Origin of the sequence: uncultured Helicobacter sp. (genome assembly GCF_937893305.1) — a bacterium.
Taxonomy (GTDB): Bacteria; Campylobacterota; Campylobacteria; order Campylobacterales; family Helicobacteraceae; genus Helicobacter_D.
Genome location: NZ_CALBGN010000016.1, coordinates 113,653 through 198,009 on the forward strand (window position 1 = coordinate 113,653; position 84,357 = coordinate 198,009).

Below are 84,357 nucleotides of genomic sequence, written 5' to 3' on the forward strand. Positions count from 1 at the left end.
AATATAACAAGAGTCAAAAGAGCTGGAATGAAGAGTGTGCAGTTGTAGGTGTGTATAACGCGCAAAATGCAGCAAGTTTAGCGTATTATTCTCTGTTTTCTATGCAGCATAGAGGGCAAGAAGCTTCCGGGATTGCAACAAGTAATGGCGAGAAAATCACAACAATTAAAAATCACGGCTTAGTTACAGAAGTGTTTTGTGATGATAAATTAAATAAACTTAAAGGTTTTAGTGCAGTAGGACATAATCGCTACTCCACAGCTGGTGGAGATTCTATTTCTGATGCGCAACCGATTTTTGCGCGTTATGATTTAGGAGAAGTTGCGATTGTGCATAATGGCAATTTAACAAATGCGCGTAAGATTCGTGATGAGCTAATTAGAGAGGGTGCGATTTTTCAAAGTTATATGGATACAGAAAATTTAATTCATTTAATTGCTAAATCTCAAAAAGAAAATTTAATTGATAGAATTAAAGAGGCAGTAAATCAGCTAGAAGGTGCGTTTTGTTTTGTGATTTTAAGCCGTAAGAAAATGTTTGTAATCCGTGATAGAAATGGATTCCGTCCTTTATCGCTTGGTGAAATTACAAATGCTGATGGGAGTAAAGGCTATGTGGTGGCTAGTGAAACTTGCGCATTTGATTTAATTGGTGCAAAATATGTGCGTGATGTAGAACCCGGAGAAATGCTTGTGTTTTCAAACAAGGGAATGCAATCTCATAGCATTATGCCTAAAAATCCTTATCCTTGCGTGTTTGAGTATGTATATTTTGCGCGCCCTGATAGTAAAGTGTTTGGGCGTTTGGTGTATGATATTCGTAAAAATATGGGAAGAGAATTAGCAAGAGAAAATCCTATAGATGCAGATTTAGTTATCCCAGTCCCAGATAGTGGAGTAGCAGCAGCACTTGGGTATTCTAAAGAAAGTGGAATCCCTTTTGAGCTAGGGATTATCCGTAACCATTATGTAGGACGCACCTTTATTGAGCCAACACAACAAATTAGAGAACTCAAAGTGCGTTTAAAACTAAATCCCATTAGAGAATTGATTGAAAATAAGCGCGTTATTGTGATTGATGATTCTATTGTGCGTGGAACTACAAGTCGTCAAATTGTTAAGATTTTGCGCGATTGTGGAGCAAAAGAAATTCATATGAAAATCTCATCTCCCCCCACAATTTCTCCTTGCTTTTATGGAGTGGATACGCCAAATAAAGAAGAGTTGATTAGTGCTAGAATGTCTGAAGATGAAGTGTGTGAATTTATTGGTGCAGATTCTTTGGCGTTTTTATCTTTGCAAGGATTGAAGCGCAGTATTGATGCGCAAGATTATCAATATTGTCAAGCCTGTTTTGATGGCAAATACATTGTCTAAGGATTTATGCGTGAAACAAATGCTGACATTTGGGCGTTATTGTAAAAGGCGTTTTGGGCAAAGGGTGCGTAAGATTCCTATTGCGCTTGCTGGTTTTACTTGTCCTAATATTGATGGAAGTGTGGCGCGCGGTGGTTGTATTTTTTGTAAAAATGAGAGTTTTTCTCCAACGCTTGATAAAGAACCTAAGGTGCGTTTAACAATGCACCCTAAGATGCAGGAAAATCCACTTTTGGAGATGCAGTTAAAGCAACTTCATAGTCAATTTAAATGGCAAAGCGAGTTTCATTGTAATAAGTTTGGTGTGGGAAAATATATGATTTATTTTCAATCTTTTACAAACACTTATGCTCCTTTTGATACTCTTCAAAAGCTTTATACAGAAGCATTGAGTTTGCCAAATGTTATAGGAATGTCCATTGGCACGCGCACAGATTGTGTGGATTTAAAATTGCTTGATTTTTTAGCAGAACTTGCACAAAAAAAAGGACAGGAAATTTGGGTGGAATATGGAATCCAATCTGTGTATGATGAGACTTTGAAGTTTATTAATCGCGGACACGGCACGGAAAATATGGAATTTTGTATTACAGAAAGTAAGAAGCGCGGGCTAAAAACTTGTTCGCATATTATTTATGGATTGCCTAATGAAACCAAAGAGATGATGCTCCATAGTCTAAAAACAGTGCTTGAGTGGGGAAGTGATGGGATTAAAGTGCATCCGCTTTATATTATTGAAAAAACTTTGCTTGCAAATTTGTATGAAAAGGGAGAGTATAAGCCGATTTCACTTAATGCTTATATAGATTTAATTGTGGAATCCTTAAAGATGATTCCACAAAATGTTGTTATGCATAGAGTTAGTGCAGGGGTGCGTAATGATACTTTGCTTGCTCCAAAATGGTGTTTTGATAAAAATATCCAAATGCGCGCAATTCGCGATGCTTTAAGAGATGCTGGGATAGAGTATTAAGTTGGAATTGGATTCCAACTTTTGTAAAATTGATAAAGTGTTTAAAACTTCAAAAATAAATAAAAACTAAAATTTAGGAATACTTTTTGCTTATAAGAAACCAAAGGAATTGCTTAAGTTTAAGGATAAAATCTAAATTTAAGGATAGAAAATGTCTTATTGGTATTCTAAAGGAACGGGTGTTCAATCCTATGTGCAAGGTGTAAATTACGGCGCGTTAATGCAAGATGCATTAAATCCACAAAATAAAAGCGCGGAAAATGAAAGACTTAGTATTAGTTCTTCACAAGAAGATTATTTTAAAAAACAGCAAATGATAAAAGAAGCAATGCAGCAATTGCAAAACAACGGTTATGTTGAGCCAAAAATTGCTAAAGAAGTTGATGTGGAAGCGTTAAAAGAGAGTCTGCAAAAGGCAAATAATGGCGAATCATCTGGTGTTGAAATGCTAGGAAGCTCAGAGTCTAAAGAAGCAAAAAAGCAAAGTCAAATATCTGCAAAGAATGAAACAATGTTAGCTTCTGCTGTTAATATTGAAGATAAAATACAAAATCAACCACAAAATGTTTTAGATAAAGAAAAACAAGAGATAGAAGCTCAAAAAAAGATGAAGGAAAATATTCTACAGAGTGTAGAAAATGAAACTTTGGTTAAACGAGAAAGTAAAAAAGATGGAATCTTAGATAAAGTGATTGTTCAAACAAGCCCTAAAGCTCCGGATAATGTGAATGAAGAGATTAAAAACGTTTATAATCCTTTAGAGATTACAGAAAAAAGCGATAAATCCATAAAACAAGCGGTGGAGTTTATTGATGAAGTGAGTGGAAAAAAGGTGAGTGTGCCACTAAGCGATAAAAATGCGCAAAAACTTATTGAGAAGTTTGGTTCTTTAGAAGAAGCAAGTGATTATGTGAAAGGTTTTTATTATGATGCGGCTTATAAAATGGGATATTTAAGTGGCGATAGTGATGGAAATGGACAAATTAGTCTAGAAGAGGGCGTGCATTTAAAGAGCCTTGTAAGTTTGCGTGATGGAAGCTATTATTCTATTTCTGATAGAATTGGTGGAGATATAGAATCGCAAAAGCAGTTTTTAGATCAAGTTGGATTTATTGATAATCTTGGAGATTTTATTAATCATTCTATTGCTCAAGATAGTGATTTTGATGGCGCAATCAACTTTAATGAAATGTTAGGAGATGATGGCAAGGCAGTGTTGTTTAAAGTTGGAGAACAAGCAAGTGGAAATGCAGAAATGTTTGTGATTTGGAAGTTTAATTTTGACTTGACGAAAGAATCTTTGGGGGATACTTTGTTAAATCTTGGTGCAAAAGATGAAACAAAAGTAGAAGTTGCAGATAAAAAAGACACAAAAGAATATGTAGATAAAAATTATTTAGATACTTTAAATGAGGTGGAGCGTGCAAATCTTTTAAAGAGTGAGACGCTCTTAAAAAATATGGTAGAAAGTGCTTAAGTGGAGCTAAAATCATTACTTATTGAAATTGCGTTTTTTGGAGTGATTGTGCTAGCACTTCTTTGGTATCGTAAAAGGCTCAAATAAGAAGTGTTTAATAAAATTAGTCTATAATTGCGTTTATTTATTGAGGGACTTTTGCAAACACTTCATCAAGCCTTACTTTTAAAAAAACTTTACATGTTGCAATCTTGTGGCTTTTCTTATTGTCAGCCACAATTTTTAGCACCTGCACAACAAGGATTTCAAAGTCAAAATCTAGGGGATTTAAAAAGAATCGTGGAATCTTGTAAGTTGTGTGCGCAAAAATCTTCAGAACCAAACTTTGGCTTGTGTAGTGCAAATTCTAAGCTAGTTTTTGTTACGCTATTTCCATTATTTGATAGACAAATGCGCTTTAGCTCTAAGGCTTCAATTATGCTTAAAAACATTGTTGAAGGTGTGTTTGAACTCTCGTTAAAAGAAGTTTCAATTCTAGCATTATTAAAATGTGAGATTTCAAAGCAAAATGAAGCAGAAAGTTTGAAGTCTTGTATGGGGTATTTTTTAAAACAATTAGAGTTTTGTAATACTAAGACGCTTGTGGTGCTTGGTGCCGAAGCGTATTTTGGTTTAACAAAAGATAAAAATCATTATAGCAATGTGCAAGGAAAGCTTTTAAAATGGAATCACTTTTTTGTGTTTCCGACTTTTTCTTTATCGCTTCTTATGCGTCAGCCAGAATTAAAAATTAATGCGCATAGAGAATTTTTAGAGTTAAAACGTTTAATGGGAGAAAAAAATGCTTAAAAAAATCCTTTTATGTTTGATGTTTATGTATCCACAATTTATGTTAGCTAGTGGAAAGTATCTTTCTCCGCTACCTTCACCAAGCTTAGAAGTTTTAAATCTTGAAAGCAAGAGTTGTAGCACAAGTTGCTTAAGAGAGTTTTTGGAACAAGGGCAAGTGTTTTCCTTTATCGCAAATGTGGATAAAAACAATCAAAATGAAGCGATTTTAGCAGAGTTAAACAAGCTTTTAAGTGCGTTAGAGATTTCTGAGATTCCATATTTTTTAGGCATACAAAAGCCATTTTTTAATGTTGCTTTAATGTTTCCTAGAAAAAGCATAGGGCGTTATTCTAGCACCACAACAAATGTGATTTTAAGCTATCTTTTAAATCAAAAGGGAAAATTTAATTTTGAGATTTTTGATTCTAAAACGGAATCTTTAGAAGATTTACAAGCAAGCTTAGAGGCAATTTATACAAAAGGTTATCGCCAAGTGATTGCTATTCTCACTCAAGAAGGTGCAAATGCGATAAATACATTAAAGCCTAATATGCTTGTGTTTATCCCAACGGTGCATAAAACGCAACTTCAAGAGATTCATACGCCAAATGTGATTTTTGGTGGGATTAGCTATGCAGAACAGATTCAAAAACTCTCAAATTTAAATCCAAATATTAATGCTGTAAGCTTTTATGATACAAGTCTTATAGGCAAGCAAATGCAAGCCTATACACAAGCTGCTAATTCAAATCTTATTTATTCACAAAGTTTTAATCTAAGACAAAATCCAAATTTTCACAAAGAAATTAAAAAACTAAGAAGCACATTGAGCTTAACGCGTATTTTTCTAAACACGCCTGTAACAAATTCTAGTGTTATTCTTTCTCAACTTACTTATAATGATATTCGTCCAAAAGCTGTGTATTCTACACAGATTAATTATAATCCAAGTTTGCTTTCTATCACGCAAGAGAGAGATAGAGCAAATATGTATCTTGCAAATTCTATTTTGCCGCTTGATAGTTTGCTTGTGGAAAATGCAAAGCTTTTAAATGCGGATTTGGAATATAATTGGATTAATTATTCAACTGCCTTTGGGATTGAGTATTTTTATGCAAAGAGTGTGCCTGGAACAAAGCGGTATTTTAAAGAGAAAATACTCAATCAGCAAGTGCAGTATGATATAGAGATTTTACAGCCTACAAATACGCGTTTTGTGCCTTTAAAATGATGCAATTACCAAAAGATTTTCCCAGCAATTTAATTTTAAAGCTTGTAGAAAATAGTCGTATTATGGGTGTTAAAATGGCTTTTGATGGGGAGGGTGCTTTGGTGATTAAAAAGCATAAGAGAATCCCTAAGAAATATTGCTTAGAGTTTTTAAAGACTAATATGGATTGGGTGTTGTCGCATTTTAGGCAAATGCAAGATTTTAAGATGCGTGAAGATCAAATGTATTGCTTTGGAGAATGGCAGGATTTTGATGAGGTGTGGCTAGAATTAAGGCAAGCTAAATTGTTAGATAAGATTTTTAATCAAAAGAGATTTAAAAAGTTGGAATCTAAAATGGATTCCATATTAGATTTTACATCGGATTCTTGGGTTTTAGAAATGCTTTGGAGAAATGCACTAAAGGATTTGCGCTATAAAAAGATTTTAGAAGTGCTTTATAAAGAAATTTTGGAATCTTATGTAAAACAGCGCATAGAAACATTTATACAAGCAATGGATTTACATCCTAGTGCCATAGAGTTTAGTAAAAGTTATCGCCAACTTGGTTGTTGCTATGCAAAAACGCAGAAAATCCGCTTTTCTTTGCGCTTATCTTTAATGCCAAAAGATTGTATTGATAGCGTGATAATCCACGAATTGGCGCATTTAAAATATCCAAACCATAGTAAGGAGTTTTGGGATTTTGTCAAAAAATTTGATAAAAATCCTAAGCAAGCAAAACTATGGCTTGAAGGACATAAAGAAAATTTACAAATTTATTATAAGGTTTTTAAGTCTTGAGAATTAAAAGTTTTTTGTTTCAAAGTTTTGCACAAGTGTTTTTTCCTGTTTTTTTAGTGCTATTCTTTATTGCCTCTGTAGTGATTTTTATCCGAATTGCTGGGGTAACTTTTGTTGTAAAAATCAGCTTTTTAGAGCTTTTAACTCTATATTTTTACACATTGCCAACAATGTTATTTTTTGTGATTCCGCTTAGTTTTTTTGTGGCGTGTGTGCTTGGATTATCGCGTCTTAGTTTTGATTATGAACTTCCTGTGTTGTTTGCACTTGGTATGAATCCTAAGAAAATTATACAAATATTTTTTTCTATTGCTTTGCTTGCTAGTGCGAGTTTGTTTGTGTTATCGCTTGTGCTAACACCACTTAGTGATATTGCCTATCGACAGTTTTTAGAAGAGCGTAAAAGCAGTATTAATATCAATTTGCAATCAGGAGAGTTTGGGCAAAAACTTGGGGAGTGGCTTGTGTATGTGCAAAAAGGTAAAAACAGCACTTATGAAAATATCGTTTTGCTTTCTTTGCAAAAAGAAGGCAGTCAAAAAGATGGATTAGTATTTGCCAAAGAAGCAAACATTAGTAATACAGATGGAGTGATGGAGGCACATTTAAAAGATGGCAAAATTTATCGCAAAGTTAGTGATGGGATAGAACGCATTGAGTTTGATAAGATGATTTTGCGTTCTGTTGTGGATTTTACAGGTGATGGAAATCTAGGCTTGATGGAGTATTGGAAGAGAGCATTTTATAAAAATCCAAGACAAGATAAGACGAAGCGGAATCTTAGTATGTATGTTTTGCTTTCTCTCTTCCCGCTAATTAGTTTATTTTACTTTCCTTTACTTGGCGTGAAAAACCCTCGTTATCAAAAGAATTACACAATCTTGCAAGCAATGGGTGTTGTTGGGATATTTTTTGCTTTAATGTATTTAGTGGCAACTTATATCCCATTGATAGGAATGTTTGTAATGCCAATTGTTTGGGGATATGTTGGATATGTGTTATATCGACGCTATGTGGCAAGATTTTATTAATCGTGTGTGATAAGAGTTTTAAAGTTGCAATGCGTATTGCTTATAATGGTGGCGCATTTTTTGGATTCCAAAGTCAAAACGATGTGAAAAGTGTAGCAAATGTGCTAGAAGATGTATTTAAGAGTGTTGGAATCTTTAGTAAAATCGTTGCAAGTGGAAGAACGGATAAGGGTGTGCATTCAAGCGCACAAGTGATTTCTTTGGAGATTCCGTATTTTTGGAAAGATTTAAGGGAGCTACAAATACGCTTAAATGCAAAGCTTGCTCCAAATATCATCATTAAACGCATTTGGAAGACGCAAAAAGACTTTCATGCAAGATTTAGTGTGAAACAAAGGGGATATTGCTATGTGTTAAGCAAGAGTTATTCTCCCTTTTTGACACCTTTTTCTTTGCATTATAATTTAAAAAATCCGCTTTTAATTAAACAGGCGTTAAAGTGTTTTGTAGGTGTGCATAATTTTAGTGCATTTAAAAAGCAAGGGAGCAGTGAAAAGTCTAGCGTGCGGAGTATTTTTAGAGTAGATTTAAGAGAGTTTAAAGGATTTTGGATTTTATCGTTTTGGGGTAATGGTTTTTTGCGCTCTCAAGTGCGTTTAATGGTGGGTTTTTTGTTGGAGATTGATAAGGGGCGTTTAACGCTAGGGGACTTGGAGCGACAATTACAAGGGGAGATTTTATATAGAGTGCCTATTGCACCAAATGGATTGTTTTTAAGTCGTGTGGATTTTTAGCCCTTTAATTCTCCCCAGTTTTTGCCTAGACTCACGCCACAACGCAATGGGACGCGCAATGTGGTGATGTTTTCCATAATTTGTGCAATTTTGGTTGCTTCTGTTTGTGCAACATTTTCTGGGGCTTCAAAAATAAGTTCATCATGCACTTGTAAAAGCAGTTTGGATTTTAGTGTTTCTTGTGTGATTTGAATCATAGCAAGCTTAATAATATCTGCTGCACTTCCTTGAAAAATTGCATTAATCCCTTCTCTTAAAAATGCAGCCTTTTGAAACTCTTGAAGATTTTCAAAGCTAAATTTTCGCATTCTTCCTAGAAGTGTCAGAGAGTATCCTTTCTGTAAAATAAATTCTTCTTGCTCTTTTAAAAAATCTTTAACAGTTGGAAAAGATTCAAAATAGTTTTGGATATAAGTTTTGGCTTCTTGATGGCTAATTTGCAAGGTTTCAGAGAGTTTTCTAGCTCCCATACCATAGATAAGTCCAAAGTTAATACTTTTTGCTACAGAACGCTTTTGCTTAGCTAATTCTTCACCAAAGATTTTTTTTGCCGTTTCAAGATGGATATCAGCATCTTTATGAAAGGCTTCAATCATCGCATTATCTTTAGAGAAATGTGCTAAAAGGCGCAATTCAATTTGAGAATAATCTAGGCTTAATAAAAGATGTCCATCTTTGGCGATAAAGCCCTCTCTAATGCGTCTCCCTTGCTGGGTTTTAACAGGGATATTTTGTAGATTTGGATTTTTAGAGCTTAAACGTCCTGTGCTTGTGCCTGTTTGCATAAAGGAAGTATAGACTTTATGCGTGGTATCTTGACTTGCAAGTTCAATTAAAGGCTCAATGTAGGTGCTATAAAGTTTAAAAAGTTCTCTATATTCTAACACTTTTGGAATAATGGGATGAGAATCTTTTAGAGAATTTAGAACACTAGAATTTGTGCTAAGACCAGATTTTGTTTTTTTGCCACTTTGTAAATTTAACTCTTCAAAAAGAACAATGGAGAGTTGTTGTGGAGAGTTTAGATTAAAGCGTTTATTTGCTAAATTGTAAATTTCTTGTGAAAGTGATTGGAGTTTTTCTGACATTTCAACTTTTAGACTTTTAAAATACTCAATATTGATTGTTGTGCCACTTAGCTCCATATTTACTAAACATTTAATAAAAGGAAATTCTACATTATTTGCAACTTCTTGTAGAGATTTTGGCAATAAAGAGTTGATTTTAAAAAATAACTGGTAACAAGCTGCGGCATCTTCACACGCATAAGTAAAGGCATTTTCAATAGGAAGTTGAGAAAAGTTTTCGCCTTTTTTAATAATGTCTTTAAAGGCGATCATTGTGTGCTTGAAATGGCGCGCCATTAGATCATCAAGATTACAAGGCATATCACTTTGATAAAGCCAAGCTAAAAGCATACTATCTTTAATGTTGTGATAATTCTTTGGAGTGAAATCAAAATTTGTGTATAAAATTTCTAAATCGTATTTGATGTTATGTCCGATGATGACTTTTGCGTTAAAAAGAGTGGTGATAAACTCTAGTGCAAGTGTTTTATCAATCTGCTCTGGGACGCCTAAATAACTATGTGTAATAGGCGCATAATAGGCATTAATCCCATCAAAAGAAAAAGAAAATCCAACAATTTTAGCGCGTAAAACATCTAAATCTGTTGTTTCTGTATCAAAGGAAACAATAGAATCTTGTGTGATTTGTGCCATTAGCTCTTTAAGCATTGTAGGGGTTTCTACTAAAATTGCATTGAAGTGAAAGTGGCTAGAAGTGTCTTTTGTGATTTGTTTTTCTCTATTTTCTTTAAGAGGTAGTTTTTTTAAGATGCTAAAAAGTTCATATTCTTGTAGAGAATCTGTGATTTTTAAAAGGGGATTAGCTTTTGGCATTGCACATTCTTCTAGGTCAAAGGTACTAAATAAATCATCTCTTAAACGCACAAGTTGCTGGCTAAGATATGCGTTCTCTTTGGATTGTCTCAGAAGTTCTTGTGTGCGACTTGGTGTAATGGAATCTAAATTTTGATAGATATTATCTAGAGAGCCATAGGCTTTTAATAGGGTTGCAGCTCCTTTTGCGCCTATCCCTTTAACTCCGGGAACATTATCTGCACTATCGCCTACAATACTTTGATAATCTACAAATTGTGTAGGTGCGATTCCATATTTTTCCACACATTGTTCTTCTCTAATCTCTTGCTTTTTTTTAGGATCAAATAAAAAAGTATCTCCATCTATAAGTTGATATAAATCTTTATCGTGGCTTATAATTCTAACGCTAATTTCTAATGCGTTTGCGCATTTATTTAAAGAGGCAATCACATCATCAGCCTCATAACCTGCAATGCTAATGTTTTTAAAACCCATTTGTTCTACCCAAGCAATCGCAACTTCCAATTGAAGGCTCAAATCTTCTGGCACTTCCGGGCGATTTGCTTTATAGGCTGGATCAATGCTTTTGCGAAAATTTTCTTCTTTAGAATCTAGGGCAAACACTAAATAATCATTTGGATAATCTTTATATAATTGCATAATAAGTTTTGCAAATCCGGTTAATAAACCTGTGGGGAATCCTTCGCGATTTTTAAGTGGTGGAAGAGCAAAATAGCTTCTAAATAAAAAACCAAAAGTGTCAATAATTGTAAGTGTTTTCATTATTTGGTGCTTTGTAGGCGTTTTTTCTTAATGTAAATATTGATAGATTCCACTCCTAAAGAAAATGCCATAGCAAAGTAAATATAAGCCTTTGAAATATGGAAATCTAAACCTTCTGCAACAAGTGTAACACCTACTAAGATTAAAAAGGCTAAGGCTAAAATCTTAATGGTAGGGTTGTTATCTACAAATTCTGAAATACTTTTTGAAGCGACCATCATCACGCCTACTGCGACAATTACTGCAATCATCATAATTTCAATAGTATCTACCATTCCCACTGCTGTAATAACAGAATCTAATGAAAAGACAATATCTAAAATAGCAATTTGAATTAATATGCTAAAAAATCCCTTTTTTGCTCCTTCTTTTAAGATTTGCTCATCGCTTGATTCTTCAGCATTTTCAATATCGTGGTGGATTTCAAGTGTGGATTTACCAATTAAAAATAATCCACCTAAAATTAAAATGATATCGCGTCCAGAAATCTCTTGTGAGAAAATGCTAAAAAGTGGTGTAGTGAGCTTCATTATCCAAAAGAGTGAGAGTAAGAGCAGTAAGCGTGTGGCCATTGCTAAAGCCAATCCAAAAATTCTAGCTCTTTGGCGTTGTTCTTGCGGCAAGCGTCCTACAAGAATAGCGATAAAAATGATATTGTCTATGCCTAGTACAATTTCTAAGGCGATTAAAGTTGCTAGCGCAACCCACATTTCAGGACTTGTAATCCATTCAAACATAAGATTCCTTGTTGTGTGAAATAAAAAGAGATTGTAAAGAGTTTTTACTTAATAAGTGATTGAATTATTAATCTTAAACGCGTAAAACTTGAAAAACTTATTATAATATCATTTTTAATTTTAGGAGCGTATATGCGATATTCTTGGTCAAGTAGTTTAACTTATATTTTAGTAACAGCTGGTGCTACTATTGGTTTTGGAGCAACTTGGAGATTTCCTTATTTGGTAGGACAAAATGGTGGTGGAGCGTATGTGCTTGTTTTTATTTTGGCGATGCTTTTAATTGGAATCCCTATGATTTTAGTAGAAAATGTCATAGGAAGAAGAGCGCATAAAAATGCTGTGGATGCTTTTGATGGAAAATATCAACGTAAAAAGATTTCTAAGGCGTGGAAAATTATAGGTTATATGGGGCTTATTGGTTGTTTTGGGATTATTGCATATTATATGGTGCTCGGTGGGCGCGTGCTTGTGTATATTACAAGTATTGTTCTTGGTAATCTTGATTTAACTGTTCCTATTACAAAGGAGATTACAAAAGATTTTTATAATGAACATATTAGTCATAGTGCTTGGGCAATTACTTTCTATACCATTGTGTTTGTATTGTTTAATTATGCGGTGCTTATTAAGGGGATTTCAAATGGAATTGAAAAGGCAGCAAAGTTTTTAATGCCCCTATTATTAATTTGTCTTGTTAGTGTTGTTGCTAGAAATCTTACGCTTGATGGAGCCTATGAGGGAGTGCGTTTTTATTTGTATCCAGATTTTAGCAAGATTACAGCAGAATTATTTATTCAAGTGTTAGGGCAAGTATTTTTTGCACTCTCTTTAGGGTTTGGTGTGATGATTACACTTTCTTCTTATCTTAATAAACAAGAAAATTTAGTAAAAACTGCCATAATCACAGGAATCATTAATACAATCATTGCGCTTTTGGCAGGATTTATGATTTTTCCTTCTCTTTTTACTTTTGGGTTGGCACCAGATTCTGGGGAACGCCTTGTATTTGAGGTTTTGCCTATTGTGTTTTCAAAAATGTATTTTGGCTCTGCTGTTGCAGTTGGATTCTTTTTGTTATTGCTTTTAGCGGCATTTACGACTTCTATTACACTTTATGAGCCACTTATTACAACTGCGCAAGAAAAGCTAGGTTTAAGTCGCACAAAGGCTGTTTCTTGGGTGTTATTTTTGACTTTTATTACAGGGAACATCCCATGTATCCTAGAAGATGATGTTTTTAACACTTTTGATTTTATTAGTGGAAATATTTTCTTTGTTTTAACGGCACTTGGAACGGCAATTTTTGTAGGATGGATTTTAGGAGATGATGCAAAAAAAGAGCTTGCAAATGGATTTAAGTATCAAAAAATTATCAATGTTTGGTTTTACTATGTGAAATTTTTTGTTCCATTTTTGATTCTTGTTGTTTTTGTTAGTGGTATTTTGTAAAAGTTTCAACGCTTTTTCTTGTATTTTATTTAAAATTTTGAGATAATATTAAAATTTATAAAAATTTAAATTATCATTAATTTTTTTAAGAGAAAAGGCATTATTATGCAAAAAACTTTAAAGATTGCATTGTTCTTAGATAGGATTTCACTGGTTGGCTCAAAGGCTTCTATGGTGGCACTTTGGGTGCTTGCTTTTCTTGTTTTTGAGCTGTCTATTGCACTGAATTTTTCTTATGTGAGTAGTAGGCTTGATGATTTAAGTTTATATTGTTTTGCGCTATTGGTTTTGCTTGCAATTCCACATACGCTCAAAGTTGATAAACATGTGCGTGTGGATTTAGTTTATGCGCATTATACACAAAAAACAAGAGTTGTGAGTTGGTTTTTTATTAATCTTCTTTTTATTCTTCCTTTTTCTTTGATCTTGGCAAAGTATGGATTGGATTTCACGCTTCAATCCTATAAAATGGGGGAGGCTTCGCAAAATGGAAAGATTCCTTATTATTTTATTTTTAAATCCTTTGTTGTGTTGGGGTTTGTGCTTTTAAGCTTGCAAAGTATTAGTGAAGCATTAAAGGCATTCGTGAAGATTAAACAAAAAGATTATACGATGCCACAAGATGTTTATACAGAAGAATTTAAGCACGCAAAAGCACTGAAATAAGGAATTTAAATGGAATTATTTGCATTAGTCGGGATTGCTATTTTACTACTTGTTCTAGGAATTCCTGTAGCATTTGCTTTTGGGGCTAGTGGGTTGTTTGTTGGAAGCTATTTAATGTTTTTTGGTGAAAATCCTTTTATTTTGACTTTTTTGCCAAATCGTTTGGACGGGATTTTTAGTAATGCAACTTTGATTTCGATTCCACTTTTTATTTTAATGGGAATGATTTTAGAGAGAAGTGGAATTGCAGAGCGTTTGATAAACTCTATTGCTAAACTTTTTGGCTCTCTTGGTGGAGGAGCGGCAATTGGTGTGATTTTGGTTGGAGTTTTGCTTGCGGCAAGCACTGGGATTGTGGGTGCAACAGTGGTAATGATGGGGGTTATTGCAGTTCCTACAATGCTAAAGGCAGGCTACAATAAGAGTTTTGTTTCTGGTGTAGTGGCAGCTAGTGGCACGCTAGGACAGATTATTCCTCCTTCTATTATTTTAATTATTTTAGCAGATGTTTTGCATATTAGTGTGCGTGATTTATTTAGTGCTGCAATTTTGCCAAGTGCAATTTTAGTTGGGCTTTATATACTTTTTGTGCTTGGTGTAGTGGTTTTTGCTCCAAAATTTGCTCCAGCAAGTGCGGATCGTTCTAAAAATCTTCGCGAGTTAGTCCTAGAAGCTCTTAAAATGGCAATCCCTCCTATTGTGTTAATTGCACTTGTTTTAGGAAGTATTTTAACAGGATTTGTAGAGCCTACACAAGCAGCAGCTATTGGAGTAATGGGAGCTTTACTTTTGTCTTTTTTAAATGGTAGATTGGATTTTGATTTGTTAAAACACGCAAGTAAAGAAACCATTGTTTTTTGCGGTATGGTGTTTATGATTTTAATTGGAGCAAACTGCTTTACTCTTGTATTTAATGCGCTTGGTGGCGATGTTGTGGTGTTAGAATTTTTTGCGCAATATTTGAATTCGTCTTTTTATTTTATGCTTGTGGCAATGCTTGTAATTTTTATTTTAGGATTCTTTATTGATTTTTTTGAGATTTGTTACATTGTGTTGCCAATTTTAGCAGGAATTGCAATGCATTATCAAATTGATATGCTTTGGTTTGCCTTGCTGGTGGCAATAAACTTGCAAACAAGCTTTTTGACCCCACCTTTTGGATTTTCTATTTTCTTTTTAAAGTCTGCTGTGGGAGATGCGATTAAAATTGCTGAAATTTATAAAGGTGTGATCCCCTTTATTATGTTACAAATTTTAGTGTTAGGAGTTGTTTTTATGTTTCCGCAGCTTACGCTAAAGAGCGATGACTGGGCTAAAATTTTACAATTTATTTTTTAAGGAGTTTTTAATGCAAAGACGCGAGTTTTTGAAAAATACAGGTTTAGGTGCAGTTTCTGTGCTTGGAGTTACAGCATTAGCAGGTTGCAATAGTGAAGATAGAGGCAGTGCAAAGATAACAGAAAATGCCGAACAAAACGCAGTGCAAAATATGGAATCCAAAAAAACAGCAAGTGTGAAAATTCGCCTTGCGATGACTTGGCCTGTTACAATGCCTATTTTAGCGGACACTGTTAGGCATTATGCAAGAACTGTAAGTGAATTGAGTAATGGTGGGATTGAAATTGAGATTTTTCCAGCGGGCAAACTTGTGCCAGCACTTGGTGTTTTTGACGCAGTGAGTAGCGGACAAATTGATGCTTATCATTCAGCACCTTATTATTGGGAAGGCAAAAATACAGCATTTAATATTTTTTCTGGAATCCCTTTTGGTATGGTGGATATTGAACAAAACGCTTGGTATTTATATGGAGAGGGAATGAGTCTTTGGAGAGAAATTGCTGCAAAATACAATCTTTACCCACTTCTTGGAGGTGCGACAAGTATCCAAATGGCAGGTTGGTATAAAAAAGAAATGTTAAGTGTGCAAGATTTTCAAGGTTTAAGAATTCGTATGGTTGGGATTGCAGGGCAAGTGCTTTCAAAACTTGGTGCAGCGACAAAAAGCACTCCAGGCAGTGAGATTGTTCCAAATTTAGAAAGGGGTGTGCTAGATGCAGCAGAGTGGGTTTCTCCTGCGTTTGATTTAAAACTTGATATTCATAAAGTTGCACCTTATTATTATACGCCTTGGCAAGAAGCGGGTTCTATTACAGAGTTTGTGTTTAATAAACAAAAATGGGAGAGTTATCCTAAAGAAGTGCAAAGCATTTTAGAAATAGCAAGCAGAGAAGCGCATTTACAAATGACAGCAATGGGGCAGTTTTATAATGCAAAAGCATTGGAAGATTTAAAGGCTCAAGGCGCACAAGTTAGAACTTTTTCTGCTGAGATTTTAGAAGCATTTAAGAAAACTTTAACAGAAGTTTTAGATGAAGAAAGTGCAAAAAATCCGGATTTTGCAAAAGTATTGGCGAGTTATCAAGGGTTTCAAAAAGAGCAAAAGGCTTGGACAAATGATAGTTTAGGAGCGTATTTAAATATTAGATAATCTTATAAAGTTGGAATCCATTGTTGAATTTCTTAATGTTTTGTGATCTATTTTTATTTTAAGCTCCTTAAGTTATGCTGTATGGTTGCTTATTGTCGCAGGAGATAATGATGAGAATTTATTCATTAGATATTGGGGTAGCCCCAGCATTGGCTGGGCGGTGATTGAAGATAATGCGCTTAAAGATATAGGCGTTAGGATCTTTACCAAAGCAGAAAATCCAAAAACAGGAGAGTCTCTAGCTCTCCCAAGAAGAGTGGCAAGAGGCGCGCGAAGAAGACTTGCAAGAAGAAGTGGGAGGCTAAATACCATAAAGCAGCTTCTTTGCAAAGAGTTTGGATTACAATTAAGCGATTATCTAAGCAGTGATGGGCAGCTGCCAAAGGCGTATCAATCCTCTAAAAACAATCCCCTGCAATCTCCCTATGAGCTACGCGTCAAAGCCCTAGAGCAAAGACTAGATTCTAGCGAGCTAGCACGCGTGATTTTACATATAGCAAAGCATCGTGGCTATGGCAACAAACACGCCAAAGATAGCAAAGGCAAAGCTAAAAAAGCCACAGAATCTAATCGCCTTGCCCTAGAGCAAAAAGGCTATAGAAGCGTGGGAGAATATCTGTGTAAAGAGTATTTTCAGCAAGCAAGGGAGCTAGAATCTACTACCTTGCAATTTAAAAATGTGCGAAATACGACAGATAACTACGAGCATTGTGTCTCACAAGATATGCTGCAAGATGAGCTTGCACTGATATTTTCTAAGCAAAGAGACTATGGCTTTGCTATAAGAGAAGAGTTTGAAGAAAAGCTACTAAAAAAGATCTTTGAGCAACGCCCCTTAAAGAGCTTTGCCGATAAGGTTGGGGAGTGCCAATTCATCGCAGGGGAGAAAAGAGCTGCTAAAGACTCTTTAAGTGCCATAGAGTTTGTCGCGCTATCGCGCATTATCAACACTCTTGCCAATCTTAGCAAGAAAAGCGGAGAGGTATATGACAAAGCTATGATTCTTAAAGTCTTGAGAGCTGTGATATGCTAATTTCTCTTCGCACGCTAATCTTGCCATTTTTTCTCCTTATGCTATTTTTTGATTAAATTTAAAATCTGCAAATACAGACTCAACAGCCTCTACCAATTCCGCATATTCTTGTTGAATTAAAAAATCCATACAACAAAATGACAAGGATTCTTCTTCTATTTTGTTTTCTACTTCCATATAGTCCCAATTCAATGAATAGTTGATTTCTTCAAACAAAGAATCAACAAATATTTGATTAGCCTTTAATGGAATAGGAAGAGAGATTTTAGAAAGCCATATTTGAAATGCTCTCTTTCTATCGCCAATATTTTGGGCGATAATAAATCTCTCTGAAAACAAATCATCTTGCCAAACAATGCAATGACAATAACCATCATTTAGTGGCAAGATTTTTCTTTTGTATTTTGAGAATCTATCTGTATAAATAGATTCAATTCTGCCTTTACCTGAAATAATAAAGTCTTCTCGTCTTTCAAGAAGACTCGCAGATAAAGATTTAATAATTTGTTGTCTCCCAAAAAGCTCAACAAATAAAATCTTATTTTCGTATCTTGCAACTCTTTTTAAATCACAAGATATTCTTTCTCTTATTAATTTCAACATTATTTATGTCCTTTTAGAAGTGAAGAAAGCCCTATATCTTTAATCTTATTTGAATAAGAATGATTAAAAAAGGGATTCTAATGTAGAAAAAAAGGGGGGAATATCCACTAAAGGGGATAACACCCCTTTAGGGACTTAAGGCTTAAAGAAGATTAAAAATTAAAACAAACTCAACTGCAAATTGACTTTTTCAGCATTGCTGATAAGCTCTGCAATGTCATCAGCAGTCAAATTTACAGAAACTCTTTTGCCATTTTTGACAATAGATACTGTTGTTTTATTATCCACAGCCTTTTTAACAATATCTACAAAAGTGTTCCCATTAGCTTTTAGGGCTTCTGTTCTATCTTTTGAGATTGTAGATTGCTCCACCTTTCTGACGATTTTTTGATATGGTTGATTTAAGTAGAATTTTTCAAAAACATTCCACTCTCTTTCTGTAAAAACCCACTCGTTTAAGTGTGTTTCACCATCATCAACATTATTGTCATTTAAAATAGCCTTAGCAATTTGGTCTTGTATAGAAATTTCTCCTGCAAAATTTGCAAGTTCGTTTTCTGTTGTAACAAGCCTACCTTCTAAGCTATTCGCCGCTTTTATTTTCCTGCTCATTAGAGCTAACGCAACTGCTTGAGGCGTTTCTTTAAAAGTAAAGAATTTCACCTTGCATTTATGCTGTTGCCCAATTCTCCAAGCTCTCCTACTTGCCTGTTTCAATGTAGAAACATTGTATCCTGTTTGATAAAACATTATCGTTGGATAATCAAGCAAGTCTAAGCCTGTTTTTACAAGCTCAGGATTACAAATAAGAATATCAGCGGGATTGTCTCTAATCCATTTTTCTCTTTTATCAGCTGATACATTAGCACTTAATGCTCTTACAACATAATCGCTAAATTCTGCTGATAAAAGATTTTCTAATTTTTCACTCACACCAAGATTTGTAAATGTTGCAAATACAATACATTTACGCCCTTGCCCTAATTCTTCTTTTAGCTCGTTAATTAAAGCTAAATCTTTGTTTGTTACAAAGTTAGAATCCACAGGGGGCTTATAAAATAAGCCATAAGGATTCTTTTTACTCTTTGTGTAAAATGACAAATGTGGCAAATCTAAGATAGACAAGCTATCATTGGCTAATGCACCTAGTAATTGCTTATCTCCTTCTATTATTGCTCCAACTAGAGATTGAATATAACTAAAGTATTCTCTTACATACTCATCGTTTACAGAAACACTTATCACTTCTTCTTGATAATTAGGAAGTTCTATATTCATTTCATCTAACCTTAAAAATATAGTAAAATCTAAAAGCTCCTTAATCAATAAAGGGTTGATTTTTGGAATTTCTTTTAGTTTTTTACTTTTGCCACGCTTTGTTACAACGCCATCTTCTACACTCACATCTTCCCAATTATCTTTTGTGTATTCTTTTTCAACTGCACCAAACCTATCCACAAAAATGGATAAATCTTCATAATTTAAGCCCATTGTGTGTTTCATAAAGTTTGGATTCATTCTATAAAGAATATAAAAGAGAGATGAGGCATAACCATTTAGAAGAGTGCCTGTTAATCCTACAATTTTAGTAGAACAAGAAGCAATCATACCAAAGGCAGTGCCTTGTGCAGTATCGCCACCTTTTAACTCGTGCAACTCATCTAAGATTAAAAGGTCATATTATTTTATGTATAAAATAAAATAAATAAATAAGTTATTTTTAGTTTTTATAATAAAAATAATATTCTTTATATGGTTTTTATTTATACAATGAAATTTTTGCTATAATTTGAAAAATAAAATTTTTTAAAGGAGTTAAAATGGCATACCCGCTTTTAGGAACAAAAATAGTTTTAGATGAAGAAAAGATTTTAAAGGAAGGTCAATATAATTTAGAAGATATGTATAAAGCAATAGATGAATATGCAAAAGAATCAGGAATGATAAAAATTAACAAAGAAACTTATCATTGCAAGGGAGATAAGTATGATTTGGGTTGTATGACTTTATTTATATATAAATATTTGATTGATTCTGAATGGTTTACAAAAAATGCAAAAGAGTGGATTTGGATTAGTGAAAAAGAAGGAAATAGCGATTTGATTTCTGCAAGTAAAGCTGAAGGAGAAGGAATTTGGGAATAAATCGCAAAGCAATTAATTTTGATTTGTCTACAAAAAATCTTGAAAAATATTTCAAAGATACAAGAGAACCTTATTCTTTAATTAAAGAATTTATGCTTGAAAATGGTTTCGAGCATAGACAATATTCAGGTTATACTTCAAAAGAGCCAATAGATGAAAGACGAGTTACTAGAATAGTTACTAAACTCGCTAAAAAATTTACTTGGTTTGGCGAATGTGTTAAAGAATTTGATGTTACTGAAATAGGAGAACAATATAGCTTAAAAGAGACTATACAAGGTTTATGTGCTAAAGAATTAGATACGCAGCAGATAAAACAAACTAAAGATCTTCATCAAAAACTTAAGGAATTTACTGAAAAAACACCAAAAAATCAAAAGCTAAAAGATTTAGAACGATGAATATAGCATACATAAGAGTATCAACAAATAAACAAGAATTAGACTCTCAAAAGTTAGAAATTATGGAGTATTGTCATAAAAATAATATTCATTTGGATGAAATTTTAGAAGTAAAAATAAGTTCTACAAAATCTCAAGAAAAAAGAAAAATTAAAGATTTAAAACAAAAATTAAAATCAGGAGATCTGTTAATAGCAACAGAGCTTTCAAGGCTTGGCAGGAGTATGTTGGAAATAATTAATTTAGTGCTTGAGCTAAATGACAATAATATTAATTTTTTATTCCTAAGACAGATTGAACTCAGCAACTTTAACAATCCTAGCTCAAAACTAATCTTATCAATCTATGCATATTTAGCGGAAAATGAAAGAGAGCTGATCGTTAAAAGAACGAAAGCAGGGCTTGAAAATGCAAGAGCTAGTGGCAAAAAATTAGGACGCCCTAAAGGCACTTTAAAAAGCATATATGACAAAGATATAGAAAAAATTAAAACTTTACTTGATAAAGACTTGCCCATTATGAGTATTTGGAAATTGCTTTATTCTGATAGTGGAAAAACTTATGATGGTTTTTTATGGTTCGTTAAAAAACGAAAATTAAAGTAGATTAATTTTTCGCTCTAAGGAAATTATAAAAAATTTTATTATAAAACAATACGACCCTTTTTTAATAGGGAGTAGCTTAATGCAATCCCCATAAGAGTTTTACCTGTTCCCATTTCACTTGAAATAATAAGCGAACGCTTATCTTTTAAATGAGATACACCTGCTGTTATGATTTGAGCCTGTGTTGGAAAGGGTTTTCTCTTTAATTCTAAAAGAGTATCAATTTCGCTTTTATAATCTAAAGGCTTTTCAATGCCTTTAAATGTCGGGTCAATGATTGTGTTTAGTTGTTTTCTAATAGAGTCTTTGTTCTCTATTAAAAATTCTTGAAAGCTAATTGTTTCCATTTTTTATCCTTATTTTAGATTAAAGCCAAAAGGCTAGAAAACAAGGACAGAAATATCCCTAAGTGGGATAAGTTCTATCCCAACTTAAGGGGCTTAGTTACAAATTAATATACAGCATAATATTCCATATATTAAGCAACCTTATTTCTTCCCATAAACTCCTTCATATCATTTGACAAGTTATACAATCCATAACTTGTGAAGCAATCAATTAATCCGCCTTCTGTGGTTTCAATTTGGACATCATAAATATCCACATTTAACCAATAGTTGGTTTTTTCTATGAGTGCTTCCCAAAGTTTATGTTCTTTTTCAAGGACTTTTTGGGATAGACGATTAACGCCACGCATTTCCCTGAGTTTATTTTTTCTGACACATAAAAATCCAGCAAAACCACTATCAAATCTATCAGAAAATTGTCCTCCATTGCCTAAAGATAATGCAATACCACTGTGTATATAAGCATACACAGGAGCAAAAAAGTAATCATTTTGCTCTAAGAATTTTGCAATTTCTTCAATAGAATCAAAATCTTCAGAGATACTTCTCCCATAGCCTTCTTTTGTCTCTATTTCTTTTGCGCCAAAGTTATATCCTTTTAATGTGCTTAAAAAATGATTTCACTTTCATCAAAAGGACAATCCATAAATTCAGCATAACTAATATCATAGATAAAACCTTGACACTCAAATCTAGAGCCTATTAACTCACTTTGATGATTTTCATAATCTTCAAAGTTTTCTATTAAAATTTCTTTTTTTATTTTCATTTTTTATCCTTAAAATAAAAGCTTGCAAGTAAGCTAAATAAATACAAGGATAAGCAGTATTCTCCCCGTTGGGATATGCTTATCCCAACTAGGGTTTGAAGTCAATAGTAAGATTAGATTTTAATTAAACCTAGAATCCATAATTTCATTAATAACATAACGAACCTTTTTAATGGTTTCTTGTTCCACAAAACCTATCTTTTGTTTAAATCTCTCTTTTGAAAAGGATTTAATTTGTGAGCAATTTATAGCAGAATCTCTATCTAAGCCATTGTTTTGATTTTTACTTAACTGAATTAGCCAAAGTCTATTTTTAAATTTGCTTTGCCAAGTTGTTAAGGGAACAGCCCAAATTAAATCTTGTTCTGCATTAAAAAAATCATTACTTAGCACGAGAGCAGGACGAATTTTAGCAATCTCTGCACCAACTTGTGGTTCAAAATTTACCAAATAAAGCTCACCATATTTAATAGGCTCACTCAATTCCATCATCAACTCCCAATTCTGCTAATTCTCTTTGCTCTTTTTGATAATCCATATCTTCTTTGGCTTCTCTGAGTCCTTGCAACCACATTTGCTTTCTTTTTTCAATGTAAGCTTTTTCGTGCATTTGCAAAAGAGCATTAGCAATCACTTGTGTTTTACTCATTTTAAGCTCCTTAGATAAATTGTTTAAAATTAAACTTATTTCGTCATTTAGTGCTATGTTTAATCGCATTGTGTAATCCTATGTGTATAATTTATACACATATTATACCACATTCATCTCCTGCTTCTTAGCCAAAGCATAACAAGCGCAATCCAACTAAAAGAAACAGCAAATAAAATTAGAATATCCACAGGAACGCCTAATATAATTTTAAAAAAGCTTGCGTGATTTTGGATTTAAATAAAGAATATTCAATTAGACCATTAGTCCAAATCTCGCAAATATCAGAACTATTACCATATTCTCTTTGACATTTGCTATATTCTTTATCACCACAATAGACACATTCTGAATAATTAAAGATTAAATTATCCACAAATCCATAAGGATCAATATGGATTTCTTTCTCTTCAATTTGATGATTCGCAAAAAGCCAATCAATATACTCTTTAAAAAGAGAGAATTGTCTATCTTTACAATGAGAATGTAATCGCTTCAAAACAATTTCTTTTAATTCATTTACAGAAACTAAAATGTTTATTTCATACATTTTCATACTTCTGATACCTATTATAAACCCAAAATTCTCTAGTTTGACTAGGTGTATGAACTTTTACGCAAACTTCTAGCAAAAAACTTTCATAAAATGAAAATTTATCAGCACCTATACACTTTACCTCTCTTGCCGCTTCAAACTCTTCATAAGAAATGTTTTTAAATTTACTCTTAAGAAAGTTTTTAACTTTCTCAATGGTGTCAGCAGAATAGTGTAAAGTGCTATTGTTATTCTTGTAATCGTGTTCATAGAGTTGAAAATTCTCTATAAAATGTGTTATTCTCATTTTTGCTCCTTAGTATTTTTTATTCCAGACTAATTCATTAGGATAAGTAGTCACATCAATAGGCGCGCCTAACCTAAAGTCTTTCAACATAATATCCGCTCTTAGAATCATAAAAAAGCAAGTTTCCTTCTTCAAGGAGTTCTCTTGCTTCTTCATCGCTCCAGTCTCTTTCTGCTATCTCTCCCCAAACTCCATTTATATAGGCATTATCCCAACACCAAAGTGTATCTCTGAATGATTCATTCAGAACATAGCCCACTTCTGATATGTAGTCAAATAACCATTCTTGAATGGATTTAGGGAATCTCCAACCTGTTCTTTCCTCCATACTTTCAAGAGCATAAGAAAGCCATTCTTGTACAGAATCTCCATAAATAATTATTTGTTCCATTTTTTTATCCTTTAAAATTAAAAAATTTATAAGGATACAAGCGTGTAGAATCCCAAGTGGGATAGCTTGTATCCCAACTTAGGGCTTAGATTATCGCAAAACTTTTAAATTAGCTAAAAAAGCAATAAAGTTTGCGCTTGTTGCTATTATTGCTAGCATAACAAAGGCATTAAAACCATTTATGGCATAGAGGTAAAATCCATACCAAGTGGTTGCCAATATCGCCGTAGCAAAAAATATCAATGTTAAACCTAAAAGATTTTTCATTTTGACTCCTTATTTTTGACAATAAATAAGGATACAAGTGTAGAACCCTGTTGGGACTTGTATCCCAACGCGGGCTGATAAAAAGAAATTAATACAACGAAGCTTTATGTTTTAGCTTCCTTGTGTATTTGCTTCTATCGCTCACAGAGCGTGTAGAGAGATTGATTTCTCTCTTATATGAAGCAAATATATTTAAATCTCTTTTTTTGATTTTTTTGTGTTTGTTTTTTCATTGTGGATTCCTTTATTATAAAATTAAAACAAAGGAATAGAAGTCTCCCAAAGTTAGGGATAAATCTATCCCTAAACTTGGGCTAAGTTATTTATTTAGCAGAATCATTTAATTTAGAGTAGCTTAATAATAGCAACCGCTAAACCAACAGTAGCAATTTGAAAACCAACAAGCCACTTAATAATGTCTGATTTTGCTTCAGCAATTTCTGCTCTGACTTGACTAATTTCTGCTCTGACTTGACTAATTTCTGCTCTGACTTGACTAATTTCTGCTTTAACAAAGTCTTTTGTTGCAAGCTCTTGAAGTGTTTCATCAACAACTTTTTGATTAAGCTCTTTAACATTAAGCGCATTTGCTTCCAACATAGACTCTACAACATTAACAGCTTCATTAACAATAGCTTCTTTGTTTTGATTATTAGATTTAATCCAATCAAAAAGCTTGTTAATAAAGTTTTCAATAACAACTCTTTTGTCATAACTTAATACATTATTAGAAGTCATCATATCTCCTTTAAGTTACATTATATCATTTTTTAAGCATATTGGAATGCGTTCATTTGCATAAAGAAAAATTAAATCCATTTATTCTAAGTATTGTTGGCATTTTTACCCCCTTTTTGTGATTACATTATAGATTTCTTCTACAACTATAATCCAAAAACAAGAAATAAATCTTAATGTGGCAAATAATCCTTGATTGAGCCTTTTTGTAAGCATTAAAAACAAGAATCCTAACACCACACTAAGTCCAAAATACCAAGCCATAAATAAACCAAAAGTGCAAATCATTATAACTCCTTATTAAACTAAATTATATCGCATTTCTAGCTAGCATTAGCAATACTAGAAATGTTACCATTGTTGTCAAAATACACTTGATATAGCCTTTCTTTTAAAGAAGTTTCATAGCTGTATCCTGTGTAGATTTTTTCATAACTAGAGATTCCTAAAAGATTGCTTTTATAGTAGTATCTCCACCATACATTGCCTGCTTTTACGCAGTAGAAATCTTTTTTCTTATCCTTAAACATTTCTCTTGGATTAAGTTTATTTCTTAGCAAAATCCAAGCAAAAGCATTATTTGCCTGCATATTTGCTCCTTAAACTAATCCACGAATTTTGAGTTCTCTATACTCTGCTTCACTTAGCAGATTCTCTTGCCCTAACTTATAAGTTGTGACAAGAGTTGCTCCATAAAGCCCTATTCTTTCTAAAACTACGACAATGCCTGTGGCTTCATCAATGATTTTTTGAGAAATGGACTTATGGTTACAACCATTCTCTAAGGTTTTGCTCTTACGAATTGCCCTAGAGATTGCACCTGCTAACTCATCTTTCTCAGCCTCTTCAAAGCGTTGAACGATTCTCTCAGCAAAATGAGTTGTTGAGCTAATACCGTTTGAAAAATGTCTTTGCGCCTTTACAAAAAGAAATTTTTCATCTCCCTTTGTTTTTTAGCTTCTTTTTGTGCCACAGCTTTTGCTGTTTTCTCTACTACTAGTTGCAATAGAGAATTAATTGTTATAAAATTCGTTGTCATTTTTTTATCCTTGTAGCAAAAAAGCCCAAAGAAAATGACAACACTACGCCCTTAAGGGAAGTATTTCATTCCCTTGTGGGCTAGAATAAAGCTATTGCTAGCTACAAAGACACCATTTTTGATGTCTAACCTATATGCAGAATTTGTTTGAGTTTAACTACACACAAACTCTGTTTCAATTTCTCTTTTTTTTTCTATTACCTTTCCAAGCAGTTACAAGTGTTGCAACTCCTTTGTTTTTGCTGTATTGCACCACAAATGTATAACTACCATTTGTGATTTCAAACAGATTTCTATGTGGATTCTTACTAATTTCAAGCAAGATATATCCACATAGAGAAAGGTCTTTAATACTCCTAGTTTGCATTTGTTCTAAAAAATGCTTACTTGGAATGATTTTTATCATTTATTCTCCTTAATGTGGTTTTATAAAAAGAATTATCCCTGTTGGGATAGCTCCCAACGCGGGCTGAACTCTGAATTATTTGATTAACAAGTATTTTGCTCTTGTAATCGTTTTTGAAAAGTCTTTTAAAACATTTTCAAATCCTTCAGGGTTTGCTTGTTTCCAAGCATTTGTGTCCAGCTGTGTGCTAGTTGTGCCACCTGCTAGACTTATAACTTTATTGTTAATGCTAAATTTCTTAATCTCTAAGCCATTTAGCTTCTCCACAAACGCTTTTTTAAGAGAATCTAGCTTCTCATTTAAAACTTTTGTGGTCTCGTTTAAAGACACAATTTCTTGTGCCTCAACTTCTAATGCTTCATTGATTTTTGAGCAACCTTGAAGCCTTAGCGGACAATCGCTATTAAAAGGGCATACGCCACAATAATTTTGCGCTTCCGCTTTAGGCTCAATTTGTAACTCTAAAGCACTCTTTAGTTCTTCTGCCTTACTCATTGCAAGCTTTTGCAAAATCATATTTGGCTCTATCCAAAAGAATTCGTGCCAGCCATTATTGACATTTACTGCAACGATACAAGCAGAAATTTTTTTATTTTTTTTTCTCTTGTGCTAAAAGTGACATTTGAAACTGCACTTGTAAAACCCAAGAATCATAAGGAGACTCCACACTACTGCTTAGAGATTTGCACTCTACAATAATTGCTTCTTCCTTATTCTCAATTAAAAAATCAATGTGGCTTTTAAAAGTTCCATCATTGCTTTTTACCTCGTATTGCTTCTTAAAAGGCAAATTGCCAAAGCCTTTTTTAACAAGACTTTCTGCTAAATGCCCCCTTTGAAAGACAATGCTTTGTTCAATGCTTGCTTCTTTATTTGCAAGCTTTTGCAAATAGCTTTTGCGCAAGCAACCACTAATATCACTACTTCCAACATACAAAGACCTATCTCCCAAACTTTCAAAGCTTTCTTTTTCTAAAACTTCTTTGAAATTTTTGGTCCATAACTCTTTAAAACTTGTTGCTCTTTCCATTTTTTATCCTTTATTATTAATTCCATAGTGGCTAAAAAGGATATATCAATACCCAACAAGTGGGATAAGATATATCCCAAACTTTAGGGCTTATATTGCGAATAAAAAGAAGTTATACTTCTTTAAATTCTGAGAATTTTTTAGAGTCATAACATCTTAGATGCCTTTGTGAAAATAACCATTTACCATTTGCGCGTAAATATATAAATTCAATATCAGTGCCATTTTCCATAAGGTTTTTTAAAAAATTAGCCAAAGAACACACCATATAGCCTTTTTGGGTTTCTTTGTTGGCTATAGCAGCTTCTGTTTTCTCTAGAGTTTATTCTAGAGAACTGATGTCTCCTAGATTAATAAGAGCATTTGCTAACTCATCAGTGTTATAATGCTCTTTTAGGGTTTTTCCAACACCTTCTACATATCCATCCCAATGGCAATAAATGCCTTTGACTTGGTCTGTGAAAGATTTCCCTTCACTAACAAAAATATAACTTCTAGTTGCCATTTTTTCTCCTTTTTCCTTATGCTACTTGCTTCACCCAGCAGAAATTGCCGTTTGAATCTTTTTTGGTAGAAAAACCTAGATTCTTTAACAATTCTTCTTTATTATGAGTATTACCTATGGCTTTTATCCAGCCCGCCTTTTCTTCATAATCAAAGCCTAATTGTTTTAGGGCTTCAATTTCATTTAAAAGCGAATTGGACTCCACCACTTCTACATCTACTGCTTGTTGATTAGATTCTTGAAAAATTCCATCAACTTCATCAATAGACCTGATTCCATTAATGTTAAATGCTTTCCGCAGGGCTTGTGCTTCTGCGACTTTCTTTAACATTGTATCGGGCTTTTCAGCCCAAAATTTAGTTGGCTGTCCTTCTCTAGTTTTTTGCACATACTCACTATATGCAACTTCACTAGTGAATGGCTTTTGTGTATCAGTGCGATACACAACTGCTCTAGCCACCAAATCCTTTTTATTCTCCCAAATCCCATTAATGAGTTTTGGGGTTTCTTTAATTTGAGAGGTTACTTCAATCCCCCCAAATTTACCACTTTTATGAGCCATTGAAAGTAAGCCATCACGACTTACTAATGGTTCAACCTTAGAAACCCACTGCCCATTAACTTGAGATTTTCTCTCAACGAAAAAAATCTCTTTTGTTATGGGATTTAATCCAAGCTCCTGTGAAACCTTAAGACAAAAATCAATGTCTTTCACAGAAGCTCCCATAGGAAACATTTGATTTTTAATAAATGAAATGTCTTCTTTAGAAATGATTTGTGAGTTTTTTGTAGTAGTATTTGCAATATTTGCCATTTTTTTATCCTTTAAAATTAAAAAATTTATAAGGATACAAGCGTGTAGAATCCCAAGTGGGATAGCTTGTATCCCAACTTAGGGTTATAAGAGAGATTAAGAGATTATGTGTTTGTTAGTCGCTTATGAGCCTCTTTATAGGCTTTTAGCTTATCACGCTTATCAACGGCGACAATTAAAACAATTTTGGCTATATGATTTTCTATTTTAATAACAATCCTATAAGTGCTATTTGCAATATAGGTTTTTCTGCAATTTTTTAGATTTAAACCAAATTTGTTTTCTAGGGGTTGTGAGATAGAAAAAGGCTCAATTTTATATTGTTGAATATAGGTTTTAACTTCCGCCAAAACTTCTTTAGGCAACAATTTAAAATCTTCGCTTACTTCTTTAAGGTATTTAATAACATACAACTAAACACCTCTTAAAGTAAAGAACTTATCCATCTCTTCTTCTGACACATAATCCTCTTCTTTTGCATTTTTTAATCGCTCATTTATCATTTTGTAAAACTCATAATCTTCATCATCTAACGATTTTAAATGTTCGTATTCTTTAATAGGAATAATCACAAATTCGGGTTTATTCTTTTTCATAATAGCAATCTTTTTAAGTTCGCCTTTTGAAAGTTGATTAAACCATTTACTAATAGACTTTGAAAATTCAGTGATTCCAACCAATTCATTTGAGAAATAGGCTGTCATATTTACTCCTCTTGTATAAAAGTAGTTACTATTATACATACTTTTAAATGTATTATAACATACTCTATTTCCTTTCAATTATACACTAAAACCACCAAATCCTATATTGTCCTTCTTTTTTTGCATAATCACAAGAAGAAGCGACTTTTTGTAAGTCTTTGATGATTTCAGATTTTTTTGAATCCAATGAAGCATTATTAAAGCCTAAAAGAGATTCGCAATCTATAATATGCTCATCTTCTTGTGTAAAATAGTGAATATTTGCACTATCTAGAGCTTCTGAAACTTCTTCAAAGGTCAAAGTATTTTTTATTTCCATACCGCCTACTTCTCTGCCAATTTTTACTTGAAAATCAAGTATATGATGGGGTCTATATCCCATTTTCTCTCCTTAAAAATAAAAATACAAGGATAAGCAGTATTCTCCCTGTTGGGATATGCTTATCCCAACTCGGGCTTGTAGATATTAGAAAAGTTTTATAATTGCCACAATAAAGCCACCAAGAGCAATTTGCAAGCCAATCATCCACTTAATAATGTCTGATTTTGCTTCAGCAATTTCTGCTCTTACAAACTCTTTTGTTGCAAGCTCATTTTTAAACTTCTCTTCAACTTCATCTTTAATAGCTTTTGCAGTAATACCATCATTTGTTTTAATATCATTTGCAACTGCTAAAACAACATCTATAATTTCATCTTTTTTATCTTCTTGCTTAAACTTTTTAATCATTTCAACAAGTAAAAGCTTAGTAGGATAAGAAAGAATCTCTTTATGTTCCATTGTTACTTCCATACTTTATTTCCTTTCAATTATACACTAAAACCACCAAATCTTATGTGTAATCTTTGTTAAGTTTATCACCTATTGAGTATGTAGGAGCAAGAATAGTTGCCCTAAAAAGACTATCATCAAATTTTCCTTTTTCATTTTTGTCCTTTCTTAAAATAAATTTAGCTTTACGCACCTAAAACTGATACCTAGAGTAAAAAATACTCCAAGAAAGGATTTATACTCCCACAAGGGAAGTTTTATAATCCCTTGTTGGAATATTTTAAATAAAAAAAAGCCCCCAAGCTTTATTGCAAGAAACAAAAAACATAGAGACTAAAGGTTTAAAACCAACAATCAACTAAAAAGGAATTTCTCCTTGTTGTTGTTGATTTTGATTTACTTGTTGCTCATACACAACATTAGGTGGTGTATGAGCTTCAAGAGCAGGAGAAGCATTATTTTTTTGCTCTCCTTTTCCACCACTACCAAGCATTTGCATACTTTCAGCAGTAATGCTATGCTTGCTATGTTTTTGTCCATTGTTGTCTGTCCAACTCTCAAGAACTAAACGCCCTTCAATCAATACTTGAGAGCCTTTTCTCAAATATTGATTTGCCACTTCCGCTGTGCGACCAAAAAGATTCACATCAACGAAACAGACTTCTTCGCCTTGTGTACCATCTTGTTTGTTATAACGGCGATTTGTAGCAAGCCCTAGTTTTGCCAATGCGCTTCCATTTTGCAAATAGCGCAACTCAACATCTCTTGTTAGATTTCCAACTAAAATGACTTTGTTAAACATTCTTATCCTTTTTTAGAGCCTATTGAAAAATTCATAGCTCTTTTTAATTTAAGACAAAAGTCTTAAAAAACTACAAGAATAAAAAAGGTTATACATATCCTAAAAAAGGATTCCTTGAAGTTTTTTAAAACTTCTTAAGCAGAATCCTAGTTAGGATTTCTAGTATTGTATTAGCTAACTAGGCGTTAGGTAATTCAATCTTTGTGTTCTGCATAGTTCGCAACACTATGCACGCCCTATAAAAAGGACAGCTCTATGTCACCATAGAGAACGGACTATATCTTCACTCTAAAAAGAGTGTCCCTCCGCTTGGGTTGTCATTTGTAATTCCCCATTATTATGCTGTTTGTGTTTCTTTGGTTTGTGCTTTAGCTTCTTTTTCTTTTGTTTCAATAGAATTTCTAATCTCACGCCTTAGAAAAAAGTTTGCAATTCCACGACTCTTACCATTTTCTACTAATAATGCTTTACCATACGCATTTGCTTCTACGATTTTACTATGAATTTCATCAACAAGTTTTATCCACTTCTCCATATCTTTGGCACTAATCTTTTCTCCCCAAAATTCTCTTAATGTTGAATCTAGGGAGTCTGTTGTTCTTAATTCTCTAAAGATTTTTACAGCATTTGTAGATTCAGGGACAAAGACTTCAGCATTTATGTTATTTTCAATAGTTGCAATCTTTCTTTTTTGATTTGCTTCAATAATGCTTCGTCTTGATGGTGGATTATTAGTTGTTTGTGCCTGTTTAGGCTGTGTAGATTCTTTATTTGTTTCAACAATGGTTTCTTTATTACCAGCTTTAATTTTTGCCATATCAATCCTTTAATTTGAAGTTTATTTTTAAGGAGAATCATCTTTTTAGCTTGTGTTTCAAGCTTATAGACTACTTTGAAAGAAAAATAATGGGGGAATATATTACTGCTTACAACCTACTCCATAACGATAAGAAAGTGAATTTAAGCTATTGTAGGAGTGCTATGTTAATTTCTTATCTAGGATAGTCTCTGAACTTTCTTCATAGGATATGGAACTTTAATAAGGCTCTAAAACACAATCTTAATAGCAAGCTCGTAAAAAACGAGAATGCTAGAAAGGAAGGATAAAAAAATGGAAACTTAAAGTTTCAACATCACTTTTATTTTTTAGATTCCTCTTCTAAGATTTTGAGCAAATGAAGCCTAAGAAAAACTTAACTTTTTAGGATTTTGATTGACGCAATAAAAAAAGAAAATAGTGGATTTTCTTAGGATAGGCTAGTTTTGGGTGAATCACCCAACCACTAAAGATGGTTGGGCTTCTTGCTTCAACGATAGATAGCTAGTATCAAGTATGTAACCATATTTTGATACCCCACTAGTGCTATCTCCACAAGAGCCTATACAAAAGAACGCATTTGCTTATCATCTCATTGAAGAGAAAAAGAAATAGGGTCTTTATCATAAAGAACCCTATTAAAGTTCCATATTCCCTTAGAAGCTTAGATGCTGATTGTCTCTTGATGGATAGTTTTCACTCTATCTTAAAGCATTACCCTTAAGTTCTTGAATTTCTTTCGAATTTTCAAGTAGTATATCCATCCTATACTTTGAAATTAATCTTTTTAAGCTGCAATAAACGAGTAGTCTTGCAAACTATCTACTCTCCACTATATACGCTCTCGAGTAGAACTTCCCAGCAATTCAAAGGGAAAGGGCTATCTAATTAACCCTGCTTAATAAGACGGTTTAATTTATGAAAATCAGACTATCTCTAAGGATAGTCGGTTTTCAAAGGGTCAATACCGAGTGCAACCGCTACACTCAAACAGGGGTATCGCCCTAAACACCACTTAATCAAATAAGAAAGCACAATTATATGATAAATAATGTTCTAAGTCAATATCTTTTTGAACTTTATGTTTTTTGAAAAACTCATTTTTTATAGCAGTTTTTTCACAGTGAAAAATTTATTCATTTTTATTATGAAAATTTTTGAAAAAAACTAAGTAAATTTTTTTGAGATTGTTTTTATTTTTTCTCGCGCGCGCGTTTTAAAATTTAGATATTTTTAAATATTTAAATATATTTAGTAAGTTTTAGATGGCTTTTAAACCACCTAAAATAAGAGCTTTAAGAGGTGTATTTTGAACAAATTCTCCACCATTTTGAACTTTTTCTCCATTTCATTGAACAAATTCTCCATCATTTTGAACTTTTTCTCCACGCGTAAAATTTGAATCAATATATAGCTTTTAAATCTCGTAAAATACGACATTAAAGATTTTAAAATAAAATTTATTTGAACTTTTTCTCCAAAAATTGTAAAAACGCTAAATATGGATACTAAATGGAGAGTAACAGGAGAGTAACTGGAGAGAAATTTTAAAAAAATGTTTATTTTGTTTTTTTGTGGAAAAAATGGGCGTGGTTTGCATATTTTTTAAGCGTGTGAAAAAATGCAAGAATGCAAAATGCAAAATAATAAAAAAAGAATGGATTTTATAATTTCAGTTGGCTCTAAAAACTCTTATATAGTGGAATTTAAGGGGTTATAAGGGCTTGACAAGTTTAGTTTTTAAAAGTAAAATTATGTTGCTTAAAATGTTCTTTAAAATATTTTTGTGTGTCCTTTGCTGTGTCCAAAAAATGTTAATTTTGTAAAATTTTGGCAAATTTACACCATTTAAAGCCCTATAATTAAAGTTAGATAAGTTTAAAAGTTAATACTCAATTTTCAATTCTTAGCTTAGAACATTTATATAAAATATGTCATACAGATAAAGACAATAGTTTTACCCATTCTTCATCTTTTCAACATTTGCAAAATATGCTTATGAAGTTTGATAGCTTTTTGTTTGTCAAATCTTCTAGTTTTAGTTCTATAATCGCAAATGATATACTTATGCAAAGTTTTACACCAAGCAAACAACAAAATAAACCTAGAATCCACAAAACTGCTCTTTTTCTTACAAATTGTCTCCATAATGGATTGCCTGAATATAAAACGCAACAATATATCAAAGATAAGATTTATGACAATGAGAATACAAAGGAAAATGTATTGTTTCTCTCTGCAATGTATAGGGTAAAAAAAGTAATTTTTGTAAGGGAGTTAATTGAGAATCTTACAAATTTATTCCAAAGACTAGAACGCTATGCTTATTACAACCAAATACAACAAGTGCATTATTTGACGCAAAAACTTGGCAAGTTAATTAAAGAGTATCATGCTGGGAGGGTTAAATATCAAAGGCATGATATATCCTCTTATTCTCTTGATGATAAAAAACTATGCGCTATGAATGAAAGGGACTTTTGTAATTTTATCTATGATTTGTGTCAAATATTTATCACAGAAAAACATGTAGAAATGTTTAATAAATATATGGATAATACATTTACAAGGCATTATTGGTATGGTAATGATAAACAGAAATTATTAAAGGCAAAAGCAGATATACAAGAGACATTTAAAAGCATTATGGCTATTGTTTTAGATGTTTCTAAGCTTTTTTCACATTTTAACGCCTACGAAATTGCAAGACTTAAAGAATATCAAAAAGAGATTGAAGAAGAATATAAAAAGCAAAGAGACAAAATAGAAAAGTTTTTTGAGATAAAATCCTTTGAAAGCGAGATAAACAAGCAAGTAGCACCTAATATTTTTTATCAAGCCCAAAATACAAAAAAGCTTTGTGTTGCATTGCTAGATAAGTATTTTAATAACAAGATGAATGCAAATGAGGACTTAGAATCTTTGTTAAAACAAGCTAAAGAGAGGATTCAAAAAGAGCAATCAAAAGCTGAACAAAGTTTGCAAACAAATAATAAAAGTGTATATCATCAAATCACTATAGAATATGTTATCTCTTTGTTGCCGCTGAATGAATCTTTTTTAAATTGTTTGGAAGAAAAAGATAGGTTTTTGTTTTGCAGGCTTATTATATGTGAGATAAGTGAGTTTGCCAAATCTGCAAATAGTAACATTGCATATGATTTTTTAGCAAATTATGAAGTAACAATAGATCTCTATGCTTTGATAAATTTAAAAGATAAAGAATTTGAAGAATTGCTGCATCAAAATGGAGTCAAAGAAGTTGTAGAAGCTTTTTATGAAATTTTCATGGATTCTAATAAAGACACATCAAAAAATGAATTGAAAGAGAGACTTAAAAAGATTGGTGATGAGTATGGTATCGCAAGTGTTACAGCCTTTAGAGATTCTAGTATGAAAGATAAGATAAAAGATGTCAGTTTAAAGATAGCAGAAAAACTAGATGAGAAATACTTCAATCTACCCGATGTAAAAATTTCAAAAGGAACTTTCTTGCTTGCTGCTGTTGCAAATTCTGTAATTTCTTATTTGTGTAATGTTATTTTGGATAAGATATTTCCTGTGCAAATAGATAGCATTAAGGATATGAAACAACAAGCAATTGTGCTTATTTTTGCCCTTAATCGCCACACAAATACTCCTTATGCGACTTGCAGACAAGGCAGTGAATATTTGACTTTCCCTATAGAAATTACCCAAACGCTTGTTAATGCAGATTTACAAGCTCTAATTATTGGAGGTTCTATCTTAAATAGTGGGCTTTTTATGCATACGCCAAGTGTGGCATTATTTAATGAAAATCAAGAAAATGCTACAAGAATACTAAAAGAAAATATAAGACATTTTATAAACTCTAAAGCAAATATCAATAAAATTGGGAAAAAGGGTGGTGAGATAGTAAAAGAAGCTTATGCGAAGTTGTGGTTTTATTTAGATATGGGAGAAAATCAAGCATTGGAGTCATATTTAAGAAATGAATTGCAAGTAAAGTCGAGTTATTACAGACTAGAGAATCTTACAAGTGATAAATATATCCAAACAAAGCTCAAAAAAGCAAAAGAGCTTGATAATAGTAATGAAAACTTTGTAGAAGTAGAGGGCAATAAAAATGGAGGTATCAAGTTTAATCAAGATTTCCTTATTCAGCTTAAAAGGGTAGCAGAATGGAATTATAGAGTATATGAGGAAAAAGAAGTATTGCCAGAGTTGCAGCAAGATTATGAAGAAAATGATGATAGCTCTATCAAAGATACAAGCCCTGATGAATGGCTTTGTGGCAATCTCATCTATGATGAAGACTTTATCCCTACAACCATAGATATAATGGATTAGGAGGAACAATGAAAGGAGCGATATTTAAGAATTCAGAGATAAACTTGTGGAAAAAACTTATTGATGAGATGAATCGATTAAACCAATCCCCTCCCTATGATACAATGAGCCTAGATGAAGCTAAGATTTATGATTTTAAGTTTATCTTACAAACTCTTAAATCCTATAAAGCCCCACCAAATGGCAATGGTATCCAATGGAGCAAAGAAGAAAAGGAAAAGTTTAGTAAGTTAAGCTATAAAGAACAAAGAAAAATGATAGTGCGCAAGAGTGAGTTAAAATCTACTCTTCTCCCGCATGTTAGCGTGGATTATGAACCTTATAAGTATAGTGATAGAATCAGTGATGCCGCTAAAAGAGCTTATAAAAAGGCTCAAAATCTTTTAGAGACCCATAAACATATAGATTTTAATTCCTTAGATTCTAAAATCCAACAAGAAATTTTTAACAATCTAAGACTTGCTTATAAAGAACAATATTTAAAAGCAGGAGTAGAGTTAGCCAAATGGCTTTTTAAAAAAGCAAGATTCTATGAAAATAGAGAGAAAGGAGAAATGGAAGAATGCGCTAGAATCACCAATGATTTGTTGTTTGAAAAGATACCAGAAAATAGCTATATGTATTACCAACTTTATAAATGGGCTAGATATGAGCCACAATCTTATGCGGAGAGTTATATCAATGTCAATAGAGAACAGGCACTAGAGTGTTATAATTATGCTTTAGAATGTGCGGTATGGGAAGCAATTGATGAGGAGGCACAGAGGGAAAACCGTAAAAAAACTATCTATGCTGCTGAACTCTATTTGGCTGCTGCGATTAAATATCAAAGCCCACTAGCTTTTTATAAAGCAGCTTATAACTATTCGCCCAATGATGTTTTTCCAAATACTACTTGGTGTTCTTTAATCCTTCATCATGCTTGTTTGCGTTGCTCTATCGCTCTAGGTGGAGGAGGAATTGATACAATTATTAGCTATTATCTTAGGACAATTGATTTGCCAAAATCTCCTCTTAAAGCTAATCGCCTTAGGGCTTATAGTAAAAAATCCCCTGCACAAAAAGGCTTAATCAATGGGCTTGACCCATACTTTGATGAGAAATTCCCCCCAGATACGCTTATAGATTTTACTTCGTTATGTGATATTTGCATATATGGAGCGATACAACTAGATGATGAAGGTGGTTGGATGGGTATTTGCTGGGCTGTAGAACAAGGATTTGTAAAAGACCCCAGAACAAAAGGCTCAAACTTAGAATCTATAAAAGAATATTATCTTACAATGTGGAGAGTAATCGTAGAGAGAAATAAAAGGATAATTTATAAAACACCCACAAATGTCAGACGTGAGCTTGCCCGCAAAACTTACTCAAATCTCCATTATGGGCTTCCCTCTGCGCGTCCTTATATCTTCCCTAAAGAAGTGTTAGATATAGAGATTGATTTCAATAAAGGACTTAAAGATAAAGAATAATAAAAGCAACATAACAAAATAATTTGATATAAAGCCTAACAAGATTCTAAAATCTACAAAGGCTTATATTGATAGTATTTATTTTATACACATTGAAAAGTTATTTCAAATAAATGCACATTTTTATCTATTTGTTTGAAATAATATATATTGCAATCTAAACTTATAAACATACTTTGTAAGTCTATCCAAAAAATGCAGTAAGCCCAATCTTGCTTTGCTATTTCTAAATTTGAAAAAATATCTACATCGTCTTTATATCGTTGTTTCTCTTCTTCTGTAAGTAGTAGTGGTATCTTTGTGCCAATATCAAACTCTATAAAAGGAAAATAATCTTTCGTGGGCATTTTTGAGGGATAAATGAGTGCTAAAAGAGATGAACTATATTCGTTTATATAATTATCAATATATTCTAAATGTTTGAGGTGATAAATATCACGAATCGTTGCATTATCATAAATATATTCTATCAATCTTGTATCAGCTAAGATTCCTCCATCTTGAAAGGTAAAATCTTTATCTTTAACCCAAATTGCTTCATTTTTAGTTGTAATTAAGCCATTATCATCATAATAAAAACAACATGTATTATACTCCTTTTCTCTATAGCCCTTTTTGATTTCATCACTAAGGATTCTGCTTGTATCTGCTATACATTTTTCTATAGAAGCGACAATGTTTGCAATATACCAATCTTTAACGATTCGTTTTCTTATTGCTGTATCTTTAGGAAACTCTTTATACTCTTCATAATAAGTATCTAATCCTTGCACCCAATATGGCATTTTCTCTCCTTTATTCTTTAGGCAATTTGCAAGCCCTGCCACAAATCTCTTGTTGTTCTTGCTTTTCTTCTTGAGTAAATTCATAATCAAGTTTCTTACATTTTATATATAATGCTGGATTGACGAGATATTTAAGGCTTCCACTTTCTACATTTTCTCTACTTCTTATTTCAAAGTGTAAATGCGGTGCTTTTGTCCCTCGTGCATTGCCTGTTGTCCCACTTAAGCCTATAACTTGCCCTGCATATACTTTATCTCCCTTTGCCACATTTATTTCTGATAAATGCGCATAAAAGAGATAATAAGATTCTGCTTCTTCATCAAAATCTTTCCCTTGCATTTCTTCACCCTCATTTTTATATGCAAGCAAGTAGTTAAAATATTCTCTCCTTATCTTTAGAATCTCCAAGCTAGATTCTGTAACTTTTAAATTAATTGTTTTTCCATAGCTAGGAAAATCTCCCATGCCTATCACCTCACAATCTATCGGTGCATAAATCTTTGTCCCTATTGGTGCAAAGAAATCTAAGGCTTTATGTATACCTGATGCTCTATCTTTTATATTCCCAAACATAGCTATGCTTGGATTAAAATTCCCACTAGAGCTAAATAGTGTTGCTCTAGGATTTACAATTGGATTATGCCAAGTAATAATCCTATATTTAGGATTCTTTAACACTTCCTCCCCGTTCCCATTAACACTCCTCTCATTCTCTAAAAATCCAAATACAATAATTTGCTTCTCATAATGATGCCAATCATATTTTTCTAAATTAATTTCTAGATTCTCTCCTTTATAATCTCTTTGTGCTTTTTGAAAGAATGTTAAATCTTTGATTTTAACTTCATTGCTATTAAATGTTTTATTTTCTAGTATTTCTTGATATGCCCAAAGTGTTTGCATTTTTTGTATATGAAAGTTTTCTTCATGCATAGATTCTGGCTTTGTATAATTTCCATGAAGAATAACTTTATGTTGGCTAATCTCTTTATTAATTACCCTTTCTAATCCAATAGAATCTAAATGAATAGTTAAAGGTGTATAATCTGCTAAAAGCTTAATAATAATAGGCTCATCTTTACTAACATAGTTATTAATCATTATTTCATTTTTTATTCTTTGAAGTATTAAAAAGAATCGTTTATATTCTCCTCCTAAATCTATCCCTCCATTATCTCCATAGCCTTTTCCTCCATGAAGATAGAAATTATCTCTATTAGTATTAGATTCTATTGTATTTGTGCAATTCTCATCAGTATAGATTGGAATCTTAAATTCTTCATATTGTTTTTCATCTTCTTTTTTATTGTTTTTAAAAAAGAATGTGTTTTCATAATCTCTAATTACATTATCTTTTATATCTTGTAGATTAATATAATATTCTCTCTCAAACATAGCTCCTTTATCTTTTTGTCTTTGCCAATCTTTATCTAAACAGAAATAGGAAATGTTATTGTCTTTTTCTTTATAACTCACAAATCTTTCATATTTGTATTGTTCTTTTAAACTTTCTTTTTCTTTTAGACTTAAAGCATTACCACTATAAGCAGTATAATAACTAATAGTCTTATTACCTTTAAAACAATAAAGTTCTTCTCCATTAAAGTATAAATGATATTTACCATTAAATCTTAATATAAAGGGATATTCTCTTCTTCTAATAGAATTAGGAATAATACTTCTATCAGAGATAGGAATAGAATAATAATTTAAATGATTAATTCTTGCTCTAAAAGGTTTTAGATATTCATTCTCTTTAATGCTAAAAGATACTAAACCTTTAGAATCTGTGATAGCTTTTACTCCTAGATTAACATTTTGTAATTGTATTTCTGCATTAGATATTGGAGTAGTTGCATCTTCATTTAGGATTTGAAAAGTAAAATGTATTTCTCCTTTCCTATGGGCATTTACTTTATCAGGCTTAAGTAGAGATTCTTTTAAATAGAATTCTATTGTGGAATCTAGGGGAGTGGAATCTTTAGAATCTACTTTAAGGTAGTTGGGGAAGGAATGTAAAAGTGTATTTATATCTTGTGCGGTAGAGTGATTATCTAATAAGAGTTCTATTAAAGATTTATAATCCTTAGATTCTAAGCTAGGATTCTTTACAAGCTCATAAGATGAGGGATTAGAATCAAACCTATTAAAAAAGTCTCTAATCTTAGATTCTATATTTGTTATAAGGGGTTTTATTTTTTCACTTGCCCATTGAACACCAACTTTACCTGCTTGAGTATTCATTAAGATTCCAGCAGTTATTGCGGAGATATCACCAATAGTGATGAGGGCAGGGGCAGAGCTTAAACCTAATGTGGATATTAAAATAAGTGATATTCCTTTGGAGAGTATTATCTCTCCGCTTACTGCAACCGCAGCTTTAGTTATATCTCTACCATTATTTCCATAATTATAAGTAGCAGATACAGAGATTCCCTCTGCTTGAGAAATAAAACTTAAAGCTTTTATTTTACCTGAAAAACCTTGCTTTATAGCTTGTTCAGATACCTGCTTTGCTCCCTCTGTTACCGCCCCAAATATCCCGCTAATCCCAGCCATTAAAGTATCCGCTAGATTACCTTTATAGGTTACATAATCTTTAATGGTATTCATCATTTCATTAAATTCCATAGAATCTAAATTAATAGTTAATTCTTGAGTTTGTGGATTATAGTCTGTGGTAACATTATTATTTTCACGATAATAAACTGCACCTATTGAAAATTCAGTATATTCTTCTGTATTTTCTGCCATTATAAATCCTTATAAAGCAAATGTTTTATCTTTTCTTTTAACTCTTCATCACTAATGCTTTTGCCTTGCGATTCCAAAGCTTCTTTGGTTTTTTGACGAATGAAGGTGAAAAAAACCTTTGAATAATCAGCATCTTGTAGCATTATTTTATAATAATTTTTTGGCGAAAATAAAGGCACTCTTTTCGGTGTTTTATTATTAAAAGGGTAGAATATAAAAACTTCCTCACTGGTTACTCCCACTCCAAGCCGTATGATTGCCAATCCTACTTCCCCAAATCTAAAGAATCCCTTTTGCATTTTAAACCAATGCCTACGCTCAAAGCCTATACCATAATTTGTAACATAGATTCTGTTTTTGCGGTTATAAAATAGCATTTTAGCGATATAAAAAGTTATAGGGAAAAACACTATAAACATAAAAATATTTACAACAATATCATCAGACGGATTAATAAAAAGGCTTATTAAAATAAATACTCCAAATAAAAACAAGAAATAGAGATAAAAAGTTTCTATTGATGTATCGTGCTTCACCTCAAACACTATCTCATCACCATTAGAATCTAGTTTTTTAGATTCTGCATTTTCCTTAGATTCCATATTCTTATGATTATTTACTTCGTTCATCAATTCCCTTTTTTATTGAATGATTCTAGAAAAATTCTTTGGATTATCTAATATTCTTAGATTAACATTTTGTAATTGTATTTCTGCATTAGATATTGGAGTAGTTGCATCTTCATTTAGGATTTGAAAAGTAAAATGTATTTCTCCTTTCCTATGGGCATTTACTTTATCAGGCTTAAGTAGAGATTCTTTTAAATAGAATTCTATTGTGGAATCTAGGGGAGTGGAATCTTTAGAATCTACTTTAAGGTAGTTGGGGAAGGAATGTAAAAGTGTATTTATATCTTGTGCGGTAGAGTGATTATCTAATAAGAGTTCTATTAAAGATTTATAATCCTTAGATTCTAAGCTAGGATTCTTTACAAGCTCATAAGATGAGGGATTAGAATCAAACCTATTAAAAAAGTCTCTAATCTTAGATTCTATATTTGTTATAAGGGGTTTTATTTTTTCACTTGCCCATTGAACACCAACTTTACCTGCTTGAGTATTGAGCAATAAACTGATTCCTACTGCAGCAATAGCTGCGATACTAACTAGTGACCAAACAGGAGCAGCAAGAGCAGAAGCAATAGCTACACTTGCCCAACCAACAATCACTTCTATCCCAACTCCAACTAAAGCTTTAGTCATATCTTTACCATTATTTCCATAATTATAAGTAAGACTAACTGAAGCACCTTGTGTTTGAAAAATATATGAAATAATTTTACCTTTAGAGCCACTTAGTTTTTCTGCCATAGTATTCATAGAAGCAAACACGCCACTTAACCCACTCATTAAAGTATCACTAGTATTGCCTTGATATTCTAAAAGGTTTTGTAAAGATTCTATTGTGAGCATAGAAGTATTATCATTATTATTAATTTCTTTAGCCTCCATTGTTCTAATGTTCTTGTGAGTATTATATCTTTCAATAAAAAAAGAGAGATCTACAAGAACTGCAGTCTTTTTAGACTGAATAATTGAAAATTCCGCTTAGTAAATTAGGACTACATAACTTTGTTCTATAATACTATAAGCAACTTGGATTAAATACTCCTTTCCATTCTTGCTTGCTAAAAAGTCTATTTCTTTATAGAGTCTAGTAATTCATTAAATTATTTTTAAAACCTATCTTGATAAGCTTTAAAAATAATTAACATCCACAGGGGTGAAGGGCGTAACACAAACAGGTTTTGCGCTACATACTTAATAGTGGTCTAATAACCATTACAGAAAATATAAAAATTGATATAAGCAAAAATACTCCGACTATGGAATATTTCGCCATTTTTATTTTTTCTTTTGTTATTGAATTTGAGTTTTTCAACTCCATCTCTTTTTCCTTAAGCGCAATTTCTCTTTCTTGCAACTCAAGCTGTTTTCTAATAATCTCATCATTTTGAGATTTGTTAGAAAATTCTTTTGGAGTTATTCTTTCCATAATTAATCCTTTAAGAAAAAGTTTGCAATAGCAAACTAAAAATAAGGATACACACACCCTGTTGGGATAATGTATCCCAACAATGGGAGAATTATCTAACTAACTTATCAATTAAGAAGCTAATTAGTGCAAAGTTTGCAGTGATAGAAACAATAGTGGCAGTAACACCAACACTTATAATCCATCGGATTGTATTTGTTCTTGCTTCTGCAATCTCTGCCCTCACAAAATCTTTTGTTGCAAGCTCTCCTTTAAGTTTTTCAACAACTTCTTCTCGGATTGCTTCACTTGAGATTCTGTTGTCCCTTTTAACTTCATCAACGATTGCAACAATATCATTTAAGATTTCTTGTTGCTCTTCTTCTTTATAGCTTCTTTTAATAAGTTTCATAATCAAAGCTAAGGTGCTTTGTGAAACTGTATGATTTGCTTGCATAGTTTGCATCATATTTATTTCCTTTCTTAAAATTAATCAAAAGGATACATTAATGCCCTGTTGGGATAATGTATCCCAACAATGGGCGATAACTACTTAAATAAAGAAGTAATAAAATCAAACACTTTAGGCTGAAACAAGATAATTAAAGCTCCTAAGCCGATTGCGTAGAATTTGAATTTTTGTTCTAAAATATCAAATCTTCTATTGACTTCTGCAATCTCTGCCCTCACAAAATCTTTTGTTGCAAGCTCTCCTTTAAGTTTTTCAACAACTTCTTCTCGGATTGCTTCACTTGAGATTCTGTTGTCCCTTTTAACTTCATCAACGATTGCAACAATATCATTTAAGATTTCTTGTTGCTCTTCTTCTTTATAGCTTCTTTTAATAAGTTTCATAATCAAAGCTAAGGTGCTTTGTGAAACTGTATGATTTGCTTGCATAGTTTGCATCATATTTATTTCCTTTCTTAAAATTAATCAAAAGGATACATTAATGCCCTGTTGGGATAATGTATCCCAACAATGGGCATTTCTAGTGTGTTTTAGTTTTGTTGTCTCTGTTCCCTATAACTTGCACAAGGGTTGCGCCAACAATACAGAATAAAGTAATGATTCCTGCTAGAATAACTGCATTCATTATTTCTCCTTTAAGGGATTTGTCTTTTTGCTTATATAAAGCAACAAATCCCTTTAGGATTCTTTATTTAGAGATTAAATCTCTCTTCTTAAACAGACCTGTTCTATTTAAGGCAAATGCGACTTATTTTTATGAAAATCAGACTATCTCTAAGGATAGTCGGTTTTCAAAGGGTCAATACCAAGTGCAACCGCTACACTCAAACAGGGGTATCGCCCTAAACACCACATATTCAAAACATTGAATAGACTTTTATTATATCATACATTATTAATAATCTTGCCTTATTTTACTCAAACACCACACATTTTTTCATTGCTTTGATTAACTCTAAATCTAGCAAATAGTTTTCGCTTAGGTGCAGTGTTTGCATAGCTCTTGTTATTGCAACATATAAGAGATTTAATTCTTCTTTTGCGATAACAGTTTCTTCTCCTTTCTCTTGTGTATTTGCAACAATGGATTTTAAATCTATGAAATCGTCCATTATTTCTACATTATTCCATTCCAAGCCTTTTGATTTATGTCCTGTGGTTAAAATAAATTCTGCTTCCTTTGGATTTACACTTAATTGTTTAATGTCTTTTAAGAGTTTTGGAATGTCTGCATTGATGTATTTAAAGACAATCATAAGTTTGCCTCTCCATTCTGTTTCTTGTGTTTCATCACAATAATCTAAAAGTTCATCAATATCAGAAAATTTTTTTAGAAAATTATTTTTTATAAAATCGGTTTTTTTAAAGAGCAGATTTTGAATATCTAGCAAATCAGTAAAATTATAATTATCCACACCTCCAACCCAAGCAATTTTCTTGTCTAAATGATTTACAGCAAAATCAAACAAAGTTGCATTGTTTCTAGCTAATAAGGCAATAATATCAGTTTTTTCTTGCTTTTCTTTTCTGATTCCTATAAATTGTTTTTCAGCTCCAAGTGCGAGTAAGTAAAAATTAGCAATATTTGCAATACTTAAAGGACAGCGAAAACTTTGTGTTAAAAAAAGAGTGATACTATTTTCAAGTTGAGAGAGCTTTGTTAGAGAATCTATTGCTCCTCTAAAAGCGTAAATACTTTGATAGGTATCACCAATGAAAACTTTCTTAGCTTTTTGTTTTAGAACAATATCAATGACACACTCATTAATGTCTTGGGCTTCATCAACTAAGATGAAATCATAATCTAGCTTTGGTTTGCTAAGTTGATACTCTTTTAAATAGAAGTCGTGGGGATAAGTAATTTTACTTTCTTCTGCTATGATGTTTTGCCATAGTTCTTGTAATTTATGAGCTAGATATTCTTTGTCTAATTTTTTATTTTTAATTATAATCTTGTCATTAAGCAGTTTTTTGCAAAATTCACGCATTGTATCTGCGCTGTTACAAAATTCTTTTAAAAGAGAGATAGTAGAAGAAGCATTAAAGAGAGCGTTGTTATCATCAAAAAATTTTTGAATATCTTTACTGTTAAGATTTCCTAGCCTTTCTTTGTTTTGGATTCCATATTGACTATATGCTAAAGAGTGCATTGTTTTTACCGTAACATTAGTAAGTAATTTGAATTTTTTCTCTGCTTCTTTAACCATTGAGTTGTTATAAGCAAGGTAGAGAATTTTTTATCTTTTCGTTTTTTGCAAAATTCTATCAAGGTGCTTGTTTTGCCTGTGCCTGCATAGGCATTAACGAGCAAAATATCTTCAAAGTCAATATTAACGACTTCTTGTTGTTCTTGTGTTAGCATATGAATCCTAATTTTTGGTTTTCTAAGTGATTTTAGCTAAAATAGTGCAACAAAAATACAAAACATTGAAAAAGGTTATCGTAACTAAAAGATGATGATATAATTCAGATTGTTAGAGAGTGGAAACAAGGAATAAAAAGCAAGAGTGATATTCAATGAGATATATAGGTTCAAAAATACTTTTGTTAGACAAAATATCTAATTTTATTCCAAAAAATACACAGACCTTATGTGATATTTTTGCGGGAACTGCTAGTGTTAGTAAATATTTTAAAAAAAGCTATAATCTAATATCAAACGATATATTATATTTTTCTTTCATATTGCAAAAGGCTTACTTGCAATTACATGAAGAGCCAAAATTTTCAAAATTTATGGCTTATTTTAATAGCCATCCCTTTGATTACTTTAATGAGAAAACTAGCCCTTACAATTTCTTGGATAAGCCGTTTATATATGAAAATTATTCGCCAAATGATAATTGTCAAAGATCATATTTTAGTGTTGAAAACGCTTTAAAAATTGATTATATTAGACAATCAATAGAGCAATTTTTAAAAGATGAAATAATAAATCAAGGCGAATATTATTATTTACTTGCTTCACTTATTGAAGCTGTTTCATTGGTTTCAAACACAACAGGAACTTATGGTGCATATCTTAAAATTTGGGATAAGCGTAGTCTAAAACCATTAACACTGTCTTCATTAGATATAGATTTTGACAAAAAAACAAACAATTTATGTTTTAACGAAAATAGTAATTCTTTAATAGATAAAATAAGTGGCGATGTCCTATACATAGACCCCCCCCTACAATTCAAGACAATACGCACCGAATTATCACATTTTAGAAACTATTGCTAGATATGATTATCCTAAAATAAGTGGTGTTACGGGTATGCGAGATTATACGAGTTTGAAATCCAATTTTTGTATAAAAGCAAAAGCTGGATTGGAGCTGGATAATTTAGTCAGTAGAGCCAACTTTAAACACATAATATTAAGCTATAACAGTGAGGGCATTATAAGTGAGATGGATATAGAGAATACATTAAAAAAATATGGCAAAGAGACAACTTATAAGTGCGAAAAAATACCATACAGACGATATAAAAACAATAAAGAAGCAAAAAATGATGTCAATGAATTGCTTTTTTACATTGAGAAATAGATAAAGGTATAAGATGTTTTACAACTACATAGATGAGAAATTTATTACAAATCTTTTAAAAAAGAAAAATATTGAAAATTGCAATGAAATTCTAAATGAAATTGAGAAATCGGTAAAAGATGTTGTTGCAACAAAAATAAAAGAATATCAAAATAAAAATAGAATCAAAAAAAATGATGAAACAAAAATAAAATATAGAGCAATAGAAATACTAAGCAAAGAACAAATCAAGACGCTCCCAAGTTGGGTAAAAGATGATATAGAAAACGCCTATGTTCTAGGCGAAAGTAAAAATGTAGTTATAACAAGCGATGGTAAAAAATATAGCTTACAAAATAAATTAAATGACCTTAGTGGAGGCGAATGGACTTATTTTTTAAATTCAGTAATCTCAACAAAATATTTAACAAATGGCGATGATAGTTATGCCCATCACATAAGAAGAATACACCCATCGCCAAAACCACCACAGTTAATGAGAGATATAATTAAATTTTTTACAAAAGAAAATGAATTTGTTTTTGATTTTTTTGCAGGTGTGGGTGGAACATTGCTTGGAGCTAGTCTATGCAATAGAAAAGCTGTTGGAATTGATTTGAACCAAGAATATATCAATGCATATCAAAAAGCAAATAAATATCTTAATTTAAAAGAGCAAATATTTATTTGTGGAGATAGTTTAAAAATTTTAAAAGATGAAAAACAGATAAATAAAATTTTTAACAATAATAAAGCTTCGTTAATATTGATTGATCCACCTTATGGCGATATGATGGCTAAAAATAAAACTGGCGAAGCTATGAAAAAAGGCAAGGATACTTCTCCAACACCCTTTACTAATATGGAAGTGGATTTAGGAAATATGGATTGGGACAAATTTATATTGAATTTTAAAGAAAGTGTAAAAGATAGTTTAAAATTTTTGAAAGAAAAAGGTCATATTGTTGTTTTTATAAAAGATATGCAACCAAACAAAGAAAATGCAAATTTACTTCACGCAGATGTGATAAATGAATTAAATTCTCTAAAAAACCTTAAATATTTAGGAACTAAAATTTGGGCAGATTTAAATGTAAATCTATATCCTTACGGCTATCCATTTGCATTCGTTGCAAATCAAATTCATCAATATATTATGATTTTCAAAAAGGACAAAGCGTGAAAAGTAGTAATTTATGGATATTAACAGAGGAAAGACCAAAACGAGATGTGTTGTTTAACATAATTAAGAAATTTGCTGATGATAATGGAATTTCTTTCTTTGTAGAACAAAATCTATTTATTGTGCCTATTTTAAATATAAATGGAGATTTCAGCTTTGGATATAAAATATTAGGAGTTCATTCTGCTGTTATAAGAAATGTATTTTTATTTGTAGTATCTGGAAATTCTAGCTTCACGGATTTTTTAATTTTTTATCAAGATAATACACCTAATTCCTTACAAGATATACCGCTTTATGCTATTGAGGAAACAAAAACGAGCGATCATGAGAGTAGAAATACAGGTGTTTTTCAAAGGGCTTCTAAGTTTGTGTTCATTGATTTGTATTACAAAGATGTTAAAAAAATAATGCTTTATTCTATAAGAATAGGGCAAGATAAAAATCCAACGCATACAAACATATTTGGCTCAAAATGCTTAGCAACACTTGGTGTTCAAATTTTAGGAAAATCATTAGATGATTATGCAATATCGCCATTTGTTAGTATTGATGAACTCATAAATTTTAAAAATTCTATGAGACTACCGCCAAAAGGTAATATACCTATTCTAATTAGAAAATTAAAAAATAAAATCACAATTTCAGGCAGGTTGGAAAAAGGTGGCTTATTGTCTCACGACCCTAATATAGGTGCTTTAAGTTTAATATCGGCTACACTTAGAGCTTTGGGTTATGTGGGTAGAATAGAAATAATTTCGCACAATCTTTCGCAAAATCAAATTGGTAGAGGTAACAAGTTTGTTTCAATAGCAAATTTGCTTGGTATTTCGCTAAAAAACATTGATTTACCAGCAATACAAAACGATGATAGTTATTGGCACTATGAAACGCAAGGTGAAAAATAGCTACAATATTTTTGCATTTAGTTGTAGAGGAATTTACAAGAGCGAGAGCTATATATGAAAATTACGCAGGTTGCGAAAGGGGTTATTTTATAACTCAAAATAATGAAAATTTGACTGTTGAAAAATATGAAAATAGAAATGAATACAAAAATGGTAACGAAAATGCAAGAATTTTTATACCTGATTTGGTATTGGCAGACTTTGATAGGGAACAGATAATAAATATTGAAGGCAAAAAATTCATAAAAGTTCAATGCGGTATAGATGAGTTAGAAAACTATGATGCTTTTGAAAATTTATACATCAAAAAGCATTATGAAGATTATGAAATTATAAGAACAGTTGTATTATTTGGTGGAGAAATTGATGAAATATCAAATTTGAGTTTTCCTAAGATAAATTTTAATGACATACCGAAAATAGGCTTTGTTCTAACAAAAAATGGTAAGACAATTTTACAAATACACTCTCCAAAAATTTTTGAAGAGGCTATTTTTCATTTGCGTGCATATTATGGATTAAATAAGTTAAGTTAATTTTTAGATGCATTTGTTATATAAATATCGAAATTTTGGCGTTGTATGATGAGTGGATTAATAGTGGCTTTATTTATGATTATTTGTGTTGTTTTAATAGGGTGGTCGGCTTTTAATGTTGTTAAGTCTAGCAATTAGATTTTATCACATTCTAGCAAGAAAACTCTTATTTCTTAAGTGGGAGTGATTCACATCAAAAGCCTAATTGCTCTTTTTTAACCCCCTGAATGTTTTTTAAAAGCTCATAAAGATGATTTGCAGAAATTGCACCTTCTAGTGGTTGTCCTATAACATTTCCTGTTGGTGTAATAATGTATGTGGTAGGAGTTTTGCCATTAAAAATTAAATCACTTGGTATTTTTGAGTTTGGATTATCCAAATCAATCACTGCTACAGCATAATGCTCTATTAAAAGTTGCATTAAGGAGTGATGATTACTTATGTCATTGAGTAGTTTATGGCAGAATTGGCAACTGCTAGAAGCAATAATAAACACAATAATTTTTTGCTTCTTTTAAAGCTTGTTTTTGTGCGTCATACACATTATTATGAAAGATAACATTTGCGTTAAGATGTGTTAAGAGAGTAAAAATCAATTTATATTAAATATAATATTATTGCTATTATTATTCTATAATGGCAAAAAAGCAAAAAAAAAGAAAATTTTAAAAATTAAAGATTCTTGAATTAAATTTTGTTTTTTGTTTTTTTGGAAATCTAGTGATTAAGTTTTTAAGAATACTTGATTACAATCAATTTAAGCTAGCTAGAATCAATTTTCTAATGCTTAGTAATATTCTTTTACTGATTTTTATTTTTTAACGATTTTAGATAGGTTTTAGAGCTTTTAAAGGGTATAAGCGATAAATTATGATACAATAAAGTGATAGCAGAAAGTATTTTGATATAACACCCTTATTTTAAATTAGCATTTAGAGCAACTAAAAATGTATCAATTAAAAATTTTAGTAATGCAAAATTTGCACCTATAATCGTAATTGCTGAAATCACTCCTGTTGAGATAATAAGCCACATTTGTTTTTTGTGGGATTCTGCAATCTCTATTTTTAATTCTTGTTTAGCTTCTGCAATTTCTGTGCGAACTTGATTAATTTCAGCTCTTACAAAATCCTTAGTTGCAAGTTCATTTTTTAATTTCTCTTCTAGCTCTTCTTTGATGGCAGTTGCATTAATGATTTGCTTATTAGCAATCTCATCTGTTACTACCCTTATGGATTCCATAATGATTTGTTCATTTTTTTCTTGTCCTAATTCTTTAATTTTCTGTTTTAAAAATGCCAATAGCATAGGAGATAATATTTCTCTTGTTTCTAGTTTTGTGTTATGTATTACTTGTGTTTTCATTGATAATCCTAATTTGTTTTTTTGGTTGCATAGCTTAATTATACCTAAAAATTTTTATTTTTATATATCGTTTTTTTGGATTTTTTAAACTTGAAGGTAGAATGTGAAATTTAAATTTTTTTAAAAATCAAAGCACAAAAGGAGCATAAATGATAGGACAGAGAAAAAATTTACAAAAGATAAAACAAGATGAGAAAAACAAAGAAAATTCTATTGATTCTCTCTATACAGATTTCCAAGACTTTAAAAAAAATACAGAGTCAAAAGAAGTAAAAAGTGATGCAGAAAATCTTTATTATGATGTATCAAAAGAGGGTTCTTTTGGGGATTCTGATTATGAAGATACTCTAGCATTTTATGGACAACCTTTTGCAGAAAATTTTAATGAAGAAGAATTTTTAAAAGAAGGACAAAGAATTGAAGAAGCAAAACAAAAAATGGAAGAAGCAAGAATTGCAGAAGAAAAAGCTAAAGCACAAGAAGCAATGAAAATCCTAGAAGAAAAACAAAAATTAGAAAAGCAAAAAGAATCTACAGAAGAAATTTTAAATAATTCCACGCCAATGCAAAATGTTAAACTACGCAACAAGAATCATCACTGAAAGAAATCTTAGTGGAGTCTTTTAGGGACATAAGACTTAGAAGTGGTGCGGAAAAGAGGACTTGAACCTCCATGCCTTGCGGCGCCAGATCCTAAGTCTGGTGCGTCTGCCAGTTTCGCCATTTCCGCAAAAAGATAGGGCAGAATTATACTTTAATAAACTTAAAATTACTTGAGAGACTGGAGTGTTGCGAAATCTAATGTGTGTTTTGGGAACTGCATACTGATGCAGTGTAAGCTTCCGTGCTGACGGATTAATATAGAACAATCAATGGGGATGATTTTATGTTTTGGGCAAGCTTTTTGCAGAGTTTGAATTGCTTGTGTGTCGTTTTTGTCATTATAGATTGGCAATAAAATTGCACCATTAATAAATAAAAAATTTGCGTAAGTAGCAGGCAAGCGTTCATTGTTGTAATGTTTTGGGCTACTAAAAGGTAGTTTGACAAGTTTAAAGGGCTTATTATTTAGGTTTTTTAGTGTTTTTAACTCATTTTCCATTTTGCATAAAGCTTCATAATGTTCATCATTTTTGTCCTCACAGGCAATGTAGGCAATTGTATTTGGTGCAATAAAGCGTGCTAAAGTGTCAATATGACTATCTGTATCATCGCCGCTTAAGTAGCCTGAGTGTAGCCAAAGAATCTTTTGGATTCCTAAATCTTTTTTTAGAGTTTTTTCAAGTTTGGCTTTAGAGTAAAAAGGATTACGATTGTGTTCTAGCAAGCATTGTGTGTTAGTTAGCAAAATTCCCTTTCCATTGCTCTCTATGCTTCCACCTTCTAAGATTATTCTCTTTGTTTGAACGCGCTTTAGGATTCCTAATTTATGAAGTCTATGCGTAATTTGATTGTCAAAATTGGAAGCAAATTTTAAACCCCAGCCATTAAACCCGTAATCCAAAACTACATTTTTGCCCTTGTTAGAAATCGTGATTCCTCCAAAATCACGCGCCCAAGTATCATTGCTTGGAATCTCAATGCAATATAAATGTTCTAAAATTGCCAAACTAATGCCTTTGGCTTTGCAGTAATTTTGGAAAATTTCTAGTGTTTCTTGTTTGGAGTTACAAACTAAAATACAAGCTTCTACTTGCAAGATTTCGACAAGAATTGTGCAATAAACTTGGCGCACTTCTTCTAAATATGGATTCCAATCAGAATTTGCGTGAGGAAAGGACAAAAGGATTCCATCTTGTTTTTCCCACTCTGCGTAAAATTTTTTCATCGTTTCTGCTCTTTTTAAAAAAATTGACGATATTATTACATAAATTTTTGCTAAGGAGAGCAATATGGCAATGGATTCTTTGAAAAACACAAGAAATACAATGCAAGATTTGCAAGGCGCAATGTCTTCAGATCTTTTAAAAAAGGATGCAACAAGTGCGAAAGAGCGTGAGAAAAACATCAAAGAAGCTGCAGAAAAAATTGATGCAAAATCTTTAATGACAAGCTATGTTGTAGAGTTTCAAATGAGTATTAATCTCTCTGTTTCAACGAATTTTGGCGGACAAAGCAGTGTAGTAGGTGGAATTGGGAATGCACTAAGTAATCCAGATCGTTTAAATAGTGTTATTAATGGATTGGATTTGAACTCCATAGGTTACAATGGAAAACCTATAGCAGAATTGACGCAAGAAGAAGCAAAAGCTTTAATTAGTGATGATGGTTTTTTTGGGATTCCACAAACTTCTGATAGGATTGCAGATTTTGTTTTGGCGGGTGCTGGTGATGATATAGAGAAGTTAAAAGCAGGACGTGAGGGGATTTTGCAAGGTTATAAACAAGCAGAAAAGTCTTGGGGAGGAGAGCTTCCTGAAATCAGTCAAAAAACTCTAGAAAAAGCTTTAGAAAAAGTTGATAAAAAACTAGCAAGTCTTGGTGCTAATGTTTTAGATACAAGTGTGTAAGGAAAATTTTGCAAAATCTTATCTTGAGTATTGAAAGCAGTTGCGATGATAGTTCTATTGCTCTAACTGCGATTGATACTTATGATTTAATCTTTCATCAAAAAATCTCACAAGAATTGGAGCATAGTGCTTTTGGAGGTGTTGTGCCTGAACTTGCAAGTCGTTTGCATGCTGAATCTTTGCCTATTATTTTAGAAAGAACAAAACCCTATTTAAGAGATCTTGGAGCTATTGCCGTAACAAATGAACCGGGTTTAAATGTAACTCTACTAGAAGGCGTAATGATGGCAAAAGCACTAAGTTATGCATTGCATTTGCCTTTAATTGGAGTAAATCACTTAAAGGGACATCTGTATTCTTTGTTTTTGCAAAAAGAAGCGAAGTTTCCTTTGGGTGTTTTGCTGGTTTCTGGTGGGCATACAATGTTGCTAGAGGCGCAAAGTTTTGAGAAAATTAACATTAAGGCGCAAAGTTTAGATGATAGTTTTGGGGAGAGTTTTGATAAGGTTGCAAAAATGCTATCTTTGGGTTATCCGGGAGGTCCAATTGTGGAATCCTTTGCAAAAAAGGGAGCTATTACATTTAAGCTACCAATTCCTTTGCGCTCTAAAAGGCAGTTTGCCTTTAGTTTTTCTGGGCTTAAAAATGCTGTGCGTTTGGAGATAGAAAAGGCAGAAGGCTTAAGCGATGAATTTAAGGAGAATTTGTGTGCAAGTTTTCAAGAGAGTGCGGTTACGCATTTAACGCAAAAATGTAAGATTTTTTTTGAAGAAAACGCAAAGAATCCTAAAGGCTGGAAGAGTTTTGGGGTTGTTGGGGGAGCAAGTGCAAATTTGGCATTAAGAGAAAAACTTTTAAAGATGTGTAGTTTTTATAATGTAGAGTTATTATTGGCACCTTTGGAGTTTTGCTCCGATAATGCTGCAATGATTGGGCGTGTGGCAGTGGAATCTTATAAGCGTAAAGATTTTAGTCAAATTAAATCTCTGCAAACACGTCCTAGAATTGATGTCTTTTAATGTAGATTTTAGTTTTGATAGTTAATAATTGAAGCCCAAATTTAACAATAAGGAAAGTAATATGGCAACATTTAAAGGAAATGCAGTAACATTATCAGGAAAATCAGTAAGTGTAGGCGATAAAGCTCCAGAAGTAAGCTTGGTAGCAGGAGACTTAAGCACTAAAACAATAGGTGGAGCAAGTGGAAAATTCCAAATTATTAATGTTGTTCCATCGCTTGATACAGGAGTTTGTGCAACACAAACACGCAAATTTAATGAAAAGGCAGCTTCACTTGCAAATGCAGAAGTTTTTGTTGTATCTCTTGATTTGCCTTTTGCGCAAGGCAGATTTTGTTCTACTGAAGGGATTGCAAATGTTACTGCTTTAAGTGATTTCAAAAATAAAGATTTTGGAAATGCTTATGGTGTGCTTTTGGCTGATTCTCCACTTGCAGGACTTTTAACGCGTGCGGTATTTGTTGTTAATCCAAGCGGTGAAATTGTGCATAAAGAAATTGTTGATGAAATCACAACAGAACCAAATTATGATGCTGCATTAAATGCGGTGAAATAATGTCAAAAACGCTGCTTTATCTTCACGGATTCCGCAGTGTTGGGCTTTGCTATAAGGGTAGGGAGCTTGTCTCTTTTGCCCCAAGTTCCTTAACTCCAAATCTCTCCTATGTTCCAAGTTTGGCCATTGCCTATGCGGAATCTATTATTCAAAAGTATGGCGCACAAAATCTTTGTCTTATTGGTAGCTCGCTTGGTGGGTATTATGCAACTTATTTAGCAAATAAATATTCCATCAAAGCTGTGCTTGTTAATCCTGTTATTAATGCTTATGCAACTTTACTTCCGGCAATTGGCAGGATTGTAGTGCCTTATAGTGGTGAGTCGTTTTTTTGGGATTTGTCTTTGGTGAAGAGCTTAAGACAGTATGAAGTGAAATCTCTTCAAAGCGAGTTGTATTGTGTGCTTTTGCAAAAAGGAGATAAGGTGCTTGATTATAGGATTGCAAAAGAACGTTTTAAAGATTGTCAATGTGTGATAGAAGAAGGCGGATCGCATAGATTTGAAAATTTTTTAAATCAAAAAGAAAGAATTCTTGCGTGGGCAGACTAGAAAAGCTTGTGAGGAATTTGTATAATTACATATTTTTAAAAAAAGGAATGACAATGAAGAAAACTTTGCTAATTTTAGGTGTTTTTGTGGCGGTGTTTAGTTTTAGTGGTTGTGAAAAACAAGAATATCAACACCCAGCACATAGAAGCGGAGCGGTGAAGTAGTATTTATCACTTAGGATTAAACTTAAAAGTTGGTAATCCTAAGTGGTAGCGAATAGAGATTAAGCGAACAATAAAACCAATAACTAGACACGTAATAATGATTGTGTTTTCATCTAAGAAAAAATGATATTTGCTTACATAATCTCCAATAACATATAAGCTTCCTATTAGTAGCGCAATGCTCGCGTAGAGTTCTTTTTGAAAAACAAGTGGAATCCTAGCGCAAAATATATCTCTTAAAATCCCACCAAAGACTCCTGTAATGATTGCCCCAGCAACTGCCATTGATCCACTTGGGTGTAAATCTATTCCAACACGCGCACCAATAACACTAAAAACAGCAAGCCCAAGCGCATCAAGAACTAAAAATGTTTTTTCAAATCGTGCAACAAAATAAGGAATTTTTGTAGTTAAAAGTGCCGCAAAACACACAATAACAAGATATTCTGGGTGTGCCACCCAAGTTAGCGGATAATGTCCAAAAAGAACATCACGAATAGAACCGCCCCCAATTGCCGTTACGCAAGCAATAAATAACACTCCAAACCAATCCATATTATGTCTTCCTGCCGCAAGTGCGCCTGTCATTCCTTCTGCAGTTATTCCTATGATATATAAGCTTGTTAGAAGCATTTTATTCTCCAAATTCCCTAAAGAGATAGCCTAAATCGATTCCATTTAAGGTTTTTGCGTTATAAGAATATTCTAATTTTTTAGCTCCTTCTACTAAATCTTTACTTTTGATTCCGTGATCAATGGAAATTTTAGCCTCTAAAAATGCACTTAAGTGATCGCAATATTTTAAAAATTCTCCAAAAACTGGGTCTTTTGGATTTTGTGTGGTAACTTCTTTAAGAAAATCTTCCCATCTTTGATGGCTATATACAATATTTTTATCATTTTTATAGCGATTTTCAAATTCATTTTGTGTGTAATATACAATATTATCTGCAATGGATTTTGGAACAATTTTTAAAATTTTTTCTTCAACAGCCTCTTTTTCGATTTCTTTTAAAAATGCATCAAGACCTTCTATATTTTTCTTAATAGGGGAGATAATATCGCGAGTTAGAATTTCTGGTAAATCATGAAATAATCCACAAAAAAAATGTTGGATTTGCATAGTTTTTGAAAATTTTAAATCAAATCCTAAAAGATATGCAATAATTGCCACAACTAAAGTGTGCCCAAGCACAGATGTGCAAGGCACACGAGGTGTTTGACTCCAACGCTTTTGAAAGCGTAATTGTCCAAACATATTAATGAGTTCGTGCGTGTCTTTGTAAAGCACAATCTGTCTAATACCTGCTAAATCATAATGTTCTTGGACTTGTTTATCAATAATATCTTTAATGTTTTGCACATCATAAAGATGGGGATTAAAATGGTAAATTATATCAAATTCCCATTTAGACGCATAATAATGAGAAGCTTTTAAAATCGCTTTTTCTAGGTTTTGCACTTCTCCATAAAGATAATTTCGCATTGATTCTAAAAAGCCAAATCCTTTTAAATCATCTTCTAATTGCTTGCAGACAAAATCTACTAAGGCTTTGTTGTGTTTTTGAGTGAGTTTGTGAAACACAGGGGGTTTAATATCTGTTAAAATGATGCGTTGTAAAAATTCATAGCAAAACTGCATAATTAAGCGTTCAAAATCAATTTTTTTGCCATTTTCTAGTATTTCATAATGGGCTAGCAAGTAAGCAATGACTATTTTATGAGCTTGTTTATCAAGCTCTATAAATTCTACAGGTGTTGCTTGGTCATTCCAACGCCTAATGTTGGCAGCAACAAAAATTTTGCGCAAAAGTGTGAAGCCTAATGTGGGTTTTTTGATTTTGGATTCCATAGTTTTCCTAAGTTTTTGCACGATTATACCAAATTATATTTGTGTTTGTTTGCCTTTTGTTAATTAAATTAAAGTGCAGTTTAGATAGAATGGCGACTTATTTTTGTCTTTATGAGGAATTTATGGATAGAGCAAAAAAACTCATTAAAAGCATCATTGAAGGATTTTGTAATTTTTGGGTAACAGTGATTTTGTTAATTGCTTATGGAAGTGCCTGTGGTGTTGCAACTTTTGTAGAAAATGATTATGGGACACCAAGCGCAAAGGCTTTAATATATGGCACACAATGGTTTGATTTGCTGCATTTATTGCTGGTATTAAATCTTATTGGTGTTTTGTTTTTCTCAAGGGTTTTGCAACGCAAAAAATATGCGTCCTTTTTATTTCATTTTTCTCTAGTGGTGATTTTTATAGGAGCGGCAATTACACGTTATTATGGGTTTGAGGGAGTGATGCATATAAGAGAGGGAGAGCAAAGTAGCGCCATAGAATCCCAAGAAGAATTTATTACAATTTTAGCAAAGGTGGATGAGAAACTTTATCGCGCCTTTTTTCCAACAACAATCACGCCTTTAGTGCAAAAAAGATTCCAACAAATTCTACCTTTTGAAGATGGAAATTTAGAAGTGCAATATGTTGATTTTATCCCAGCAAAAGACAAAATGGATACAGATAGATTAAAAGTTAAGGTAAGTTTTAAGGGTCAAAGCAAAGAAATAGAAGTGGTAAAAAATACAGGGATCAATCAGGTTACTCCTTTTGTGTTAGGGGGTAAAAAATTTGCATTAGATTGGGGGAGTCGCACAGTGGCATTGCCTTTTGCAATCGCATTAAAAGATTTTCAACTAGAGCGTTATGCTGGTTCTATGAGTCCTTCTTCCTATGCTTCTGATCTTGTAGTGATTGATCCGATAAATAATGTAGAAAAGCCTTATCGTGTTTATATGAATAATGTCTTAGATTATGGGGGATTCCGCTTTTTCCAATCTTCTTATGATTTAGATGAGCAAGGCACAATTTTATCGGTCAATAGAGATCCAGGAAAGATTCCAACTTATATTGGTTATGCAATGCTTACTTTGGGTTTGCTTTGGGCTATGTTTGCTAAAAATGGGCGTTTTTATCGTTTGGGGCAGTATTTAAAAATGCAAAATCTTGTGCTTGCTTTTGCATTTTGTTTTGGATTGTTTTATACAACTTCATTACAGGCAACTCCACAAATGGCGGAAAAAATGCAAACGCAAGCTACGCAAAATATGGAATCTAAAACAAATAAAACGCCTTCTAATAATTCTCATAATGATGAGATGTTTGAGGAACTACCAATTACTACAGAGAGCATTTTAGATTTAATTAAAAATCTTAAAGAAAAAAGTGGCACACATAGTGAAAAGTTTGGACGTTTGATTGTGCAGGATTTTGGCGGAAGAATGAAACCTATGGATACTTTAGCGATGGAATATGTGCATAAAATGACAAAAAAAGATGGCTTTTTAGGACTTAGCAATATGCAATTATTTTTAGGAATGATGGTGTATCCTAATGAGTTTAAAAAAGTAAAAATGTTGGCAATTTCTACACCAAAACTTAGAGAAATTATTGGTGTAGATCAAAATGAAAAATATGTTGCCTTTGAAGATGTATTTACAAGCAATACTTATAAGCTTGCAAATTTTTTAGAAGATGCAAACCGCAAAAAACCGGCAATGCGTGATACATTTGATAAAGATGTGATTAGTCTTGATGAGCGAATTAATGTGGCGTTTTTGATTTATACAGCGCAAAGCCTTAAAATTCTTCCAGATTTTAGCGGTAAAAGTGATAAGTGGTTTACGCCAAGTGAGGCGATTGCAGGATTTGATAAAGAAAATGCAGAACAGCTTCAAAGGCTTTTTGGAGCGTATTTTAACGGTTTTCATTATGGACTTTTAGAAAATAATTGGGAAAATGCAGATTTAGCAATAGAAGCACTAAATGGAATCCAAAATAAGTTTGGTATAAATTTGCTTCCACCTAAAATACAAGTTGATTTGGAAATTTTTCTTAATCACTACAATTTGTTTGAAAATCTAACTCCACTTTATCTTTGTTTTGGAATTTTGTTATTTATTATTGTGCTTGTGCAGATTTTTCGGCACAAGAATGCAGAGAATTTAGCAAGTCGTGTTGTGCATTGGGTAATTGCATTTTTGGTATTAATACATTCAATTGCACTTGGTTTGCGCTGGTATGTAGGCGGACACGCCCCTTGGAGCAATGCGTATGAATCAATGATTTATATTGCTTGGGCAGCTGGAATCTCTGGTGTAGTTTTCTTTAGGAAAAGTTATTTAGCGCAGAGCATGGCAAGCTTTTTGGCAGGGATTTCACTCTTTGTGGCGCATTTAGGATTTATGGATCCGCAAATTGGAAATTTAGTTCCCGTACTCAAATCTTATTGGCTTAATATCCATGTTTCAATTATTACTGCAAGTTATGGGTTTTTAGGGCTTTGTTTTATGCTTGGTGCTTTGACTTTAGCACTTTTTATCCTAAGGAATCCAAAATATCCAGAATTAGATCGCACGATTTTAACTTTGCATACTATTAATGAAATGGCAATGATTTTAGGACTTGCGATGCTAACAGTTGGTAATTTTTTAGGAGGTGTGTGGGCTAATGAGTCTTGGGGAAGATATTGGGGATGGGATCCAAAGGAAACTTGGGCATTAATTTCTATTATTGTTTATGTGGTTGTCTTACATATCCGTTTTATCCCAAGAGGAAACAATCCGTATGTTTTTGCAGCATTAAGCGTTGTTGCATTTTATTCAATTTTGATGACTTATTTTGGTGTGAATTTTTATCTCTCTGGATTGCACTCTTATGCTGCAGGAGATCCATTGCCAATCCCAGTATTTTTGTATTATTTTATCGCAATTACGATTCTTTTAATTGTATTAGCGGCACGCAAGGCAGATTTGCCTGCGCCAAAATTACCTTAAAATTCTTTTTGATTTAAGAGTTAATTTTTAAATTTTTTGGTATAATCAAAACTTATTTTTGAAATTTAAGGGCAATTTTTATGTCGCAAATTATTGGTATCAAAGCAAATAGCGCAATTTATGATACACAAAGTGCCGAGGAATTAGGAATAAATGGAGATCCGATTTATTTTGATAATTCTGAAGAATCTTTGTCTATTATGCGTCACACTTGTGCGCATTTGATGGCAGAAGCTTTAAAAGCACTTTATCCTGAAGCACAATTCTTCGTTGGTCCTGTGGTAGAAGAAGGATTTTATTATGATTTTCGCGTGAATCATAAGATTGGTGAAGAAGATTTAAAGACCATTGAAATAAAGATGAAAGAAATCGCTAAAAAAGGTGAGAAGATTACAAAATATTATCTAACGCGCGAAGAAGCTAAGGAAAAATTTAAAAATGATGATTTAAAACAAGCAGTAATGAGTAAGATTCCATTAGGCGATGGAAAATTAAGTATTTATGCGCAAGGAGAGTTTGAAGATCTTTGTCGTGGTCCGCATTTACCAACATTAAAATTATTAAATGCTTTTAAACTTACAAAAGTTGCTGGAGCATATCTAGGTGGCGATGAAGATGCAGAAATGCTGACAAGAATTTATGGAATCGCATTTGCAGATAAAGAGAGTTTAAATCAATATTTACATCAATTAGAAGAGGCAAAAAAGCGCGATCATAGAAAAGTTGGCGTTGAAATGGAACTTTTTACTTTTGATGAAGAAGTAGGTGCTGGGTTACCTATTTGGCTGCCTAAGGGGGCTAGGCTTAGACGTAATCTTGAGAATCTCTTAACACAAGCTTTGATTGAGCGTGGGTATGAGCCTGTGCGTGGTCCTGAGATTCTGAAAAGTGCGGTGTGGAAAACAAGTGGGCATTATGCAAATTATGGTGAAAATATGTATTTTACAATCATTGATGAAGTGGAATATGGTATTAAGCCGATGAATTGTGTTGGACATATTAAAGTTTATCAAAACTCTTTGCATAGTTATCGCGAATTACCTTTGAGATTCTACGAATATGGTGTTGTGCATCGCCACGAAAAAAGTGGAGTGTTGCACGGATTGTTGCGTGTTAGAGAATTTACACAAGATGATGCACATATCTTTTGTCGTCCAAATCAGATTGCGAATGAAGTGGAGAGTATTATTGATTTTACACAAAAGATTATGAATGCTTTTGGTTTTAGTTATGAAATGGAAATTTCTACAAAACCCGAAAAGTCTATTGGTAGTGAGGAAATTTGGGAAGAAGCAACACAAGCCTTAAAAGGAGCGTTGGAGAGTTGTGGAATTGCATATAAGATTGATGAGGGTGGTGGAGCATTTTATGGTCCTAAAATTGATATTAAAATTACTGATGCTATTGGGAGAAAATGGCAGTGTGGAACGGTGCAGATTGATATGAATTTGCCAGAACGCTTTATGTTGACTTACACAGATGAAAATAATAGTGCGCAGCAGCCTGTAATGATCCATCGTGCAATTTTAGGAAGTTTTGAGCGTTTTGTAGCGATTTTGACAGAGCATTTTGGTGGAGAATTTCCATTTTTTGTTGCTCCAACACAGGTTATCATTATCCCTATTGGCGAGGCACAACATAATTACGCAAAAGAATTGCGTAATGCATTGTTGAGAGTTGGTGTTTATGCAGAAATTGAGGATAAAAATGAAACACTAAATAAGCGTATCCGTAATGCAGAGAAGCAAAGAGTGCCGATGATTGCCGTTTTGGGGGCAAAAGAAATGGAGAATAAATTGGTTGCAGTGCGTGATCGTCGTTTAAAAGAACAATCAGAAATGAGCTTTGAAGAATTTATAACATTAACTAAGGAGAAAATGCGTGAGGTTAGCTTTTGAGTAAAAATGATAATGTAATCCTAAATGAGGATATTGATTTTCCGCAAGTGCGTTGTATAGGTGATGATGGTGAGCAGTATGGGGTGATTAGCTCTGATGAGGCCTTAAGCATTGCAGATAGTAAAGGGCTTGATTTGGTGTTGATTGCGCCAGATGCAAAACCTCCTGTTTGTAAGGTTATGGATTATGGAAAATTCCGTTATCAGCAAGAAAAAAAGCAAAAAGAAGCAAAAAAGAAGCAAAAACAAATTGAAATTAAAGAAATTAAGCTTTCTGTAAAGATTGCAAGTAACGATATTAACTATAAAGTCAAACACGCCAAAGAATTTTTAGAAGAGAATAAACATGTAAGATTTCGTGTATTTTTGCGCGGGCGAGAAGTTAGCGAACCGCAAGGTGGCTTTGAAGTGCTAAATAAAGTTGCTACGATGCTTGAAGATGTGGCAAATATTGAAAGAGATTTTAAGGTAGAGGGGCGTTATGTTAATATGCTTGTAACGCCTAAAAAATAGTTAATTGATATTTATCTTATGAAAGGAGAGTAACGATGCCAAAGATGAAAACAAATCGTGGTGCAGCCAAAAGATTTAAATTGAAAAAAAATCTTGTGAAGCGCGGTTCAGCGTTTAAGAGTCATATTTTGACAAAAAAACGCCCTAGAAAAATCGCAAATCTTAATGCACCAAAGTATGTGCATGATGCTAATATTGAGTCTGTTAAAAAAATGCTCTGTATGGCATAGGCTAAAAGTTTCATACATTTAAGTATGTCATTCCCCTAGAATTAGGGCAAGTTTGGTAGAAATACCACACCGCAATATGGTAAAGGATATAAAATGGCAAGAGTAAAAACAGGTGTAGTTCGAAGAAGACGCCACAAAAAAGTTTTAAAATTAGCACGGGGTTTTTATAGTGCAAGACATAAGCACTTTAGAAAAGCTAAAGAGCAATTAGAAAGAAGTTTATGTTATGCATTCCGTGATAGAAAACAAAAGAAAAGAGATTTTAGAAAACTTTGGATTGTAAGAATTAATGCTGCTTGCAGAATTAATGCAATAAGTTATTCAAGGTTTATGTTTGGTCTTAAAAAAGCTGGCATTACACTAGATAGAAAAATTTTGGCAGATATTGCAATGCACGAACCAGTTGCGTTTGCAAAAATCGTTGAGAGTGCTAAAAAGGCATTATAATTTAACTAAGAGATTCCTAAATAGAATCTCTTCTAGCCTTTTGAAATTATGATATTGATCTTAATTTTAAAGGGTTTGTGATGCGCTTTATTTACTTTTTATTTTTATGTGTGGTTGTGTCTATTTCAGCTAGTGCTGAAACTTTAATTAAGCAACGTTTAAATGTCATTATAGATGTTGAACCTAAACAATATTCTAGTAATCTTGTAGTTTCTGGTTCTAAAGAGCTTCAAAAATTGAAATCATTGAGTCTTGAAAATAAAAATGCAGTTATTAGGACTTTTAATACAATTAATGATTTTTTGAGGAATGATAACATCTGTAAAGGGGGGAGTTTTGCAATCAATCCTTCCTATCATTACAAAGATGGCAAGAAGACACAAGAAGGGTTTGAAGCAGATTTTGCCTTGCATTGTGAATTTGTGGAATCTCAAAGACAAGAGTATAATGCGATTTTGGAAAAGATTGAAAGTGAAGTTTCTAAAAACCCTTTCTTAGTGTTTGCTTTTCCAAAAATTGATTTGAATATAAGTAAAGAGGAGTTTGAAAAAAGCGATGCTTTTCTAAATACTGAGCTTTTGAAGCTTGCTTTGGAAAAAACAAAAGAATACGGAAAACTCACCAAAAAGAAATGTTCCATTAAGGAAATTACATTAGGCGACATTAGAGATATTGATTAGGTAACTCTTAAAGCAGAACCTCGCTTAATGCAAAGCCCCGATAATATATTAGAAGACATTGTATTGCCAAGCGCAAAAAAAGAGCAAAAAAACTTATGGGGTAATGTAATTTTTAGTTGTAAGTGAAGTTTTAGAAATTTTATTTAAAAAATTGGAATCCAAAATTAAGTTTGGATTCCATAGGCAATGCTTATGCTCTCAAGAGTTTCGTAAGTGGTAGTGTGTTTAGAAAATTATCTTTAAAAGTTTCAGAACTTTCCTTGAATTTGTTTGAATCAAAGAGCAAGCGATTAATTTCTTTATAGCTTGTTTCAAAATGCTCCAATAAAGATTCCACAAGATTTCCTGTTGTTAAATTGGAATCATTTTTATCGTTTTGATTTGGTTTGTTTTGGTTTGTTTCAAGTTTGCCAAAGCTACTTTCAAGCTTTGTCCACATTTCAGATAGCTCAAAGCTCACACCATTTTTACCACTTTGAAGCGAGCTTAAACTAATAGAAATATTGACTTTTAGGCTTGAAATTTGAGTAAAACTAATGTTGCTATTATTTAAGATTCCATTTAAGATTCCATTTAAGATTCCATCTTCAAGATTTCCTAATTGTCCTTGAATGCCTGCATTTAAATTACCTGAAATAAAGCTACCTTGTAAAAAATTTGCTTGAAAACTTCCATAGGCTTTTTGAGCAAGTATCTGAGTAAGTCCTCCTTGAATTGCATCATTTTGCGCCTGATTTTGTAAGGCATCGTTTTTGATTTTTTCAGAAACTAGGTCAATATGATGCACCTTTCCACTATTGCCACTATCAAAAAGAAAATCTGAACTTTTACGCTTAATTCCTAATAAATCTCCCTTTTCTCCGTGCATTAACTCTTCGCTTTCTACAGGACTAAGGTAGATAACTCCTATTCCTTTTTCTCCAAGCCCTACAAGTTTCCCTTCACCATTTGCATCTGGCGTCCAAATTCTTAGCTTGTTATAAATAGGGTCTTCTCTATCAATCTTCCCATCTTTATTGGAATCATAAACGCTTAAATCCTTAAAGCCATCTCCACTTTTTGTGCCAAACAGCTCATTTCCATCATTGATTTTGCCATCATTGTTTTTATCTAATGCCAAAAATCCTGAACCTTTTTTGAGTGTTGCAATTTGATCAGGTGAGCCATCGCTATCTAAATCAAATTGCATTTTTGTATCACTAAGTTCTGTTCCATTGCCTTCATAATCAATCACAAGTGGATCGATAACATTTTGATTTGGTGCTTGCGCTCCACCTTGTGTATTGTTATTAGATCCATTGATTTGGATATTTTGTATAAAACTTTGTGAGATTCCTATACTAATATTTAGCTCTTTTTTAGTTCCATCGCTTGCAAGAATCGTCCCTTGAATAGAAACTTGCAGAGATTGCGAAAAACCTTGTGTAATACTAATCCCATTCCCTAAATTTTTATGCGTTAAACTAGTGTTTAATAGGGATTCTACACTTAAATTAGTGTTTTGAGAATTATTAGAAGAGCCACTAGAAGAATTACTAGGTTTCATTCCAAACACTTCTTCCCACATTTTTAACATTTCTTCTTTGATTTGTGAGAGTTTTTCTAATGCCTTATTTACAATAACTTTTTGAAAGTCATTAAGCTGCCCATTGTTTAGAGAATTACCAGAGAGAATCTCTGAAGTTTGTCCATTAGCATCTTTGTCAATACTAGATTGTGGAACGCCATTTGCTTGTGTATTTGTAATCTCTTCTTTTGTAGGGTTCTTTTGATTTACACTTAAATGCGTGGTGGCTGAAGTGTGTGAAAATTCAAAAGCCTGAAAAGAAGAGAAATTAATGCCTACTTGCATTGTTTCTCCTTTTGCTTTTTGTTTAACACTCACTATATCGGCAACTTTTTTAAAAACTAAACTAAAATGAGATATTTTTGTTGATTAAGCATTTTTTGAAAAAATAAATTTTGATATAATTCTAAAATTAACAAAAAATATTAAATCATAAGTTTAATTTAAAATTTATTTTAATACAATTCTTTGGCAAATTACTAAATACAATTTACACCAAAGGAATAATAATGTCTTACGCGCAAGAAGTCATCCAAAGAGTTCAAAAACTTTATCCAGAGCAAATTGAGTTTCATCAAGCAGTTAAAGAAGTGTTAGAGTCTATTGAGCCGGCATTGCAGAAAGATTCAAAGTTTCAAAAATATAAGATTTTAGAGAGAATTGTAATTCCAGAGCGTCAAATTAATTTTCGTGTAACTTGGGAAGATGACAAAGGGGAAATTCAAGTTAATCGTGGTTATCGAATTGAGTTTAGCTCGCTTTTAGGTCCTTATAAAGGAGGTTTGAGATTCCATCCTAGTGTAACAGAAGGAATTATTAAGTTTTTAGGATTTGAACAAATCTTTAAAAATGCACTAACAGGGCTTGCAATGGGTGGTGGAAAAGGCGGAAGTGATTTTGATCCAAAAGGAAAAAGCAATAGAGAAGTGATGCGCTTTTGTCAAGCTTTTATGAATGAGTTATATCGCCATATTGGCGCACACACTGATGTTCCAGCGGGAGATATTGGCGTTGGTGGGCGTGAAATTGGGTATCTCTTTGGGCAATATAAAAAACTCACAAATCGTTATGACGGGGTTTTAACAGGTAAATCTTTGCTTTGGGGCGGTAGTTTGGTTAGGACAGAAGCTACAGGTTATGGAAGTGTGTATTTCGCGCAAGAGATGTTAGAGCATAGTAATTTTGGTGCTTTAGAAGGGAAAGTTTGTTTGGTTTCTGGAAGTGGAAATGTTGCAATTTATACCATAGAGAAGTTGCAACAACTTGGAGCAAAACCTGTAACAATTAGTGATTCTAAAGGGATGATTTATGATGAAGCAGGGATTGATTTAGCATTGCTAAAAGAAATTAAAGAAGTTAGGCGTGAGAGTTTGGAATCCTATGCAAAAGAAAGAAGTAGTGCAAAATGGACAAGTGTGAAAGATTATCCAAGTGATCATAATCCACTATGGGCGATCCCCGCTTTTGCTGCATTTCCAAGCGCAACACAAAATGAATTAAATGTAAAAGATGCAGAAAATCTTTTAAAGAATGGCTGTAAATGTGTCAGTGAAGGGGCAAATATGCCTTCAACCATTGAAGCGGTGCATAAATTTTTAGATGCAAAAATTTGCTATGGTCCCGGAAAAGCTGCAAATGCAGGTGGTGTTGCCACAAGTGGGCTTGAAATGAGTCAAAATGCTTCAATGACTTCTTGGAGTTTTGAAGAAGTGGATTTAAAGCTTCATAAAATTATGAAAAATATTTATCTTAATGCAAGTCAAACAGCAAAAGAATTTGGTGATCCTACAAATTTAGTGCTTGGTGCAAATATTGCAGGATTTAGAAAAGTTGCGAATGCAATGATTGAACAAGGTTTGTAATCTGAAAATTCTTATTCAACTCTTTTTAATTTGGAATCTTTTTTGGAATTTCTCCTTTGGAGAAATTCCGAGATTTCAACCTTATAAAACCCCTTTAAGTAATACAGAACTTCAAGCTTTTGTGATGAGTGAAAAGTTAGATGGTGTGCGTGGAATTTGGAATGGAAAAACCCTAAAAACACGCAATGGAAATCTCATTGATGCTCCCAAGTTTTGGCTAGACAATTTTCCACCCTTTATCCTAGATGGAGAGCTATGGCTCAAGCGTGATGCCTTTGCTCAGACTTTAAGTGTGATTAAAAATAAAGAAAAGAAACAATGGGAGAGAGTTACTTTACAAGTTTTTGATGTGCGTGGAGTGTGTGAGGATTGCACTTTGCAACAGCGTTTGAAGGTTTTGCAGGAATATTTAGATAAAAATCCCAGCAAATTTATAAAAATAATTCCACAGATTCCTATTAAAAATCAATTGCATTTAGAGGAATTTTATCAAAGTGTTTTAGAAAAAGGTGGGGAGGGTGTAATTCTTCGCCATAATGCTATTCTAAATCTTGGCTATAAATTAAAGCCTTTTTTGGACGCAGAATGTGTTGTAAAAGGACACACACAAGGCAAAGGAAAAAATACTGGAAAATTGGGATCTGTGATTTGTGAAGCAATGATTAATGGAATCCAAAAACGCTTTAAAATCGGATCAGGTTTTAGTGATAAAGAAAGAGAGAATCCGCCACAAATTGGCGCAATAATTACTTATAAATATCAAGGACTTACGCAAAATGGACTGCCAAGATTTCCTGTGTTTTTGCGCATTAGAGAAGGGGATTAATATTTTCTAAATCGGCAGTGTTTGAAGATGTTTTGTTTTGTGATTGAACCATCGGGATTTAAGGATTCTTTGGAGATTTTAAGCGTGGTTGCATAAATTGGGATTAATCCTATTGCGCCATTGTAATCTCATTAAAATTTTTGAAGTGTATTGTATCAGAAAAATTGTTTAAATATTGAAAAGTTTGGTACGCTCAGAGGGAGTCGAACCCCCAACCCTCAGATCCGAAGTCTGATGCTCTATCCAATTGAGCTATGAACGCTTTTTGAAAAATAGGGTAAAATAGTAGCCTAAAAAAGTTTTAATATGCATTAAAAGGATAAAAAATGAAAAAGATTCTAATTTTTGCGTGCTTGTTGTTTAATTTAGCAATTGCGCGTGATGTGGTTATGGTAAGTATTCCTATGCAAAAAGAGTTTGTGGAAAAAATTGCTGGAGATTTTTATGAAGTGGTTTCTCTTGTAACCACGGGTGTAAATCCTCACGATTTTGAGCCAAAAGCCTTGGAGATTAGAAAGGTTAATGAGGCAGTGGCATATTTTGCCATAGGGATTGAGTTTGAAGAATCTTGGCTTCCGCGCTTTAAAGGGCAAAACCAAGCAATAAAAATTTTTGATTCAGGAGCTAATATATCGCGCATTGATTCTTTGGACTCTCATTATCACGCTAAACACGAACATCACGATGGCGATACGCACATTTGGTTGTCTCCTAGTAATGCAAAAATCATTGCAAAAAATATTTTTGAAGGACTAAAGGCAATAAATCCTAAGAAAGATTTTTCTAAAAACTATCATATTTTAATCACTGAAATTGATTTGCTAGATAAGCAATTAAAAGCGACTCTTAAAGATTTGCCAGAGCATCAGAAATTTGTCGTGTTTCATCCAATGCTTGCATATTTTGCAAGGGATTATCATTTAGATGAAATTTCTATTGAAGTAGAGGGTAAAAGTCCAAAAATGCAAGAAATGATTGCAGTGATTGAAGCTATTAAAAAAGAGAATTTAAAAATTATTTTCGCGCAACCTGAATTTTCTACAAAAGCAGCAGAATTTATCGCAAAAGAAAGCGGAGCAAAACTGGGGTATTTTTCGCCTTTGCAAACACCTTGGGGGGAAAACTTATTGAGCTTTACTAAAACGCTTGTGGAGCTTCAAAAATAGAGAGACAAAATGGATTCCAATTTTGGAATCCATTAGAGATTATTCAACAACTGGAGTGTGCGAACTTCTTTTGTCGTCGCCAATATCATCTCTGTGTGCTTGAGAACCTGCAACAGCATCCCATACAATACAACCTTCAGTTGGGCAAGCAGTTGCGCAAGCAGGCTCATCATTGTGTCCTACACATTCTACGCATTTGTCATTATAAACAAAATAGCAACCATCATCATTTGGGCTATCATCTTCATCAACAATCGCTTCTACTGGACATTCATCAATGCAAGCACCACAGGCGATACAAATATCAGTAATTTTAACAGCCATAATTTCTCCTTTAAAATTTTGGTTTAAGTGATGAGTATATAAAAAAGAATATAAAATTTAGCTTCAATACAATTGGAATCTCAAAAATTTTACTTAAAAATAGTGTAGAATTCTTAGAATTAAAACGCAAAAGTTTAAGGGAATTTTTAATGGATATTATTTTTGGGCCTGTGCAATCAAGGCGTTTCGGGGAGTCTTTAGGGGTAGATTTATCGCCAAAGTTTAAGCAATGCAATTATGACTGCTTATATTGTGAGTTAGAAGGTAAAAAAGCACAAGAGAGTATGCAAGAGATTTTGAGTGTAGATGAGATTTTAAATGCGATTAAACTAGGTTTAGAAAAGTTTCCAAATGTGGAATCTCTTACGATTACAGCAAATGGAGAGCCTACGCTGTATCCGTATTTATATGAGTTAATGTTGCGCTTAGAAGATATTAAGGGCGATAAGAAAACTCTACTTTTAACAAATGGTGCATTGCTTTGGGATGTATGTGTTGCTAGAGCTTGTTTGCTGTTTGATAAAGTAAAATTTTCATTAGATGCAGTGAGTGAAAAGATATTTAAAAAAATTGATAGAGCGCATAAAAATGTGGATTTGGCACAGATTTTAAAAGGGCTTTATCAATTTAGTGCAGATTTTCAAGGGGAGTTGTATGCAGAAATTTTGTTTGTCAAAGGCATTAATGATGAGGCGCAAGAAATCCAAGAAATAGCGCGTTTTTTAGCCCCCATGCCACTTAAACGATTAGACATTAGCACAGTTGATCGTCCGCCTGCTTATAAGGTAGAATCCTTAAATTCAAAAGAGCTAGAAGAGATTGGTAAGGTGTTTTTGCGCTATAAGATTCCAACTTTTGTGCCTAAACGTAAGCAAGCTAGCCATAAAGAAAACTTGCAGCTTAATAAAGAAGAGATTTTAAAAACCCTATCCTTGCGTCCAATGAGTGAGGGAGATATCAAGGCGCTTTGGAGTGTAGAATCTCAAGTAATATTAGAATCTCTTGTAAAAACAGGCAGCGTGAAACAAAAATGCATTAATGGCGTAAATTTCTATGATTTGCGCTAGCAAAAAAGATTAAATTTGCTAGAAGCACAGCAAGAAACATTATAAAGCTTAAAAAAATAGGTGTATTTGCTTCAAATGCTCCAACAATAAAAGCAACAATTCCTGCAAAAGCAAATTGAGTTGTTCCAAGAATTGCAGAAGCAGTGCCTGAGTGATCCTTGAATCTTGACATTGCTAAAATAGTAGTGTTTGGCATAATAAATCCAAGTGTAGCAAGAATACTGAGAAGTGAAATTTCAAAGAGCCATATTTTTGGACTAAAATATGCATTTAACAACATAATAAAATGAGCAATAAGCATCACTAAAAGTGCGATTGCGAGAATATTTTGTGCATTGAATTTTTTTAGAATTCTTGTGTTGAGATTAGCACAAATCATAAAGCTTAAGGCGTTAAGTCCAAAGAGAAATGCAAAATTTTGTTCAGAGATTCCAAAAAAATTCACAAAAATGAAATTTGAACCTGTAATGTATGCAAAAATTGTTGCCATTGTAAAAGCGGCACATAATACATAAACTAAAAATGTGCGATCCTTTAAAACATATTGGTAATTTTTCAGTGTTGCTTTATGAGAAAATTTCTGTCTTTTTAGGTGTGGTGCGCTTTCTTTAAGTCCAAAAAGCACCATAAAAAACAAAAAGATTCCAAGAAAAAACAAAAAAGTAAAAATGCTTTGCCAAGGGAAATATTGAATCAAAAATGCTCCAAGTGTAGGGGATAGCATAGGTGCTAGAGAACTAAAAATCATCATTAAAGCATACACTCCAGCAGCTTCTTCAAAATCAAATAAATCATTGACAATTGCTCTAGCAATAACAACTCCAGCACAACCTCCTAATGCCTCAAAAAAGCGCAAAACAATAAAACTATAAATATTGTCAATCACCACACAACCAAAGCTTGAAGTGATAAAAATTAGCATTCCAATCAGTGCCGGTTTCTTGCGTCCAAAAGTATCACTTAATGGTCCATAAATGAGTTGTCCAAAAGCAAAAGCGATAAAAAAGCTAGCAAGAGAAAGTTGTGTAAAGAAAGGATTTGTTTGAAAGCTTTCTTGAACGCGATTTAAGGCAGCTAAATACATATCCGTAGAAAGTGGAGCAAGGCTTGACATAAGAGCTAAAATAAAAATAAGTTTGATTTTATAAAATCCGTGAATTTTGGTGTGGTTTTGCATATGTAACCTTAATTACAATAAAATTATGTTTTGGATTCTAACAAAGAAAACTACAAAAACTTATAAAAAAGATTCCAACTTTTACATTGTGTTTTGCTAGCAAAAGTGGTAAAATCCCAAATTTAACAAGGAATTATAATGCTTTTGGCGATGTATAGTATTTTTGTCTTTATTTTTATCGGTTATATGGCAAATGTTTTGCGCCTTTTGGGGAATAAACAAAGCGGAATTTTGCTTGGGTTTTTGGTAAATTTTGCACTTCCGGCACAAATTTTTAATGGAACATATCATGCTAGTGTGAGTGTGGATTTTTTGCTTGTGTGCTTGATTGCTCTGTTTTCAAACCTATTTTCCGTGCTGTTTGTTTTGTTTCTTGGGAGAATTTTTAGGCTTGAACGGAGTGTGTTAATTACGCTTTGTTTTATGGCAACGTTTGGAAACACACTGTATTTAGGTTTCCCATTTGTGCAAGGTGCATTAGGTGAAGCACAAGCAAATCAAGTGATTATTTTTGATCAATTTGTAACAGGAATTCCCTTTGCGTTTTTAGCTCCGATTTTGCTAAGTTTAAATGGTAAAACCGCATTTTCCTTTGTAGAAGTTTTTAAACGCTTATTTAAAAGTCCTTTGTTTTTAGCTCTTATTTGTGGAGCTCTTTTTAGGTTGATTCCTTTTGAGATACCAGAAGCGTTTTTTGCACCATTAAAATCCCTAGCACAAACTGCCACACCGGTAGCACTCTTTGCTATTGGAGTGCAATTAAATTTGCGTGGAATTTTGGAGTGGAAATATCCTGCATTGCTTCTAGGAGCAAAAATGATTATCGCTCCTTTAGTGCTTTTTGCTTTTGTTAGGGTTGTTTATGGGGAGTTTAATGATCTTTGGAAAATGGCATTAATAGAAGTTGCTATGCCTCCACTTGTAAGTGGAGTGGCGATTATTTATAAGGCTGGCTTTAATGCTAAAATTGCCTTAAATGCAGTTACTTTTGGGATTTTGGTAAGCTTTATTAGTGTCCCATTGTGGTTGTATTTTACATAAGAGTAGTCTTTACTCGTGTCTTAATGCATCAATGGGGTTTAGTTTTGAAGCGCGTCTTGCTGGGAGATAACCAAACAAAACTCCTATGCAGGCAGAAAATAAAAATGCAACAAAAGCAATCGTATAATCAAATACAAAAGGTAAATCCATAACTTGACAAATCCCAAAAGAGAGAAAAAACGCTAGAACAATCCCTAAGATTCCACCAAGCGCACTTAAGGTAACTGCTTCGATTAAAAATTGTAAAAGCACTTCGCTTTGTAATGCCCCAATAGCAAGTCTAGTGCCAATCTCTCTTGTGCGTTCTGTTACAGAAACTAGCATAATATTCATAATCCCTATCCCACCCACAATTAAGCTAACTCCTGCTATTGCGCTTAAAAATAGTGTGAGTGTTGAGGTTGTGTTTTGCATAATATTAAGAATTTGTTTGGTGTCCATAATTTCAAAATCATCTTTTTGTCCGCTTCTAATATTTCGGATTTTGCGCAAAGAATCTGTGATTTGTAAGAGTGCTTGTGTGGAATCTACATCGTCTTTTAAAGAAATCATTATGCGAGAAATATTATAAAGAGAGTTTGTTTTTAAAATACTTCTTTGATAAGTTTTTAATGGGATTAAAATCACATCATCTTGATCATTTCCCATAGCTCCTTGCCCTTTTTCCTCTAAGATTCCTATGCATTCACATACGATATTATTGAGTTTGATTCTGCTTCCTAGTGGATTTGTGGAGGTTTTATCAAATAAGTTTTTTTGCACGCTTTTACCGATGATACAGGTGTTTTTTCCTGCTCTATAATCTTGTGTTTCAAATCCTCTTCCATTAGTAATTATCCAATTTGTAGCGATGAAATATTCATAATCTACACCTTGAATTTGTGTTTGTGTGTTTTCTTTGTGAAATTGCACAAGACTTGGTGTAGTAACAACAGGAGCAATAGCGCGTGTTAAATGTGTGGTTTGGAGCTTTAGGGATTGAATTTCGCTAAGACTAAATTGTCTTCTACCGCTTCCGCCAATATTTTGTGTGCGTGCGGGGAAAACTAGTAAGATATTGCTACCAAGACTACTAATGCGCTCTGTTACAACTTGTGTTGTGCCATTGCCAAGAGTAATCATAATCACAACTGCACTAACACCAATGATGATTCCAAGCATTGTCAAAAGAGCGCGTAAAATATTGCGTTTAATTTGGCGAAAGGCTAGAAAAAAAGCGTTTAAAAGCATTGGATTCCTTTAGCTTTGGATAGAAGAATCACTTTGAATCTTGCCATCTAAGAATTTAATTTGACGCGTGGAGTATTGCGCCATTTCTGGTTCGTGGGTTACCATTAAAATTGTAATTTTGGATTCCATATTGAGTTGTTTTAAAATCTCCATAATTTCTACGCTGCGTGTTGTATCAAGGTTTCCTGTGGGTTCATCTGCTAGTAAAAATAAAGGTTTAGAAACAATTGCTCTAGCAATAGCTACACGCTGTTGTTGTCCGCCGCTTAAAGCGTTGCTTTGGTGGTTGTGCCATTGTTCTAATCCGACCATTTTTAGAGCTTCCATTGCGTTTTTTAGACGCTCTTTTTTTGGGATTTGGCGGTAGAGCAATGGAAGTTCTACATTTTCTAGAGCTGTTGTGCGTGGTAAAAGATTGAAGCCTTGAAAGATAAAGCCGATGTAGTTGCGACGTAAAAGAGCTTTTTGTTTAAGATTTAGATTGCTAACATTTACACCACAAAAATTATAGATTCCACTTGTTGGGCTATCTAAGCAACCTAGAAGGTTTGCTAGAGTGCTTTTGCCGCTACCACTAGGTCCCATAAGGGCTACAAACTCCCCTTGTGTGATGGAGAGATTTACACCACGCAAGGCTTCAAAAGCATTTGGTGGTTTTCCATAGGTTTTGTGGATATTTTCTAATGTGATCAAAGGTGTCATTTCACTTTCTTTTGCGTTAGGATAACTTCTGTTCCTTGTGTGATAGAATCACTAAAAATTTGTGTGAAAACGCCATCGCTAATACCGACTTCTACTGGGATTTCTTTTGGAGTTTTGTTTTCTAAAATCCATACGCTAGAGTTTGCCTGTTTTTGTATGGCTTTTTTGCGATTGATGTTTTTAAAAGGGTTAAAGCTTTTTTTGGATTCTTTTTCTAATGTGTTAGGGGAGAAATATAATGCACTTGCTGGGATAAGTAGAGCGTTTTTAGCACTTTTTGTTGTAATTTCAGCAGTGGCACTCATTCCCGGACGCAAAAGTAAGTCTTTATTATCTACACTAATGCGTGCTTGATAGGATACGATGTTGTTATCTGTGTTTTGTTCTGCTCCAAAATTGACACGATTGACTTTCGCACTAAAAATTTTGTTTGGATAAGAATCTACGCTAAAATTTACTTTTTGTCCTACTTTAACCTTACTAATATCTGCTTCAGAGATACTAACATTAAGCTCCATTTCTTCTAAGCTTTCTGCGATGATAAAAAACTCTGGAGCTTGAAAGCTAGCTGCTACACTTTGTCCAACTTCAATGGAACGACTAAGCACAATGCCATCAATTGGTGTTGTGATGTGAGCGTTTTTTAAATCAACTTGAATAGAGCGGATAGAAGTTTGGATTTCTATAATTTTTGCTTCATAAATTCCAACTTCGCTAAGAGCAGAGTTGTAAGAAGTTTTTGCGCTTTGTAAATCAAGTTTGGAGGGGGTTTTACCTTGTGTTTTGTTGTAGAGTGCTTGAAGTTGTTGATATTGCCACTTTTTTTCATCTAAAAGCACTTGCGCACTTTTTAGTTGGGCTTTTGCGCTTGTAAGTTGTGCATTAAGGCGCAATAAATTTTGCTCAATGCTTTCACTATCAATCTTTGCTAGGATTTGCCCTTTGCTAACTTTGTCATTGACATCAACTAGCACTTCAAGCACGATTCCAGAGATAACAGAGCCTATGGAGATTTCGTGTGTGGGGGAGAGTGTTCCATTTGCGCTAATAGAAGATTCTATATCACCGATTTTGGCAGGTTGTGTGGTGTAAAGATAGTCTGGTACTTGATTTTGCCACCAAAATAACAATGCAAGCAACAAAGCAATCCCTAAAACAATGCTAATTGCAAGTGTGAAAAGCTTTTTGTAATTTCGTTTTGGATTTAGTGTATTTAAAATTTCTTTAGTTGTGTGCATTAAAATCCTTTTGTAAATTCAAATTTCCACCAAAAGCTTTATAAAGTGCAAGGAGTGATTTTAGATTCTCACTTTTAGCAGTGTTTAGAGATTTTTTGGCATTATTTAAAGATGCACTATTTAGGGCGTGTTCTCTTGTGTCAATTAAGCCTATGGAATGGCGATTTAGGGAAAAATCATAATAGTTTTGTGCATTGTTTAGGCGGATTTGGCTGTTTTGAAGTTTTGTGTGTGCGCTATTTACATTAAAGCTTGCATTTTCAATCTCAAAAAATGCGTTTTTAATAGATTTTTGAAGCATTAAAAAAGATTCCTTTAAGAGCGCGTCTTGTAAAAAATAGTTTTGAGTAAGTTGTGTGCGATTTAAAAGTGGCGCACTAAGTGAGCTTGCAAATCCCCACGCAAGATTTCCGCTAGATTGTGTGTTAGATGTTAAAATATCATTAATGTTTGCACTAATTGAAAGAATAGGAAATAAACTAGCTTTGGCATTTGCCTTTGTGTAAATTTGTGCGTGAAGACTAAAGAGTGCTGCTTTAATATCTGGGCGCGAGAGCAATGTATCTGCTGGGAGAGTGTTTAGGTTAAAATGTGTTTTTGGTGTAGGGAGAGTTTTGGAGATTTTTAAGGGTAAAAAGTTGGAATCTAAATTTAAATCTAAGAGAATTAAAAGTGCATTTTTGCTCTCTTCCTCAAGACTCTTTAGGCGTTCTAGCGTATTTTGTTCTTCTGTGAGTAGATCTTGCTTTTCAAAAAGTTCTGTGCTATCAAGCAGTCCATTTTCTACTTTTAAGCGTGTAAGTTCTAAAGCTTCTTGGTAGTAAGCTATGTTTTCTTTGGTTAAAAAAAGATTTTCTCTTGTTTCAAGAAGTGTAAAATATAAATTAGCAATCTCTGCAAATAGTGTGATTTTTGCATTTTCTAAATCTTGTAAGGATTTTTGATAAAGAGATTCTTTGGCGTTTTTGGTATGTCTTAATCTCCCAAAAAGATCTAGCTCCCAAGAGAGTGTTGCTCCAATTTGCGTAGTGTTTGTGCGTGTTTCTATGGTGGGAGTTGTGTTTGTGCGCGTGTTGTTTGAGCTTGTATTAAGTGTGGCATTAATTTGTGGAAATAGTAAGCTCCAAGCACTTTTTAGTTGGGATTGTGCTTGTAAAATTCTAGCTTGCGTGATTTGTAAATCTAAGTTTTTTGCAATGGCAAGTTCTAAAAGTGCATTTAAGTTGGAATCCAAAAACAAAAGCTCTATTTGTTCTTTTGGATTTGTGTTGGTTTTTATGGTTTTAGAATGACTAATGAGAAGTGTATTATTAAACTTTAGAGAATTTGTTAGAGATTTTGAATCTGGGAGAGTGGCTAAACAAGCTGTAAATATAGGACTTAGAGCAATTAAGATTCCAAATTTTAAAGCGATTTTTAGATAATATTGCAAATGTTCTCCTTGAAACTTGAACTGTATTTTACTTCTAAAAGCTAAAAGAAATGTGAAGTGCTTATGTTTTTGCAGTTGCGTTGTGGTTACTTCTGTGCTAAAATTACTAAATTTTTGAAACTTGTATTTGTAAATGTAAGGATAAATTGTGAATTTTACAATGTTGTATAGCAAAATTCATCGCGCAAGCGTGAGTGATGCAAATTTAAATTATGTAGGCTCTATCACTATTGATGTTGCTTTAATGGAAGCTGCTGGGCTAATAGAAGGACAAAAAGTGGATATTGTAAATATTAATAATGGCGAACGATTCTCTACTTATGTGATTATGGGTAAAAGTGGTGATATGTGCTTAAATGGTGCAGCAGCGCGTAAAGTGCAAGTAGGAGATAAAATTATTGTAATGGCGTATGCACAATACACTAAAGAAGAGATAAAAAGCTATGAACCAAAAGTAGTTTTAGTTGATGAAAACAATCAAATTCTAGCAATTAAAAAGGAGTTAAGAAATGTTTGATCCTAAAGAATTAGCAAAAACACTAGGAGATTTACAAGAAAAGCTTCAGAATGCACAAGAAGCAAATAAGGAAGTGGTTTTAAATGCAAAAAGTGGTGGTGGTTTGGTAAGTGTTAGTGCAAATGGTGAAGGGGAGATTATTGATATTTGCATTGATGATTCTTTACTTGAAGATAAAGAATCTTTGCAGATTTTATTAATGAGTGCATTAAATGATGTGTTAAAAAATGTGGAATCTAATCGTAAAAGTATGGCAATGCAAATGCTTGGAAATTTAGGGGATTTCCCATTAAAGGGGCAATGATGAGAGTATTTAAGAGTATTATTGTTTGGGTGTTGTGCTTTAGTATTCCTAGTTTTGCATATGATTTTAAAGCATGTGAGAAAAAAGCCTCCTTATCAATGGAGCGTGTAGGAAGCACTTATGGAATCGCAATTAAATCTTTAGGAACAAAAGTGGTGCTTTTTGTCTATTCTCCTAAGCAAAAGCCACGTGGTTATAAAGTGCTAAAGCATGATCCTTTTGTTGGGATGTATCTTTTAGAATCTAAAGGCACATTAGAACCAGTAAATATTAAAGCAATCCAAAAGGAGATTTTAGAAGATGAAATGGCAAGTGTTACCCCAAGAGATAGTGTAAGTGGCAAGATTGCAACAAGAATGCAAAGTCCAATTGATTTTGCAACGCTAAATACTCCAACTTTTCAAAATAGCTTAATTAGCACGGTTTGCGATCATATTTATGGAATCGGAATTGGAGAAAATGCCTTTATAGAAAAGGCATATTTGGAGCGATTTATTAATAGCGATTCTATCTATTATGGTGATATTGGCGTGCGTGTGGTGCAGAATAATCAAGCCGTAGAAGTGAGCATTGTTGATCCGTTTTTTAAAAAAAATCCCTTTAAATATGGAGATATTATCACGGCGGTTAATGGGGAAATGATTACAAATTTAGCAAGCTTTAGGCGTGTTGTTTTTGATTTAAAAAAGGGTTTAGTTGTTCCAGTGCAAATTAAGCGCAATGGTGTAAATATGGAAGTGCAGGTGCAAGTTGATAAATTGCGTGGAGGAATGTTACTGCCTGATAATTTCTTCTCACGCGTGTATATTGGAGTTAATGATAATTTTGTCATTACTTATGTAGGCAAAAATGCAAAAAATGGTTTTGAGCGTTTAAAGGTAGGCGATAGAGTTTTGCGCGTGAATCAAAGGGCTACTTCTAAAGGTAATGACGCAATTATCCGTTTATTAGGAGAATATGCAGATAAAAAACAGCGTTGGTTGATTTCGCGTGATGATTTTCAGTTTTTTATTGATGTCAATGATAAGAGTGCAGAAGATTCTCAAACTTCACTCACGCAAGGGCTTTTAAGTGAAGACAATAGATTTAGTTTTTAGAGAGTTTGAAGCGTATTTAAAAAACAATGCGCCCAAAATTCCTAGCTTTCATCCAAATTATGAAAAGGCACTTTGGGAAATGGTTTTAAATGGAGGAAAAAGATTTCGCCCTAAATTGCTTTTAAGCATTGTAGCAAGCTATAAGACAGAAGAGATACAGCTAGCGTTTGCGCCAGCACTTGCATTAGAGATTTTACATACCTATTCGTTAATCCACGATGATTTACCAGCAATGGATAATGCACCTCTTAGGCGTGGTTGTGAAACTTTGCATAAAAAATACGATGAGGTTTTAGCAATCTTAACAGGTGATGGGCTAAATACACAGGCATTTTATTTAATCGCAACCTCTAAGCTAAAGCCAAAGATAAAGGTTAAACTTGTAGAATCCTTGAGCTATAATGGTGGAATCTATGGTATGGTGTTAGGACAAGCGTTAGATTGTCATTTTGAAAAACAAAAACTCCCTTTAGAGCAACTAAGGACTATCCATTTAAACAAAACTGCAAAACTCATCGCTGCTTCTCTTGAAATGGGAGCAATCCTAGCGCAATGTGATAAAAAAACGCGTAAAAATTTGTATCAGTTAGGATTAGATTTAGGATTGTTTTTTCAAATCCGTGATGATGTGATTGATTCTACACAAAGCGCGCAAGAAGCAGGGAAGCCTACGCAAAATGATGGAAGTAAAAATAGTTATGTAAATTTACTAGGTTTAGATGGAGCAAAAAAGAGTGCAAAACTCTTACAAGATTCTATATTAAGGCAGATTAAAACCTTAAATAAGCCTGCACAAAAGCATTTAAATGCGCTTTTGAGCAGTTACTTTGATATTTAAAGGAAGATTTTGAAACGCATTTTAATTACAAATGATGATGGCTATCAATCTCCGGGATTGTTAGCTTTAAAGGAAGCATTAAGCCCTTTAGGGCATTGTGTAATTGTAGCTCCTGCAAGTGAAAAATCCGCTTGCGGACACGGAATGACATTGACGCGTCCTTTGCGTTTTGTCAAGCTTGAAGATGATTTTTATAAGTTAGATGATGGAAGTCCAACGGATTGTATTTATCTCTCACTTAATGCGCTTTATGATGAAGGGGTGAAGCCAGATTTGATTGTAAGTGGTATTAATATTGGTTCAAATATGGGAGAAGATGTGAGTTATTCTGGAACTGCAAGTGCGGCAATGGAGGGAGTTCTACACGGGATTCCATCTTTAGCAGTTTCTCAAGTTTTAAAGGACAAGGATTATTTTGGTTTTGATTTTGCGCTTGCAAAACAAAGCGTTTATAATCTTGCAAAAAAAATTCTTCAAGGCTCTTATCCTTTGGGATTTAGAGAATTTTTAAATCTCAATATCCCACAGCTTAAACCGCAAGATTGCAAAGGAATAAAAGTTACAGAACTTGGGATTAGAACTTATGGAAATGATGCACATTTGCATAGAAATCCACGCGGAGAAGAGTATTATTGGCTAGGTTTGCACCCACTTGCTTGGAGTGAGAGAGAAAATGGAGAAATTTCTGATTTTAGTGCGATTTCTCAAGGCTATGTTTCTTTGACGCCTATTACACTTGACTTTACTGCGCGTGCGCGTTTAGAAAGACTTAGGGAGTGGGTTGATGTCAAATAAGCGTTTTGCTAGAACTTTATTGCTTTTTAAGGAAAATGGGTTTCAAAAATTACAAAATGCTAGTGTATTATTGCTTGGTGTTGGTGGAGTTGGAAGTTTTGTATTGGATTGTTTATATCGCACAGGAGTTGGGAAGATTTGCATTGTGGATTATGATGTGTTTGATGAAAGTAATCAAAATCGGCAAATTGGGTCTTTTGAAGGAGTTGGACGCAAGAAAGTAGAAGTTTTATCACAGAAATATCAAGGAATTTTGAGTTTAGATTCTAAAATTACTCAAGAGTTTATTGATGGTTTTGATTTTAGTGTGTATGATATTGTTATTGATGCAATTGATGATATTGATGCAAAGGTTGCTTTAGCTCTAAGGATTGCAAACAAGCCTAAGCTTGCTAAAATGCCGCATTTGCTTGTCTCAACAGGAAGCGCAAAAAAGTTAGATCCTTCACAAATTCAATTTGCTTCAATTTGGAAAAGTTATGGGGATAAGTTTGCTAGAAAGTTTAGAGAAGGGCTTAAAAAACAAGGATTTAAAGGAGATTTTATGGTGGCATTTAGCCCAGAAGAGCCAAAATGCAAAGAGCTTGGAAGCTTTAGTGGTGTAACGGCTAGCTTTGGATTGCGTTTGGCAAGTGAAGCAGTTGCTTTAATTTTAAGTAAGGAATAATTTATGGAAATTTTAACAAAACCTTTTGATGATGACGAAATTGAAGATTTTGAAGAAGAAGAGTATGATGGCTATGATTCAGATTATGAAGATAGCGATAGATTTTTGTATGATGAAGATGATTATAGCAGCAATGATAGCGACTATGAAGGTGATGATTATTAAGGGGTGGAAATGGAGATTGAAGTTGCATTAATTCAGCACGCATATAAGGGAAATAAATCTAAAACGCAAAGTTTTACAGCACAAAAGATTAAAGAAGCGGCAAATCAAGGTGCAAAGCTAGTCTTGCTGCAAGAATTGCATAGCGGAGAGTATTTTTGTCAAAGTGAAAATGTGGATTTTTTTGATTATGCGTTAGAGTTTGAAAAAGATTGTGCATATTTTTCTAAGATTGCAAAAGATTGTGGTGTGGTGCTTGTAACTTCGCTTTTTGAACGCCGTAGTGCTGGATTGTATCACAATACAGCTGTGGTGTTTGAAAAAGATGGCAGTGTGGCTGGAAAATATCGCAAAATGCATATTCCTGATGATCCTGGATTTTATGAAAAGTTTTATTTTACGCCCGGAGATTTAGGGTTTGAACCGATTTCGACAAGTGTTGGGAGACTTGGAGTGCTTGTGTGTTGGGATCAGTGGTATCCTGAAGCAGCAAGAATTATGGCGTTAAAAGGAGCGGAGATTTTGATTTATCCTACTGCTATTGGTTGGTTTGATCAAGATAGCACAGAAGAGAAAGAGCGTCAAAGAGAAGCTTGGATGGCCGTGCAAAGGGGACATAGTGTAGCAAATGGGATTCCAGTTGTTGGGATTAATCGTGTAGGATTTGAAAAAGATTCTAGTGGCGTTATAGATGGAATCCGTTTTTGGGGATCTAGTTTTGTTTATGGCGCACAAGGAGAATTATTAGCTCTAGCAAGCGTAGAGAACGAAGAGATTGTGTTTTTTAAATGGGATAAGAAACGCAGTGAAGATGTGCGTCGCATTTGGCCCTTTTTAAGGGATCGTCGTATTGAGATGTATGGGGATATTTTAAAGCGGTATTGTGATTAATGGAGAGTGATGCATTAAAGTGGGATGCACGCTATAAAGAAAATTCGATTCCAACTAAACCTTTAGAACTTTTAGAGCATCACATTGCAAAGGCACAAGTAGGCAAGGCGTTGGATATTGCTTGTGGAATGGGAAGAAATTCTAAATTTATGCGTGATTGTGGCTTTTGTGTCGATAGTGTGGATATTTCAAATTATGCAATTAATGCCCTGCAAGGCGAAATTGGGATTAATGCAAAATGTGTGGATTTGGATACTTTTAAGATTCCAGCTTGCCATTATGATTTGATTTGTAATAGCTATTTTTTAGAACGCCGCTTGTTCCCCTTTATAATTGAAGGATTAAAAAAAGATGGAATCTTAGTTTTTGAAACTTTTGTTTTTAGTCATATAGAATCGCAAAATGCCTTTGTGAGTGATTCTAGTCATTTGTTGCGTAAAAATGAGCTGTTAAGGGCATTTTTGGATTTAGAAATTTTGTTTTATGAAGAAGCATTGATAGAACATAAAGGAAATTTTAGTCTTATTGCAAGACTAGTAGCGAAGGCTTAAAATTAATCAACTTTTCATAAACAAACACCAAATCTTCTTAGAAATTTAAAAAATTCTTCTAATTTTTCTCCTATTTGTTA

The 84,357-nt window shown here is 33.0% G+C and carries 96 protein-coding genes and 2 tRNA genes (1 of these 98 only partly in view); 48 read left to right on the top strand and 50 right to left on the bottom strand.

Annotation, left to right across the window (positions count from 1 at the left end; all coding sequences use genetic code 11):
* The 8 genes from purF to truA all read left to right on the top strand — a co-directional run.
* Positions 1-1,376, top strand: the 3' portion of a protein-coding gene (gene purF / locus Q0358_RS05720; protein WP_299548603.1) for an amidophosphoribosyltransferase. 13 nt of this gene lie to the left of the window's left edge; the window shows 1,376 of its 1,389 coding nt (coding positions 14-1,389); its start codon lies beyond the left edge, outside the window; the stop codon is at positions 1,374-1,376.
* Between the two features lie 19 nt (positions 1,377-1,395).
* Positions 1,396-2,349, top strand: a complete 954-nt coding sequence (locus tag Q0358_RS05725; protein WP_299548892.1) for a TIGR01212 family radical SAM protein — start codon at positions 1,396-1,398, stop codon at positions 2,347-2,349.
* A gap of 151 nt (positions 2,350-2,500) precedes the next feature.
* Positions 2,501-3,826: a hypothetical protein gene (locus Q0358_RS05730; protein ID WP_299548606.1), complete on the top strand. Its 1,326-nt coding sequence runs from the start codon at positions 2,501-2,503 to the stop codon at positions 3,824-3,826.
* A 114-nt stretch (positions 3,827-3,940) separates the two neighbouring features.
* A complete protein-coding gene (locus Q0358_RS05735; RefSeq protein WP_299548609.1) occupies positions 3,941-4,615 on the top strand; it encodes a uracil-DNA glycosylase family protein in 675 nt (224 codons plus the stop codon).
* Positions 4,608-5,828 (top strand): hypothetical protein, encoded by a 1,221-nt coding sequence (locus Q0358_RS05740; RefSeq protein WP_299548612.1) that lies wholly within the window; start codon positions 4,608-4,610, stop codon positions 5,826-5,828. The genes Q0358_RS05735 and Q0358_RS05740 overlap by 8 nt, the downstream gene beginning before the upstream one ends.
* The gene (locus tag Q0358_RS05745) at positions 5,825-6,610 is read left to right on the top strand and encodes a YgjP-like metallopeptidase domain-containing protein (protein ID WP_299548615.1); all 786 of its coding nucleotides are present in this window, start codon (positions 5,825-5,827) and stop codon (positions 6,608-6,610) included. Before Q0358_RS05740 ends, Q0358_RS05745 begins: the two co-directional genes overlap by 4 nt.
* Positions 6,607-7,641: an LptF/LptG family permease gene (locus Q0358_RS05750; protein WP_299548618.1), complete on the top strand. Its 1,035-nt coding sequence runs from the start codon at positions 6,607-6,609 to the stop codon at positions 7,639-7,641. The genes Q0358_RS05745 and Q0358_RS05750 overlap by 4 nt, the downstream gene beginning before the upstream one ends.
* 29 nt (positions 7,642-7,670) lie before the next feature.
* On the top strand, positions 7,671-8,375 hold the full coding sequence (gene truA, locus Q0358_RS05755; RefSeq protein WP_299548622.1) for a tRNA pseudouridine(38-40) synthase TruA: 705 nt from the start codon (positions 7,671-7,673) through the stop codon (positions 8,373-8,375).
* On the opposite strand, the gene polA is transcribed toward truA, so the two are convergent.
* A complete protein-coding gene (gene polA, locus Q0358_RS05760; protein ID WP_299548625.1) occupies positions 8,372-11,041 on the bottom strand; it encodes a DNA polymerase I in 2,670 nt (889 codons plus the stop codon). The two genes, truA and polA, sit on opposite strands and share 4 nt — an antisense overlap.
* A complete protein-coding gene (locus tag Q0358_RS05765) occupies positions 11,041-11,778 on the bottom strand; it encodes a TerC family protein (protein WP_299548628.1) in 738 nt (245 codons plus the stop codon). Before Q0358_RS05765 ends, polA begins: the two co-directional genes overlap by 1 nt.
* Positions 11,779-11,910: 132 nt before the next feature.
* Between Q0358_RS05765 and Q0358_RS05770 the strand changes: the two genes are divergently transcribed.
* The 5 genes from Q0358_RS05770 (at position 11,911) to cas9 (ending at position 17,417) form a co-directional block, all read left to right on the top strand.
* Entirely contained in the window at positions 11,911-13,230 is a 1,320-nt protein-coding gene (locus Q0358_RS05770; RefSeq protein ID WP_299548631.1) for a sodium-dependent transporter, read from the top strand.
* A gap of 105 nt (positions 13,231-13,335) precedes the next feature.
* Positions 13,336-13,896 carry a TRAP transporter small permease subunit gene (locus Q0358_RS05775; protein WP_299548634.1) on the top strand — a complete coding sequence of 187 codons (561 nt, stop codon included), beginning with the start codon at positions 13,336-13,338 and terminating at the stop codon, positions 13,894-13,896.
* A gap of 9 nt (positions 13,897-13,905) precedes the next feature.
* Positions 13,906-15,234 carry a TRAP transporter large permease subunit gene (locus Q0358_RS05780; RefSeq protein ID WP_299548637.1) on the top strand — a complete coding sequence of 443 codons (1,329 nt, stop codon included), beginning with the start codon at positions 13,906-13,908 and terminating at the stop codon, positions 15,232-15,234.
* Positions 15,235-15,244: 10 nt separating this feature from the next.
* Positions 15,245-16,384 (top strand): TRAP transporter substrate-binding protein DctP, encoded by a 1,140-nt coding sequence (gene dctP, locus Q0358_RS05785; protein ID WP_299548640.1) that lies wholly within the window; start codon positions 15,245-15,247, stop codon positions 16,382-16,384.
* 85 nt (positions 16,385-16,469) lie between these two features.
* Positions 16,470-17,417, top strand: coding sequence for a type II CRISPR RNA-guided endonuclease Cas9 (cas9, locus tag Q0358_RS05790; RefSeq protein ID WP_299548643.1), 948 nt, complete (start codon positions 16,470-16,472; stop codon positions 17,415-17,417).
* A 36-nt stretch (positions 17,418-17,453) separates the two neighbouring features.
* Here the strand turns inward: cas9 and Q0358_RS05795 are convergent, their stop codons facing one another.
* Positions 17,454-18,020, bottom strand: a complete 567-nt coding sequence (locus Q0358_RS05795) for a hypothetical protein (protein ID WP_299548646.1) — start codon at positions 18,018-18,020, stop codon at positions 17,454-17,456.
* Between the two features lie 159 nt (positions 18,021-18,179).
* Positions 18,180-19,676 carry a helicase-related protein gene (locus Q0358_RS05800; protein WP_299548649.1) on the bottom strand — a complete coding sequence of 499 codons (1,497 nt, stop codon included), beginning with the start codon at positions 19,674-19,676 and terminating at the stop codon, positions 18,180-18,182.
* Positions 19,677-19,840: 164 nt separating this feature from the next.
* On the opposite strand from Q0358_RS05800, the gene Q0358_RS05805 reads away from it, so the two are divergent.
* From Q0358_RS05805 to Q0358_RS05815, 3 genes are read left to right on the top strand one after another with little or no spacing between them, the layout of a single operon-like run.
* Positions 19,841-20,164 (top strand): hypothetical protein, encoded by a 324-nt coding sequence (locus tag Q0358_RS05805; RefSeq protein WP_299548652.1) that lies wholly within the window; start codon positions 19,841-19,843, stop codon positions 20,162-20,164.
* Positions 20,155-20,565, top strand: a complete 411-nt coding sequence (gene vapD / locus Q0358_RS05810; RefSeq protein ID WP_299548655.1) for a VapD family protein — start codon at positions 20,155-20,157, stop codon at positions 20,563-20,565. Before Q0358_RS05805 ends, vapD begins: the two co-directional genes overlap by 10 nt.
* Positions 20,562-21,170: a recombinase family protein gene (locus Q0358_RS05815; RefSeq protein WP_299548658.1), complete on the top strand. Its 609-nt coding sequence runs from the start codon at positions 20,562-20,564 to the stop codon at positions 21,168-21,170. The genes vapD and Q0358_RS05815 overlap by 4 nt, the downstream gene beginning before the upstream one ends.
* A 38-nt stretch (positions 21,171-21,208) precedes the next feature.
* Here the strand turns inward: Q0358_RS05815 and Q0358_RS05820 are convergent, their stop codons facing one another.
* The 23 genes from Q0358_RS05820 to Q0358_RS05930 form a co-directional block, all read right to left on the bottom strand.
* The gene (locus Q0358_RS05820) at positions 21,209-21,517 is read right to left on the bottom strand and encodes a DEAD/DEAH box helicase family protein (RefSeq protein ID WP_299548661.1); all 309 of its coding nucleotides are present in this window, start codon (positions 21,515-21,517) and stop codon (positions 21,209-21,211) included.
* A gap of 131 nt (positions 21,518-21,648) precedes the next feature.
* The gene (locus Q0358_RS05825) at positions 21,649-21,987 is read right to left on the bottom strand and encodes a hypothetical protein (RefSeq protein WP_299548664.1); all 339 of its coding nucleotides are present in this window, start codon (positions 21,985-21,987) and stop codon (positions 21,649-21,651) included.
* Between the two features lie 137 nt (positions 21,988-22,124).
* Positions 22,125-22,286 carry a hypothetical protein gene (locus Q0358_RS05830; protein ID WP_299548667.1) on the bottom strand — a complete coding sequence of 54 codons (162 nt, stop codon included), beginning with the start codon at positions 22,284-22,286 and terminating at the stop codon, positions 22,125-22,127.
* Positions 22,287-22,406: 120 nt separating this feature from the next.
* Positions 22,407-22,775 (bottom strand): type II toxin-antitoxin system PemK/MazF family toxin, encoded by a 369-nt coding sequence (locus Q0358_RS05835; protein WP_299548670.1) that lies wholly within the window; start codon positions 22,773-22,775, stop codon positions 22,407-22,409.
* Positions 22,762-22,935, bottom strand: coding sequence for a hypothetical protein (locus tag Q0358_RS05840; RefSeq protein ID WP_299548673.1), 174 nt, complete (start codon positions 22,933-22,935; stop codon positions 22,762-22,764). Before Q0358_RS05840 ends, Q0358_RS05835 begins: the two co-directional genes overlap by 14 nt.
* 199 nt (positions 22,936-23,134) lie before the next feature.
* The gene (locus Q0358_RS05845; RefSeq protein ID WP_299548675.1) at positions 23,135-23,491 is read right to left on the bottom strand and encodes a hypothetical protein; all 357 of its coding nucleotides are present in this window, start codon (positions 23,489-23,491) and stop codon (positions 23,135-23,137) included.
* Positions 23,478-23,777, bottom strand: a complete 300-nt coding sequence (locus Q0358_RS05850) for a hypothetical protein (RefSeq protein ID WP_299548678.1) — start codon at positions 23,775-23,777, stop codon at positions 23,478-23,480. The genes Q0358_RS05845 and Q0358_RS05850 overlap by 14 nt, the downstream gene beginning before the upstream one ends.
* Positions 23,778-23,850: 73 nt before the next feature.
* A complete protein-coding gene (locus tag Q0358_RS05855) occupies positions 23,851-24,168 on the bottom strand; it encodes a hypothetical protein (RefSeq protein WP_299548681.1) in 318 nt (105 codons plus the stop codon).
* A 90-nt stretch (positions 24,169-24,258) separates the two neighbouring features.
* The gene (locus Q0358_RS05860; protein WP_299548684.1) at positions 24,259-24,435 is read right to left on the bottom strand and encodes a hypothetical protein; all 177 of its coding nucleotides are present in this window, start codon (positions 24,433-24,435) and stop codon (positions 24,259-24,261) included.
* A 345-nt stretch (positions 24,436-24,780) separates the two neighbouring features.
* On the bottom strand, positions 24,781-25,176 hold the full coding sequence (locus Q0358_RS05865; protein ID WP_299548687.1) for a hypothetical protein: 396 nt from the start codon (positions 25,174-25,176) through the stop codon (positions 24,781-24,783).
* A 102-nt stretch (positions 25,177-25,278) separates the two neighbouring features.
* On the bottom strand, positions 25,279-25,461 hold the full coding sequence (locus Q0358_RS05870) for a hypothetical protein (protein ID WP_299548690.1): 183 nt from the start codon (positions 25,459-25,461) through the stop codon (positions 25,279-25,281).
* A 35-nt stretch (positions 25,462-25,496) separates the two neighbouring features.
* A complete protein-coding gene (locus Q0358_RS05875) occupies positions 25,497-25,763 on the bottom strand; it encodes a hypothetical protein (RefSeq protein WP_299548694.1) in 267 nt (88 codons plus the stop codon).
* Positions 25,764-26,387: 624 nt separating this feature from the next.
* A complete protein-coding gene (locus tag Q0358_RS05880; RefSeq protein WP_299548696.1) occupies positions 26,388-26,618 on the bottom strand; it encodes a hypothetical protein in 231 nt (76 codons plus the stop codon).
* A gap of 75 nt (positions 26,619-26,693) precedes the next feature.
* Complete coding sequence (locus tag Q0358_RS05885) at positions 26,694-27,134, bottom strand: hypothetical protein (RefSeq protein WP_299548699.1); 441 nt, start codon at positions 27,132-27,134, stop codon at positions 26,694-26,696.
* 73 nt (positions 27,135-27,207) lie between these two features.
* A complete protein-coding gene (locus tag Q0358_RS05890) occupies positions 27,208-27,648 on the bottom strand; it encodes a hypothetical protein (protein WP_299548702.1) in 441 nt (146 codons plus the stop codon).
* A gap of 322 nt (positions 27,649-27,970) precedes the next feature.
* Positions 27,971-28,153 carry a hypothetical protein gene (locus tag Q0358_RS05895; RefSeq protein WP_299548704.1) on the bottom strand — a complete coding sequence of 61 codons (183 nt, stop codon included), beginning with the start codon at positions 28,151-28,153 and terminating at the stop codon, positions 27,971-27,973.
* Positions 28,154-28,169: 16 nt separating this feature from the next.
* Complete coding sequence (gene bet, locus Q0358_RS05900; protein ID WP_299548706.1) at positions 28,170-28,967, bottom strand: phage recombination protein Bet; 798 nt, start codon at positions 28,965-28,967, stop codon at positions 28,170-28,172.
* 104 nt (positions 28,968-29,071) lie between these two features.
* Positions 29,072-29,380 carry a hypothetical protein gene (locus tag Q0358_RS05905; protein ID WP_299548708.1) on the bottom strand — a complete coding sequence of 103 codons (309 nt, stop codon included), beginning with the start codon at positions 29,378-29,380 and terminating at the stop codon, positions 29,072-29,074.
* Positions 29,381-29,671, bottom strand: coding sequence for a hypothetical protein (locus Q0358_RS05910; protein ID WP_299548710.1), 291 nt, complete (start codon positions 29,669-29,671; stop codon positions 29,381-29,383).
* An 85-nt stretch (positions 29,672-29,756) separates the two neighbouring features.
* Positions 29,757-30,053, bottom strand: coding sequence for a hypothetical protein (locus Q0358_RS05915; RefSeq protein ID WP_299548712.1), 297 nt, complete (start codon positions 30,051-30,053; stop codon positions 29,757-29,759).
* An 84-nt stretch (positions 30,054-30,137) separates the two neighbouring features.
* A complete protein-coding gene (locus Q0358_RS05920; RefSeq protein WP_299548714.1) occupies positions 30,138-30,464 on the bottom strand; it encodes a hypothetical protein in 327 nt (108 codons plus the stop codon).
* A gap of 337 nt (positions 30,465-30,801) precedes the next feature.
* Positions 30,802-31,245 (bottom strand): single-stranded DNA-binding protein, encoded by a 444-nt coding sequence (locus Q0358_RS05925; protein ID WP_299548716.1) that lies wholly within the window; start codon positions 31,243-31,245, stop codon positions 30,802-30,804.
* Between the two features lie 337 nt (positions 31,246-31,582).
* A complete protein-coding gene (locus tag Q0358_RS05930; RefSeq protein WP_299548718.1) occupies positions 31,583-32,062 on the bottom strand; it encodes a hypothetical protein in 480 nt (159 codons plus the stop codon).
* Positions 32,063-34,129: 2,067 nt separating this feature from the next.
* Here Q0358_RS05930 and Q0358_RS05935 point away from each other — a divergent pair.
* The gene (locus tag Q0358_RS05935) at positions 34,130-36,394 is read left to right on the top strand and encodes a hypothetical protein (protein ID WP_299548720.1); all 2,265 of its coding nucleotides are present in this window, start codon (positions 34,130-34,132) and stop codon (positions 36,392-36,394) included.
* Positions 36,395-36,402: 8 nt separating this feature from the next.
* Positions 36,403-37,869, top strand: coding sequence for a hypothetical protein (locus Q0358_RS05940; protein WP_299548723.1), 1,467 nt, complete (start codon positions 36,403-36,405; stop codon positions 37,867-37,869).
* Between the two features lie 83 nt (positions 37,870-37,952).
* Here Q0358_RS05940 and Q0358_RS05945 read toward each other — a convergent pair whose 3' ends face one another.
* From Q0358_RS05945 to Q0358_RS05985, 9 genes are all read right to left on the bottom strand, one after another.
* Positions 37,953-38,654 (bottom strand): hypothetical protein, encoded by a 702-nt coding sequence (locus Q0358_RS05945; protein WP_299548726.1) that lies wholly within the window; start codon positions 38,652-38,654, stop codon positions 37,953-37,955.
* A 10-nt stretch (positions 38,655-38,664) separates the two neighbouring features.
* Positions 38,665-41,409, bottom strand: a complete 2,745-nt coding sequence (locus Q0358_RS05950) for a M23 family metallopeptidase (protein WP_299548729.1) — start codon at positions 41,407-41,409, stop codon at positions 38,665-38,667.
* Positions 41,409-42,038 (bottom strand): hypothetical protein, encoded by a 630-nt coding sequence (locus Q0358_RS05955; protein WP_299548732.1) that lies wholly within the window; start codon positions 42,036-42,038, stop codon positions 41,409-41,411. The genes Q0358_RS05950 and Q0358_RS05955 overlap by 1 nt, the downstream gene beginning before the upstream one ends.
* Before the next feature lie 12 nt (positions 42,039-42,050).
* Positions 42,051-42,920, bottom strand: coding sequence for a hypothetical protein (locus Q0358_RS05960; protein WP_299548737.1), 870 nt, complete (start codon positions 42,918-42,920; stop codon positions 42,051-42,053).
* A gap of 301 nt (positions 42,921-43,221) precedes the next feature.
* Positions 43,222-43,464, bottom strand: coding sequence for a hypothetical protein (locus Q0358_RS05965; protein ID WP_299548740.1), 243 nt, complete (start codon positions 43,462-43,464; stop codon positions 43,222-43,224).
* A gap of 91 nt (positions 43,465-43,555) precedes the next feature.
* Positions 43,556-43,912, bottom strand: a complete 357-nt coding sequence (locus tag Q0358_RS05970; RefSeq protein WP_299548743.1) for a hypothetical protein — start codon at positions 43,910-43,912, stop codon at positions 43,556-43,558.
* Positions 43,913-43,992: 80 nt separating this feature from the next.
* Positions 43,993-44,355, bottom strand: coding sequence for a hypothetical protein (locus tag Q0358_RS05975; RefSeq protein ID WP_299548746.1), 363 nt, complete (start codon positions 44,353-44,355; stop codon positions 43,993-43,995).
* A gap of 473 nt (positions 44,356-44,828) precedes the next feature.
* Entirely contained in the window at positions 44,829-46,121 is a 1,293-nt protein-coding gene (locus Q0358_RS05980) for a UvrD-helicase domain-containing protein (RefSeq protein ID WP_299548749.1), read from the bottom strand.
* Positions 46,070-46,276 (bottom strand): hypothetical protein, encoded by a 207-nt coding sequence (locus Q0358_RS05985; protein ID WP_299548752.1) that lies wholly within the window; start codon positions 46,274-46,276, stop codon positions 46,070-46,072. The genes Q0358_RS05980 and Q0358_RS05985 overlap by 52 nt, the downstream gene beginning before the upstream one ends.
* Before the next feature lie 155 nt (positions 46,277-46,431).
* Here Q0358_RS05985 and Q0358_RS05990 point away from each other — a divergent pair, with 155 nt between their 5' ends.
* From Q0358_RS05990 to Q0358_RS06010, 5 genes are read left to right on the top strand one after another with little or no spacing between them, the layout of a single operon-like run.
* On the top strand, positions 46,432-47,142 hold the full coding sequence (locus Q0358_RS05990; protein ID WP_299548755.1) for a DNA adenine methylase: 711 nt from the start codon (positions 46,432-46,434) through the stop codon (positions 47,140-47,142).
* Positions 47,135-47,449, top strand: coding sequence for a hypothetical protein (locus Q0358_RS05995; RefSeq protein WP_299548895.1), 315 nt, complete (start codon positions 47,135-47,137; stop codon positions 47,447-47,449). The genes Q0358_RS05990 and Q0358_RS05995 overlap by 8 nt, the downstream gene beginning before the upstream one ends.
* Positions 47,450-47,462: 13 nt before the next feature.
* Positions 47,463-48,611 (top strand): DNA methyltransferase, encoded by a 1,149-nt coding sequence (locus Q0358_RS06000; protein WP_299548759.1) that lies wholly within the window; start codon positions 47,463-47,465, stop codon positions 48,609-48,611.
* Positions 48,608-49,519, top strand: coding sequence for a hypothetical protein (locus Q0358_RS06005; protein WP_299548762.1), 912 nt, complete (start codon positions 48,608-48,610; stop codon positions 49,517-49,519). Before Q0358_RS06000 ends, Q0358_RS06005 begins: the two co-directional genes overlap by 4 nt.
* A gap of 11 nt (positions 49,520-49,530) precedes the next feature.
* A complete protein-coding gene (locus Q0358_RS06010; protein WP_299548765.1) occupies positions 49,531-50,055 on the top strand; it encodes a hypothetical protein in 525 nt (174 codons plus the stop codon).
* A gap of 193 nt (positions 50,056-50,248) precedes the next feature.
* On the opposite strand, the gene Q0358_RS06015 is transcribed toward Q0358_RS06010, so the two are convergent.
* Both Q0358_RS06015 and Q0358_RS06020 read right to left on the bottom strand, forming a co-directional pair.
* On the bottom strand, positions 50,249-50,476 hold the full coding sequence (locus Q0358_RS06015) for a hypothetical protein (protein WP_299548768.1): 228 nt from the start codon (positions 50,474-50,476) through the stop codon (positions 50,249-50,251).
* 494 nt (positions 50,477-50,970) lie between these two features.
* On the bottom strand, positions 50,971-51,420 hold the full coding sequence (locus Q0358_RS06020; RefSeq protein WP_299548771.1) for a hypothetical protein: 450 nt from the start codon (positions 51,418-51,420) through the stop codon (positions 50,971-50,973).
* Between the two features lie 149 nt (positions 51,421-51,569).
* Here Q0358_RS06020 and Q0358_RS06025 point away from each other — a divergent pair, with 149 nt between their 5' ends.
* The gene (locus tag Q0358_RS06025; RefSeq protein WP_299548774.1) at positions 51,570-52,022 is read left to right on the top strand and encodes a hypothetical protein; all 453 of its coding nucleotides are present in this window, start codon (positions 51,570-51,572) and stop codon (positions 52,020-52,022) included.
* Positions 52,023-52,065: 43 nt separating this feature from the next.
* Here Q0358_RS06025 and Q0358_RS06030 read toward each other — a convergent pair.
* Positions 52,066-52,150 (bottom strand) — tRNA-Leu (locus Q0358_RS06030).
* Positions 52,151-52,189: 39 nt separating this feature from the next.
* On the bottom strand, positions 52,190-53,248 hold the full coding sequence (locus Q0358_RS06035; protein WP_299548777.1) for an agmatine deiminase family protein: 1,059 nt from the start codon (positions 53,246-53,248) through the stop codon (positions 52,190-52,192).
* Positions 53,249-53,312: 64 nt separating this feature from the next.
* Here Q0358_RS06035 and Q0358_RS06040 point away from each other — a divergent pair, with 64 nt between their 5' ends.
* The 4 genes from Q0358_RS06040 (at position 53,313) to Q0358_RS06055 (ending at position 56,056) form a co-directional block, all read left to right on the top strand.
* The gene (locus Q0358_RS06040; protein WP_299548780.1) at positions 53,313-53,930 is read left to right on the top strand and encodes a hydrogenase-4 component G; all 618 of its coding nucleotides are present in this window, start codon (positions 53,313-53,315) and stop codon (positions 53,928-53,930) included.
* Between the two features lie 8 nt (positions 53,931-53,938).
* Positions 53,939-54,949, top strand: a complete 1,011-nt coding sequence (tsaD, locus tag Q0358_RS06045) for a tRNA (adenosine(37)-N6)-threonylcarbamoyltransferase complex transferase subunit TsaD (RefSeq protein ID WP_299548783.1) — start codon at positions 53,939-53,941, stop codon at positions 54,947-54,949.
* A 61-nt stretch (positions 54,950-55,010) separates the two neighbouring features.
* On the top strand, positions 55,011-55,505 hold the full coding sequence (tpx, locus tag Q0358_RS06050; RefSeq protein WP_299548787.1) for a thiol peroxidase: 495 nt from the start codon (positions 55,011-55,013) through the stop codon (positions 55,503-55,505).
* Entirely contained in the window at positions 55,505-56,056 is a 552-nt protein-coding gene (locus Q0358_RS06055; protein WP_299548790.1) for a YqiA/YcfP family alpha/beta fold hydrolase, read from the top strand. Before tpx ends, Q0358_RS06055 begins: the two co-directional genes overlap by 1 nt.
* Before the next feature lie 170 nt (positions 56,057-56,226).
* On the opposite strand, the gene Q0358_RS06060 is transcribed toward Q0358_RS06055, so the two are convergent.
* Both Q0358_RS06060 and Q0358_RS06065 read right to left on the bottom strand, forming a co-directional pair.
* Positions 56,227-56,865, bottom strand: coding sequence for a trimeric intracellular cation channel family protein (locus Q0358_RS06060; protein WP_299548793.1), 639 nt, complete (start codon positions 56,863-56,865; stop codon positions 56,227-56,229).
* Positions 56,855-58,072, bottom strand: coding sequence for an HD domain-containing protein (locus Q0358_RS06065; protein WP_299548796.1), 1,218 nt, complete (start codon positions 58,070-58,072; stop codon positions 56,855-56,857). The genes Q0358_RS06060 and Q0358_RS06065 overlap by 11 nt, the downstream gene beginning before the upstream one ends.
* Before the next feature lie 122 nt (positions 58,073-58,194).
* On the opposite strand from Q0358_RS06065, the gene ccsA reads away from it, so the two are divergent.
* The 6 genes from ccsA (at position 58,195) to Q0358_RS06095 (ending at position 64,823) form a co-directional block, all read left to right on the top strand.
* Positions 58,195-61,056 carry a cytochrome c biogenesis protein CcsA gene (gene ccsA, locus Q0358_RS06070; protein WP_299548799.1) on the top strand — a complete coding sequence of 954 codons (2,862 nt, stop codon included), beginning with the start codon at positions 58,195-58,197 and terminating at the stop codon, positions 61,054-61,056.
* 80 nt (positions 61,057-61,136) lie between these two features.
* Positions 61,137-62,954, top strand: a complete 1,818-nt coding sequence (thrS, locus tag Q0358_RS06075; RefSeq protein WP_299548801.1) for a threonine--tRNA ligase — start codon at positions 61,137-61,139, stop codon at positions 62,952-62,954.
* On the top strand, positions 62,951-63,466 hold the full coding sequence (gene infC, locus Q0358_RS06080) for a translation initiation factor IF-3 (RefSeq protein ID WP_299548804.1): 516 nt from the start codon (positions 62,951-62,953) through the stop codon (positions 63,464-63,466). Before thrS ends, infC begins: the two co-directional genes overlap by 4 nt.
* Positions 63,467-63,501: 35 nt before the next feature.
* On the top strand, positions 63,502-63,696 hold the full coding sequence (gene rpmI / locus Q0358_RS06085; RefSeq protein ID WP_006801751.1) for a 50S ribosomal protein L35: 195 nt from the start codon (positions 63,502-63,504) through the stop codon (positions 63,694-63,696).
* Positions 63,697-63,789: 93 nt separating this feature from the next.
* Positions 63,790-64,143, top strand: coding sequence for a 50S ribosomal protein L20 (gene rplT / locus Q0358_RS06090; RefSeq protein WP_299548809.1), 354 nt, complete (start codon positions 63,790-63,792; stop codon positions 64,141-64,143).
* A gap of 80 nt (positions 64,144-64,223) precedes the next feature.
* A complete protein-coding gene (locus tag Q0358_RS06095; RefSeq protein ID WP_299548812.1) occupies positions 64,224-64,823 on the top strand; it encodes a hypothetical protein in 600 nt (199 codons plus the stop codon).
* 190 nt (positions 64,824-65,013) lie between these two features.
* Here the strand turns inward: Q0358_RS06095 and Q0358_RS06100 are convergent, their stop codons facing one another.
* A complete protein-coding gene (locus Q0358_RS06100; protein ID WP_299548815.1) occupies positions 65,014-66,675 on the bottom strand; it encodes a hypothetical protein in 1,662 nt (553 codons plus the stop codon).
* Between the two features lie 224 nt (positions 66,676-66,899).
* Between Q0358_RS06100 and gdhA the strand changes: the two genes are divergently transcribed.
* Positions 66,900-68,252, top strand: coding sequence for an NADP-specific glutamate dehydrogenase (gene gdhA / locus Q0358_RS06105; protein ID WP_299548818.1), 1,353 nt, complete (start codon positions 66,900-66,902; stop codon positions 68,250-68,252).
* Positions 68,236-69,078 (top strand): DNA ligase, encoded by an 843-nt coding sequence (locus tag Q0358_RS06110; RefSeq protein ID WP_299548821.1) that lies wholly within the window; start codon positions 68,236-68,238, stop codon positions 69,076-69,078. The genes gdhA and Q0358_RS06110 overlap by 17 nt, the downstream gene beginning before the upstream one ends.
* A 185-nt stretch (positions 69,079-69,263) precedes the next feature.
* Here the strand turns inward: Q0358_RS06110 and Q0358_RS06115 are convergent.
* Positions 69,264-69,340 (bottom strand) — tRNA-Arg (locus Q0358_RS06115).
* 64 nt (positions 69,341-69,404) lie between these two features.
* On the opposite strand from Q0358_RS06115, the gene Q0358_RS06120 reads away from it, so the two are divergent.
* Positions 69,405-70,244, top strand: a complete 840-nt coding sequence (locus Q0358_RS06120; protein WP_299548824.1) for a zinc ABC transporter substrate-binding protein — start codon at positions 69,405-69,407, stop codon at positions 70,242-70,244.
* A gap of 39 nt (positions 70,245-70,283) precedes the next feature.
* On the opposite strand, the gene Q0358_RS06125 is transcribed toward Q0358_RS06120, so the two are convergent.
* Complete coding sequence (locus Q0358_RS06125) at positions 70,284-70,568, bottom strand: 4Fe-4S binding protein (protein ID WP_299548827.1); 285 nt, start codon at positions 70,566-70,568, stop codon at positions 70,284-70,286.
* Between the two features lie 149 nt (positions 70,569-70,717).
* On the opposite strand from Q0358_RS06125, the gene Q0358_RS06130 reads away from it, so the two are divergent.
* The gene (locus Q0358_RS06130) at positions 70,718-71,635 is read left to right on the top strand and encodes a radical SAM protein (RefSeq protein WP_299548830.1); all 918 of its coding nucleotides are present in this window, start codon (positions 70,718-70,720) and stop codon (positions 71,633-71,635) included.
* Here Q0358_RS06130 and Q0358_RS06135 read toward each other — a convergent pair.
* Complete coding sequence (locus Q0358_RS06135; RefSeq protein ID WP_299548833.1) at positions 71,604-72,812, bottom strand: multidrug effflux MFS transporter; 1,209 nt, start codon at positions 72,810-72,812, stop codon at positions 71,604-71,606. The genes Q0358_RS06130 and Q0358_RS06135 overlap by 32 nt on opposite strands.
* A 138-nt stretch (positions 72,813-72,950) precedes the next feature.
* On the opposite strand from Q0358_RS06135, the gene Q0358_RS06140 reads away from it, so the two are divergent.
* Positions 72,951-73,853: an AEC family transporter gene (locus Q0358_RS06140; protein WP_299548836.1), complete on the top strand. Its 903-nt coding sequence runs from the start codon at positions 72,951-72,953 to the stop codon at positions 73,851-73,853.
* A gap of 9 nt (positions 73,854-73,862) precedes the next feature.
* Here the strand turns inward: Q0358_RS06140 and Q0358_RS06145 are convergent, their stop codons facing one another.
* From Q0358_RS06145 to Q0358_RS06160, 4 genes are read right to left on the bottom strand one after another with little or no spacing between them, the layout of a single operon-like run.
* Positions 73,863-75,083 carry an ABC transporter permease gene (locus tag Q0358_RS06145; protein ID WP_299548839.1) on the bottom strand — a complete coding sequence of 407 codons (1,221 nt, stop codon included), beginning with the start codon at positions 75,081-75,083 and terminating at the stop codon, positions 73,863-73,865.
* 9 nt (positions 75,084-75,092) lie between these two features.
* A complete protein-coding gene (locus tag Q0358_RS06150; protein WP_299548842.1) occupies positions 75,093-75,785 on the bottom strand; it encodes an ABC transporter ATP-binding protein in 693 nt (230 codons plus the stop codon).
* Positions 75,782-77,023 (bottom strand): efflux RND transporter periplasmic adaptor subunit, encoded by a 1,242-nt coding sequence (locus Q0358_RS06155; RefSeq protein WP_299548845.1) that lies wholly within the window; start codon positions 77,021-77,023, stop codon positions 75,782-75,784. The genes Q0358_RS06150 and Q0358_RS06155 overlap by 4 nt, the downstream gene beginning before the upstream one ends.
* A complete protein-coding gene (locus Q0358_RS06160) occupies positions 77,010-78,455 on the bottom strand; it encodes a TolC family protein (protein WP_299548848.1) in 1,446 nt (481 codons plus the stop codon). The genes Q0358_RS06155 and Q0358_RS06160 overlap by 14 nt, the downstream gene beginning before the upstream one ends.
* Before the next feature lie 148 nt (positions 78,456-78,603).
* On the opposite strand from Q0358_RS06160, the gene panD reads away from it, so the two are divergent.
* Genes panD through Q0358_RS06205 form a run of 9 tightly spaced genes read left to right on the top strand, consistent with a single transcriptional unit; the run spans position 78,604 to position 84,277 of the window.
* Positions 78,604-78,972: an aspartate 1-decarboxylase gene (gene panD / locus Q0358_RS06165; RefSeq protein WP_299548851.1), complete on the top strand. Its 369-nt coding sequence runs from the start codon at positions 78,604-78,606 to the stop codon at positions 78,970-78,972.
* Positions 78,965-79,276, top strand: coding sequence for a YbaB/EbfC family nucleoid-associated protein (locus Q0358_RS06170; RefSeq protein ID WP_299548854.1), 312 nt, complete (start codon positions 78,965-78,967; stop codon positions 79,274-79,276). The genes panD and Q0358_RS06170 overlap by 8 nt, the downstream gene beginning before the upstream one ends.
* Positions 79,276-80,373, top strand: coding sequence for a PDZ domain-containing protein (locus tag Q0358_RS06175; protein ID WP_299548857.1), 1,098 nt, complete (start codon positions 79,276-79,278; stop codon positions 80,371-80,373). Before Q0358_RS06170 ends, Q0358_RS06175 begins: the two co-directional genes overlap by 1 nt.
* Positions 80,357-81,211: a polyprenyl synthetase family protein gene (locus tag Q0358_RS06180; RefSeq protein ID WP_299548898.1), complete on the top strand. Its 855-nt coding sequence runs from the start codon at positions 80,357-80,359 to the stop codon at positions 81,209-81,211. Before Q0358_RS06175 ends, Q0358_RS06180 begins: the two co-directional genes overlap by 17 nt.
* A 9-nt stretch (positions 81,212-81,220) precedes the next feature.
* Positions 81,221-82,006, top strand: coding sequence for a 5'/3'-nucleotidase SurE (gene surE / locus Q0358_RS06185; protein WP_299548861.1), 786 nt, complete (start codon positions 81,221-81,223; stop codon positions 82,004-82,006).
* Positions 81,996-82,673: a ThiF family adenylyltransferase gene (locus Q0358_RS06190; protein WP_299548864.1), complete on the top strand. Its 678-nt coding sequence runs from the start codon at positions 81,996-81,998 to the stop codon at positions 82,671-82,673. Before surE ends, Q0358_RS06190 begins: the two co-directional genes overlap by 11 nt.
* A gap of 3 nt (positions 82,674-82,676) precedes the next feature.
* A complete protein-coding gene (locus Q0358_RS06195; protein WP_299548867.1) occupies positions 82,677-82,838 on the top strand; it encodes a hypothetical protein in 162 nt (53 codons plus the stop codon).
* A gap of 15 nt (positions 82,839-82,853) precedes the next feature.
* Positions 82,854-83,726, top strand: coding sequence for a carbon-nitrogen hydrolase (locus tag Q0358_RS06200; RefSeq protein ID WP_299548901.1), 873 nt, complete (start codon positions 82,854-82,856; stop codon positions 83,724-83,726).
* Positions 83,726-84,277: a methyltransferase domain-containing protein gene (locus Q0358_RS06205; protein ID WP_299548870.1), complete on the top strand. Its 552-nt coding sequence runs from the start codon at positions 83,726-83,728 to the stop codon at positions 84,275-84,277. The genes Q0358_RS06200 and Q0358_RS06205 overlap by 1 nt, the downstream gene beginning before the upstream one ends.
* Positions 84,278-84,357: the final 80 nt, after the last annotated feature.

Coding starts and splice junctions, on each gene's coding strand:
- Q0358_RS05725 (WP_299548892.1), top strand. CDS start 1,396: ATGCTGACATTTGGGCGTTATTGTAAAAGGCGTTTTGGGCAAAGGGTG.
- Q0358_RS05730 (WP_299548606.1), top strand. CDS start 2,501: ATGTCTTATTGGTATTCTAAAGGAACGGGTGTTCAATCCTATGTGCAA.
- Q0358_RS05740 (WP_299548612.1), top strand. CDS start 4,608: ATGCTTAAAAAAATCCTTTTATGTTTGATGTTTATGTATCCACAATTT.
- Q0358_RS05745 (WP_299548615.1), top strand. CDS start 5,825: ATGATGCAATTACCAAAAGATTTTCCCAGCAATTTAATTTTAAAGCTT.
- truA (WP_299548622.1), top strand. CDS start 7,671: ATGCGTATTGCTTATAATGGTGGCGCATTTTTTGGATTCCAAAGTCAA.
- polA (WP_299548625.1), bottom strand. CDS start 11,041: ATGAAAACACTTACAATTATTGACACTTTTGGTTTTTTATTTAGAAGC.
- Q0358_RS05765 (WP_299548628.1), bottom strand. CDS start 11,778: ATGTTTGAATGGATTACAAGTCCTGAAATGTGGGTTGCGCTAGCAACT.
- Q0358_RS05770 (WP_299548631.1), top strand. CDS start 11,911: ATGCGATATTCTTGGTCAAGTAGTTTAACTTATATTTTAGTAACAGCT.
- Q0358_RS05775 (WP_299548634.1), top strand. CDS start 13,336: ATGCAAAAAACTTTAAAGATTGCATTGTTCTTAGATAGGATTTCACTG.
- Q0358_RS05780 (WP_299548637.1), top strand. CDS start 13,906: ATGGAATTATTTGCATTAGTCGGGATTGCTATTTTACTACTTGTTCTA.
- dctP (WP_299548640.1), top strand. CDS start 15,245: ATGCAAAGACGCGAGTTTTTGAAAAATACAGGTTTAGGTGCAGTTTCT.
- Q0358_RS05795 (WP_299548646.1), bottom strand. CDS start 18,020: ATGTTGAAATTAATAAGAGAAAGAATATCTTGTGATTTAAAAAGAGTT.
- Q0358_RS05805 (WP_299548652.1), top strand. CDS start 19,841: ATGGCATACCCGCTTTTAGGAACAAAAATAGTTTTAGATGAAGAAAAG.
- Q0358_RS05815 (WP_299548658.1), top strand. CDS start 20,562: ATGAATATAGCATACATAAGAGTATCAACAAATAAACAAGAATTAGAC.
- Q0358_RS05820 (WP_299548661.1), bottom strand. CDS start 21,517: ATGGAAACAATTAGCTTTCAAGAATTTTTAATAGAGAACAAAGACTCT.
- Q0358_RS05830 (WP_299548667.1), bottom strand. CDS start 22,286: ATGAAAATAAAAAAAGAAATTTTAATAGAAAACTTTGAAGATTATGAA.
- Q0358_RS05835 (WP_299548670.1), bottom strand. CDS start 22,775: ATGGAATTGAGTGAGCCTATTAAATATGGTGAGCTTTATTTGGTAAAT.
- Q0358_RS05840 (WP_299548673.1), bottom strand. CDS start 22,935: ATGAGTAAAACACAAGTGATTGCTAATGCTCTTTTGCAAATGCACGAA.
- Q0358_RS05845 (WP_299548675.1), bottom strand. CDS start 23,491: ATGAAAATGTATGAAATAAACATTTTAGTTTCTGTAAATGAATTAAAA.
- Q0358_RS05850 (WP_299548678.1), bottom strand. CDS start 23,777: ATGAGAATAACACATTTTATAGAGAATTTTCAACTCTATGAACACGAT.
- Q0358_RS05855 (WP_299548681.1), bottom strand. CDS start 24,168: ATGGAACAAATAATTATTTATGGAGATTCTGTACAAGAATGGCTTTCT.
- Q0358_RS05860 (WP_299548684.1), bottom strand. CDS start 24,435: ATGAAAAATCTTTTAGGTTTAACATTGATATTTTTTGCTACGGCGATA.
- Q0358_RS05865 (WP_299548687.1), bottom strand. CDS start 25,176: ATGATGACTTCTAATAATGTATTAAGTTATGACAAAAGAGTTGTTATT.
- Q0358_RS05870 (WP_299548690.1), bottom strand. CDS start 25,461: ATGATTTGCACTTTTGGTTTATTTATGGCTTGGTATTTTGGACTTAGT.
- Q0358_RS05875 (WP_299548694.1), bottom strand. CDS start 25,763: ATGCAGGCAAATAATGCTTTTGCTTGGATTTTGCTAAGAAATAAACTT.
- Q0358_RS05880 (WP_299548696.1), bottom strand. CDS start 26,618: ATGATAAAAATCATTCCAAGTAAGCATTTTTTAGAACAAATGCAAACT.
- Q0358_RS05885 (WP_299548699.1), bottom strand. CDS start 27,134: ATGATTTTGCAAAAGCTTGCAATGAGTAAGGCAGAAGAACTAAAGAGT.
- Q0358_RS05890 (WP_299548702.1), bottom strand. CDS start 27,648: ATGGAAAGAGCAACAAGTTTTAAAGAGTTATGGACCAAAAATTTCAAA.
- Q0358_RS05895 (WP_299548704.1), bottom strand. CDS start 28,153: ATGGCAACTAGAAGTTATATTTTTGTTAGTGAAGGGAAATCTTTCACA.
- bet (WP_299548706.1), bottom strand. CDS start 28,967: ATGGCAAATATTGCAAATACTACTACAAAAAACTCACAAATCATTTCT.
- Q0358_RS05910 (WP_299548710.1), bottom strand. CDS start 29,671: ATGACAGCCTATTTCTCAAATGAATTGGTTGGAATCACTGAATTTTCA.
- Q0358_RS05915 (WP_299548712.1), bottom strand. CDS start 30,053: ATGGGATATAGACCCCATCATATACTTGATTTTCAAGTAAAAATTGGC.
- Q0358_RS05920 (WP_299548714.1), bottom strand. CDS start 30,464: ATGGAAGTAACAATGGAACATAAAGAGATTCTTTCTTATCCTACTAAG.
- Q0358_RS05925 (WP_299548716.1), bottom strand. CDS start 31,245: ATGTTTAACAAAGTCATTTTAGTTGGAAATCTAACAAGAGATGTTGAG.
- Q0358_RS05930 (WP_299548718.1), bottom strand. CDS start 32,062: ATGGCAAAAATTAAAGCTGGTAATAAAGAAACCATTGTTGAAACAAAT.
- Q0358_RS05935 (WP_299548720.1), top strand. CDS start 34,130: ATGCAAAGTTTTACACCAAGCAAACAACAAAATAAACCTAGAATCCAC.
- Q0358_RS05940 (WP_299548723.1), top strand. CDS start 36,403: ATGAAAGGAGCGATATTTAAGAATTCAGAGATAAACTTGTGGAAAAAA.
- Q0358_RS05945 (WP_299548726.1), bottom strand. CDS start 38,654: ATGCCATATTGGGTGCAAGGATTAGATACTTATTATGAAGAGTATAAA.
- Q0358_RS05950 (WP_299548729.1), bottom strand. CDS start 41,409: ATGGCAGAAAATACAGAAGAATATACTGAATTTTCAATAGGTGCAGTT.
- Q0358_RS05955 (WP_299548732.1), bottom strand. CDS start 42,038: ATGAACGAAGTAAATAATCATAAGAATATGGAATCTAAGGAAAATGCA.
- Q0358_RS05960 (WP_299548737.1), bottom strand. CDS start 42,920: ATGGAGGCTAAAGAAATTAATAATAATGATAATACTTCTATGCTCACA.
- Q0358_RS05965 (WP_299548740.1), bottom strand. CDS start 43,464: ATGGAAAGAATAACTCCAAAAGAATTTTCTAACAAATCTCAAAATGAT.
- Q0358_RS05970 (WP_299548743.1), bottom strand. CDS start 43,912: ATGATGCAAACTATGCAAGCAAATCATACAGTTTCACAAAGCACCTTA.
- Q0358_RS05975 (WP_299548746.1), bottom strand. CDS start 44,355: ATGATGCAAACTATGCAAGCAAATCATACAGTTTCACAAAGCACCTTA.
- Q0358_RS05980 (WP_299548749.1), bottom strand. CDS start 46,121: ATGGTTAAAGAAGCAGAGAAAAAATTCAAATTACTTACTAATGTTACG.
- Q0358_RS05985 (WP_299548752.1), bottom strand. CDS start 46,276: ATGCTAACACAAGAACAACAAGAAGTCGTTAATATTGACTTTGAAGAT.
- Q0358_RS05990 (WP_299548755.1), top strand. CDS start 46,432: ATGAGATATATAGGTTCAAAAATACTTTTGTTAGACAAAATATCTAAT.
- Q0358_RS06000 (WP_299548759.1), top strand. CDS start 47,463: ATGTTTTACAACTACATAGATGAGAAATTTATTACAAATCTTTTAAAA.
- Q0358_RS06015 (WP_299548768.1), bottom strand. CDS start 50,476: ATGCAACTTTTAATAGAGCATTATGCTGTAGCAGTGATTGATTTGGAT.
- Q0358_RS06020 (WP_299548771.1), bottom strand. CDS start 51,420: ATGAAAACACAAGTAATACATAACACAAAACTAGAAACAAGAGAAATA.
- Q0358_RS06025 (WP_299548774.1), top strand. CDS start 51,570: ATGATAGGACAGAGAAAAAATTTACAAAAGATAAAACAAGATGAGAAA.
- Q0358_RS06035 (WP_299548777.1), bottom strand. CDS start 53,248: ATGAAAAAATTTTACGCAGAGTGGGAAAAACAAGATGGAATCCTTTTG.
- Q0358_RS06040 (WP_299548780.1), top strand. CDS start 53,313: ATGGCAATGGATTCTTTGAAAAACACAAGAAATACAATGCAAGATTTG.
- tpx (WP_299548787.1), top strand. CDS start 55,011: ATGGCAACATTTAAAGGAAATGCAGTAACATTATCAGGAAAATCAGTA.
- Q0358_RS06055 (WP_299548790.1), top strand. CDS start 55,505: ATGTCAAAAACGCTGCTTTATCTTCACGGATTCCGCAGTGTTGGGCTT.
- Q0358_RS06065 (WP_299548796.1), bottom strand. CDS start 58,072: ATGGAATCCAAAATCAAAAAACCCACATTAGGCTTCACACTTTTGCGC.
- ccsA (WP_299548799.1), top strand. CDS start 58,195: ATGGATAGAGCAAAAAAACTCATTAAAAGCATCATTGAAGGATTTTGT.
- thrS (WP_299548801.1), top strand. CDS start 61,137: ATGTCGCAAATTATTGGTATCAAAGCAAATAGCGCAATTTATGATACA.
- rpmI (WP_006801751.1), top strand. CDS start 63,502: ATGCCAAAGATGAAAACAAATCGTGGTGCAGCCAAAAGATTTAAATTG.
- rplT (WP_299548809.1), top strand. CDS start 63,790: ATGGCAAGAGTAAAAACAGGTGTAGTTCGAAGAAGACGCCACAAAAAA.
- Q0358_RS06095 (WP_299548812.1), top strand. CDS start 64,224: ATGCGCTTTATTTACTTTTTATTTTTATGTGTGGTTGTGTCTATTTCA.
- Q0358_RS06100 (WP_299548815.1), bottom strand. CDS start 66,675: ATGCAAGTAGGCATTAATTTCTCTTCTTTTCAGGCTTTTGAATTTTCA.
- gdhA (WP_299548818.1), top strand. CDS start 66,900: ATGTCTTACGCGCAAGAAGTCATCCAAAGAGTTCAAAAACTTTATCCA.
- Q0358_RS06120 (WP_299548824.1), top strand. CDS start 69,405: ATGAAAAAGATTCTAATTTTTGCGTGCTTGTTGTTTAATTTAGCAATT.
- Q0358_RS06125 (WP_299548827.1), bottom strand. CDS start 70,568: ATGGCTGTTAAAATTACTGATATTTGTATCGCCTGTGGTGCTTGCATT.
- Q0358_RS06130 (WP_299548830.1), top strand. CDS start 70,718: ATGGATATTATTTTTGGGCCTGTGCAATCAAGGCGTTTCGGGGAGTCT.
- Q0358_RS06135 (WP_299548833.1), bottom strand. CDS start 72,812: ATGCAAAACCACACCAAAATTCACGGATTTTATAAAATCAAACTTATT.
- Q0358_RS06140 (WP_299548836.1), top strand. CDS start 72,951: ATGCTTTTGGCGATGTATAGTATTTTTGTCTTTATTTTTATCGGTTAT.
- Q0358_RS06145 (WP_299548839.1), bottom strand. CDS start 75,083: ATGCTTTTAAACGCTTTTTTTCTAGCCTTTCGCCAAATTAAACGCAAT.
- Q0358_RS06150 (WP_299548842.1), bottom strand. CDS start 75,785: ATGACACCTTTGATCACATTAGAAAATATCCACAAAACCTATGGAAAA.
- Q0358_RS06155 (WP_299548845.1), bottom strand. CDS start 77,023: ATGCACACAACTAAAGAAATTTTAAATACACTAAATCCAAAACGAAAT.
- Q0358_RS06170 (WP_299548854.1), top strand. CDS start 78,965: ATGTTTGATCCTAAAGAATTAGCAAAAACACTAGGAGATTTACAAGAA.
- Q0358_RS06175 (WP_299548857.1), top strand. CDS start 79,276: ATGAGAGTATTTAAGAGTATTATTGTTTGGGTGTTGTGCTTTAGTATT.
- Q0358_RS06190 (WP_299548864.1), top strand. CDS start 81,996: ATGTCAAATAAGCGTTTTGCTAGAACTTTATTGCTTTTTAAGGAAAAT.
- Q0358_RS06195 (WP_299548867.1), top strand. CDS start 82,677: ATGGAAATTTTAACAAAACCTTTTGATGATGACGAAATTGAAGATTTT.
- Q0358_RS06205 (WP_299548870.1), top strand. CDS start 83,726: ATGGAGAGTGATGCATTAAAGTGGGATGCACGCTATAAAGAAAATTCG.